98 protein-coding genes, 1 tRNA gene, 1 rRNA gene, 5 pseudogenes and 2 riboswitches (2 of these 107 cut by a window edge) are annotated in these 115,343 nt (G+C 66.8%); of the genes and pseudogenes, 63 read left to right on the forward strand and 42 right to left on the reverse strand.

The window, feature by feature from the left end; translation table 11 throughout:
- The 11 genes and pseudogenes from NM962_19990 to crcB all read left to right on the forward strand — a co-directional run.
- A protein-coding gene (locus NM962_19990; protein UVO12148.1) for a sulfotransferase domain-containing protein crosses the window boundary here: on the forward strand, positions 1 to 794 show its 3' portion. It extends 133 nt beyond the left edge of the window; the window shows 794 of its 927 coding nt (coding positions 134-927); the start codon falls outside the window, past its left edge; it ends in the stop codon at positions 792 to 794.
- Positions 795 to 907: 113 nt separating this feature from the next.
- Positions 908 to 1,888, forward strand: coding sequence for a hypothetical protein (locus NM962_19995; protein UVO12149.1), 981 nt, complete (start codon positions 908 to 910; stop codon positions 1,886 to 1,888).
- A 10-nt stretch (positions 1,889 to 1,898) separates the two neighbouring features.
- Positions 1,899 to 2,336 (forward strand): hypothetical protein, encoded by a 438-nt coding sequence (locus tag NM962_20000; protein UVO12150.1) that lies wholly within the window; start codon positions 1,899 to 1,901, stop codon positions 2,334 to 2,336.
- Positions 2,337 to 2,442: 106 nt separating this feature from the next.
- Positions 2,443 to 2,754 (forward strand): hypothetical protein, encoded by a 312-nt coding sequence (locus tag NM962_20005; GenBank protein UVO12151.1) that lies wholly within the window; start codon positions 2,443 to 2,445, stop codon positions 2,752 to 2,754.
- Positions 2,755 to 2,818: 64 nt separating this feature from the next.
- The gene (locus NM962_20010) at positions 2,819 to 3,307 is read left to right on the forward strand and encodes an inorganic diphosphatase (protein UVO12152.1); all 489 of its coding nucleotides are present in this window, start codon (positions 2,819 to 2,821) and stop codon (positions 3,305 to 3,307) included.
- 332 nt (positions 3,308 to 3,639) lie between these two features.
- A riboswitch (Fluoride riboswitch) is annotated at positions 3,640 to 3,701 on the forward strand.
- A 373-nt stretch (positions 3,702 to 4,074) separates the two neighbouring features.
- On the forward strand, positions 4,075 to 5,301 hold the full coding sequence (locus NM962_20015) for a PPE family protein (protein ID UVO12153.1): 1,227 nt from the start codon (positions 4,075 to 4,077) through the stop codon (positions 5,299 to 5,301).
- An 80-nt stretch (positions 5,302 to 5,381) separates the two neighbouring features.
- Positions 5,382 to 5,918, forward strand: a pseudogene (locus NM962_20020) (PPE family protein).
- Between the two features lie 81 nt (positions 5,919 to 5,999).
- A complete protein-coding gene (locus NM962_20025) occupies positions 6,000 to 6,584 on the forward strand; it encodes a hypothetical protein (protein ID UVO14849.1) in 585 nt (194 codons plus the stop codon).
- 311 nt (positions 6,585 to 6,895) lie between these two features.
- Positions 6,896 to 7,279 carry a CrcB family protein gene (locus NM962_20030; GenBank protein ID UVO12154.1) on the forward strand — a complete coding sequence of 128 codons (384 nt, stop codon included), beginning with the start codon at positions 6,896 to 6,898 and terminating at the stop codon, positions 7,277 to 7,279.
- Positions 7,276 to 7,626, forward strand: a complete 351-nt coding sequence (locus NM962_20035; protein ID UVO12155.1) for a DUF190 domain-containing protein — start codon at positions 7,276 to 7,278, stop codon at positions 7,624 to 7,626. The genes NM962_20030 and NM962_20035 overlap by 4 nt, the downstream gene beginning before the upstream one ends.
- The gene (crcB, locus tag NM962_20040) at positions 7,623 to 7,991 is read left to right on the forward strand and encodes a fluoride efflux transporter CrcB (GenBank protein ID UVO12156.1); all 369 of its coding nucleotides are present in this window, start codon (positions 7,623 to 7,625) and stop codon (positions 7,989 to 7,991) included. The genes NM962_20035 and crcB overlap by 4 nt, the downstream gene beginning before the upstream one ends.
- Before the next feature lie 102 nt (positions 7,992 to 8,093).
- On the opposite strand, the gene NM962_20045 is transcribed toward crcB, so the two are convergent.
- Positions 8,094 to 9,158: a PPE family protein gene (locus tag NM962_20045; protein ID UVO12157.1), complete on the reverse strand. Its 1,065-nt coding sequence runs from the start codon at positions 9,156 to 9,158 to the stop codon at positions 8,094 to 8,096.
- 43 nt (positions 9,159 to 9,201) lie between these two features.
- Complete coding sequence (locus tag NM962_20050; protein UVO12158.1) at positions 9,202 to 10,278, reverse strand: PPE family protein; 1,077 nt, start codon at positions 10,276 to 10,278, stop codon at positions 9,202 to 9,204.
- A gap of 24 nt (positions 10,279 to 10,302) precedes the next feature.
- Positions 10,303 to 10,364, reverse strand: a riboswitch (Fluoride riboswitch).
- 190 nt (positions 10,365 to 10,554) lie between these two features.
- Between NM962_20050 and NM962_20055 the strand changes: the two genes are divergently transcribed.
- Positions 10,555 to 11,766: an acyl-CoA dehydrogenase family protein gene (locus NM962_20055; GenBank protein ID UVO12159.1), complete on the forward strand. Its 1,212-nt coding sequence runs from the start codon at positions 10,555 to 10,557 to the stop codon at positions 11,764 to 11,766.
- A gap of 13 nt (positions 11,767 to 11,779) precedes the next feature.
- Here the strand turns inward: NM962_20055 and NM962_20060 are convergent, their stop codons facing one another.
- On the reverse strand, positions 11,780 to 12,205 hold the full coding sequence (locus NM962_20060; protein UVO12160.1) for a pyridoxamine 5'-phosphate oxidase family protein: 426 nt from the start codon (positions 12,203 to 12,205) through the stop codon (positions 11,780 to 11,782).
- Between the two features lie 141 nt (positions 12,206 to 12,346).
- Positions 12,347 to 13,087: an SDR family oxidoreductase gene (locus NM962_20065; protein UVO12161.1), complete on the reverse strand. Its 741-nt coding sequence runs from the start codon at positions 13,085 to 13,087 to the stop codon at positions 12,347 to 12,349.
- A 60-nt stretch (positions 13,088 to 13,147) separates the two neighbouring features.
- Between NM962_20065 and NM962_20070 the strand changes: the two genes are divergently transcribed.
- The 3 genes from NM962_20070 (at position 13,148) to NM962_20080 (ending at position 15,667) form a co-directional block, all read left to right on the forward strand.
- Positions 13,148 to 13,987 (forward strand): SDR family oxidoreductase, encoded by an 840-nt coding sequence (locus NM962_20070; GenBank protein ID UVO12162.1) that lies wholly within the window; start codon positions 13,148 to 13,150, stop codon positions 13,985 to 13,987.
- A gap of 113 nt (positions 13,988 to 14,100) precedes the next feature.
- Positions 14,101 to 14,529 carry an SRPBCC family protein gene (locus NM962_20075; protein UVO12163.1) on the forward strand — a complete coding sequence of 143 codons (429 nt, stop codon included), beginning with the start codon at positions 14,101 to 14,103 and terminating at the stop codon, positions 14,527 to 14,529.
- Between the two features lie 220 nt (positions 14,530 to 14,749).
- Positions 14,750 to 15,667 carry an acyl-ACP desaturase gene (locus NM962_20080; GenBank protein ID UVO12164.1) on the forward strand — a complete coding sequence of 306 codons (918 nt, stop codon included), beginning with the start codon at positions 14,750 to 14,752 and terminating at the stop codon, positions 15,665 to 15,667.
- Between the two features lie 14 nt (positions 15,668 to 15,681).
- Here the strand turns inward: NM962_20080 and NM962_20085 are convergent, their stop codons facing one another.
- From NM962_20085 to NM962_20100, 4 genes are all read right to left on the reverse strand, one after another.
- The gene (locus NM962_20085; GenBank protein UVO12165.1) at positions 15,682 to 16,614 is read right to left on the reverse strand and encodes a class I SAM-dependent methyltransferase; all 933 of its coding nucleotides are present in this window, start codon (positions 16,612 to 16,614) and stop codon (positions 15,682 to 15,684) included.
- A 114-nt stretch (positions 16,615 to 16,728) separates the two neighbouring features.
- Positions 16,729 to 17,967, reverse strand: a complete 1,239-nt coding sequence (locus NM962_20090; protein ID UVO12166.1) for an Nramp family divalent metal transporter — start codon at positions 17,965 to 17,967, stop codon at positions 16,729 to 16,731.
- A gap of 72 nt (positions 17,968 to 18,039) precedes the next feature.
- Positions 18,040 to 19,116 (reverse strand): diacylglycerol kinase, encoded by a 1,077-nt coding sequence (locus tag NM962_20095; protein UVO12167.1) that lies wholly within the window; start codon positions 19,114 to 19,116, stop codon positions 18,040 to 18,042.
- Positions 19,117 to 19,127: 11 nt separating this feature from the next.
- Entirely contained in the window at positions 19,128 to 19,919 is a 792-nt protein-coding gene (locus NM962_20100) for an SDR family oxidoreductase (protein UVO12168.1), read from the reverse strand.
- Between the two features lie 122 nt (positions 19,920 to 20,041).
- Here NM962_20100 and NM962_20105 point away from each other — a divergent pair, with 122 nt between their 5' ends.
- The 4 genes from NM962_20105 to NM962_20120 all read left to right on the forward strand — a co-directional run bounded on the left by NM962_20105 (position 20,042) and on the right by NM962_20120 (position 25,513).
- Positions 20,042 to 21,520 carry an HNH endonuclease gene (locus NM962_20105; GenBank protein ID UVO12169.1) on the forward strand — a complete coding sequence of 493 codons (1,479 nt, stop codon included), beginning with the start codon at positions 20,042 to 20,044 and terminating at the stop codon, positions 21,518 to 21,520.
- Positions 21,521 to 21,543: 23 nt separating this feature from the next.
- Positions 21,544 to 22,149 (forward strand): TetR/AcrR family transcriptional regulator, encoded by a 606-nt coding sequence (locus NM962_20110; protein UVO12170.1) that lies wholly within the window; start codon positions 21,544 to 21,546, stop codon positions 22,147 to 22,149.
- A 104-nt stretch (positions 22,150 to 22,253) separates the two neighbouring features.
- Entirely contained in the window at positions 22,254 to 22,700 is a 447-nt protein-coding gene (locus NM962_20115) for an MmpS family protein (GenBank protein ID UVO12171.1), read from the forward strand.
- Complete coding sequence (locus NM962_20120) at positions 22,697 to 25,513, forward strand: MMPL family transporter (protein ID UVO12172.1); 2,817 nt, start codon at positions 22,697 to 22,699, stop codon at positions 25,511 to 25,513. Before NM962_20115 ends, NM962_20120 begins: the two co-directional genes overlap by 4 nt.
- Positions 25,514 to 25,518: 5 nt before the next feature.
- Here the strand turns inward: NM962_20120 and NM962_20125 are convergent, their stop codons facing one another.
- Positions 25,519 to 26,382 (reverse strand): Ku protein, encoded by an 864-nt coding sequence (locus NM962_20125; protein UVO12173.1) that lies wholly within the window; start codon positions 26,380 to 26,382, stop codon positions 25,519 to 25,521.
- Between the two features lie 207 nt (positions 26,383 to 26,589).
- Positions 26,590 to 27,009 (reverse strand): hypothetical protein, encoded by a 420-nt coding sequence (locus tag NM962_20130; protein UVO12174.1) that lies wholly within the window; start codon positions 27,007 to 27,009, stop codon positions 26,590 to 26,592.
- Between the two features lie 76 nt (positions 27,010 to 27,085).
- Here NM962_20130 and NM962_20135 point away from each other — a divergent pair, with 76 nt between their 5' ends.
- Entirely contained in the window at positions 27,086 to 29,371 is a 2,286-nt protein-coding gene (locus tag NM962_20135) for an ATP-dependent DNA ligase (GenBank protein ID UVO12175.1), read from the forward strand.
- 3 nt (positions 29,372 to 29,374) lie between these two features.
- Positions 29,375 to 30,322: pseudogene (locus tag NM962_20140) on the forward strand (fumarylacetoacetate hydrolase family protein).
- A gap of 8 nt (positions 30,323 to 30,330) precedes the next feature.
- On the opposite strand, the gene NM962_20145 reads toward NM962_20140, so the two are convergent.
- The 5 genes from NM962_20145 to NM962_20165 form a co-directional block, all read right to left on the reverse strand.
- The gene (locus NM962_20145) at positions 30,331 to 32,454 is read right to left on the reverse strand and encodes a cellulase family glycosylhydrolase (GenBank protein ID UVO12176.1); all 2,124 of its coding nucleotides are present in this window, start codon (positions 32,452 to 32,454) and stop codon (positions 30,331 to 30,333) included.
- A gap of 146 nt (positions 32,455 to 32,600) precedes the next feature.
- The gene (locus NM962_20150) at positions 32,601 to 34,724 is read right to left on the reverse strand and encodes a cellulase family glycosylhydrolase (protein UVO12177.1); all 2,124 of its coding nucleotides are present in this window, start codon (positions 34,722 to 34,724) and stop codon (positions 32,601 to 32,603) included.
- A gap of 539 nt (positions 34,725 to 35,263) precedes the next feature.
- On the reverse strand, positions 35,264 to 36,136 hold the full coding sequence (locus NM962_20155) for a TIGR03619 family F420-dependent LLM class oxidoreductase (protein ID UVO12178.1): 873 nt from the start codon (positions 36,134 to 36,136) through the stop codon (positions 35,264 to 35,266).
- Positions 36,137 to 36,219: 83 nt separating this feature from the next.
- Positions 36,220 to 36,936: a DUF4873 domain-containing protein gene (locus NM962_20160; GenBank protein ID UVO12179.1), complete on the reverse strand. Its 717-nt coding sequence runs from the start codon at positions 36,934 to 36,936 to the stop codon at positions 36,220 to 36,222.
- Entirely contained in the window at positions 36,933 to 37,835 is a 903-nt protein-coding gene (locus NM962_20165; protein ID UVO12180.1) for a diiron oxygenase, read from the reverse strand. Before NM962_20165 ends, NM962_20160 begins: the two co-directional genes overlap by 4 nt.
- A gap of 154 nt (positions 37,836 to 37,989) precedes the next feature.
- Here NM962_20165 and NM962_20170 point away from each other — a divergent pair, with 154 nt between their 5' ends.
- From NM962_20170 to NM962_20200, 7 genes and pseudogenes are all read left to right on the forward strand, one after another.
- Positions 37,990 to 40,746: an AAA family ATPase gene (locus NM962_20170; protein UVO12181.1), complete on the forward strand. Its 2,757-nt coding sequence runs from the start codon at positions 37,990 to 37,992 to the stop codon at positions 40,744 to 40,746.
- Between the two features lie 59 nt (positions 40,747 to 40,805).
- Positions 40,806 to 43,556, forward strand: a complete 2,751-nt coding sequence (locus NM962_20175) for an AAA family ATPase (GenBank protein UVO12182.1) — start codon at positions 40,806 to 40,808, stop codon at positions 43,554 to 43,556.
- Between the two features lie 55 nt (positions 43,557 to 43,611).
- Positions 43,612 to 43,896, forward strand: coding sequence for a hypothetical protein (locus NM962_20180; GenBank protein UVO12183.1), 285 nt, complete (start codon positions 43,612 to 43,614; stop codon positions 43,894 to 43,896).
- 470 nt (positions 43,897 to 44,366) lie between these two features.
- Positions 44,367 to 44,768, forward strand: coding sequence for a phage holin family protein (locus tag NM962_20185; protein UVO12184.1), 402 nt, complete (start codon positions 44,367 to 44,369; stop codon positions 44,766 to 44,768).
- Positions 44,769 to 44,786: 18 nt separating this feature from the next.
- Positions 44,787 to 44,975 (forward strand): annotated as a pseudogene (locus NM962_20190) (Fpg/Nei family DNA glycosylase).
- A gap of 207 nt (positions 44,976 to 45,182) precedes the next feature.
- On the forward strand, positions 45,183 to 45,650 hold the full coding sequence (locus tag NM962_20195) for a hypothetical protein (protein UVO14850.1): 468 nt from the start codon (positions 45,183 to 45,185) through the stop codon (positions 45,648 to 45,650).
- A 102-nt stretch (positions 45,651 to 45,752) separates the two neighbouring features.
- Positions 45,753 to 46,382, forward strand: a pseudogene (locus NM962_20200) (SDR family oxidoreductase).
- Here NM962_20200 and cysW read toward each other — a convergent pair.
- From cysW to NM962_20225, 5 genes are all read right to left on the reverse strand, one after another.
- Positions 46,324 to 47,295, reverse strand: coding sequence for a sulfate ABC transporter permease subunit CysW (cysW, locus tag NM962_20205; protein ID UVO12185.1), 972 nt, complete (start codon positions 47,293 to 47,295; stop codon positions 46,324 to 46,326). The pseudogene NM962_20200 and the gene cysW overlap by 59 nt on opposite strands.
- Complete coding sequence (locus NM962_20210; protein ID UVO12186.1) at positions 47,292 to 48,176, reverse strand: ABC transporter permease; 885 nt, start codon at positions 48,174 to 48,176, stop codon at positions 47,292 to 47,294. The genes cysW and NM962_20210 overlap by 4 nt, the downstream gene beginning before the upstream one ends.
- Positions 48,177 to 48,522: 346 nt before the next feature.
- Positions 48,523 to 48,939, reverse strand: a complete 417-nt coding sequence (locus tag NM962_20215; protein UVO14851.1) for a DUF5078 domain-containing protein — start codon at positions 48,937 to 48,939, stop codon at positions 48,523 to 48,525.
- Positions 48,940 to 48,965: 26 nt separating this feature from the next.
- Positions 48,966 to 51,842: an RND family transporter gene (locus NM962_20220; protein ID UVO14852.1), complete on the reverse strand. Its 2,877-nt coding sequence runs from the start codon at positions 51,840 to 51,842 to the stop codon at positions 48,966 to 48,968.
- Positions 51,839 to 52,285, reverse strand: a complete 447-nt coding sequence (locus tag NM962_20225; GenBank protein UVO12187.1) for an MmpS family protein — start codon at positions 52,283 to 52,285, stop codon at positions 51,839 to 51,841. Before NM962_20225 ends, NM962_20220 begins: the two co-directional genes overlap by 4 nt.
- A 152-nt stretch (positions 52,286 to 52,437) precedes the next feature.
- Here NM962_20225 and NM962_20230 point away from each other — a divergent pair, with 152 nt between their 5' ends.
- The gene (locus NM962_20230; protein ID UVO12188.1) at positions 52,438 to 53,064 is read left to right on the forward strand and encodes a TetR/AcrR family transcriptional regulator; all 627 of its coding nucleotides are present in this window, start codon (positions 52,438 to 52,440) and stop codon (positions 53,062 to 53,064) included.
- Positions 53,065 to 53,084: 20 nt separating this feature from the next.
- Here the strand turns inward: NM962_20230 and pgi are convergent, their stop codons facing one another.
- Positions 53,085 to 54,752 carry a glucose-6-phosphate isomerase gene (gene pgi / locus NM962_20235; GenBank protein ID UVO12189.1) on the reverse strand — a complete coding sequence of 556 codons (1,668 nt, stop codon included), beginning with the start codon at positions 54,750 to 54,752 and terminating at the stop codon, positions 53,085 to 53,087.
- Between the two features lie 75 nt (positions 54,753 to 54,827).
- Positions 54,828 to 55,091 carry a chorismate mutase gene (locus NM962_20240; protein UVO12190.1) on the reverse strand — a complete coding sequence of 88 codons (264 nt, stop codon included), beginning with the start codon at positions 55,089 to 55,091 and terminating at the stop codon, positions 54,828 to 54,830.
- Between the two features lie 245 nt (positions 55,092 to 55,336).
- On the opposite strand from NM962_20240, the gene pcrA reads away from it, so the two are divergent.
- On the forward strand, positions 55,337 to 57,667 hold the full coding sequence (gene pcrA / locus NM962_20245) for a DNA helicase PcrA (GenBank protein UVO12191.1): 2,331 nt from the start codon (positions 55,337 to 55,339) through the stop codon (positions 57,665 to 57,667).
- Positions 57,668 to 57,676: 9 nt separating this feature from the next.
- Here pcrA and NM962_20250 read toward each other — a convergent pair whose 3' ends face one another.
- A complete protein-coding gene (locus NM962_20250; protein ID UVO12192.1) occupies positions 57,677 to 58,228 on the reverse strand; it encodes a hypothetical protein in 552 nt (183 codons plus the stop codon).
- A gap of 9 nt (positions 58,229 to 58,237) precedes the next feature.
- The gene (locus NM962_20255; GenBank protein ID UVO12193.1) at positions 58,238 to 59,239 is read right to left on the reverse strand and encodes a M23 family metallopeptidase; all 1,002 of its coding nucleotides are present in this window, start codon (positions 59,237 to 59,239) and stop codon (positions 58,238 to 58,240) included.
- Positions 59,240 to 59,527: 288 nt separating this feature from the next.
- Here NM962_20255 and sucC point away from each other — a divergent pair, with 288 nt between their 5' ends.
- The 3 genes from sucC to NM962_20270 all read left to right on the forward strand — a co-directional run bounded on the left by sucC (position 59,528) and on the right by NM962_20270 (position 63,234).
- Positions 59,528 to 60,706, forward strand: coding sequence for an ADP-forming succinate--CoA ligase subunit beta (sucC, locus tag NM962_20260; GenBank protein ID UVO12194.1), 1,179 nt, complete (start codon positions 59,528 to 59,530; stop codon positions 60,704 to 60,706).
- A 3-nt stretch (positions 60,707 to 60,709) separates the two neighbouring features.
- Positions 60,710 to 61,612: a succinate--CoA ligase subunit alpha gene (sucD, locus tag NM962_20265; GenBank protein ID UVO12195.1), complete on the forward strand. Its 903-nt coding sequence runs from the start codon at positions 60,710 to 60,712 to the stop codon at positions 61,610 to 61,612.
- Positions 61,613 to 61,701: 89 nt separating this feature from the next.
- The gene (locus NM962_20270; GenBank protein ID UVO12196.1) at positions 61,702 to 63,234 is read left to right on the forward strand and encodes an acetyl-CoA acetyltransferase; all 1,533 of its coding nucleotides are present in this window, start codon (positions 61,702 to 61,704) and stop codon (positions 63,232 to 63,234) included.
- Here NM962_20270 and NM962_20275 read toward each other — a convergent pair whose 3' ends face one another.
- Complete coding sequence (locus tag NM962_20275) at positions 63,235 to 64,083, reverse strand: LLM class F420-dependent oxidoreductase (protein UVO12197.1); 849 nt, start codon at positions 64,081 to 64,083, stop codon at positions 63,235 to 63,237.
- Positions 64,084 to 64,238: 155 nt separating this feature from the next.
- Between NM962_20275 and NM962_20280 the strand changes: the two genes are divergently transcribed.
- The 5 genes from NM962_20280 to purH all read left to right on the forward strand — a co-directional run bounded on the left by NM962_20280 (position 64,239) and on the right by purH (position 69,541).
- A complete protein-coding gene (locus NM962_20280) occupies positions 64,239 to 65,150 on the forward strand; it encodes a DUF5336 domain-containing protein (GenBank protein ID UVO12198.1) in 912 nt (303 codons plus the stop codon).
- 45 nt (positions 65,151 to 65,195) lie between these two features.
- Entirely contained in the window at positions 65,196 to 66,656 is a 1,461-nt protein-coding gene (locus NM962_20285) for a DUF6350 family protein (protein UVO14853.1), read from the forward strand.
- Positions 66,657 to 66,738: 82 nt separating this feature from the next.
- Positions 66,739 to 67,218 carry a hypothetical protein gene (locus tag NM962_20290; GenBank protein ID UVO12199.1) on the forward strand — a complete coding sequence of 160 codons (480 nt, stop codon included), beginning with the start codon at positions 66,739 to 66,741 and terminating at the stop codon, positions 67,216 to 67,218.
- 161 nt (positions 67,219 to 67,379) lie between these two features.
- Positions 67,380 to 67,967 carry a phosphoribosylglycinamide formyltransferase gene (gene purN, locus NM962_20295; GenBank protein UVO14854.1) on the forward strand — a complete coding sequence of 196 codons (588 nt, stop codon included), beginning with the start codon at positions 67,380 to 67,382 and terminating at the stop codon, positions 67,965 to 67,967.
- Positions 67,964 to 69,541: a bifunctional phosphoribosylaminoimidazolecarboxamide formyltransferase/IMP cyclohydrolase gene (gene purH, locus NM962_20300; GenBank protein UVO12200.1), complete on the forward strand. Its 1,578-nt coding sequence runs from the start codon at positions 67,964 to 67,966 to the stop codon at positions 69,539 to 69,541. The genes purN and purH overlap by 4 nt, the downstream gene beginning before the upstream one ends.
- A 1-nt stretch (position 69,542) precedes the next feature.
- On the opposite strand, the pseudogene NM962_20305 reads toward purH, so the two are convergent.
- Positions 69,543 to 69,806, reverse strand: a pseudogene (locus tag NM962_20305) (hypothetical protein).
- Between NM962_20305 and rrf the strand changes: the two are divergent.
- The 3 genes from rrf (at position 69,803) to NM962_20320 (ending at position 71,827) form a co-directional block, all read left to right on the forward strand.
- Positions 69,803 to 69,909, forward strand: a 5S ribosomal RNA gene (gene rrf / locus NM962_20310). The pseudogene NM962_20305 and the gene rrf overlap by 4 nt on opposite strands.
- A gap of 266 nt (positions 69,910 to 70,175) precedes the next feature.
- A complete protein-coding gene (locus NM962_20315) occupies positions 70,176 to 70,520 on the forward strand; it encodes a hypothetical protein (GenBank protein ID UVO12201.1) in 345 nt (114 codons plus the stop codon).
- Between the two features lie 164 nt (positions 70,521 to 70,684).
- Positions 70,685 to 71,827 (forward strand): PE-PPE domain-containing protein, encoded by a 1,143-nt coding sequence (locus NM962_20320; protein UVO12202.1) that lies wholly within the window; start codon positions 70,685 to 70,687, stop codon positions 71,825 to 71,827.
- A 136-nt stretch (positions 71,828 to 71,963) separates the two neighbouring features.
- Here NM962_20320 and NM962_20325 read toward each other — a convergent pair whose 3' ends face one another.
- Positions 71,964 to 72,455: a methylated-DNA--[protein]-cysteine S-methyltransferase gene (locus tag NM962_20325; GenBank protein ID UVO12203.1), complete on the reverse strand. Its 492-nt coding sequence runs from the start codon at positions 72,453 to 72,455 to the stop codon at positions 71,964 to 71,966.
- The gene (locus NM962_20330; protein ID UVO12204.1) at positions 72,452 to 73,957 is read right to left on the reverse strand and encodes a DNA-3-methyladenine glycosylase 2 family protein; all 1,506 of its coding nucleotides are present in this window, start codon (positions 73,955 to 73,957) and stop codon (positions 72,452 to 72,454) included. The genes NM962_20325 and NM962_20330 overlap by 4 nt, the downstream gene beginning before the upstream one ends.
- A gap of 95 nt (positions 73,958 to 74,052) precedes the next feature.
- Between NM962_20330 and glsA the strand changes: the two genes are divergently transcribed.
- Positions 74,053 to 75,330, forward strand: coding sequence for a glutaminase A (gene glsA / locus NM962_20335; GenBank protein UVO12205.1), 1,278 nt, complete (start codon positions 74,053 to 74,055; stop codon positions 75,328 to 75,330).
- A gap of 6 nt (positions 75,331 to 75,336) precedes the next feature.
- Here the strand turns inward: glsA and NM962_20340 are convergent, their stop codons facing one another.
- Positions 75,337 to 76,941, reverse strand: a complete 1,605-nt coding sequence (locus NM962_20340) for an adenylate/guanylate cyclase domain-containing protein (GenBank protein ID UVO12206.1) — start codon at positions 76,939 to 76,941, stop codon at positions 75,337 to 75,339.
- A gap of 47 nt (positions 76,942 to 76,988) precedes the next feature.
- On the opposite strand from NM962_20340, the gene nucS reads away from it, so the two are divergent.
- The 3 genes from nucS to NM962_20355 are packed head-to-tail and all read left to right on the forward strand — an operon-like array spanning position 76,989 to position 79,099.
- Positions 76,989 to 77,663 carry an endonuclease NucS gene (gene nucS, locus NM962_20345; protein ID UVO12207.1) on the forward strand — a complete coding sequence of 225 codons (675 nt, stop codon included), beginning with the start codon at positions 76,989 to 76,991 and terminating at the stop codon, positions 77,661 to 77,663.
- 45 nt (positions 77,664 to 77,708) lie between these two features.
- Complete coding sequence (locus tag NM962_20350) at positions 77,709 to 78,803, forward strand: NADH:flavin oxidoreductase (protein ID UVO12208.1); 1,095 nt, start codon at positions 77,709 to 77,711, stop codon at positions 78,801 to 78,803.
- A 5-nt stretch (positions 78,804 to 78,808) separates the two neighbouring features.
- Complete coding sequence (locus NM962_20355) at positions 78,809 to 79,099, forward strand: hypothetical protein (protein UVO12209.1); 291 nt, start codon at positions 78,809 to 78,811, stop codon at positions 79,097 to 79,099.
- Between the two features lie 4 nt (positions 79,100 to 79,103).
- Here the strand turns inward: NM962_20355 and mce are convergent, their stop codons facing one another.
- On the reverse strand, positions 79,104 to 79,595 hold the full coding sequence (gene mce, locus NM962_20360; protein UVO12210.1) for a methylmalonyl-CoA epimerase: 492 nt from the start codon (positions 79,593 to 79,595) through the stop codon (positions 79,104 to 79,106).
- An 81-nt stretch (positions 79,596 to 79,676) separates the two neighbouring features.
- Here mce and NM962_20365 point away from each other — a divergent pair, with 81 nt between their 5' ends.
- Both NM962_20365 and NM962_20370 read left to right on the forward strand, forming a co-directional pair.
- Positions 79,677 to 80,858: an acetyl-CoA C-acetyltransferase gene (locus tag NM962_20365; GenBank protein UVO12211.1), complete on the forward strand. Its 1,182-nt coding sequence runs from the start codon at positions 79,677 to 79,679 to the stop codon at positions 80,856 to 80,858.
- A gap of 144 nt (positions 80,859 to 81,002) precedes the next feature.
- Complete coding sequence (locus tag NM962_20370; protein ID UVO12212.1) at positions 81,003 to 81,914, forward strand: tetratricopeptide repeat protein; 912 nt, start codon at positions 81,003 to 81,005, stop codon at positions 81,912 to 81,914.
- 108 nt (positions 81,915 to 82,022) lie between these two features.
- On the opposite strand, the gene glgB is transcribed toward NM962_20370, so the two are convergent.
- Together glgB and NM962_20380 are read right to left on the reverse strand one after the other, a co-directional pair.
- Entirely contained in the window at positions 82,023 to 84,239 is a 2,217-nt protein-coding gene (gene glgB / locus NM962_20375) for a 1,4-alpha-glucan branching protein GlgB (protein UVO12213.1), read from the reverse strand.
- Positions 84,239 to 86,275: an alpha-1,4-glucan--maltose-1-phosphate maltosyltransferase gene (locus NM962_20380; GenBank protein UVO14855.1), complete on the reverse strand. Its 2,037-nt coding sequence runs from the start codon at positions 86,273 to 86,275 to the stop codon at positions 84,239 to 84,241. The genes glgB and NM962_20380 overlap by 1 nt, the downstream gene beginning before the upstream one ends.
- A gap of 137 nt (positions 86,276 to 86,412) precedes the next feature.
- On the opposite strand from NM962_20380, the gene glgP reads away from it, so the two are divergent.
- Positions 86,413 to 88,995 carry an alpha-glucan family phosphorylase gene (gene glgP / locus NM962_20385; protein ID UVO12214.1) on the forward strand — a complete coding sequence of 861 codons (2,583 nt, stop codon included), beginning with the start codon at positions 86,413 to 86,415 and terminating at the stop codon, positions 88,993 to 88,995.
- Between the two features lie 125 nt (positions 88,996 to 89,120).
- Here glgP and NM962_20390 read toward each other — a convergent pair whose 3' ends face one another.
- Together NM962_20390 and NM962_20395 are read right to left on the reverse strand one after the other, a co-directional pair.
- Entirely contained in the window at positions 89,121 to 90,554 is a 1,434-nt protein-coding gene (locus NM962_20390; protein ID UVO14856.1) for a neutral zinc metallopeptidase, read from the reverse strand.
- Between the two features lie 92 nt (positions 90,555 to 90,646).
- Complete coding sequence (locus tag NM962_20395) at positions 90,647 to 92,629, reverse strand: ATP-dependent DNA helicase (GenBank protein ID UVO12215.1); 1,983 nt, start codon at positions 92,627 to 92,629, stop codon at positions 90,647 to 90,649.
- Between the two features lie 92 nt (positions 92,630 to 92,721).
- Here NM962_20395 and NM962_20400 point away from each other — a divergent pair, with 92 nt between their 5' ends.
- A complete protein-coding gene (locus tag NM962_20400; protein UVO12216.1) occupies positions 92,722 to 92,958 on the forward strand; it encodes a hypothetical protein in 237 nt (78 codons plus the stop codon).
- Between the two features lie 180 nt (positions 92,959 to 93,138).
- Here NM962_20400 and NM962_20405 read toward each other — a convergent pair whose 3' ends face one another.
- Complete coding sequence (locus NM962_20405; protein UVO12217.1) at positions 93,139 to 93,537, reverse strand: nuclear transport factor 2 family protein; 399 nt, start codon at positions 93,535 to 93,537, stop codon at positions 93,139 to 93,141.
- A gap of 69 nt (positions 93,538 to 93,606) precedes the next feature.
- On the opposite strand from NM962_20405, the gene NM962_20410 reads away from it, so the two are divergent.
- Positions 93,607 to 93,870 (forward strand): YdeI/OmpD-associated family protein, encoded by a 264-nt coding sequence (locus NM962_20410; GenBank protein ID UVO12218.1) that lies wholly within the window; start codon positions 93,607 to 93,609, stop codon positions 93,868 to 93,870.
- A gap of 44 nt (positions 93,871 to 93,914) precedes the next feature.
- Here the strand turns inward: NM962_20410 and NM962_20415 are convergent, their stop codons facing one another.
- Together NM962_20415 and NM962_20420 are read right to left on the reverse strand one after the other, a co-directional pair.
- On the reverse strand, positions 93,915 to 96,065 hold the full coding sequence (locus NM962_20415) for a PE family protein (GenBank protein UVO12219.1): 2,151 nt from the start codon (positions 96,063 to 96,065) through the stop codon (positions 93,915 to 93,917).
- 60 nt (positions 96,066 to 96,125) lie between these two features.
- On the reverse strand, positions 96,126 to 97,562 hold the full coding sequence (locus NM962_20420; protein ID UVO14857.1) for a hypothetical protein: 1,437 nt from the start codon (positions 97,560 to 97,562) through the stop codon (positions 96,126 to 96,128).
- A 765-nt stretch (positions 97,563 to 98,327) separates the two neighbouring features.
- On the opposite strand from NM962_20420, the gene NM962_20425 reads away from it, so the two are divergent.
- Positions 98,328 to 99,557, forward strand: a complete 1,230-nt coding sequence (locus NM962_20425) for a PucR family transcriptional regulator (GenBank protein UVO12220.1) — start codon at positions 98,328 to 98,330, stop codon at positions 99,555 to 99,557.
- On the opposite strand, the gene NM962_20430 is transcribed toward NM962_20425, so the two are convergent.
- Positions 99,554 to 100,807 (reverse strand): nicotinate phosphoribosyltransferase, encoded by a 1,254-nt coding sequence (locus NM962_20430; protein ID UVO14858.1) that lies wholly within the window; start codon positions 100,805 to 100,807, stop codon positions 99,554 to 99,556. The genes NM962_20425 and NM962_20430 overlap by 4 nt on opposite strands.
- A gap of 109 nt (positions 100,808 to 100,916) precedes the next feature.
- On the opposite strand from NM962_20430, the gene clpS reads away from it, so the two are divergent.
- The 8 genes from clpS (at position 100,917) to rdgB (ending at position 106,676) form a co-directional block, all read left to right on the forward strand.
- Positions 100,917 to 101,231, forward strand: coding sequence for an ATP-dependent Clp protease adapter ClpS (clpS, locus tag NM962_20435; GenBank protein ID UVO12221.1), 315 nt, complete (start codon positions 100,917 to 100,919; stop codon positions 101,229 to 101,231).
- A gap of 29 nt (positions 101,232 to 101,260) precedes the next feature.
- Positions 101,261 to 101,848 (forward strand): DUF2017 domain-containing protein, encoded by a 588-nt coding sequence (locus tag NM962_20440; GenBank protein UVO14859.1) that lies wholly within the window; start codon positions 101,261 to 101,263, stop codon positions 101,846 to 101,848.
- Positions 101,849 to 101,853: 5 nt separating this feature from the next.
- On the forward strand, positions 101,854 to 102,924 hold the full coding sequence (locus NM962_20445) for a P1 family peptidase (protein ID UVO12222.1): 1,071 nt from the start codon (positions 101,854 to 101,856) through the stop codon (positions 102,922 to 102,924).
- Between the two features lie 7 nt (positions 102,925 to 102,931).
- Positions 102,932 to 103,594: a rhomboid family intramembrane serine protease gene (locus NM962_20450; GenBank protein UVO12223.1), complete on the forward strand. Its 663-nt coding sequence runs from the start codon at positions 102,932 to 102,934 to the stop codon at positions 103,592 to 103,594.
- The gene (gene murI / locus NM962_20455) at positions 103,591 to 104,397 is read left to right on the forward strand and encodes a glutamate racemase (GenBank protein ID UVO12224.1); all 807 of its coding nucleotides are present in this window, start codon (positions 103,591 to 103,593) and stop codon (positions 104,395 to 104,397) included. Before NM962_20450 ends, murI begins: the two co-directional genes overlap by 4 nt.
- An 80-nt stretch (positions 104,398 to 104,477) precedes the next feature.
- Entirely contained in the window at positions 104,478 to 105,254 is a 777-nt protein-coding gene (locus NM962_20460) for an MBL fold metallo-hydrolase (GenBank protein ID UVO12225.1), read from the forward strand.
- A gap of 37 nt (positions 105,255 to 105,291) precedes the next feature.
- Positions 105,292 to 106,071: a ribonuclease PH gene (rph, locus tag NM962_20465; protein ID UVO12226.1), complete on the forward strand. Its 780-nt coding sequence runs from the start codon at positions 105,292 to 105,294 to the stop codon at positions 106,069 to 106,071.
- Positions 106,068 to 106,676: an RdgB/HAM1 family non-canonical purine NTP pyrophosphatase gene (gene rdgB, locus NM962_20470; protein UVO14860.1), complete on the forward strand. Its 609-nt coding sequence runs from the start codon at positions 106,068 to 106,070 to the stop codon at positions 106,674 to 106,676. Before rph ends, rdgB begins: the two co-directional genes overlap by 4 nt.
- Positions 106,677 to 106,756: 80 nt before the next feature.
- Here rdgB and NM962_20475 read toward each other — a convergent pair whose 3' ends face one another.
- From NM962_20475 to NM962_20485, 3 genes are read right to left on the reverse strand one after another with little or no spacing between them, the layout of a single operon-like run.
- Positions 106,757 to 107,098, reverse strand: coding sequence for a DUF3817 domain-containing protein (locus NM962_20475; GenBank protein ID UVO12227.1), 342 nt, complete (start codon positions 107,096 to 107,098; stop codon positions 106,757 to 106,759).
- Complete coding sequence (locus tag NM962_20480; protein ID UVO12228.1) at positions 107,095 to 107,466, reverse strand: hypothetical protein; 372 nt, start codon at positions 107,464 to 107,466, stop codon at positions 107,095 to 107,097. Before NM962_20480 ends, NM962_20475 begins: the two co-directional genes overlap by 4 nt.
- Positions 107,467 to 107,500: 34 nt before the next feature.
- Positions 107,501 to 108,220: an LAGLIDADG family homing endonuclease gene (locus NM962_20485; protein ID UVO12229.1), complete on the reverse strand. Its 720-nt coding sequence runs from the start codon at positions 108,218 to 108,220 to the stop codon at positions 107,501 to 107,503.
- A gap of 89 nt (positions 108,221 to 108,309) precedes the next feature.
- Between NM962_20485 and NM962_20490 the strand changes: the two genes are divergently transcribed.
- Together NM962_20490 and NM962_20495 are read left to right on the forward strand one after the other, a co-directional pair.
- Positions 108,310 to 108,393 (forward strand) — tRNA-Leu (locus NM962_20490).
- A gap of 214 nt (positions 108,394 to 108,607) precedes the next feature.
- Entirely contained in the window at positions 108,608 to 108,991 is a 384-nt protein-coding gene (locus NM962_20495; protein UVO12230.1) for a DUF732 domain-containing protein, read from the forward strand.
- A 5-nt stretch (positions 108,992 to 108,996) separates the two neighbouring features.
- On the opposite strand, the gene NM962_20500 is transcribed toward NM962_20495, so the two are convergent.
- Complete coding sequence (locus NM962_20500; protein ID UVO12231.1) at positions 108,997 to 110,253, reverse strand: MFS transporter; 1,257 nt, start codon at positions 110,251 to 110,253, stop codon at positions 108,997 to 108,999.
- A gap of 119 nt (positions 110,254 to 110,372) precedes the next feature.
- On the opposite strand from NM962_20500, the gene NM962_20505 reads away from it, so the two are divergent.
- Together NM962_20505 and NM962_20510 are read left to right on the forward strand one after the other, a co-directional pair.
- Positions 110,373 to 111,083, forward strand: a complete 711-nt coding sequence (locus NM962_20505; protein ID UVO12232.1) for a DUF1906 domain-containing protein — start codon at positions 110,373 to 110,375, stop codon at positions 111,081 to 111,083.
- 435 nt (positions 111,084 to 111,518) lie between these two features.
- Positions 111,519 to 115,343 carry the beginning of a DUF1729 domain-containing protein gene (locus NM962_20510; GenBank protein ID UVO12233.1) on the forward strand. It continues 5,436 nt past the right edge of the window, so the window shows 3,825 of its 9,261 coding nt (coding positions 1-3,825); its start codon is at positions 111,519 to 111,521; its stop codon lies off the right edge, out of view.

A 115,343-nucleotide genomic window follows, 5' to 3' on the forward strand; every position in this document is an offset into this window, starting at 1 on the left:
GGACCACGTGGACTCAACGAATCCTGCAGCAGATTCTGCACAACGGGGAGGAAAGGGACGGCGGGCTGTCGGATACGTCGCCCTGGCTGGACTCGAGTTGGGGGAATCACGCCGAGATGCTCCGGACCTTGAGGGAGCAGCGCGAGGCCGGAATGCGGCGCGTAATGAAGTCCCATCTGCCGGCGGATGCGCTCCCGATCGCTCCGGAACCGCGCTACGTATTTGTGGGCCGCAACGGCAAGGACCTTGGCATTAGCTTCCACAATTATCTCAAGAACTTCTCGGCCGCGACGATGTCGGAGATCAATCGGATATATGCCGTGTGGTCGGTCAATTCAACACCACTTGTGATCCCGGAAGATATGCAAAAGTTCTTCGATCTGTGGCTCGACAACGATGGCTACGAGTGTTGCGATCTGCTGGGCATCATGGCGTCGTGGTGGAAGCTCAGGGATGAACCCAACGTGCTGTTGGTTCACTACCGGCAGCTGAAAGACGACTTGCCGAGTCAGGTCGTCCGTATCGCCGAGTTCTTGACCATCGACCCGGGAACGCTGCGGCTGGACGACATCCTCCGGCACTCTTCGTTTGAGTACATGAAGGGCCGTGCGGAAAAGATGGCACCGTTTGGCGGTGAGCACATGTCGAGCGCCAAGGCGTTCTTTCACAAGGGCCCGAAGCGTGATTTTCGCACCGAACTGACGTCCGAGCAGATCGAACGATTCGACCGCAAAGCCTTGGAAAGGCTCGGGCCGGCGTGCAGTCGTTGGCTGGAGACCGGCGACACCGCCTAGCGGCGGTGGAAGCAGCCCTGGGGGGTGATGCTGTGGTCCGACCACAGGTCCGGCGCCACGGGACGTTCGTTTCGGCTATGTCCCGTGGTGCCGCTTCCGGGCTGGTGAATCTTATGTCCAGCCAGATCGTGGTAGGTCGAGATCGCCTCCTTGTGGTGGGCGCAGTGCTGCTGTATGTCGCCGTGATCGCACTCGGTGCAGGGTTCGGCCGCGGCTACTTCGTACTGTTCCCTGGGTTGGTGGCGGTCGCCTACGAAGTGTTGATGCGACCGTGGGGTCGCTGGGCAAGCCAGCGGTGGCGGCTTGTCGTTGCACCGGCTTCGGCTGCCGTTATCGGCACGGCGATCACCATTGCCTATGGGTACAGTCCTATGAGCGTGCTTCTCGATGTTGGTCTATGCCTGTTGGTGCTCATCGTTTTTCGAGCCAGCATCTCCGCGGCGATGCCGGCAGGCCTGCTGCCACTCGTCTTGGAAATCAAGACCTGGTGGTACCCGGTTTCGGTAGCGCTCGGCTTGGTCGTGCTGATCTGTGTTCTGGTGCCTTGGCGGCGGCGGTGTCTGCAACGGTATCGAGAAACTGGACAGGATGCGGCCGATGGAGCTCAAATGCCGAGTGACGCACCGTCCTTCCGGCGACCTGGTACCTGGCTCTTTGCGCTATTCATTGCCCTGATGACGTTCGGCACCGGGGCATCGGGTCTCCGGTTCATGTTGTTCCCCCCGCTTCTCGTGCTGACTTACGAAATGTTTTTGCGTCCTACGAGTTGTCCCTGGGCAGGCCGACCGGGCGCTCTGATCGCGACATGCTCGCTGAGCGCTTTGGTGGGGTGGCTTTCGGCGAGCTTGGTAGGACACAGTGCCATCGCTGCAGTCGGCGCGGCCGGCTTCGGGATTCTCGTCCTGAGGGCACCGCAGATTCACGTGCCGCCGGTGCTGACGATTGGGATATTGCCAGGCCTGATCGCTTCGCCCGGCATCGCCTATCCCATATCCGTGATGGTGGGGACTGGAGCGCTGTGCCTAGCTTTTCTGCTTTGCCGTCCATGGTTGATCGCGGCGAGTGAAGCCGAACCAAGAGTTTTTGCGATATGAGGAGCCCACAGTGCCAAATTCTCAATTGACGGCGGTGCTGTTCGTCCTGCTACTGCTGGTCGGACTGGCGCAAATAATCGGTTATATTTTCGTCAAGTTTCGCCAACCAAAAATGATTGAAGAAATCCCGGCCGGTGTTGTCGTCGGCCCCTCAGTTTTCGGCCAGGATTCCGTGCGTGGCGCATGTAGTCGCCACCGCCACTGGGGCCGGGATGACCCTTATGATGCGCAAAAGCTTCTCGAGCAGTATCGGGAGAAGTTGTCTATCAAGCCGGTATTCCTCCGGGAAAACTGGTACCGCACGGCATGTCTGGAAGTGACGAATTCGGCATTATGCGGGCATGACTCGATGGCGCAGAGCTTTAGTGGCAGTCTCATTCGGAGCATTCTCACGGGTGAGGTCCAGCCTGCCCAGCGGGTCAGAGGCGCGAGGTCTTCGAAATTGTGATGGAGGCTGCGGGAAATACGGTATGAGTTCGCCGTTCGTCACTGATGAATACCTGGAGGGCCGGTTGCCGATCTTTGAGCTGGATCAGCTGGAAAGGAATTAGGATATGGCTAGGAATGCCGCGGGAATAACAATAAACGTGTGGATCAACGATGAACGTCTGAAGGCCTTGCAGGAAGCGGGGATGGAGCAGATGGCGAAAGATGCGTTCGCCGGGATGAAGCTGCTCTCGATCGAAGTTACGGAGGCGCAGAAGGATTCGCTCCTCGAGCGCTATGCTTCCGCGAAGTATGATTCGTCCACCACCGGGTCGATCGAACTGCTACCTAAGCGGGCGAAAGATGAGTTGTTAGAACTTGCAATCCGCATGCATTCGACAGGGTACGACGTTACTGAGCAGTTTATCGAGAGTGCATAGTCCCCGCACCGTTATTGTTAGCGCATAGCCTCCGACAAATCGATCTTGAAAGGCGCCGTGAAAGATGCAATTCGACGTGACCATCGAAATCCCCAAGGGTCAGCGCAACAAGTACGAGGTTGACCACGCCACCGGGCGGGTCAAGCTCGACCGCTACCTGTACACGCCGATGGGCTACCCGACCGACTACGGCTTCATTGAGGACACCCTCGGCGAGGACGGCGACCCGCTGGACGCGATGGTGTTGCTGCCGCAGTCGGTGTTCCCCGGTGTGCTGGTAGAGGCGCGTCCGGTCGGGATGTTCCAGATGACCGACGAGGCCGGCGGCGACGCCAAGGTGCTGTGCGTGCCGGCCGGCGACCACCGGTGGGACCACATCCAGGACATCAGCGACGTGCCCGCCTACGAGCTGGACGCGATCAAGCACTTCTTCGTGCACTACAAGGACCTGGAGCCGGGCAAGTTCGTCAAGGCCGCCGACTGGGTGGGCCGCGCCGAAGCCGAGGCCGAGATCACCCGGTCGATCGAGCGGTTCAATAAAGCGGGGCACTGAATTCTGGCGTCTGACCCTCCGGCTCGCTCGTATCGGGTGGGACAGGCATGGGTGTCTGGGCTGTTGTGAGTGACCCAGCACCCGTCCGGCACGGTAGACAGGGCGTCTTCGATCGCGGTCCGTTGCCCCTGGCCGCCGCTGGACGTCACTGACGTGCACACCCCGCGGTGATTTTTCAGCTACTTAGTTGAGCGATTGCAATCGCCATATCAATGGTGCAGGGGCGGCCGAAAGAACAGTTTTCGTTGATATCAATGTGGGCGAGGCCACACAGAACATCTTCAGCTAGCTGCGACAATAGCTCCAGCTAGGTATCCCGATGCAGGAGTACTTTGGCAATGGGCGATGAGGCTCGCCATAACCGCCGGGCTCGGCTGATGGCCTCTATCCGGTAAGCGATCGGGTAGGGGGCCGTCGGACAGATGCTGGATTCGCTAGCCAACAAACCTCGCACAACTGTCGGCTGTAGGCCGCGGGCACTGCGGGCGCCATTATCGGGGAGTCGTGTTAGCCGGACCGTGCGGACCGTCAGCCGCTCCGCCGGCCAGCCCGCCCGCCCCTCCTCATTTGAGATCCTTTGCCGCCATGAACCTCGCCCAGGACTAACCGATCTGTTGCCGTCCAAAGGCGGCATCGCTGCGCGACCTCTGGATAGAAGAAATGCCACTATTCGCGCGGTAACAGGTCGCAGTGATGTATCGCGCACTCGAGAAGCCGATAACCCATGACACCGAGTTCTGTAGTGCTGCCCGAGAAAGGAATAACTGATGATTGATTTCGCGGAATTGCCGCCCGAGGTTAACTCGGGGAGGATGTATTCGGGGCCGGGGTCGCGATCGTTGATGATCGCTGCGACAGCGTGGAATACGCTGGCTGGCCAACTGGAGTCGGTCTCGCGCGACTACGAGGCAGTAGTTTTGGGGCTGCAGGGCGAGGTCTGGTCGGGGGCTACGTCGGAAGCGATGGCCGCTGCGGCCGCTCCGTACGTCGCGTGGCTGGCCGCAACTGGCGCGCACGCCGGGCAGGTGGCTAGCCGTGCTCGGACAGCGGCCAGCGCGTATGAGACGGCGTTGGCAGTAATCGTGCCGCCAACAGTGGTCGCGGCGAATCGCGTTCAGCTGATGAACTTGATCGCGAACAACATCTTGGGACAGAACGCAACGGCGATCGCGGCTACCGAAGCTGACTACGCCGAAATGTGGGCGCAAGATGCCCACGCGATGTACGGCTATGCCGCTTCCTCATCGGCGGCCACGCAGCTGACACCGTTCAGCCAACCGCCGGAGACCACGAATCCGGCTGGGCAGTCCGGCCAGGCTGCCGCGGTCCACCAAGCTGCGGGCTCCTCGGCGGTGTCGCAGTCACAGTCGACTCTGTCGCGGTTGATGTCGCTGGTTCCACAACAGTTGCAATCGCTGGCGTCGGGCACTTCGGCCGGCTCGACGGCGGCGAGTCCGGCGACGGTATCGGCGGCGGCGGATCCGTCGGTATTGGACGCCTTCGGTGCGTTCAACACCGTCACCAATCCGGTCAACTTCGGCGACGGGATCAGCCGCACAATCACCTCCGGGGGTAGCTTCGGGTCCGGGCTCTACCGGATCGGCTTACAGGAGGCCAGCGCTACCCCACCCGCGCTGAGTCCTGCGGTCCCACAACTGCCCTCTCAAGTCCTTTCCTCTGTCGAGCGCGGCCCGGTGCTTGCCGCCGTGGGACAGGCGGCACCGATCGGCGGCCTGTCTGCTCCTCCGGCGTGGGCCTCGGCGACCCCGGTGGCCAGCGTCAGCGAGGATCCGTACTGGCTGTCGGAGATGGAGTTCGCGGCCACCGCGTCGCCGGAAGGTGCCGTGGCGAGCGCGGCCGAGGCGGCGCCGATGGCGGGCCTAGGGCCGATGGCAGGTATGGCCGCGGGAGCGGCGGCGCGTTCCACGGTCAGCAGCATGCTGCGCGTCCAACCCCGCCGATTCAAGATGCCTCGCCCGTCTCTGGGCGGATAGCCGCTGGTCGTCTGTCCTTGGCGCCCGCAGTCGCCCGAGGCGAGTGGGTTCGCGGGAGCATCGTGATGAGAGGAACGCTGATGCTTGATTTCGGGGCATTGCCGCCCGAGGTCAACTCCGCTCGGATGTATACCGGCCCTGGAGCGGGGCCGATGATGGCTGCTGCATCCGGCTGGGATGCACTTGCCACGCAACTGGATTCGTTTGCGGCAGGATATTCCTCCACGCTCGCCGATCTGCAGGGCCAGAATTGGTCTGGTGCTACGGCAACGGCCATGGCCAGCGCAGCCGCACCCTATATCGCATGGGCGACCACGGTGGCAGCGCAGGCCGAGGATGCTGCCACCCAGGCACGGGCGGCCGCGGTCGCCTACGAGGCCGCGTTCTCCGCAACGGTACCGCCGCCAGTGGTTGCGGCTAACCGCATCCAGTTAGCAACGCTGGTCGCAACCAACTTCTTTGGGCAGAACACGCCGACGATAGCGGCCACTGAGGCGGCCTATGCCGAGATGTGGGCACAAGACGCATCCGCGATGTATGTCTACGCTGCAGCCTCATCGGCCGCGTCCCTGTTGACGCCGCTCGACCAGCCGCCGCAGACCACCAACCCCGCCGGGCAGTCGGGTCAGGCCGCTGCCGTTGTCCACGCCCTCAGCAACTCGACGATGGGTCAGTCACAAGCGACGCTGTCGCAACTGATGTCGGCGTTGCCCCAACAGCTGCAAGCACTCGGGTTAGGCCAAACCGCCGCCGCAGCAGACCCGACCGCAGCAGCGTCGTCAACGCCGGTACTTACGGCTTTCAGTACCTTGGCCACGCTCTACGGACCACTGAACCCGGTTTGGCAGACCGCGTACGCGGTGTTCCAGGCCGGTGCATTCGGGACGGGGACGCGCCTGGCTCAAATCCAGGCAGGCAAGCTCGCCGCCAAAGGGATCAAGCCAGCCTTCACTATCGGAACTCCCACTACGCCGGAGACGGAATGCGTTCGCGGTGGGGTGCTGGTGAGTGTGAACACCTCCGACCGAGTCGGCAATCTGTCTGTTCCGCCGAGGTGGACGACGGCGGCGCCGACGTCCGACCCCGCCGCTGAATCGGTGGCCGCGAAGACAACACGTTTCCGCGCCTTGCCGGCGTGGGCATCGAACGCGTCGACGAATATGCCAGCAGCTGCACCGACTTTCGGGCCGATCAGCAACCCCCCCGACCGTGCCACCGGCAACAAGATGTTCCGTATGAGAGACCGCCGATTCAGAATGCCACGCCCTCCCGCAGGTGGCTAGTGTGCCACTTCCGTCCAGTTCAGCACTGTGCGTAGGAAAGTGGCGGCAATGGAACGAAGCCGCCGCATTTGTCGGTAACGGACATGGGATACCCCAGGAGACACCGGGATTATTGAGTTCAGGGCTGGGTGGCGCCGCCAAAGGGGCGGGGTGCGGAGCCGTCGGGGTAGACGGCTACGACGAGGTTCACGAATACTACGGCTACCGGATGCCTATCCTGAGCCATGCCGACACGAGGATCTGACGTGAACACCAGTCCAGGACTGTTCGTTCGGCGCCGGCAGTCCGTGGCGGTACGAGAGCAGGCGCCGGTGGTTGCGGCGGTGGCCGTTGGCGGTGCGATCGGCGCCTGCGCCCGCCACGGTATCGAACTGGCGTGGCCGACCCCGACGGCTGGCTTTCCCTGGACCATACTCGCCGTCAATGTGAGCGGGTCTGCGCTAATGGGGGCATTAATGGTGGCGATCACCGAACTGTGGGTCGGGCATCGCCTGCTGCGGCCGCTGCTGGGCACCGGTGTGCTGGGGGGGTACACGACGTTTTCCGCGTTTGCCGGTGATGTCGACGCCCTTGTCGGTGCGGGCCATCCGGCCCGCGCGTTGCTCTATCTGTTCACTACGCCGATTCTGGTCCTGATCACCGCGTGGGCGGCGGCGGCCCTCACTCGACGTCTGATCCTCAGGAGGAGAACATGACCCAACTCACCGGATCCGCGCTGCGTATGACGGTGTTGGTGGGCGAGAGTGACACCTGGCATCGTAAGCCGCTGTTCAGCGAGATCGTTCATCGAGCGCGTCGGGCCGGACTGGCCGGGGCGACGGTGTTTCGCGGCGTCGAGGGCTACGGTGCCTCCTCGACCATTCACACCACCCGGCTGTTATCGCTGTCGGAGGATCTGCCGGTGTCGATCATCATCGTCGACACCGCCGAGCGGATCCGCGCCTTCCTGCCGGAACTCGACGAGTTGGTCGCCGAAGGGCTGATAATGCTCGACGAAGTCGAGGTCGTCAGATACGTCGGCCGAACCGCCGATGGCCAGTGAACTGGCTGCTGGTGATGGCCGGCGCCGCGGTGGGAGCATCACTGCGGTACCTGACCGACCGCTTCATCCAAGCCCGGCACAACACCACCTTCGCCTGGGGCACGTTCACGGCCAACGTGCTCGGCAGCCTGGTCCTGGGCCTACTCGTCGGGGCGGTGGGCACCGGCGACGAGCGGCTGCAGATGTTGATCGGCACCGGCTTCTGCGGAGCGTTGACCACGTATTCGACCTTCTCCTACGAGACGGTCCAGCTGGCCGCCGCCGGTGCCAGGTTCTACGCGGTCGCCAATCTGGTGCTCACCTTGACCTGTGGTCTCGGTGCCTACTACGCCGGCTATGTTGCCGCACAAGCCATCTGGGCGTGACACCGAAATGCCTGCCGGAATGAATCCGCCCTGCCACGCGTTCGCGGCCCATCGGCTGACATGACGCTGGCGAAGTTGCCGCGGTCGATCATCTCGCACCACTTATCCGGCCGCCGGCGACCGCGGTATCACACTGGGCCGCCGTAGTTTGGCCGCGGCGTTGTTGGCGCCACGTCCGGCCAAGGTGCCCAGCATGGCCTCGCCGAACACGCCCGGAGGTGGGGTCGAGGAGATCGGCGGCGCCGCCGGAGCTGTCGCGTTGGCCGCTGGGGCGGCCGCAGCAGGTCCGGTTGCCGTGGATTCGACAGCTGCCCAGCCCTGCGGCACCGACAGTGCACCGACCAGGCTGGCCCGACCGGCGAAAGCTGAAACCGGCGGTGTGGCAATGCCACCCAGCCCGGGCGTGGCCGACGAACGACGCGCGCTCGCGATGAAGGGCCCGATGCCCTGGTGTTCGTCGCGCATCGCGTTGACCGCCAGGGCGTGATTGGTGGTCTGGATGGCGACGCCTGAGAACGTTGAACTCGTCGTCGAAGCGGCCGCACTGGTCAGCGCCGGGACATCCAGCGCAATCGAGAGCAGCGAGGACGGGTCAACCGCTGCCGGTTGCGCCGCGGCGGCTGATGCGGGCGCGGCCACGGTAGGTGGGGCGGCGAACGGCGTCAGCGTGGCAGCGTTGGACGCCGACGCGGCATAGCCGTGCATCGTGGCGGCGTCCTGGGCCCACATCCGCTCGTAGTCGGCTTCGGTCGCGGCGATCGCCGGGCTGTTCTGCCCGAAGAAGTTGGTGGCGATCAGCGTCGTCAGGTGCAGTCGGTTGGCGGCGATCAGCGGAGGTGAGACCATGCCCGCCCAGGCCGTCTGGTAGGCCGCGGCGGCGGCCTTGACTTGCACGGAGGTCTGTTCGGCCTGCCCGGCAGTCGCATGCAACCAGCTCAGGTAGCGACTGGCCGCGCCGGCCATCATCGCCGACGAGGGGCCTTGCCAGCCGTCGGTGGCCAACCCGGCAACCACCGAGCGGTAGGACTCCTCCGCTACATTCAACTCACGGGCGAGCTGTTCCCAGGCTGTGGCCGCTGCCAGCAGCGGACCGCTGCCGGGCCCGGCGTACATGCGTGCCGAGTTGATCTCCGGTGGCAGTGCACCGAAATCCATATCAAAGTCCATGGCGTGGGATTCCTTTCCTGATCGGTTCCGGCGTTGGTGTGCGCTAACCGGCGGCCGGGGAGCGCACGATGATCGGTTTGCTTTTCGCCCGTGAGGGCCGCCGTTCGTCGCGCGACAGCGTGCCCAGTGCCGACTGGCTGAAGACGTTGCCGCCGCCGGAGTCGGCGGACGCGGCGGGGGCGGCCGTGACAACCGAATCCGTCAGAGCCAATGCAGTCGGCCGTACCTCGGGTGCCGAGGTGAACCAGCAGGGCGGCGCCGAGAGGCTGCCGATCAGGCCGGATCTACCCCAGGCAGCAGTGACCCGAGGTGGTGCGGTGCCTCCGGTTGCCGTGATCAAGGTCGGCCGCGGGCCCAAGGGAAGCGTCGACTGAGCCTGGGCGGCGAGTCGCATGTTGATGGTGTAGATACCGCGTCCGGAGGTGACGGCGTTCGCAGCGGACAGCACGGAGTTCGTCACGTTCGGGACGTGTTCGAGGATCTGAACCAGTGGTGATGACAGCGTCGTTTGAAGTTGCTGGGTCGCGCTGTCGGCGGCCGCGCCCGCCTGGGCGGCCGGATCGGCCGTTCGCGGTGGCTGGCCGAAGGACGGCAAGGTGGATGCGAGCGCCGAAGACTCGGCATAGTGGTACATCGCGGTGGAATCCTGGAGCCACATCTGCGCGTAGTACGCCTCAGTGGCGGCGATGGCTGCGGCGTTCTGACCAAAGAAATTGGTGGCGACCAGCGCCAGCAGCAGGCTGCGGTTGGCGGCGATCACCGGCGGCGGAACCGTCATTGAGAAGGCCAACTCGTAGGCGGCGGCCGCCGCACGGGCGTGGCCGGCGATCTCGGCTGCAGTTTCAGCCGTCTGACTCAGCCATGTCATGAACGGTGTCGCCGCCGCAGCCATCGCCACCGATGTCGGACCCAACCAGGCGCTGCCCGTCAGCCCGGAGATGACCGAGGTGTAGCCGCTTGCGGCGATGGACAATTCGGTGGCAAGCGCATCCCAGGCGGCCGAGGCGGCCACCATTGGAGCAGAACCTGGCCCGAGATACATTCGCCCGGAATTGATTTCCGGTGGCAACGCGGCGAAAGCCAGTCCGATCGGGGCGGAAGTGATGTTGCCGTAAGTCATCCGGTACCGCCTTCTACCACGAAGATCGGGGTAGAAGCTATTAGCCGGGTGCGGCGGTTAAGGCGGGCTTCATCGCCTATCGGAATGCTACACCGACAGTGTCAGCGAAACGACGGTGATTTGCCGGGGCGTCAGCCCGCGGTGCGGTTGCGGGCATCCACGGCCGCAGGGGCGGCTCGCATTGCCTGAGCAGCGCTTGGTTGAACGCATCAGGGGTGCCACAATCGAGCAGGCCGTGTGCCGCGAAGCCCACTCATGACCTTTCCAGGAGTAGCCATGTCGTTCTCGGTAGAGCTCAGCGATGACGTGATCGAGGTACGGGACTGGGTGCACCGGTTCGCCGCTGAGGTTGTCCGCCCGGCTGCCGCCGAATGGGATGAGCGGGAGGAGACGCCGTGGCCGATCATCGCCGAGGCTGCCAAGATCGGCCTGTACTCGCCGGAACTGTTCGCGACCCAGGCCGCCGAGCCCAGCGGGATCGGCATGTTGACGGTGTTCGAGGAGCTGTTCTGGGGTGACGCCGGCATCGCGCTGTCGATTCTGGGCACCGGCCTGGCGGCAGCAGCCCTGGCGGGCAACGGAACTCCCGAACAGCTGGGCCAGTGGCTGCCGGAGATGTTCGGCACCGCGGATGATCCCAAGCTGGGGGCGTTCTGCTCTTCGGAGCCCGATGCCGGTTCCGACGTCGGCGCGATCCGGACTCGTGCCCGCTTCGACGAAGGGACTCGCGAGTGGGTGCTCAACGGCACCAAGACCTGGGCCACCAACGGCGGCATCGCCAACGTGCACATCGTGGTCGCCTCGGTCTATCCCGAACTCGGCTCGCGCGGACAGACCAGCTTCGTGATCCCACCCGGCACTCCGGGCCTGGCGCAGGGACAGAAGTTCAAGAAACACGGCATCCGGGCGTCGCACACCGCGGAGATCGTGCTCGACAACGTGCGGTTGCCCGAGGACATGATCCTTGGTGGCCGAGAGAAGTTCGAGGAGCGCGTCGCTCGGGTCAAATCCGGTGCGTCGGCCGGGGGACAGGCCGCGATGAAGACCTTCGAGCGGACCCGACCGACCGTCGGTGCGATGGCGGTCGGAGTGGCCCGCGCCGCCTACGAGTACGCCCTCGAATACGCTTGCCAGCGTGAACAGTTCGGTCGCAAGATCGGGGAGTTCCAAGCGGTGGCGTTCAAGCTGGCAGACATGAAGAGCCGCATCGACGCCGCCCGGCTCATGGTGTGGCGGGCCGGCTGGATGGGACGCAACAACAAGGCTTTCGACAACGCGGAGGGCTCGATGGCCAAGTTGTTCGCCAGCGAGACCGCGGTCTATGTCACCGACGAGGCGATCCAGATCCTCGGCGGCAACGGCTACACCCGCGACTACCCGGTCGAGCGAATGCACCGCGACGCGAAGATCTTCACCATCTTCGAAGGCACCAGTGAGATCCAGCGGCTGGTCATCGCCCGGGCAGTGACGGGCCTGCCGCTGCGCTGATCGGCGACATCGGTCAGAAGACGAAGCGGGTGCAGTCGGTTGGGAACGCGAACCAGGCCAGTGCCCGCCGCGGGATGATCATGCGAAGCCCGCCGCCGTCCTGCCCCGCCCAGGCATCGGGGCCCGGAGCGTACTGCGGGTGGTATTTCTCAAACGCGGTCGCCAGCCGGGCTCCGAGACCGTCCGGGTCTGCCGAGGTTGCAGTGGAGATTCCTTCGACGATCACCACCTGCGTACCGCTTTCCAGGGTCAGGGTGCACGCCGGGTTGTCCTGGAGGTTGCGCGCATGGCGGGTGGTTGGCGCGCCGTCGTAATAGAACCGACCGTCGAGCCACACGCCCCAACGCGGCACGGAGTGCGGGGTGCCGTCCGGGCGCACCGTGGTCAGCCAATAGTGCTGGGACGCGGTCAATCGCTGTTTGACTTCTGACCAGCTCAACAAACCTTCTGCTGAACTTGGCAACCCGTAACCCTCTGGCAGGACGGGACGAGTCGCAGTAGGGCCCGGTTTCGGTTCCATGGTTGGCACGCTAATTCAGACATCCGACCGGGGGCGACACAGCTGCTGCCGCAGGGCGTCCTACCCGGCGGTTTTCCCGTTGTCAGTCATATAGACCGCGCCGTGCACCGCGGCAGCGGAGTCGCTGGCCAGAAACGCGATCACTTCGGCGACGTCGCTCGGTGCGCTCATCCCGCGCGGCGAGGCCACCCGCATGACGAGATTGACGTCGGCGCCCTCGGGAAGTTGGAAGTTGGTCACCTGCGGGGTCAGCATCCCGCCCGGGCACACCGCGTTGACCCGCAACGTCTCCGCGGTGAACTCCACGGCCAACGACCGGGTGAGCCCGACGAGCCCGTGCTTGGCCGCGCAGTAGCCCGCGGAGTAGGCCTGGCCCTCCACCCCGGCGATCGAGGCGACGTTGACGATATTGCCGGCGGTCTCCAACAGGTGCGGCAGCGCCGCGCGGCATAGGAAGAACGGTCCGTTGAGGTTGACCGCGAGATCGTGGGCCCACTCGTCGTCTGTGACGGCCAGCGTGTGGCGCATCTGATGGGCGCCCGCGACGTTGACCAGAACGTCGAGTCGGCCGAACTGGGCGATGCATTGCTCGACCGCCGCCGCGCAGGCCGCCGCGGTGCTGATGTCGGTGGGGGCGTACTTCCCGCCGGGTACGTCGGCGAACACCGTGGCCAGTCGCTCGGCATCGCGCGCCAACCCGAACACCGTCGCGCCACGGGCGGCGAACAGTTGGGCCGTCGCCGCGCCCAAGCCGGACGACGCGCCGGTCACCAGCGCCACTTTGCCTGACAGATCGGTCATTTCGACTCTCCGCATCACCCAGTCGACCGGCACTGATGCGCAGCCGTCTACCGTCCAGTTATGGCCTCAGTATCAGTGATCACCGGCGGCGCGGGCGGGATGGGTCTGGCGACGGCCAAGATCCTGGGCCGAGACCACACCGTGGTGTTGTGCGATGTTCGGCAGGAGCGGCTCGACTCCGCGCAGGCCGGGCTCTCCGAGCTCGGTATCGCCGCGACCGCCGTCAACTGCGATGTCACCGATCGTGACGCGGTGACCCGGCTGTTCGACACCGCGGCAGGTCTCGGGACACTGGCCTCGGTGATCCACACCGCCGGGGTCAGCCCGAGCATGGGCGACGCTGAATTCGTCATGCGGATCAACGCGTTCGGCACCCTCGTCGTCAACGAGGTGTTCTACGACGTCGCGCCCGACGGCGCGGTGATCGTCAACGTTGCTTCGATGGCCGCGCAGCTGCTGCCCGACAAGGCGTACCCCACCAAGCAGTTCCCGTTGGCGCTGGACGACGGCGACGCCTTCGTGGCCGCGATGACGGCGTATTGCAACAACGCACCCGAGCAGGCGCGCTCGGGCTTCTCCTACACAGTCAGTAAGGCCTTCGTGAAATGGTATTGCGCCTCGCAGGCCGAGCGCTTCGGTGGTCGCGGGCTGCGCATCGTCTCGGTGTCGCCGGGCAACATCGATACCGAGATGGGCCGGCGTGAAGAGCAGGCCGGGGTGGGCATGATGATGCCCGACGCGTTGATCCCGCGGTGGGGCACTCCCGAGGAGATGGCCGAGCTGTTCGCGTTCTGTGCCGGCGATCGGTGCCGCTACCTCACCGGCGCCGACATCCTCGCCGACGGCGGGGTGGTCGCCTCGATGCGGGAACGCGCCCGGGTGGCGGGGCAACCGCGTTGAGATTGCGCGCAGGGCTGCAGTAGCGCGCACGATCACGACCCTGGGTGCAATTTCACGGAGGTTCCTTGCATCGCCGAACTTGGGTAGCGTGCCGTTGAGGGAAGGGGGCGCCGATGCACTACACCCGCACCGATCCCATCGCGGCCCGTCCCAGCGACGTCTGGGCCGTCCTGACCGACGTCGAGCATTGGCCAGACTGGACGGCATCGATGCGCGAGATCGTCCGCCTCGGCTCGGGTCCGCTGCGAGTCGGCAGCACCGCCCGCGTCCGGCAACCCACTGGCCGGCCGATGGTCTGGACCGTCACCGACCTGGTCCACGAGCGGTCCTTCACCTGGACGGCGTCGACGGCCGGCATTCGCTTCACCGGCTTTCATGAGCTGACGCCGACCGGGTCGGGGGTGCGGGCCGTGCTGACTTTTACCCTGACCGGTCCGATGGCTTGGCTGGCCGCCCTGCTCGCCGGTGGCCGGATTCGTCGCTACGTCGACATGGAGGCTGACGGGCTCAAGCGGCAGTCGGAAGGCCATGTGGCTCCCTAGCGTGCGCTCGCAGCGGGTCGTCCGTCACTGGGCCAGCGATGGTAGCTGGGGCGCTGATTTGGTCGGTCGATTCGGGGCGCGGAATGCGCCGCAGCAGCCAAGTTAACGGTTGACACGCGACGGTGTGGGTGTTTACCGTGGACCAAACCTACGGGACCGTAGGTTTGGCTGGGGGGCCAATCGACAGCCCACTTGTCGATCAGGGAGGGGACCAAAAACTATGGTGAATGTCCAGACGGCACTGCTTCACGAGCTCGAGCCGATTGTCGAGCAGAACCTCAATCGCCATCTCACGGCCGCCAAGCCGTGGCTGCCGCACGACTACGTGCCGTGGAGCAAGGGACGTGACTTCGCGTTCCTCGGGGGCGAGGACTGGGTTCCTGAAGACTCGCCGCTGGACCCGGTCGCCAAGGCTGCGCTGCTGGTCAACTTGCTGACCGAGGACAATTTGCCTTCCTACCACCGCGAGATCGCCACCACCTTCGGTCGGGACGGCGCCTGGGGCACCTGGGTGGGCCAGTGGACCGCCGAGGAAGGCCGCCACAGCATCGCGCTGCGTGACTACCTCGTTGTCACCCGCGGCATCGACCCGGTGAACCTCGAGAACATGCGGATGGCGCACACCGTCGCCGGCTACGACTCTGGCGGTAAGTCAGCGCTGGGTGTGCTGGCGTACGTGTCCTTCCAGGAACTCGCCACCCGAGTGTCGCACCGTAACACCGGCAAGGCCTCCGGATGCCCCCTCGCTGATCAGTTGCTGGCCCGGGTTGCACTCGACGAGAACTTGCACATGGTGTTCTACCGCAACCTGATGCAGGCGGCCCTGGACATCGCCCCGGACGAGGCGATGTGCGCCATCCGCGACGAGGTGCTCGGTTTCTCGATGCCCGGGATGAACATGCCCGGCTTCCAGGAGAACGCCATCATGATCGCCAAGGCCGGCATCTACGACCTGCGCATCCACCACGATGACGTCATTCAGCCGGTGCTGCGCTTCTGGAAGATCCACGAGCGCAACGACTTCGGTGCTGCGGGCGACGAGGCCCGCGAGCAGGTCGTCGGCTTCATGAAGATGGTCGACGAGCGGGCCACCTACTACGAGGAGAAGGCCAAGGCGCGCGAGAGCGTCTCCGCCTGATCGAGGTTGAGCGGCTAACCCCGCTTGATCGAGGTGTAGTAGGTCGTGTCAGCCATCGACACCGAGTCGGCGCCCCGCTCCGGCGTCGGACGACCGTACTGCGTCAGCAGCTCGGTCATGGTCTGGCCGGTCGACGTCCAGCCCAGGGGGCCGAGGTACACGGCGACGTCGTTGCGATCGCCCTCATACCCGAGTTCGGAGAACTCTAGGTCGAAACCGTGCGCCCGCCATTTCTCGGTGGCGCTGCGCATCATTTCGCGGGACTGTTCGTGCTGTGCGGCCGAGATGTTCGGAATGGCCTCGGTGGCCAGCCGGCTGCCGTCGGCACTCAGTGCGGTGATGTTGTCCAGCAGCCGGTCTTGCGCTTCCGGCGGGAGATAGCCGAGCAGCCCCTCGGCGATCCACGCGGTGGGCTGGGTGCGGTCGAAACCCGCCTCGATCAAGGCGGCCGGCCAGTCATCCCGCAGATCGACGGCGACGCCGCGGCGATCGGCAGTCGGCTCGGCGCCCAAGTCGGCCAGCGTTGCGGTCTTGAAAGCCAGCACCGCGGGCTGGTCGATCTCGAAGATCGTCATGCCGGAGGGCCACGTCAGTCGGTAGGCCCGCGCGTCCAGACCCGATGCCAGGATCACTGCCTGGTGAATCCCGGCCTCGGTGGCGTCGGCGAAGAATGCGTCGAAAAAGCGCGTGCGAACAGCCATCGCGTCGGGCATCTGCCCGAGCTTCCAGCCGGATTCGTGGTCGTCGAGATCGGTGCCTGCTAGGTCGCCGGCGGCCCACTTGATCAGGAAGTCGACGCCGACGGCCCGAACCAGCGGCTCGGCGAAGCGGTCGTCGATCAGGGGATTGTCGGCGTTGGTGGCGATCGCCCGGGCGGCGGCGACCATGGTTGCCGTGGCACCCACGCTGGTGGCGAGGTCCCAAGTGTCGTTGTCGGTGCGTGCCATGAGCGCTCCTTGAGGATGACGGGCGGGGCGATTTGCTTAGTCTAACAATTAATTAGTTTATTTAACAAACGCTCCGAACCGGGCGACGGTTCCCGGTCTGCGGCCCAGGGGTGCCTAGCGCACAGTCAGATAAATCAACGCCACATTGAGCGTCCCGATCACCAGGGTGACAACCCAGCCCAGTGCCGAGGTCAGTGGCCGGTTGGCGTCGGCACCCATCAGCGTCCGGTCGCCGGTTACCCGGATCAGCGGCACCAGCGCGAACGGGATGCCGAAGGACAACACCACCTGCGAGATCACCAGCGCCCGGGTGGGTTCCATCCCCAGGGCCAGGATCGCCAGCGCCGGGCCCAGCGTGATCAGCCGGCGCCAGAGCAGCGGAACCGATACCCGCAACAGGCCGTGCATGATCATCGCGCCGGCGTAGGCGCCCACCGACGTCGACGCCAACCCGGATGCCAGCAGTCCAATCGCGAAGAACAGCGCAACCGTCGGGCCGAGGGCGTCGTTGACCGCGGCATGCGCACCCTCGATGGAGTCGGCGTTGTCGACGCCCCGCAGGTTATTGGCGGCCACCACCAACATGGCCAGGTTCAGCGTTCCGGCTACCAGCATCGCCAGACCCACGTCCCAGCGAGTCACCCGCAGCAGCCGCCGTCGCGCCGGGCCGGGTTCGGGCTGACCGTGCCGGTCGCGGGCCAGGCCCGAGTGCAGGTAGACCGCGTGCGGCATCACTGTCGCGCCCAGGATTGCCGTGGCTAGCAGCACGCTCTCGGTACCGTCGAAACGGGGCAGTAGGCCCGCGGCGACCTCGGCGGGCGCCGGTGGGGCGACCACCAGGCTGGCCAAAAATCCGATGGCGATGATGATCAGCAGCCCGCCGGTCACCTGCTCGAGAATCCGCGGCCCGCGCCGGTCTCCGATGTTCAGCAATGCCATCGACACCACGCCGGTGATGAGGCCGCCGAGTAGCAGCGGTAAGTCAAAGATCAGGTTCAACGCGATGGCGCCGCCCACCACTTCGGCGAGATCTGTTGCCATGGCCACCAATTCGGCCTGCAGCCAATAGGCGATCCGGACCGGTTTGCGGCTGTGGGCGCCGATCACCTCGGGCAGCGACCGGCCGGTCACCAGTCCGAGCTTGGCGGACAGGTACTGCACCAGTCCGGCCATCACGTTCGCGGTGACGATCACCCACACCAGCAGGAAACCGAACTTCGCCCCCGCACTGACGTTGGCGGCGACGTTGCCCGGGTCGACGTAGGCGATGGCAGCGACGAAAGCCGGGCCGAGCAGATACCAGCCCGGCTTCAGTCGAACCGCGGTGTCTGCAGCCACCGACACCCTCTCCATCCGGATCAGCGAACAGAAAAATCAGGGTAGCCGGAAAATCGCCGCCGTTCCGCGGTCCAGGCGGCGCTGGAGTCAGCCGGCGCTGTAGAGCCCGCGTCCGGTGATCAGCGGCAGGTCCAAGGTGGTCCGGATTCCCGGTTCGGCCGCCACCACCGCGGGAATGGCGTTGACGACCCGCATCGCGGTGGCCACCAGGCCGGCGTGGTTGTGGTCGCCGTTCGGGCTGGACAAGCACAGGTCCAAGGCGTATGACGGCTCGCCGGTCACCTCGACGCGATACGAGCCGCCTTCTTGGGCCGGTTGCGGCCAGTCCGGGCACAGGTCCTCGCGTAGCCGGGTGACGTGCTCGAGGACCACCGCGGCCTTGCCGTCAACCATCCCGCGTACCTCGAATCGCAATGCCGCGGCGGTGCCTTTCGCGATGTCACCCGAAGAGATCGAGAAGTCCTCCGGGGCGGGCACCCGAATGTGGGACTGTTCGACCGAGTCGAGTTCCAGACCCAGGCCGGCCGCGAGCTGGCGCACCACCGAACCCCACGCCAGGCTGAGCACACCCGGCTGCAGCAGCATCGGGGTCTCGTCCATCGATTGGCCGAAGCCCATCACGTCGAACATGACGGCGGCGCTGTCGTAGGTGGCGTAGTCGACGATCTCCATGCAGCGGATCTGCTGGACGCTCTGGCAGGTGCCGGCCAGCGCCAGGGGTAGCAGGTCGTTGGCGAAGCCCGGGTCGATGCCGTTGACGAACAAGCTCGCGTTGCCGGCCTTGGCGGCGTCCTCGATGGGGGTCAGCATCTCTGCGGGGATGACGTTCCACGGGTACTGCAGGAACACCGCGCTGCTGCCGACCACGTTGATACCGGCGTCCAGGATGCGCTTGAAGTCCTCGAGCGCCTCCACGAGCCGGTTGTCGGCCAGCGCGGTGTACACGGCGCAATCGGGTTTGGTCGCCAGCACCGCGTCCAGATCCGTGGTGGCCTTGATGCCGGTCGAGACATCAAGTCCGGCAAGCTCTCCGGCGTCTTTACCGGCCTTGGCGTCCGAGGACACCCACACCCCGGTCAACTCGAACTCCGGGTTGGTGATCAGTGCTTTCAGTGCGTGGACACCGACATTGCCGGTGCCGATCTGGGCGACACGAATGGTCATCAGTCAATTCCTCACAGGTCGGGGACGGGCAGGTCGAGGTTCGGGAAGGTGATGCCGCCGTCGACTTCGAGCACCTTGCCGGTCAGGTAGGCGCCGGCCGGTGACGCCAGATACAGGGCGGCGGCCGCGATCTCCTCGGGGTCACCGAGTCGACGCATCGGCGTGGCCTTCTCCATCGGGGTGCGCAGCTCCTCGTTGGCGGCCACCACATTCAGCGCCGAGGTCATGATCGATCCCGGGGCGATGGCGTTGACGCGGATCTTCGGGCACAGGTCCAGTGCGGCCAGCCGGGTGTAGTGGGCCAGCGCGGCCTTGGCGGTGCCGTAAGCGGCGAACCCCCGCCCGGGCACCCGGCCCATGGTGGAGGTGATGTTGATGATGGAGCCGCCACCGGAGTGCTCCAGCATCAGCGGCACCGCCGCGATGGTCAGCGCGTGCGCGGTGGCGACATTGAACGTGAACGCGTCTTTGAGGTCTTTGGTCGACGTGGTCAGCAAGGTGTTGGGCATCGTTCCGCCGACGTTGTTGACGACGATGTCGAGCTTGCCGAAGGCCTCGACCGCTTCGGCGGCCAGCTTCGCCGTCTCCTCGGGATGGGCGAGATCAGCGACCACGATGTGGGCGCGACGGCCCGTCGCACGGACCTGCTGCGCGACGGTCTCTAGTTCCGATTGGGTGCGTGACGCGATCACCACGTTGGCGCCGGCTTCGGCGAACGCCACCGCGATGGCGGCGCCCAAGCCCCGGCCAGCGCCGGTAACGACGGCCGTTTGATTATCGATTCGGAATTTGTCGAGTATCACGGCGCCACGCTAACAAGGATCGATCGTGAGCTGAACCCCTTTTTTTGAAACACGTTCTAACAAGATGCGGGTCTGCCGTGAGTGCGCTGCGAACGTCAGTAGATTCGCGTACAATCGAAAGTATGTTCGATCAATCCCTTCCGTCATTGGAGGGCATCCGCGCGTGCGACGACGCGGGTCTGGTCGACGCGATACAGGGGGCCGCGCGGATGCAGGCGGCTTTTCTGGCGCGGGTATTCGCAGCAGCGGCGGAGTTGTATCACCGCCGACTGGCCGAGCAGCAGGTTGCCGCTCGGGAGATCTGGGCCATCGATGGCTGGGAGGCGGTGGCTGCGGAGATCGCGGCGGCTCAGGGCATCAGTCGGGGGCGGGCGGCGGGGCAGTTGCGGCTGGGTTTGGCCTTGGCTGAGCGGTTGCCGAAGCTGGAGGCGTTGTTTGCGGCGGGCGTGGTCGATTACCAGGTGGTGGCCGCGGTGGTGCATCGCACCGAGTTGATGATCGATCCGGATGCGATCCCGCGGATGGATCGGTGGCTGGAGCGTAATGCGCCCCGGTGGGGCAAATGGTCGAGAGCCCGGATCGTCGAAGCGGTCGACTATTGGGTGCAGGTGGTGGAACCGGCCGCAGTGCGTGAAGCCCGCACCCTGGATCAATCTCGTCACATTCTGGTGACTCCGCAGCATTCGGGGCTGGCGGAGATCTTCGGCGATGTGCGCACCGCCGATGCGTTGGCTTTCGACCATCGGCTCGATGAGTTGGCCGGCACGGTGTGCCCGGCGGATCCGCGCACTAAGCAGCAGCGCCGCGCCGATGCCCTCTCGGCACTGACGGCGGGTGCGGCCATCATGGCGTGCGAATGCGGTTCGCCGGATTGCCCGGCAGCCACTGGCGAGGCATCGGTGGGTGCGGTGATGATCCATGTGATGGCCGAGCAGGCCACCCTTGAGGGCCGCTCGGAAGTGCCGGGGTATGTGCCCGGGTTCGGTGGCCTGCAGGCCGACGCGGTGCGCACGATCGCCAAATCGGCAAAGCTGCGGACGATCCGTCATCCGCGGGATGCGGCGCCGGAATCGGGGTATCGGCCGTCAGCGGCGCTGGCGGACTTCATCCGCTGCCGTGATCTGACGTGTCGGTTTCCCGGATGCGGCCGACCCGCCGAGGTCGCTGACATCGACCACACCGTGCCATGGCCGCTGGGTCCGACGCATCCGAGCAATCTGAAGTTGCTGTGCCGGCTTCACCATCTTTTGAAGACTTTTTGGGTCGGGCCTAATGGGTGGCGGGACCGTCAAGAACCTGACGGCACGGTGATCTGGACCGCGCCCACCGGGCACACCTATGTCACCAAACCCGGCGGGGCCCTGTACTTCCCGCAGTTAGCCAACCCCACCGGCGAGCTGGATCTGCCCGACTGGAAGCCGACCGGCGACCGCGGCGTAATGATGCCCACCCGCCGGCGTACCCGGGATCAAGATCGGGCCTACCGGATCTGGCTGGAACGCAGCCACAACCAGGAACGCATCGCCGCCGCGGCGATCGAGGCCGCCGCCGCCGAACACGCCAGACGCATCGCCGCCGCAAACGACCCGCCCCCGTTTTAGCGAGGTCTGGTTGGCGGCATTCTATGGTTGATGCCGTGACTTCGAACCTCGACCTGTCCGGCGCCTCAACCTGGTCGCCGCGCGAAGTCGAGCTGTTAGAAGTCACCTTGGCGCTGCTGCAGGAGAACGGCTATGACCGGTTGACGGTTGACGCGGTTGCGGCCACCGCGCGAGCGAGTAAGGCCACGGTCTACCGGCGCTGGCCGTCGAAGGCCGAATTGGTGTTGGCGGCGTTCACCGAGGGCATCCGTCAGGCCGCGACCCCACCCGACACCGGCACGCTGCGCGGCGATCTGTTGCGACTGGGTGAGCTGGTCTGCCAACAGGTCGAGCAGCACGCCGGCACCATGCGTGCCGTGTTGGTGGAGGTATCGCGCAATCCCGCGCTGAACGAGGTGATGCAGCACCAGTTCATCGATCAGCGCAAGGCGTTGGTCCTGCACATTCTGGGGCAAGCCGTCGATCGTGGCGAGATCGACGCCGACGCCGTTGATGACGACCTTTGGGACGTGTTGCCGGGATATCTGATCTTCCGGTCCCTGGTCTCGGGTCGGATGCCCACGGCGCGCACCGTGGCGGACCTCGTCGATCAGGTGATTCTCCCGGGTCTCACCCGACGGCTCGGCTGACGTCGCCCGCACAAGATCGCGGTGCCGCAGACTATTGAACCGTACGGTTCCGTACCGTACGCTAATTTTCATTCGAGCAGCCCACCGATATCGGGAGGCTTCCGGTGCAGAGACCGTCGCTTTTCCCCCTGGTCCGGCGTGGGTGGATGGTCTTGGTGGCACTCGCGGTAGTCGCCGTCGCGGCGTTCTGCGTGTATCGACTGCACGGCATCTTCGGCTCGGGCGACACCACGTCGACCAGCAGCGAGGGCGCCGAGGAAATCGTCCCGTTCAACCCCAAGGACGTCGTCAACGAGGTCTTCGGCGCCCCGGGGGCTGTCGCCACCATCAACTATCTCGATGTCAACGCCGCCCCTCAGCAGGTCATCGATGCCCCGCTGCCCTGGAGATACCAGGCGACGACCACCGAGCCGGCCGTCATCGCCGATCTGCGGGCACAGGGCAACGGCGACACGCTGGGCTGTCGCATCGTGATCGACGGCGAGCTCAAGGACGAGAGGACCGCGAACGCCGTGAGCGCCTACATCTACTGCTTGGACAAGTCCGGATGAGCGGGCCCGGCCAGCGGCCCTTCTGGCCACGCACCATCCGCCACCTGGCGCTGCCGATCGTGCTGTTCTGGGTGGCGCTGGCCGCCGTGACAAACAGCCTCGTGCCGCAACTGGAGGTCGTGGCCGAAGCCCACAACGTGGGGATGAGCTCCCACGACGCGCCGTCGTACCAGGCGGCGAAGCGCATCGGAAAAGTGTTCCAGCAGTACGACACCGACAGCGCGGCGATGATCGTCATCGAAGGCGATCAGCCGCTCGGCGCCGACGCGCACCGGTTCTACGACACCCTGGTCGGCAAGCTGAAGGACGACACCCGACACGTCCAGCACATCCAGGATTTCTGGGGCGATCCGCTGACCGCCGCCGGTTCGCAGAGCAACGACGGCAAAGCGGCACTGGCGCAGGTGTTTCTGGCCGGAAGCCAGGGCGAGACGTTGGCCAATGAGTCGGTGGCCGCCGTCCGCGACATCGTCGAACACACGCCGGCGCCGCCCGGCGTGCACGCGTATGTGACGGGCGCCGCCCCGCTGGTTGCCGACCAGTTCTCGGTCGGCAGCGAGGGCACCAACAAGGTCACCGCGATCACCTTCCTGGTGATCGCGCTCATGCTGTTCGCGGTCTACCGCTCGGTCGGCACCACCGTGCTCGCGCTGCTCACTGTCGCCATCGAGATGGCTGCCGCGCGTGGATTCGTCGCCTTCCTCGGCTACCGCGAGATCATCGGACTATCAACGTACTCAACGAATCTGTTGACCCTGCTCGCGATCGCCGCGGGAACCGACTACGCGATCTTCATCATCAGCCGCTACCAGGAGGCGCGCGCGGCCGGTGAAGATCGCGAGACGGCGTTCTACACCATGTACCGCGGCACCGCCCACGTCGTGATCGGCTCGGGCCTGACCATTGCCGGTGCCGTGTACTGCCTGACCTTCACCCGGCTGCCCTACTTCCACACCCTGGGGCTGCCCGCCGCCATCGGCATTTTCGTCGCGCTGATCGCCGCGCTCACCCTGACGTCGGCGGTGCTCACGCTGTGCAGCCGGTTCGGATTCTTCGAGCCCACCCGGGCGATGCGGACCCGCGGCTGGCGCCGGATCGGTGCCGCCATCGTCCGGTGGCCCGGGCCGATCCTGGTGGTGGCGTGCGGCGTGGCCCTGATCGGGCTGCTTGCCCTGCCGGGCTACAAGACCAGCTACGACGCCCGTCTCTACATGCCGGATCGTGCCCCGGCCAACATCGGCTACGCGGCCGCCGAACGACATTTCTCGCAGGCCCGGCTCAATCCAGAACTGCTGATGATCGAGTCCGACCACGACCTGCGCAGCCCGGCGTCCTTCCTCGTCTTGGAGCGAGTCGCCAAGGCCGTGTTCCACACGCCGGGTATCGCCAAAGTGCAGTCGATGACACGCCCGTTGGGCACGCCGCTGAAGCACACGTCGATACCGTTTTCGGTCGGCCAGGGAAACGTCGCCCAGACCCAGAATCTGAAGTATCAGATGGACCGGGCGGCCGATCTGCTCAAGCAGGCGGCCGAAGCCGAGAAGTCGGTCCACACACTGGAACAGCAATATGCGCTGCAGCAGCAGCTCGCCAACGCCACCCACACCCAGACCCAGAGCTTTCACGACACCGTCGCCCTCACCAACGACCTGCGTGACCAGATCGCGAACTTCGACGACTTCTTCCGGCCGATTCGCAGTTACTTCTACTGGGAACCGCACTGCTTCGACATCCCCGTGTGCGCGGCGCTGCGCAACGTGTTCGACCTGCAGGACGGCATCGACAAGCTCAGCGAAAAGCTCGAACAGCTCACCACGGCCTTCGACCAATTGGACGCCCTGCAACCACAGCTGGTGGAACTGATCCCGTCCCAGATCGAAAGCCAACGGGTCAACCGCGACCTGGCGCTGAACAACTACGCCACCAACTCCGGGATCAGCGACCAGTCCGCCGCGGCCAACGACAACCCGGCCGCCATGGGCCAGGCCTTCGACGAAGCCAAGAACGACGACTCGTTCTACCTGCCGCCGGAAGCGTTCGACAACGCCGAATTCAAACGCGGCATGAAACTGTTCATGTCGCCGGACGGCAAAGCGGCGCAGATGATCATCACCCACGAGGGCGACCCGGCTACCCCGGAGGGCATCGCGCACATCGACTCGATTCGCAACGCCGCCAAGGAAGCGGTCAAAGGGACCCCGCTGCAGGGTTCGCACATCTACCTCGCCGGCACCGCCTCGACCTACAAGGACATCGCCGACGCCGCCAAATACGACCTGCTGATCGCCGGGATCGCTGCGCTGAGCCTGATTCTGCTGATCATGATGATCATCACCCGCAGCCTGGTCGCCGCGATCGTCATCGTGGGCACCGTTGCGCTTTCGCTGGGCGCCTCGTTCGGGCTGTCGGTGCTGGTATGGCAGTACCTGTTCGGCATCCATCTGTACTGGATCGTGTTGGCCCTGGCCGTCATTCTGTTGCTGGCGGTGGGCTCGGACTACAACCTGCTGTTGATCTCGCGGTTCAAGGAGGAGATCGGCGCCGGCATAAACACCGGGATCATCCGGGCGATGGGCGGCACGGGTTCGGTGGTGACCGCCGCCGGGCTGGTGTTTTCCGCGACCATGGCCTCGTTCATCTTCAGCGACCTGCGGATCCTCGGCCAGATCGGCACCACGATCGCGCTCGGCCTGCTGTTCGACACGCTGATCGTGCGATCGTTCATGACGCCGTCGATCGCGGCGCTGCTCGGACGCTGGTTCTGGTGGCCGCAACGGGTGCGTCAACGGCCCGCGGCGACCGCAAGCAGTTAAGCCCACTACTTCTTGGCCGGAGCTCTTTTCGCCGGAGCCTTTTTCGCGGGCGCCTTCTTGGCCGGTGCCTTCGCGGCAGAGGATCGCTTCTTCACGCTGGCCTCGAGCTTGGCCAGTAGATCGGAAACATCTTCGGTCGCATCCAGTTCGGCGGGACGCTCCTCGGGGGTGAACGCTTCGTCGCCTTCGAGTTTGGCCGCGATCAACTCGTGCAACTGCTCCTGATACGTGTCGTGGTAGCGGTCCGGGTCGAAATCGTCGGCCATCGACTCGACCACTTGCCCGGCCATCTTCAGCTCGGCCGGCTTGATCTCAACCTTGGTGTCCAGCGCGGGGAAGTCGGGGTCGCGAATCTCGTCTGGCCACAGCAGGGTGTGCACCACCATCACGTCGCGCTTGGAGAAATCCTTGACCCGCAGCGCCGCCAGCCGGGTCTTGTTGCGCAAGGTGAAGTGCACGATCGCCACCCGGTCGGTGTCAGCCAGGGTCTTGGCCAGCAGCACATAGGATTTGATCGACTTCGACGCGGGCTCCAGAAAGTAGCTGCGGTCATAGAGCATCGGGTCCAGGTCAGCGGCCGGGACGAACTCCAGTACGGCGATCTCATGGTCGCGCTCCTCGGGGAGGTTCGCGATGTCGTCGTCGGTGATCACCACCATCCGCCCGTCGTCGGACTCATACGCCCGCGCGATGTCGCCGTAGTCGACGACTTCGCCGCACTCCTCGCACACTCTCCGGTAGCGGATTCGCCCGTGGTCCTTGGCGTGCACCTGCCGGAACTTGATGTCATGGTCCTCGGTGGCGCTATAGACCTTCACCGGCACGTTGACCAGACCGAATGCGATCGAACCCTTCCAGATGGAACGCATGAGGCCAGTATGCCCACCCGGGCGAGCGGGCAACCGGCATTGGGATTAGCCGCGTCCCCGGCTGGACCACATAGGGGTGGTGCCCGGCTCCGAGCGACAGCTGCGGGAGCGTGGCCGAGCCCACGGCGATTTGTCGCAGCGAAGGCGGGCAACTCTCCTAATCCCCTGAGCTCGGCCCAGAGGGGTTTAGTGCCGTTTTGTGTTGGTTCAGTGCGAGGGTCGCCAGGCGCTGACCGCCCAGATCACGATGACATCGAGCGCGATCACGATGATCGCCCAGACCGGATAGTGCGGCAGCCACAGGAACATGCCCACGATCGACATCGAAGCCATCACCACCGCGGCCACCCGGGCCCACGACTTACCCCAGAACAGGCCGAACGCGACCACGATCAGGGCCACCCCCAGCACGATGAGAACCCAGCCCCACACCGTGGTGTTGAACTCGTAGATGTAGTCCAGGTCTCCCTGTCCGACGACGACCAGGTCGTCGCCGCCCAGTGCGGAAATGCCCTGAAGGACGGTCAGCAGCGCCGAGGTCAGGATCAGTGCGGCGGCGGCGAACGTCGCACTGCCGGCCACCACCTGCTTGGCCGGGAGGTGTTGTTGGGGTGGGGTGTCGCTCATCGACGTCTCCTGACTTCGGGGGAAGAACGAGACAACGCTACGCCCGTGGCCGTCGAACTCGACGTAGGTTGGCAGCATGGGCGCGAAGTCCTTCACGACCCGGGTCAAGCTGACCAACGCCGACAAGGTGCTTTACCCCATCACGGGCACCACCAAGGCCGAGGTCTACGACTACTACACCCGAATCGCCGAAGTGATGCTGCCGCACATCGCGGGCCGTCCCGCGACCCGCAAGCGCTGGCCCAACGGTGTCGACCAGGGATCCTTCTTCGAAAAGAACCTCGCCTCCTCGGCGCCCGCCTGGTTGCCCCGCGCCGCAATGCAACACCGCTCCGGCATCACCACCTACCCGATCATCGAAGACCGCGACGGCCTCGCCTGGATCGCCCAGCAGGCTGCACTGGAAGTTCACGTTCCGCAGTGGCGCTTCGAGGCGCAGTGGTCCCATGGCGGGAAGGTGCTCAAGCCCGGCCTGGCGACGCGTCTGGTCTTCGACCTCGACCCCGGCGAGGGCGTGACGATGAGCCAGCTCGCCGAGGTGGCGCGGGCCATCCGGGACCTGATGTCCGAGCTGGGGCTGGACACCTTCCCGGTGACCAGCGGCAGCAAGGGCGTGCACGTCTATGCCGCCCTCGAGCGCCCGGTGAGCAGCGCCGGTGCGGTCACCGTGGCCAAACGCGTTGCGCAACAACTCGAAAGCTCGATGCCCGAGCTGGTGACTGCGACCATGGCCAAGAAGCTGCGGGCCGGCAAGGTCTTTGTCGACTGGAGCCAGAACAACGCGGCCAAGACCACCGTCGCGCCGTACTCGCTGCGCGGCCGAGACCATCCGACGGTCGCCGCCCCACGCACCTGGGCCGAGCTGGACGACCCGGACTTGCGGCAGCTGCGCTTTGACGAAGTGCTGGACCGGGTGGCACGCGACGGCGACCTTTTGGCCGGCTTGGATGGCCCCCTGGAAGGCCAAGATCGCCTTGCCGTGTACCGGGCCAAGCGCGATGCGGGCCGGACGCCGGAACCGGTGCCGGCCGCGGCGCCGGCGCCGGGGGAGGGCAACAGCTTTGTCATCCAGGAGCACCACGCCCGCCGGCTGCACTACGACTTCCGGCTGGAGCGCGACGGGGTGTTGGTGAGCTGGGCGGTGCCCAAGAACCTTCCGGAGACCACGTCGGTCAACCACCTCGCGGTGCGCACTGAAGACCACCCGCTGGAATACGGCAGCTTCGAAGGCACCATCCCCAAGGGCGAGTACGGCGCGGGCACCGTGCGCATCTGGGATTCGGGAACCTATGTGACCGAGAAGTTCGAGGACACCCCCGAGAAGGGTGAGGTGATCGTCGTACTCGCCGGCAGCCGGATCTCCGGGCGATACGCACTGATCCGTACCGGCGGAGACCAGTGGCTGGCGCACCGGATGAAAGACCAGCAGGCATTCACGTTCAACGAGCTGGCGCCGATGCTGGCCACCCACGGCTCGGTGACGCGCCTGGACGCCGGCCAGTGGGCTTTCGAAGGCAAGTGGGACGGCTACCGGCTGCTGGTGGACGCCGATCACGGCCGGGTCCGATTGCGTGCCCGCAGCGGACGCGACGTGACCGGCGAATACCCGCAGCTGCCATTTCCGGCCGCCGACCTGGCCGAGCACCACGTGGTGCTCGATGGTGAACTCGTCGCACTCGACGACCACGGTGTCCCCAGCTTCGCCGCGATGCAGAACAGCGCCCGTTCGACGCGCCTGGCGTTCTGGGCTTTCGACCTGCTCTATCTCGATGGGCGCCCGCTGTTGCGGGTGGCCTATCGGGATCGTCGCCGGCTCCTGGAAACCCTGGCGCGCGGAACCGATCTGGTGGTCAAAGATCTGTTGGCGCCCGACGGCGCGAAGGCGCTCGAACAGTCGCGCAAGCTGGGTTGGGAAGGGGTGATCGCCAAGAAGTGGGATTCGCCCTACCAGGCGGGGCGTCGTTCGACGGTGTGGGTCAAGGAGAAATATTGGCGGACCCAGGAGGTGGTGATCGGCGGTTGGCGGGCTGGCGAGGGGGCTCGCGGCGGGGGGATCGGGTCGCTGCTGATGGGCATTCCCGAGGGTGATGACGGTTTGCGTTTCGTCGGCCGGGTCGGTACGGGTTTCACGGAGCGCCAGCTGGCCGCCCTGAAGAAGATGTTGGTGCCGCTCCGCGCCGGCGAATCACCTTTCGGGGCACCGCTTCCCACGGCGGACGCCAAGGGTGTCACATTCGTGGAGCCGACCGTGGTGGGCGAAGTGCGCTTCAGTGAACGCACGGCTGATGGCCGGTTGCGCCAGCCCAGCTGGCGCGGACTGCGGCCCGATAAGACCCCCGACGATGTGGTGGGTGAGGATTGACCGGTGCGGTGGGTGACCTATCGAAGTGAAGACGGTGAGCGCACGGGGGTCCTGGCCGGCGACGTGATCCATGCCGTGGCGCCGGGTGTGACGCTGCTGGAGCTGATCCGGCTCGGGCCGGATGGTCTGCGCGAGGCCGGCGAACGGGCGTTGGCCGCGCCGCAGGCGACGGTGCGGGCTGATCAGGCGACACTGATGGCGCCGATCCCGCATCCGCCATCGATCCGCGACAGCCTGTGCTTCCTGGACCACATGCGCAACTGCCTGGCCGCGACCGGCCGTAGCCGCGACCTCGACGACACCTGGTACCGAATCCCGGCGTTCTATTTCGCCTGCCCGACAACGGTTCTAGGACCCTACGACGATGCGCCCATGGCGCCCGGCAGTGTCTGCCAGGACTTCGAGTTGGAGGTCGCCGCGATCATCGGTACGCCCGGGGCGAACCTGTCGGTGGAGCAAGCCGAGCAGGCCATCATCGGTTACACGATTTTCAACGACTGGTCGGCGCGGGACCTGCAGGCTCAGGAGGGCGTGCTGGCGATCGGGCAGGCCAAGGGCAAGGACAGCGGGGTCACCCTGGGCCCCTACCTGGTCACCCCCGACGAGCTGGAGCCCTACCGCCGCAACGGCATGCTGAGCCTGCACGCCACCGCGATCGTCAACGACGTGATCGTGGGCATCGGGTCGACCGAGGCCATGGACTGGAGCTTCGGCGAGATCATCAGCTACGCGTCGCGCGGGGTGCCGCTGGAACCGGGTGACGTCTTCGGATCCGGCACCGTACCGACCTGCACTCTGCTCGAACACCTTGACCCCGCCCTGCCGCAACCGTTTCCGGGTTGGCTGAGCGACGGTGACGTGGTGACCCTGCAGGTGCAGGGCCTCGGCGAGGTACGCCAGACGGTCCGCGCCAGTGCTCCGCCGATACCGCTGGCGGAGCGCCCGCGCCCGTAGGGTTCCTAGGCCGCCGTCACGGTCACCTTGATGGTGGAGGCGCCCGAGTCGGACGTGATGATCAGCTGCGACGCGTTGGGGCTGGAGGTGACGTGTCCGCCGGTCACGTTGACCGTGTAGCCGTCGGGGTATTGGCTGGTCGGAACGGAGATGGTGGTCTGCGAACCGGCTGCGAAGGATCCGGAGCCGTCGGCCTGGTCGGTGGAGTAGCTGAAGGAGAAGACTCCGCCCGAGAACGACAACGAGGTCGGGATGCCGGAGATCGCCTGCGGGTAGGGCTGGGACAGGGCGTCGAGCTTGTCCCAGTTGACGTTGTCGCCGACCGGCGCCTTGCTCAGGTCGAAGACCAGTGCCTGATCGTTCGGCGATGCGCTGGTGATGTCGCCGCCGGTGTAAGCCCACTCAGACCAGCCGTAGAGCCACTTGTTCGAGGCATTCAGGCTCGCCCCGATGGTTCCGAGGTTGTTCGTCGCACCGAACTCGCTGAGCCAGCCTGGGATGTTGTGCGCCTGGGTGTATTCCGACGCGTACCCGAACACGATGTCGGCGTTCCAGTCGCAGCCGAAGCTCGAGCCGGGGATGAGTGACGTCGTGACGCAGTAGTGGTGGAACGAGAAGGCCGAGTTCTCGTCGTCGACCGTGCCCAGGTGTGTTGGGACCGGCAGGCTGCCGAAGAGGGTGTTCGGCTCGAAGAACACGGTCTTGTTCGGGTCGACCGAGCGGATGGCCGCGTCGATCTGGTTGTAGAACGGGGTCAGCTGCTGGGCGTCGAAGTAGGGGTTGCCCAAAATGCTGCCCAACGCCTGGGTGCCCGCCCACGGCTCGTTCATGATGTCGTAGCCGGCCACGTTCGCGTCACCCTTGAAGTAGTTGGCGACGGCCTGCCACGACAACGCGTAGTGGTTCTGCAGCCCGATGCCGTCCGGTGCCTTGTCGTTGGCCCAGAACGAGTCCCAGGCATAGTTCTGCGCCGGGTTCAGCGGATAGGTGCCCGGGAAGCCCAGGAGGGGGTTGGGCAGTCCGCCGGTCAAGACGGCCCAATCCGGAGCGCCCTCGCCGCCGAACTCCTCGTTGTAGAGGTCTTGGTGCATGTCGAGGATCGCGACGATGTTGTAGCGGCCGAGCATCTCGACCGTCTCCTTCACCGAGGCCAGGTAGTCGTAGTCGATGACGCCGGGTTGCGGTTCCACCCCGGCCCAGATGATGCCCAGGCGTACCGAGTTGAAGCCGTTGGCGGCCAGGAACGCCGCGTCTTCCTCACTGAAGCCGCCGGCGGACGGCTCGTAAGGCGGAATCTTGTAGACCTGGTTGAGGCCGCGCAGCAGCACGACCTGGCCGTCGGAGTTGGTGAGCCAGCCGTTGGAGACCTCGACCGGTGCGGTGACGGTTCCGGTGATGCCGCCGGGCAGGGTGCCGTAGTGCCCGGCCGCGCCGTGGGTTCCGGCCCACAGGCCGGCTACCCCGCCGACACCGCCGAGGGCGGGCAGTCCGCTGGCGGTGGCGCCGTCGCCAGCGTCGCCGCCGTGGCCGCCGTTGCCCAGCAACCAGGCGGCGGCTCCGCCGTCGCCGCCGACGGCACCAGCCCCGCCGTCGCCACCGGCGCCGCCGTTGCCGAAGAGCCCAACCGCCGAGCCGCCGTGGCCGCCGGCGACGCCGTCGGTGGTGCTGTTCCAGCCGGCGCCGCCGTCGCCGAAGAGCCAGCCGCCGTTTTCGCCGTCGGGGTGGTCTTCGGTGCCGTTGGCGCCGTCGCCGATGACCGTGGAGCCGAACAAGTGGTTGATGGCGCCGTTGACCTGGATGCCCAGGTCGCTGTCGATCCATTTCTCGGCGAGGTCGTGCAGGCCGGTGTAGAAGTCGAAGGCCAGCGCGGGGCTGGGCTCGGCCAGTGCGGCAAAGGCGGCGTCCCAGTGGCCGGCGGACAAGAAGGTGTCCCACGCGGTCGCGTCGAACAGGGCGTCACCGTCCAGGGTGCCTTGGGTGGTCACGAACGGCGTGAACAACACGTCCATCATGTCGTCGAGGTCGGCGTGCGCCGCCGGGGTCAGCGGCGTGCCCGCCGAGGTCACAGCCAAGAACGCGGCAATTCCGACAACCTTGCTGCCCACAACCTTGCTGCGGTGACGAGACATCTCGACAAACCCTTCTCATGGACCTGCTCAATTTCTTAACTATGCCTGAGAAGGTAAACGAGTTACTTAGCCTGCGCAAGGGTGCGGCAGGGGAGGTGCGGGCGTCGTTCGGTGGCCCAGTCCGAAGTGATCCGTTATTACGCCGCCTAGGCCGCCGTCACGGTCACCTTGATGGTTGAGGCGCCGGAGTCGGACGCGATGGTCAGCACCGGCGCGTTGGGTCCGGAGGTGACGTGTCCGCCGGTCACGTTGACCGTGTAGCCGTCGGGGTATTGGCTGGTCGGAACGGAGATGGTGGTCTGCGATCCGGCTGCGAAGGTCCCGTTGCCGTCGGCCTGGTCGGTGGAGTAGCTGAAGGAGAAGACTCCGCCCGAGAACGACCACGATGTCGGGGTGCCCGAGATCGCCTGCGGGTAGGGCTGGGACAGGGCGTCAAGTTTGTCCCAGTTGACGTTGTCTCCGACCGGCGGCTTGGTCAGGTCGTAGACCAGTGCCTGATCGTTCGGTGAGGTACTGGTGATGTCGTTGCCGGTGTAGGCCCATTCGGTCCAACCGATCAGATGCTGGTTGGCGGAGTTCATGCCGGCGGTGATGGTCGGGATGTTGTTGGTGGCGCCGAACTCGCTGAGCAGCGCCGGGATGTTGTGCTCGTGTGCGTAGTCCATCGCGTAGCCGAGGACGACGTCGGCATTCCAGTCGCAACCGAAGCTCAGGGTCGAGAACAGCGCATTCACCATGCAGTAGTGGTGGAACGAGAAGGCGGTGTTGGGATCGTCGACCGTGCCCAGGTGGTTCGGCACCGGCAGGCTGGCGTCGAGGGTGGTCGGCCCGAAGAACACGGTCTTGTTCGGGTCGACGGAGCGAATGGCGGCGTCGATCTGGTTGTAGAACGGGGTCAGCTGCTGGGAGTCGAAGTAGGGGTTGCCCAACAGGCTGCCCAACCAGTGCGAGCCGGCCCACGGCTCGTTGATGATCTCGTAGCCGGCCACGTTCGCGTCACCCTTGAAGTAGTTGGCGACGGCCTGCCACGTCTGCGCGTAGTGGTTCTGCAGGCCGATCTCATCGGATGCCTTAGTGTTGGCCCAGAACGCATCCCAGGCGTGGTTCTGCGCCGGGCTGACGAAGTAGCTGCCCGGGAAGCCCGCGTCCACGTTGGGTAGCCCGCCGGTGAAGACAGCCCAGTCTGGCGCACCGTCGCCGCCCAGACTGCCGCTGTAGAGGTCTTGGTGCATGTCGAGGATGGCGACGATGTTGTGGTTGGCCAGGATCTGCACCGTCTGTTGGATGGAGGCCAGGTAGTTGTAGTCGATGACGCCGGGCTGGGGTTCGACGCCGGCCCAGATGACCCCGAGGCGGACCGCGTTGAAGCCGTTGGCGGCCAGGAATGCGGCGTCGTCGTCGCTGAACCCGCCGGCGGACGGCTCGTAAGGTGCGATCTTGTAGACCTGGTTGAGTCCGTGCCACATGACGACTTGTCCGTCGCTGTTGGTGAGCCAGCCGTTGGAGACCTCGACCGGTGCGGTGACGGTTCCGGTGATGCCGCCGGGCAGGGTGCCGTAGTGCCCGGCCGCGCCGTGGGTTCCGGCCCACAGGCCGGCTACCCCGCCGACACCGCCGAGGGCGGGCAGTCCGCTGGCGGTGGCGCCGTCGCCAGCGTCGCCGCCGTGGCCGCCGTTGCCCAGCAACCAGGCGGCGGCTCCGCCGTCGCCGCCGACGGCACCAGCCCCGCCGTCGCCACCGGCGCCGCCGTTGCCGAAGAGCCCAACCGCCGAGCCGCCGTGGCCGCCGGCGACGCCGTCGGTGGTGCTGTTCCAGCCGGCGCCGCCGTCGCCGAAGAGCCAGCCGCCGTTTTCGCCGTCGGGGTGGTCTTCGGTGCCGTTGGCGCCGTCGCCGATGACCGTGGAGCCGAACAAGTGGTTGATGGCGCCGTTGACCTGGATGCCCAGGTCGCTGTCGATCCATTTCTCGGCGAGGTCGTGCAGGCCGGTGTAGAAGTCGAAGGCCAGCGCGGGGCTGGGCTCGGCCAGTGCGGCAAAGGCGGCGTCCCAGTGGCCGGCGGACAAGAAGGTGTCCCACGCGGTCGCGTCGAACAGGGCGTCACCGTCCAGGGTGCCTTGGGTGGTCACGAACGGTGTGAACAACACGTCCATCATGTCGTCGAGGTCGGCGTGCGCCGCCGGGGTCAGCGGCGTGCCCGCAGAGGTCACAGCCAAGAACGCGGCAATTCCGACAACCTTGCTGCCCACAACCTTGCTGCGGTGACGAGACATCTCGACAAACCCTCCCTGATGCGCCTCTTTCTGAGGTCTGTCTGAGAAGGTAAATGGGTTACTTAACAACGCGCAAGGGTGTGACGGAAATGGAGTGCGATTCGGAGCCCGGCCGACGCGTCCGTACCGCTGCTGGACGAGCGGTTATAGCTGGTGGACGCGCTGCAACGCCGTGACGGGTCAAATCGCGCGATAGTTCGCGACGACAACTATTTCGAAAGCCCGATCAGCACTGCGTCGCGGCGCGGATCCACTCGCGACGAGCTTCGCTCTGCCCGGCCTCAGCTGCTGCGGCGCGAAGCAGGCGGATAACCTGCTGGTGGTCGCCGTGGCCGACTTGTGGCTCAACCGGTAGATACTTTTGTGTCTTCATGTGTGAATACCCCCTGCAGGTCACGCAACGAGAACTGCAGTACCCGACCGCTGTAGGTGGGCGGTCAGTGCACGTATCGGTCAACGCCGGCGGCGACGAAAACTATCCCGATTCACCCGAACAAAACGGTGAGGGTGCACACGTGTGGACGACGACGTGACGGGCGTCACCCCGCCTTGGCGATGACGTGCTCGGCGAACCGCTCCAGGTTGCGGATCTTGGTGTCCAGCGGCTCGGTGTCGGGCCCGACGATGTAGGGCACCCGGAAGCCGACGATGACGTCGGTAACGCCCTTGTCTTCCAGGCGCTTGATGCCGTCCAGGGTGAAGCCGTCGACCGAGATCACATGGATCTCGAACGGGTCGTCGGTGCGGCCCTCTTCTTCGCGGAGCTGCTTGAGGCGGGTGATGAGTCCGTCGAGCTCGGCCGGGTCGCCGCCGCCGTGCATCCAGCCGTCATGGCGTGCCGCGCGGCGGAGCGCGGCGTCGGCGTGGCCACCGATCAGGATCGGGATCGGCTGGGTCGGGGCCGGGCACATCTTGGTTTTCGGGATGTCGTAGAACTCGCCGTGGAACTCGAAGTAGTCACCGGTGGTGAGGCCCTGGATGATCTCGATGCACTCATCCATCCGCTTGCCGCGCCGGGCGAACGGCACCCCCATCAGTTCGTAGTCCTCCGGCCAGGGACTGGTGCCCACGCCCAGTGCCAGCCGGTTGTTGATCATCGCGGCCAGCGAGCCGGCCTGCTTGGCGACCAAGGCCGGCGGGCGGATCGGCAGCTTGACCACGAACGGGGTGAACCGCAGCGTGCTGGTGACCGCGCCCAATGCTGCGATCAAGACGAAGGTCTCGATGAAGGCCTTGCCGTCGAGGAATTCCCGATTGCCGTCGGGGGTGTAGGGGTATTTCGAGTCCGATTCGAACGGGTAGGCGACGCTGTCGGGGATCGTCATGCTGTGGTACCCGGCGGCCTCGGCGGCTTTGGCGAGCGGAACGTAGTAGCTCGGGTCGGTCATCGCTTCGGCGTAGGTGAACCGCACGTCGTCTCCTCGGTCTTTGGGTGATGGGGCGCTGTTCTCTGCATAGCAGATTGGCCCGGCCCGACCCGAGTGGGGGAGTGCGTTCACATACGCGGCGGCATCGCGATCTCGACATCCTCCAGGGGAAACGGCGGATATCCGGCAGCGCCGATCACGGTCAGCGTGCCCCACGGCGTCCGCTCCGCGACGCGCCCTTCGGCGGTGTGCTCGCCAATCCGGATGCTGACCTTCGAGCCGGTGACACTCGCGCCCGGCAATTCGTTGAAAAACATTCCCTGCCAATGGTATTGGCCATCGATTGGATCAAAGTGGCCGGTCAGCCGGACGCGTGTGGGGTAGTCCTCGCCGTTGTGGGTGAGAACCGCCGGCCCGTCATAGGTTTCGTCGTCGACGCCCACCGAGCCAGTGAGATAGAACCGGGAGATCCCCCGGGTCGGCAGCAGCGGGTGCACCCGCAGCCGAGGCGAGCGAGACTCGATGCGACTGGCCCCGCTACGCCGTAGGGCATCGATGAGCCGGGCCACGTACCGGGCCTGCCGATGGGTGTGCGGACCGGGGATGTGGAATCGGTTGGGGACTCCATGTCTGGCGACCGCGTCGTCGGTTGAGGCGGCGGTGCCGATCAGCGTGCGGGCGGTCAGTTCTTCGCCGTCGGTAGTGGTCACCGTCCAGGTGTCGGTGCCGCTGTCGAATCGGGTGGTCACGTTCGTCGCGTCGACGGCGCGGACGCCATCGATCAATCCGCGCAGGGGCGCCGGGTTGCCCAGCACCACCACATCGAGGACGCCGTTGCGGCTCACAGGAATCCGGCCCGCCGCCACATCCGCCGGGCCAGCCCGCCCATCAGTCCGACTTCGGCGAAGAACGCGGCCAGCGGCGCGAACGACGAGCGGGACGCCGCGTGGAAGTGCGGGTTGGCCCGCGCCACCCGGCGAGCTTCGCGACCGTCCAGCCCGACTCGGTTGTAGACGACCGGCAGGGTGAACAGGTGGCGGTAGAACGGTCCACCGACGCCCTGCAGGTTGGCCAGCAGCATCCGGCGATAGCGGGGCATCGCCGGGACGCTCCGCCGCAGCCCGTCACGGGCGTACTGAATGTGGCGGGCTTCCTCGGTGACATGAATGCGCATCACCCGCCGCACGATCGGCTGCAGGTCCGGGTCGTCGAGGATCTGGCGCTGCAGCGAGTCGAAGATCTCCTCGCCGACCAGTGCCGCTCCCCACAAGATGCTGCCGCGGAACAGAAACGGAAGCGCGTTGATGACGATGCGCTGATGCAGCCGCGGGCGTACCGGCACGCCGCCGATCCGGTCGATGGTCTTGCCGAACATCAGCATGTGGCGGGTCTCGTCGCCCAGTTCGGTCAGCGAGTAGTGGGTGGTGCGCGCGGTGGGGTTCTTGTGCATCATGTCGCGCAGCAGTGCCTGGTTGAGGATGTTCTCGAACCAGATACCGGCCGACAGGACATTGACCAGCTCCTGGCGTGACATCTCGATCTGCTGTTCGCGGGTCATGGACTCCCACAGACCGGTGCCGTAGAGGGTGCACATCCGTGGCGGTAGGAAGAACTTGTCCTCCTCCAGCGGGGCGTTCCAGTCGATGTCGACGACCGGCGCGTAGGACTTTTTCACCGAGCCTTTCAGCAGGCGCTCGGCAAATTCCTCCCGGGTCGGTTCGCTCGGCCGCACCGCAGTGGTCATCGCAGGAGTCCCCTCTCGCTTCGGTTCTGACAAGAAATTAGGGGCCGTGACAGGTCATGTCAATACCCACGGTACCGGATACTTGCGGTACCTGTCTGACTCCCGTCACCGTCGCCTGGCGCGGGTTGCGGCCGTTCCTGCCAAGATTGTCGGCATGCGTTCTGTGGGGGCGGACCGAAAGGCGGAGACAGCAGTTCTGACCGCCTTTCTTGATCGCGCGCTGTCCGCGCCCGGGGTCCTGATTCTCGAAGGTGAAGCCGGTATCGGAAAGTCCACCCTGCTGCGGGAGACAGCGGAGACCGCAGCCGAGCGTGGTTGCGTGGTGCTCTCCGCTTCGGGTGCACCGGCCGAGGTCAGCTGCGCCTACGCCGCGGTGGCCGATCTGCTGGCGCCTGTCGTCGTACCGGGGGACCTGCCCGAAATCCAACGCGCGGCACTCGAGCAGGTGTTGCTCGGTGGGGGTGACGGGCCGGCCGGCAACGAGCGGATGGTGGCGACCGCGTTTCTGGCGGTGATCCGCAGGGTGAGTTCGGATACGCCAGTGCTGCTCTGCATCGACGACGCCCAGTGGTTGGACGCTTCCAGTCGGGCGGTGATCGGGTTCGCGGCACGGCGGCTGACCGGCCGGACCGGGTTGCTGCTCGCGGTACGGACCGGCTCGGCGGACTCCGTCGACATGAGCTGGCTGAGTGCTACCCGCCCCGACACGGTGGCACGCCTGCCGATACCTCCGCTGAGTCTGGGCGGTGTGCACACTTTGGTGTCAGCGCGGTTGGGGCACACCTTGCCGCGCCCGGCTATTACGCGGATTCACGAAACATCCGGCGGGAACCCATTTTTCGCCCTCGAACTGGCGCGGTTCATCGCAGATTCTCCGGACCAGTCCGACCTACGACTGCCCGACAGTCTGGCGACGTTGGTGCGCGACCACATCGGGCAGCCCGACGAGGACGTCGCCGCGGTGCTGTTGGCCGCCGCCTGCGCTGCGCTGCCAACCGTGCAGCGAGTGGGCCTCGCCACCGACCTCAGCCCCGACCGGGTCGTTGAACTGATCGAATCCACTCAGGCACGAGGGGTGGTCCAGATCGACGGCGGCTGGATCCGATTTCACCATCCACTGTTCGCCACCGGTGTCTGTAGTGCGGCGGGGGCGGCGGCGCGCCGGGCCATGCATCGCCGGTACAGCCAATTCGTCCACGAGCCCGAGCTCAAGGCGCGGCACATGGCGTTGGCGGCGACCACCAACGATCCGGAAGCCGTGGAGGCGCTCGACGTGGCCGTCGAGTTCACCCGGACACGCGGTGCCCCAGCGGTTGCTGCCGAACTGATCGAATTGGCCATCAAACTCGGCGACGACACGCCGGCACGGCGAATGCGGGCCGCTGAAGAGCATTTCCGTTCCGGAGCCTTCGCGTCGGCGCGTACTCACCTGCAGTCGATCTTGGACGGGGCGTCGTCGTCGAGCGAGTTGCGCTGTACGGCGTTGATTGCGCTGGCCGCCGTCACCGGTTACGAAGGCAGCTTGGTGGTGGCCGCGGATCTGTTGACTCAGGCTATCGACCAGGCCGCCGACAACCCCCTGCTGCAGCTTCAGGCTCGACTGCTGATGGTGCCGGTGGCGAGGGTGATCGGCAACGCGCAGGAGTCCGTCGACCTCGCGGATATGGCTGTGGCGCAAGCTGATCAGATCGGCGTCGCCGGATTGCGCAGCCAGGCATTGACGATTCAGGCCGTGGTGCGCTTTTGGAGCGGGCTGGGACTGGATCCGGACGCCCTGCGGCTGGCGGTGGATTCCGAGGATCCGGCCGGGGGTCCGGCAGCGACATACCGTGCCGGCGTCGTCGCGCCGGTAATTCGTTCCTGGGCAGGGGAACTCGACGACGCTCCCGGTCATATTCGCGCTCTGCGGCAGCGGCTGGTCGAAGGCGGGACCGAGACCGACATCCTCTGGATGGACGACTACGCCGCGATGGTCGAACTCTGGCTGGGTCACTATGCCGAGGCGGGAGCCATTGCCGACGAGGCCGTGCAGCGCGCCGAGCTCATGGGTACCAAGATGGTCCTGGTCTGCGCGTGGGCACGTCAGGCATCGGTGGCCGCCTACGCCGGGCGTGTGGATGACGCCCGCTCGACTGCGCGCGCGGCCATCGACGCGGCCCGCGTCATCGGCGACGCGATGCACACGTCGTCGGCGACGACGACGTGTGCGTTTCTCGAGGTGTCGCTCGGCGATCATGCTGCCGCGATCAAACTGCTCGAGCCGCTGCTGGCCTCGTTCGATCCCGAGCACGGCACCGAGATCGTCGTCGGCTCCCACCTGCCTGACGCCGTGGACGCGCTGACCGCGTTGGGGCGCCTCGATGAGGCCGAGCCGCTGGTCGCGGCGCTGGAGCGTAATGGCGCCCGGCTTGATCGGGCGTGGATGCTGGCGGTGGGCGCCCGCGGCCGTAGTCAGTTGTTGGCCGCGCGTGGCGAGCTCGACGCGGCCGAGCAGGCCGCAGAAGAGGCTCTGCGACACCACGAGCGGTTGCCGATGCCGTTCGAGACCGCACGCACCCGGTTGTTCATGGGGCAAGTGCAGCGTCGGCGTCGGCGCCGGCAGGCCTCGGAGGCGTCGCTGCGCGCGGCGTTGGAGACCTTCGAGCGGCTCGGGGCGCCGTTGTGGGCGCAGCGCGCCCGGGCGGAGTTGGGGCGGCTGAGCGCCTCGTCGCCGGGTGGTGGCCTGACGACCGCCGAGCGTCGTGTCGCCGAGTTGGCCGCCGCGGGACTGTCCAACAAGCAGATCGCCGCGGAGTTGTTCATCGCCGCCAAGACCGTGGAGATGACGCTGTCCAGCGTGTACCGCAAACTCGGCATCCGGTCCCGGAGCGGCCTGTTCGCGGCACTCAACCCGGGCGACAACCACGGCTGAACCTAAAAACTTACAATTTTTCGTGAGCGGCCTAGTCTAAACCTGGCAAACTACTGATCGTGGCTTCAGGTTTGGTTGCTCGCAGCGCGGAATCGGCGGCGGTGCGTGACTTCCTGGCGCGTGCGTTGAGCGAACCCGCCATCCTGGTGGTCGAGGGTGAAGCGGGTATCGGTAAGTCGACCATATTGTCGGACGCCACCCAGGCCGCATCGGCACGCGGGTTCCGGGTGCTCTCCGCTTCGGGGGCGCCGGCCGAGGTCAGCTATGCCTACGCCGCGGTGGCTGATCTGTTGGCCTTCGTCGACGGCCCGGTGTTGGCGGAACTGCCTGAGGCGCAGCGCGGCGCGCTTGAGCACGTTCTGCTTGGTGGCAGCGACGGGCCCGCCGGCAACGAGCGGATGGTGGCCGCGGCGTTCCTGGCCGTGATCCGGAGCTTGAGTTCGGACACGCCGATCTTGCTCTGCATCGACGACATCCAGTGGTTGGACGCTTCCAGTCGCTCGGTGATCGGGTTCGTGGCACGACGGCTCGCCGGCTGCACCGGGCTGATTGTCGCCGTTCGGACCGGTGCCGCCGATGTCGTCGACACGATGTGGCTGAGCCCGGCACGCCCCGACTCGTTGGCGCGGCTGCGAATATCTCCGTTGAGCCTGGGTGGGATACATGCCCTGGTCCCGGCGTGCCTGGGTCGCACCTTGCCGCGCCCGGTGATCACTCGGATCTACGAAGTATCTGGTGGCAACCCGTTTTTCGCACTCGAGCTGGCGCGGTTCATTGCCGAGGATCCGGCCCGGGCGGCAGGTGGTCTGCCCGACACGCTTACCGCGCTGGTGCACGATCACATCGGTGACTTCGACGAGGAGGTCGGTGCGGTGCTGCTGGCTGCCGCGTGTGCCGCGTCGCCGACCGTGCAGCGGGTCGGTCTTGCCGCCGGCGTCACGCCCGCGCGAGTCGTGGAGGTGGTCGAGTCCGGGCAGGCCGGCGGGGTGGCTGAGATCGACGGTGACCGCGTCCGGTTCCGCCATCCGTTGTTCGCCTCCGGTGTCTACAGTTCGGCCGGCCCGGCGCCGCGCCGGGCGATACATCGGCGGCTGGCCGGCATCGTTGAGGAACCCGAGCTGACCGCCCGGCATCTGGCGTTGGCGGCGACCACCGGTGATCCGGACACCCTGGCAGCCCTTGATGCCGGGATCGAGGCCACCGTGGCGCGCGGCGCGCCGGCGGCGGCTGCCGAATTGTTGGAGCTGGCCATCAAACTCGGCGACGACACTCCCCTTCGGCGGATGCGGGTCGCCGAACAGCACTTCCGTTCCGGTGCGGTCGCACCGGCACGCGCCCACCTGCAATCGACGTTGGATGCTTTGCCGGAGCCGAGCGGGTTGCGCTGCATGGCGTTGATCGCCCTGGCCGCCGTCACCGGCTACGACAAGAGTTTGTCGACCGCAGCGGATTTGCTGACCCAGGCCGTCGACCAAGCCGCCGATATCCCGGTGCTGCAGCTTCGCGCCAGGTTGCTCCTGGTGCCGATCGTTGCGTTGACACGAAATCTGAAGGAATCCGTTGACCTGGCCCGCATTACCGTGGCCCAAGCCAAGCAGCTTGGCATTCCCGCCCTGCACAGCGAGGCGTTGACGACGCAGGCGATTGTCCGCTTCATGTACGGCCTCGGAGTGGACGAGGTAGCCCTGGAGCTGGCGCGGGATCTGGAAGATCCGTCCAGCGGCGCGGCAGTGGGCTACCACGCCAGCGCCGCCGCACCGGTGATCCGCTCCTGGACGGGGGACCTGGACCAGGCGCAGAAGCAGATCGGTGCCGTCCAGCAGCTGGTTCTCGCGACCGGGACCGAGATCGACATCCTCTGGGTCGCCGATCACGCCACCATGAATGAGCTGTGGTTGGGGCGTTACACCGAAGCGAGGGCTATCGCCGATGAGACCGTGCGGCGTGCCGAGCAGATGGGCGCCAAGATGGTGCTGGTGTTCGCGTGGGCCCGTCAGGCCGCGGTAGCCGCCCATACCGGATGCGTCAACGACGCTCGCTCGGCCGCGAATTCGGCGATCGATATGGCCCGTGCCGTCGGAGATGTGATGAACGCGGCTTCGGCGACGGCGACCCTGGGATTTCTTGAGGTGTCATTGGGTGATTTCGCAGCAGCGGCCACGGTGTTGGAGCCGCTGTTGGCCGCGTTCGACCCGGACCATGACACCGAGATCACGATCGGGGGCTATCTTCCCGATGCGATCGAGGCGCTGACCGCGTTGGGGCGCCTCGATGAGGCCGAACCGCTGATCGCCGCCCTGGAACGTAATGGCGTTCGCCACGACCGGCCGTGGATGTTGGCCGTCGGCGCCCGGGGGCGGGCTCACCTGCTGGCCGCCCGCGGTGAATTGGAGGCCGCCGAGCAGGCCGCCGGCGACGCGTTGACGCACCATGAGCGGCTGCCGATGCCGTTTGAGTTGGCGCGTACTCAGTTGTTGTTGGGGCAGGTGCAGCGGAGGCGGCGTCGCAAGCAGCTCGCTGCGGAGAATCTGTCGGCGGCGTTGGAGACCTTTGAGCGGTTGGGTTCGCCGTTGTGGGTGCGACGGGCTCGCGTTGAGCTGGAGCGGATGACCGCCCCCGCTTCGGGGGCCGGGTTGACCGCCGCGGAGCGGCGCGTTGCCGATCTGGCTGCGGCGGGGTTGACCAATAAGCAGATCGCTGCGGAGTTGTTCATCGCCGCCAAGACGGTGGAGATGACTTTAAGCAACGTGTACCGCAAGTTGGGGATCCGTTCGCGTGCTGGGCTGTACGCCGCGCTCAATCCGGAGTAAATCTCCAGGGAAAACCCTGGTTACCTACGGGCTCTCCTTCGTTAGCGTCGGTCAGATGGGCGACGGTGACTCTGGGCGTCAGTGCTTCCTGGTCGAGTGGTACCAACCCGATCTCGTTGAGGCGGCGGCCGATGCCGCCATCGATCGGCTCTCACGCGCGGCTGCGGCCGTTCGTGCCACATTGCTGGTCGCACTGACCTCGCCGAGCGACGAGACCCTGTTCGGGGTGGTTGCGGCGGATTCCGCCGATGCCGTGGTGACGGCGTGCCGGCAAGCCGGCTGGCACATCGATCGGATCACATCCGGGGTGAGTGCGCGTATCGGTGCTATCGGGAACTAGGCCTGACGCCGGGAGTGCTTGCAGCCCGCGCGGCAGCAGTGGCCGGATACGCACTCGTATGCGATTCGCGGGCCCACGGAATTGCAGACGCGACTGCATATCAAACGACTCCGATTCCCCGAGCCGGAACGTAGTCAGCATTCCGAACATTGCGCGGCATCGATTGTCAGCAGCACCGGCGCCTGAATACGGAACTGCTCGGCAGCTACCAGTGCAAACGCGGGAACTGATTTTGCGGGCTATCCGCACGCGCACAACACCGGAAGCCACCGAGGGCCAGCTCAATCGGCTGCGTTCCCAACCTTCCGCTAAGACCGCCATTCCGGCAAACGACCGGGTGTTCTCCGTATCGCCCAGTCATATCGCTTTCCCGCGGCTGATTTCCGCATGGAAAATTCGGGACACCAATGCAGAATGTGATGGGCCAAACTTCCAACAGGGCAGCGGTGCGCCGGGGTAGATTCCTGGCCATGGCCTCATTTCTGATTCGTGCCGCACTGACCGGACTCGCACTATGGGTGGTCACCCAGATTGTGCCGGGGGTGGAGATTGTCGGCGGTGACACCACATTGCAACGGGTCGGCATCATCTTCGTCATCGCCCTGATCTTCGGGTTGGTGAACGCCTTCATCAAACCGGTGGTGCAACTGCTGTCGATACCGCTGTACATCGTCACCCTGGGGCTGTTCCACATCGTGGTCAACGCGCTGATGCTCTGGATCACCGCGTGGATCACCGACAAGACCGCCAAGCACTGGGGGCTGTATATCGCCGACTTCTGGTGGGATGCCATCTGGGCCGCGATCGTGCTGTCGCTGGTGAGCTGGGTCCTCTCGCTGGTGCTGCGCGACGCCCGACGCATCACCGGGTAACCGGGCAAGCTTGAGGGCATGCCGGAGCTGCCCGAGGTCGAAGCACTCGCCGATCATCTGCGTCGGCACGCCACTGGTTGCACCATCGGCCGGATCGACGTGGCGGCGCTGTCGGTGCTCAAGACGTTCGACCCGCCGCCGACGGCGTTGCACGGTCAGCAGGTGACCGGCGCGCACCGCTGGGGCAAGTATCTGGGGTTGCAGGCCGGTGAGCTGTTCTTGATCGCGCACCTGTCCAGGGCGGGTTGGCTGCGCTGGTCGGATCAGCTGGCGGCTGCGCCGTTGCGACCGGGTAAGGGACCGATCGCGCTGCGGGTGCACCTGGGTGTCCCGGGGCAGGCCCCCGGCTTCGACCTGACCGAAGCCGGCACCCAGAAACGGCTGGCGGTCTGGTTGGTCGACGATCCGGCGAAGGTGCCGGGCATCGCCACACTGGGGCCGGATGCGCTGGCGATCAACGCCGATGAGCTGGCCGGACTGCTGGCCGGCAATACCGGTCGCATCAAAAACGTCCTGACCGATCAGAAGGTGATTGCCGGGATCGGCAACGCCTACAGCGACGAGATCCTGCACACCGCCCGACTGTCGCCGTTCGCCACCGCCGGCAAACTGTCGACAGAACAGCTGACCGCACTGCACGAGGCCATGCACGCCGTGCTGACCGATGCCGTCACCCGCTCGGTCGGCCAACAGGCCGCCACCTTGAAGGGGGAGAAGCGCTCCGGTCTGCGAGTTCACGCCCGAACCGGGCTGCCGTGCCCGGTGTGCGCCGACACGGTTCGGGAAATATCTTTCGCCGATAAGTCATTTCAGTACTGCCCTACCTGCCAGACCGGCGGCAAGGTGTTGGCCGACCGACGGATGTCGCGACTGCTCAAGTAATTTCTCGACCTGATTTCGGCAGGCTGCGACCGCCGTTAAGCTGCCCTGGTGACCCGTCAGAGAATCCTCATCACTGGTGCCAGTTCCGGGCTGGGCGCCGGCATGGCTCGCGCTTTTGCTGCGCGGGGCCGTGACCTGGCTCTGTGCGCCCGCCGGACGGACCGGCTTGATGAACTGAAAGCCGAACTGACGGAGAAGTTCCCGGGAATCACCGTTGCGGTAGCGACACTCGACGTGAATGACCACGACGAAATTCCGACGGTGTTCAACCGATTCGCCGCCGAGTTGGGCGGAATCGACCGGGTGATCGTCAATGCCGGTATCGGCAAGGGCGCCCCGCTCGGGTCCGGCAAGCTGTGGGCCAACAAGGCGACTATTGAAACGAACTTGGTCGCCGCGCTGGTGCAGATCGAGACTGCCCTCGAGATGTTCAAATCTGCGGGCACTGGCCACCTGGTGCTGATCTCATCGGTGTTGGGCAACAAGGGCGTTCCGGGCGTCAAGGCCGCATACGCCGCCAGCAAGGCCGGGGTGACGTCGCTGGGGGAGTCGCTGCGTGCGGAGTACTCGCGCGGACCGATCAAAGTGACCGTGCTGGAACCGGGCTACATCGAATCGGAGATGACCGCCAAATCGGCGTCCACCATGTTGATGGTGGACAACGAATCAGGGGTCAAGGCCATGGTGCGTGCCATCGAACGCGAAACCGGCCGAGCCGTCGTCCCGTCCTGGCCATGGGCCCCGCTGGTATGGCTGCTGCGCTGCTTGCCGCCGCAGTACACCAAGCGCTTCGCCTAAGCGGTTCCGGCTCGGGTCCGCGGGTCATCCACTCCAGGGCTTTGGCTCGCCGGCGGTAGATCAGCAGCACCGCCTTGGCGATCAAGAACGCCACGGCCACCCCCATCAGCAGCGTGGACACCGCGTAGGCGCCGTACTCGGCCCCACGGTGGTAGCGATCGTTGACCAACAGGGTCAGCGTCTGCGAGTGTCCCGGCAGGTTCGATGACACCATGCTGACAGCGCCGAACTCGCCGAGTGTGCGGGCCGTGGTCAACACCACGCCGTAGGTCAGTCCCCACCGGATCGATGGCAACGTGACACGCCAAAGCGTCTGCCACGCATTGGAACCCAGCGTTGCTGCGGCCTGCTCCTGTTCGATTCCGATCTCCACAAGCACCGGCTGGACCTCGCGCACCACGAACGGCAGCGTGACGAAAATGCTGGCCAGCACCATCCCGGGCAGCCCGAAGATGATCTTGAATCCCAGGTTGTTCTCGATGAAGCCCAGCGCCCCCGACGACCCCCACAGTGCGATCAGAGCAACCCCGACGATGATCGGCGAGACCGCGAACGGCAGGTCCAGAATCGCCTGAAGGATTGATCGACCCCGGAATTTGTTGCGCACCAAGAGGATCGACGTCGAAATGCCGAACAAAGCGTTCAGTGGCACCACGATGATCACTAGTAGCAGCGACAACTTCAGCGCCGAGATCGCCGCAGGGGTGCTGATCCATGCCCAAAATTGGCCCAATCCGTGCTCAAACGTTCGGTAGAGAATCACCGACACCGGAACGATCAGCATGACGCCGACATAGGTCAAGACGGTGAAGCGCAGGAAGTGTCGCTTCTCCAGCCGCGCCGTCACTCGTCCTCCTCCTCGCGCTTGGCCGCGCGCCCACCCACCGTCCGCAGGAGTACCAGCACGGCGAACGAGATCGCCAACAACACGATCGATATCGCCGCCGCGCTGGTGTGGTCGTCGTTCTCGACCAGCGAGCGAATCCACTGTGACGACACCTCGGTCTTGCCCGGCACGGCACCGCCGATCGTCACGATCGAGCCGAACTCGGCGACGCACCGCGAAAACGCAAGGCCGGCACCGGTCAACAACACCGGCTGCAACGACGGCAGCACGACCGTCTTGAAGGTGACCAGGCGCGTTGCGCCGAGTGCCGCGGCCGCCTCCTCGACATCCCTGTCGATCTCCATCAGCACCGGCTGGACGGCACGGACCACCAGTGGCAACGTGACGAAAGCCAGTGCCATCGCGACACCAGGTGGAGTGTGCTGCAGATGAATGCCGATCGGACTGGAGTTGCCATACAGGGCGAGCATCACCAAGCTGGTGACAATCGTGGGCAGCGCGAACGGTAGATCGATCAGCGCATCGATCACTCCTTTCCCGACGAAGTCGTCGCGCACCAACACCCAAGCGGTCGCCAGGCCGAACACCACGTCGAGCACGGTGACCAAGATCGAGATCGTCAGTGTTACGCGGAATGATTCAAGTGCCGCGTGCGAGGTGACGGCCAGCCGGAAGCCGTGCCAGCCCCTGCCGCCGGCCTGCCACGCGATGGCGACCAGCGGCAGCAGCACGATCACCGACAGCCACAGCGTGGTCACGCCGATGCGCAGCGGCGTGACGATGGACCGGCTCGGGGTGGCGGGCAGGGCAGCGGGGGCGTCGGCGGCCTCCGGGTGGTTTTGGACGCGTGGAGCCGGCTCGAGTGGAGTCGTGACAGTCATCGGGTGGACCCGAAAGAAGAATGCATGCTGGCCTTCCAATGCCCGAGATGTTCGGTACCGGTCACCGAAAGTGACTACCGAGGATTCGCAAGTGGCGCGAGAGTCAGCGACAGCAGTGCAGAAAGCGCGCGAGGACACCGCGGTGGCGGCCGAACGCCCCTGCGGCGCTTGGCCCGACACGGGATGGCATCTGCATGGCGCGTAGCTTAAGGAAACCTGGACGGCGAAATCTTGGTCGTGCCGCGATAGGTTTTCCGGCCGGATTGCAATCTGTCGCACGTCAACAGGGCCGACATCGACGCCCGGCGGCAAAAAGTCAGCGTGAGGGAAATACCGAAGGCCGTGGCTACTTCCAGTCCCAGACCGACATGTCGCCTGCCGGGTAGTTCATGCAGATGTCGGTGGTGCGGGCGGCCACGCCTTTGTTGTTGAAGAACAGCTTGGCCCAGTTGGGCCAGCGCCACGACATGGTTTCGAAAAAGGCGTTGGTGGCGGTGTCCTCGGAATATTGGCGGCGGCCGGCGTAGTCCATGTCGAAGAACCAGTGGATGCGGTCTTGGGCGCCTTGCTGCTCGGCGGCGGGTTTGTTGTGGTAGTCGATCATGTAGCGCTCGTAGTAGACCGGCGCGACATCTCGGGCTGCGGCCATGATCTGTTCGGCCGAACAGGAAGTGCGCAGGATCCGGCTGGGTATCGGGTAGTCGTCGGTGGCGTCGGCGGCGACGACACCGGCGGTGGTCACGGCGCCGAACAGGGCTGCCATGGCGATGACGAGGTGGACTGCAAGCTTCACGCCAAAACCTCCTCGGGCTGCGGCTGGACGGGTTCAGGCCACTTCGCGGGAACCGGACGCTGGCGCACCAGCTGCGGCCACCAGAACCACTTGCCCAGCAATGCCGCGATCGACGGCGTCATGAACGACCGCACGATCAAGGTGTCGAACAACAGTCCCAGGCCGATGGTTGTGCCGATCTGCCCGAGGATCACCAAGGGGCTGAAGATGAAGGCTGCCATGGTCGCCGAGAACACCAGACCGGCGGCGGTGACGACCGAACCGGTGCCGCCCATCGACCGGATGATGGCGGTGTTGAGGCCCGCGTGCATCTCCTCCTTGAAACGGGACACCAACAGCAGGTTGTAGTCCGCTCCCACCGCGAGCAGCAAGATGATCGCGAGCGGCACCACGACCCAAAACAGGTGAATCCCGAAGATGTACTGCCACACCAGGACTGACAAACCCACCGATGCCCCCAGCGAGAGCACGACGGTGCCGACGATGACGAAGGCGGCGACGAGGCTGCGCGTCACAATCACCATGATCAGCAGAATGAGGGCCACGGCAGCCAACGCCGAGATCAGCAGGTCGTACTTCATCCCCTCTTGGATGTCTTTATTGGTCGAGCCGATACCCGCGACATAGATCTTGGCGTCTGACATCGGTGTCGCCTTGAGAGCGTCGAACACCGACTCCTTGATGGCGTTGATGTGCGGAATCGCCTCGGGATTGGCGGGATTGCCCTGATGGGTCACGATCATCCGGGCCGCCTTGCCGTCGGGCGACAAGAACAGCTTGAGGCCGCGCTTGAAGTCAGCGTTGTCGAAGGCCTCCGGCGGCAAGTAGAAAGTGTCATCGTTCTTGGCATCGTCGAACGCCTTGCCCATCGCAGTGGCGTTGTTCAAAGCTTCTTCGCTCTGGGTATTGATGCCGCCGGTGGTCGCAAAATTCGACAGTGTCAGGTCGCGGTTGCGCTCCTGAATCGCGATCTGCGGCGGTAACAGTGCCACCATTTGTGGTTGCAGGGCGTCGAGGTTGTCGAGACTGGCGGTGATGTTGCCGAACTTCTCGGACAGCTCCGAGATCCCGTCCAGCGAGTCGAACACTGACCGCAGCGCCCAACACATTGGAATGTCGAAGCAGTGCGGCTCCCAGTAGAAGTAGTTGCGCAGCGGGCGGAACTGGTCATCGAAATCGGCGAGTTTGTCGCGCAGCGCGTTCATCGTCGTGACGGTGTCGTGGAACGCCTCAGTTTGTTCATGGGTGACCGCAGCGCTCTGCTGCTGCAGGGCGAGCTGTTGGCGGAGTACGGCGATCGTGTTGTCGATCTCGCCGGCCTGCTTCAGCAGATCGTTGGCTCTGTCCTTCTGGTAGTCGAGGTTCATGATCTGGCTCGCGCTCGAAGCGCTGATCTGGAATGGAATCGAGCTGTGGGTGATCGGCGTTCCGAGCGGTCGTGTGATGGACTGCACCAGTGCGACTCCCGGCGTGTGGAGCACTGCCTTGGCAACCCGTTCGAGTATCAGCATGTCGGCCGGGTTGCGCATGTCGTGATCGGTCTCGATCATCACCAACTCGGGATTGATCCGCGCTTCGGTGAAGTGGCGTTCGGCGGCTTCCATTCCGACGACACCGGGCGCGCTGTCCGGGATATAGGGCCGGTTGTCGTAGCTGGTCTGGTAGCCGGGCAACGCGAACACGCCGATGAGCGCAATCATGCCGGTGACCACCAGGATCGGCCCGGGCCAGCGCACGATGGCGGTGCCGATCTTGCGCCAACCCCGCGTCCGTTGAGCGACCTTGGGTTCCATCAGTCCGAACCGGGTGGCGATCAACAACACGGCGGGCCCCAACGTCAGGGCGGCCGCCAAGGTCACGAGAACACCGATGGCAGCCGGTATCCCGAGTGTCTGGAAATAGGGGAGGCGGGTGAAGCCCATGCACGCGACTGCGCCGGCGATGGTCAATCCCGATCCGACCATGACGTGAACGGTGCCGCGCCACATGTCGTGGTAGGCGGCGATCCGGTCCATCCCCTTGCCGCGCGCCTCTTGGTAGCGGCCGACGACGAAGATCGCATAGTCGGTGCCGGCCGCAATAGCCAAGAGCGTCAAGAGATTCGTCGCGTAGGTGGACAGCCCGATGACGCCGGCGTGGGCGAGCATCGCCACGGAGCCGCGGGCCGCCGCCAGTTCGATGGCCACCGTCAGCAAGACGATCGCCATGGTGGCCAGCGAGCGGTAGACGAACAGCAGCATGATGCCGATGACCAGGAAGGTGATGGCGGTGACTTCGTTGGTGCCGGCGCTGCCGACCTCGAAGTTGTCGGTCACCAGCGGTGACGCGCCGGTAACGTAGGCCTTGATGCCGGCCGGCGGTGGCGTGGCGTCGACGATCTTGCGGACGGCGTCGACGGATTCGTTCGACATCGCCTCGCCCTGGTTGCCGCGGAGATAGATCTGGGTGAGGGCCGCCTTGCCGTCTTTGCTCTGTGAGCCGCCGGCGGTCAGCGGGTCACCCCAGAAGTCCTGGACGTGCTCGACGTGCTCGGTGTCGGCCTGCAGCTTGCGCACCAGGCCGTCGTAGTAGGTGTGTGCCTCGGGGCCTAGCGGCTGATCGCCCTCGAGCACGATCATGGCCGCACTGTCGGAATCGAATTCGTCGAAGACCTGCCCGATGTGCCGCATCGCGAGAATGCCCGGCGCGTCGGGCGCATTCATTCCGACCGAGCGTTCCCACCCGACAACTTCCAGCTGGGGTGTGGTGGCGTTCGTGATGGCGGCGATGGCGATCCAGATCAACAGGATCGGTACGGACAACCTCCGGATGAGCCGCGCCGGAAGAGTGCCTTCGGACGTACCGTGGGCGGTATCGGTGTGCTGGCCGCTCATGCGGTCTTGTCCAGGCACGCGATGTATCCGTTCACGTGGTTGGTGGACCTTTCGTCGGTGACGATGCCGTTGACCGTGATGCGGCAGCCGATGGTGTTGCCGTCACCCTGTGCGCGAAGGTCGGCGTACATCGTCGGGTCGTCGGTGGTCAGCGTCTGCGACCACGGCAGTGGGATGTTTTCGACGCGCTGAGGCTGAGCGTTGATGTCCAGGAAGTTGATGGTGGCGACCGATCCGGGTGAACCGAACACCTCGAACAACACCTGTTTGGGGTTGTAGCCGGTGTTCTCCAGGGCCTCTGAGCCGGGTCTCGACACCTCGTTGTTCGAGCCGAAGATGCCGCGTAGTCGGTCGACACTGAACCCGACCAGAGCGACCACCACGACTACCACGAGCGCCACCCACTGCCGGCGCACCAATTGGGTGACCGAAAACTTGCTCAAACCAAAGCCTTTCGACGCCGCGCTGACGATCTCGCCGAATGCGATGCGGTGAGATTGTCACGTAGCATGGAACGGTACGGTACCGTGCTGATGGATCGCAACTTGCTTGACATCTGCGCAAATGGCTGCTCTCGCGAAACAACCGCGGTGCGGTGGGTAAGGAGACGACGATTTCCCAAGACCGTGGCGACGACTCAGGGTGCCCGTGGAGTGAGCGGGAGGCCGAACTACTGGCGATCACGCTGGAGCTGTTGCAGGAGCATGGATACGACCGACTCACCGTCGAAGCCGTGGCGATCAGGGCCAAGGCCAGTAAGGCCACGATGTACCGGCGTTGGCCGACGAAGGCTGACCTGGTGCTCGCCGCGTTCATCGAAGGCACTCGCGCGTCGGCCGCGCCGCCCAATACCGGCTCGCTGCGGGGTGACTTGTTGGAGATCGGCCACTGGACCTGTGGGCAAGCGCTGGAACACATGCGCACCATGCGCGCAGTGCTGAACGAAATGTCTCACAGCCCCGCCTTGCAGGAGGCGATGCAGCAGAAATTCATCCAGCATCGCAACCTCGTGATGGACGCCGTACTGGCCGATGCCGTGGCGCGCGGTGAGATCGAGGCCTCGGCGATCAATCAGGAGATCTACGACCTATTGCCGGGCTACCTGGTGTTCCGGGCGCTGGTTTCCGATCGGCCGCCGACGCAGAAAACAGTCCGTGTGGTAGTCGACGACGTGCTGCTGCCCAGTCTGCGGGCCAAGGGGCGAGAGCAACGGCCGACTTAGCCACCGTCCGGCAGTCGCAATTACGACGATGCCCGGCCCCGCTCCGCCCGGTAGCGGCGCACCAGCGCGTCGGTGGAACTGTCGGTCTGGGGCTGTGGGGAGGCGTCGTCGGTAAGCACCGGCAGTAGTGCCTTGGCCTGCGTTTTGCCCAGCTCCACGCCCCACTGGTCGAAGGAGTCGATGCCCCACACCACCCCCTCGGTGAACACCTGATGCTCGTAGAGGGCGATCAACTGGCCGAGCGCCGACGGGGTGAGTCGGGTCGCCAGGATGGAGGTTGTCGGCCGATTGCCGGGCATGACCTTGTGCGGCACGACGTCCGCGGGGGCGCCTTCGGCGAAGATCTCCTCGGCGCTCTTGCCGAACGCCAGCACCTGGGTCTGAGCGAAGAAGTTGCTCATCAGCAGGTCGTGCATGCTCCCGGTACCGTCTGCGGTGGCCAGGTCGTCGACGGGTTGGGAGAAGCCGATGAAGTCGGCCGGTATCAGCCGGGTGCCCTGATGCAGCAGTTGGTAGAACGCGTGCTGGCCGTTGGTTCCCGGCTCGCCCCAAAAGATTTCACCGGTATCGGTGCTGACCGGTGTGCCGTCGGCGCGGGTCGACTTGCCGTTGGATTCCATGGTGAGCTGCTGCAGGTAGGCGGCGAAGCGGTCCAGGTCGTTGGCGTAGGGCAGCACCGCGCGGGATTGGGCGCCGAAGAAGTTGGAGTACCACACCCCGATCAGACCCAGCAGCGCCGGCGCATTGGATTCCAAAGGCGCGGTACGGAAGTGCTCGTCGACGATATGGAAGCCAGACAAGAACTCCGCGAAACGCTCCCGGCCGATGACGGCCATCACCGACAGTCCGATCGCCGAATCCACCGAGTACCGACCGCCGACCCAGTCCCAGAAGCCAAACATGTTCGCGGTGTCGATGCCGAACTCCTCTACCAACGCAGCGTTAGTGGAGACCGCTACGAAATGCTTGGACACGGCCGCGTCGCCCAGCGCGTCGGTGAGCCAGCGGCGCGCCGCAGTGGCGTTGGTCAGCGTCTCCAGGGTCGAGAACGTCTTGGAGGCGACGACGAAAAGTGTGGTGGCCGGATCCAAGCCGGCCAGTTTCGCGGTCAGGTCGGCCGGGTCGACGTTGGAGACGAACCGTGCCGAGATGCCGGCGTCGGCATAGTGGCGTAACGCGCGGTCCACCATCACCGGACCCAGATCCGAGCCGCCGATACCGATATTGACCACGGTCTCGATGCGTTTGCCAGTGGCACCGGTCCATTCGCCGCTGCGCAACCGGTCAGTGAAATCGCCCATCGCATCGAGCACCGCGTGGACGTCGGCCACGACATCCTGCCCGTCGACGTCCAGATCGGCGTTGCGGGGCAGCCGCAATGCGGTGTGCAGCACCGCCCGATCCTCGGAGGTGTTGATGTGCACCCCGGCGAACATTGCGTCGCGCCGGTCCTCCAGCCCGGCCGTTCGGGCCAGATCGACCAGTAGGCGCACGGTCTCGGGGGTGATGCGGTGCTTGCTGTAGTCGATGTAGAGATCACCGACCGTGGCGGTGAACCGCGTGCCGCGTTCGGGATCGTCGGCGAAGAACTCACGCAGGTGGGTGTCGCCGATCTGCTGGTGATGCTTGCGCAACGCGTTCCAGGCCGGGGTGGTTGAGATGTCCGGGATCCGGGAAACGGGGCTCATACCCCGACATTAGCGGCGGGTCGCAGTCGTCGGTGCGGCGCCGGACGTTACAGCCGTGGCCGCAAGCGCGGCGGGCTAGTGACCGAGCCGGCCGCGGCCGAGCCGCAGCAACAACATCGCCAGGTCCTTGCCGTCCTGGCCGAGCTCGCTGTAGCGCTCGAGCACCTTCATCTCGCGACTGTGCACCAGGCGGGTGCCGCCGGACGCCATCCGGGCCTTGCCGATCTCCTGTGAGATCTCGGTGCGGCGCTTCACCGCGGCCAAGATCTCAGCATCGAGCCGGTCGATCTCGTGGCGCAGCTCATCAATGTCGGGCAGCTGTTGAGGTTGGGCAGACATGATCAAAACTCCAGGTTCTCGCTGTTGGTGGTTTCTGGTCCCATCGGCGATCCGGCCTCACACAACAGACGAGCCCCGGGTCGGCGAAGCGGACCGCGGGGCTTGGCGTTGCAGCTAAACCACGGGCACCGCTGACCGGTACCCGTAGAAAAATCGACGCTGCATGTCGAGCACGAACCGAGTCTGCCACTAAGGGCAGTGCCAGCGCAAAGACTGTCGCCGGGCGGCGGTACGTTGGGAACGCTATGAGCTTGCACGCCACTTCGCAGACCGATCACCTCCTCGATGGGCTCAACCCGCAGCAGCGGCGCGCCGTGCTGCACGAGGGTTCCCCGCTATTGATCGTGGCCGGAGCCGGCTCGGGCAAGACCGCGGTGCTGACCCGGCGCATCGCCTATCTGTTGGCCGCCCGCGACGTCGGGGTGGGCCAGATCCTGGCGATCACCTTCACCAACAAGGCCGCCGCCGAGATGCGTGAGCGGGTGTCGAGTCTCGTCGGACCCCGGGCCAGGGTGATGTGGGTATCGACCTTTCACTCCACCTGCGTGCGGATCCTGCGTAACCAGGCCTCGGTGGTTCCCGGTCTGAACTCGAATTTCTCGATCTATGACGCCGACGATTCGCGGCGGCTGCTGCTGATGATCGGCCGAGACATGGGCCTGGACGTCAAACGGCACTCGCCGCGGTTGCTGGCCAACGCGATTTCCAACCTGAAGAACGAACTGATCGACCCGGACCGGGCGCTGGCCGAGCTCACCGAGAGCTCCGATGACCTGAGCCGGGTGGTGGCAGCGGTGTATGGCGAGTACCAGCGCCGGCTGCGGTCGGCCAACGCGCTGGACTTCGACGACCTGATCGGTGAGACGGTCGCGATTCTGCAGGCGTTCCCGGAGATCGCCGCGCACTATCGGCGCCGATTCCGGCACATCCTGGTCGACGAGTATCAGGACACCAACCATGCCCAGTACATGTTGGTGCGCGAGCTGGCCGGCCATTCCGTTGAAGGCGGGCAGGGCGGCGCGGACGCCGCCGAGCTGCCGCCCGCGGAACTGTGCGTGGTCGGTGACGCCGATCAGTCGATCTACGCCTTCCGCGGCGCGACCATCCGCAACATCGAGGACTTCGAGCGCGACTACCCCGACGCGACCACCATCCTGTTGGAACAGAACTACCGCTCCACTCAGAACATCCTCTCGGCAGCCAATGCGGTGATCGCCTACAACTCCGGGCGCCGGGAGAAACGACTGTGGACCGACGCCGGTGACGGCGAGCTGATCGTCGGCTACGTCGCCGACAACGAACACGACGAGGCACGGTTCGTCGCGCAGGAGATCGACGCGCTGACCGATGCGGGCGCGATCAACTACAGCGACGTCGCGGTGTTCTACCGCACCAACAACGCGTCGCGGTCGCTGGAAGAGGTGTTCATCCGCAGCGGCATCCCGTACAAAGTCGTTGGCGGCGTGCGCTTCTACGAACGCAAAGAGATCCGCGACATCATCGCCTACCTGCGGGTGCTCGACAACCCCGGCGACGCGGTGAGCTTGCGGCGCATCCTCAACACCCCGCGCCGCGGTATCGGCGATCGTGCGGAGGCCTGCGTCTCGGTGCACGCGGAGAACGCTGGCACCGGATTCGCCGCCGCCCTGGCTGCCGCCGCCGAGGGTGGCGTGCCGATGCTCAACAGTCGTTCGCAGAACGCGATCGCCGCCTTCGTGGCAATGCTCGAGGAGTTGCGGGCGCACCTGAACACCGGCGACGACGACCTCGGTGGTCTGGTGGAGTTGGTGCTGGACCGCACCGGCTACCGTACCGAGCTGGAGGCCTCGAACGATCCGCAGGATCTGGCCCGCCTGGACAACATCAACGAACTCGTCAGCGTCGCACACGAATTCAGCATTGACCGGGCAAACGCGCTTGCCGACCAGGATGGCACCCCCGAGGAGGAGGACGTGCCAGACGTCGGTGTGCTGGCGGCGTTTTTGGAGCGGGTCTCGCTGATCGCCGACACCGACGAGATCCCCGAGCACGGGGCAGGCATGGTCACCCTGATGACGTTGCACACCGCCAAGGGGCTGGAGTTCCCGGTGGTGTTCGTCGTCGGCTGGGAGGACGGCATGTTCCCGCACATGCGCTCGCTGGGGGACGCCCGCGAGCTGTCCGAGGAACGCCGGCTGGCCTACGTCGGCCTGACTCGGGCGCGGCAACGGCTGTACCTGAGCCGGGCCAAGGTGCGTTCGTCGTGGGGCCAGCCCATGTTGAACCCGGAGTCGCGATTCCTGCGGGAGATCCCGCAGCAGCTCATCGACTGGCGACGGACCGACGTCACCGCCTCACCGAGCGCCCCGGTCAGTGGTGCCGGCTGCTTCGGTACGCCGCGCCCGGCACCGAGCCGGTCGGGCAACCGGCCGCTGCTGGTGTTGGCGCCCGGGGATCGGGTATCGCACGACAAGTACGGCCTGGGCCGGGTGGAGGAAGTCTCCGGAGTGGGGGAGTCGGCGACGTCGCTGATCGACTTCGGCAGTTCCGGGCGGGTCAAGCTGATGCACAACCACGCGCCGGTGACCAAGCTTTAGTGGGTCGCTTCAGGAGCCGAACAGCCAGCGTCTGGTGGCCGGGTGCAGTGCCGTCGCGACCGTGGCGATCTGGATGACCGGGATGACGTGCACGATGCCCGGCACCCGGGCTCCGGCCAGGAAGAGACTCCCGAAAGTCAGCAGGGCAACCACCGCTCCGACCGCGATCAGGTAGCGGCCGACGGGGCGCCGTAGCAGCAGCATGATCACGCCGGATACCGTCGTCCCGGCGAACACCAGACTCAAGAAGCCGACCGCAACGCAGAACAGCCGGTCGGTGTGCCACCAGCTGGCGATCAGGTCGGTGGAGACCACCGAGGTGGCCCAGCAGCCGACCAGGGCGAGCACGCAGGCACTGATCGCGACGCCGGCTGACGGGAATCGCGCCGGCAACGCCGCCGGACTGGGCTGGATGGCCGGCGGTATTCGCCCTGAGCTGGTGACGATCGGGATGGCGCCGGTGGGTGCCCGCCGGATGATGCGGCTGGGAGAACTGGCCGGACCGGTCGCGGAGGGGCTGGAAGAACTGGCGCCGGTAGGTGGATGGTGGCGGTCGCTCACCATTCCAGGTTAGGCGAAATTGATCCCGCGCTTGGCGAGCCAGGAAGCCGGGTCGATCCGGTTGGTGCCGTTCTGTAGCACCTCGAAGTGCAGGTGCGGGCCGGTCGAGTAGCCGCGGTTGCCCATCTCGGCGATCTGGTCGCCCGCCATCACCCGCTCGCCGACACTGACCAGCGACCGGTTGATGTGGCCGTAAAGGGTCACGGTGCCGTCGGAGTGGCGCAGCTTGACCAGCATGCCGTAGCCGGCGCTGGGACCCGACTCGATCACCACGCCGTCGGAGGCCGCCAGGATCGGGGTGCCGATGGCGTTGGCGATGTCGATGCCGGCGTGCAGCACGCCCCAGCGGTAGCCGAAGTTCGAGGTGAACGCGCCCTGGGTGGGTGCGACGAACAGCGGCCGCTGCAGCCGGGCTTCACGCTCGGCGCGCTCCTGCGCGAACGCCACGCCCTTGGCCAGCTCCTCGTTGTGCACGACCGCGTTGGCCGCAGCTTTGACCGTGATCATCTGCAAGCCGTGGCTGGACGTGGTGGTGGTGCCGTCGTTCAGCGTGGTCTTGCTGGCCGCCAGCACGGCGGGCCGGGCGACTGTCTCGCCGGACTGGTGGGTGGCGGCGTGTGCGGCAGCAGCCGCCGCCCCGGCGGCCATCGCCGCGATCATCACGCGGCTCTTGACGGCACTGGCGGGCTGGCTACGGTGCTTTCCGCGGGGCGGGGGCAGCGGGGCCGCCTCGTGCGGACGGTAGTAGCTGTCCGAGTAGCCGCCGCGGGGGAATGCCAACCGCAGAACCGGCATGTTGTCGGTGTCGGTCATGTCGTCCAGCTCAGGGGCCAGCAGCACGTCGGACGCCTCGTCGAACGTGTCTTCGCTGAACGCACCCTCGGGCCAGCCGAACTCGTTGAACGGAATGATGTCGGTGACCTCGGTGGGGTTGGGTACCGACGGGCGGATCACAGCTGCCGTAGCGCCGTTTCGACGTCGGGGGAGAGCCCCACCGGAAACCGGACGCATCGGTGCACCGTGCTGCATCAGCCTGGAAATTCCTCTGGTCGTGATCAGAACGTTATAAAGACCTGGACCTGGTGACGGTAACCACTCCCGCTGGGGCGTGGCAAGCTATCGGCCAAATCCCGACGTTAATGTGAAACGAATCACGTTTTTCTGGCGGTGAGATGTGCCACAGCAGTGGTACGCGAGGAGGGAACCCCGCCGCACTGTCGATACAGTGCCTCGGGAGCTAAATCTCTCACAATCCGACAGTGCCGGCCTTCCGGCTACCCGTAATAAGACAGTGAGCCCATGGATCTCTTCGAGTATCAGGCGAAAGAACTGTTCGCCAAGCACAACGTGCCCACCACTCCTGGTCGAGTAACCACCACGGCCGAAGACGCCAAGGCCATCGCCACCGAGATCGGTCGGCCGGTCATGGTCAAGGCCCAGGTCAAGGCCGGTGGCCGCGGCAAGGCCGGCGGTGTCAAGTACGCCGCGACCCCGGACGACGCGTTCAGCCACGCGCAGAACATTCTCGGCCTGGACATCAAGGGCCACATCGTCAAGAAGCTGCTGGTGGCCGAAGCGAGCGACATCGCCGAGGAGTACTACATCTCCTTCCTGCTGGACCGCTCCAACCGCACCTACCTGGCCATGTGCTCGGTCGAGGGCGGCATGGAGATCGAAGAGGTCGCCGCCACCAAGCCGGAGCGGCTGGCCAAGGTGCCCGTCGACGCCGTCAAGGGTGTCGACCTGGCGTTCGCCCGCTCGATCGCCGAGCAGGGCCACCTGCCCGCCGAGGTGCTCGACGCCGCCGCGGTGACCATCCAGAAGCTGTGGGAGGTCTTCGTCGCCGAAGACGCCACCCTGGTCGAGGTCAACCCGCTGGTTCGCACCCCCGACGACCAGATCCTGGCGCTGGACGGCAAGGTCACCCTGGACGGCAACGCCGAGTTCCGTCAGCCCGGCCACGCCGAGTTCGCCGACTTGGACGCCACCGACCCGCTGGAGATCAAGGCCAAAGAGCACGACCTGAACTACGTCAAGCTCGACGGTGAGGTCGGCATCATCGGTAACGGCGCCGGACTGGTCATGTCGACGCTGGACGTCACCGCCTACGCCGGTGAGAAGCACGGCGGCGTAAAGCCGGCCAACTTCCTCGACATCGGGGGCGGCGCCTCCGCCGAGGTGATGGCCGCCGGCCTGGACGTCATCCTGGGTGACAAGCAGGTCAAGAGCGTGTTCGTCAACGTGTTCGGCGGGATCACCGCCTGCGACGCGGTGGCCAACGGCATCGTGTCGGCGCTGGGCATCCTCGGTGACGCCGCGACCAAGCCGCTGGTGGTCCGCCTGGACGGCAACAACGTCGAGGAGGGCCGGGCGATCCTGGCCGAGGCCAACCACCCGCTGGTGACCGTCGTCGCCACCATGGACGAGGCCGCCGACAAGGCCGCCGAGCTGGCTTTCGCAGCCGGAAAGGACGCTTAAGTCATGTCGATCTTCGTCAACAAGGACAGCAAGGTCATCGTCCAAGGCATTACCGGTGCCGAGGCCACCAAGCACACCGCGCGCATGCTGGCCGCCGGCACCCAGATCGTCGGCGGTGTCAACGCCCGTAAGGCCGGCACCACGGTGTCGCACAAGGACAAGGACGGCAAGGACGTCGAGTTGCCGGTGTTCGGCAGCGTCGCCGAGGCCATGAAGGAGACCGGCGCTGACGTGTCGATCGCCTTCGTGCCGCCGGCCTTCTCCAAGGACGCGATGATCGAGGCCATCGACGCCGAGATCCCGCTGTTGGTCGTCATCACCGAGGGTATTCCCGTGCAGGACAGCGCTTACGCGTGGGCCTACAACGTCGATAAGGGGCAGAAGACTCGCATCATTGGGCCGAACTGTCCGGGCATCATCACCCCCGGCGAGTGCCTGGTCGGGATCACGCCGGCCAATATCAGTGGCGCCGGCCCGATCGGTCTGGTGTCGAAGTCGGGCACCCTGACCTACCAGATGATGTACGAGCTGCGGGACTTCGGTTTCTCCACCGCCATCGGCATCGGCGGCGACCCGGTGATCGGCACCACCCACATCGACGCCATCGAGGCGTTCGAGAAGGACCCGAACACCAAGGTCATCGTGATGATCGGCGAGATCGGCGGCGACGCCGAGGAGCGGGCCGCGGCCTACATCAAGGCCAACGTCAGCAAGCCGGTCGTCGGCTATGTGGCGGGCTTCACCGCTCCGGAGGGCAAGACCATGGGCCACGCCGGCGCCATCGTGTCCGGCTCGTCGGGCACCGCGGCCGCCAAGCAGGAGGCCCTGGAGGCCGCCGGTGTGAAGGTGGGCAAGAGCCCGTCGGCCACCGCGGCCCTGGCTCGACAGATCCTCGAGAGCCTGTAGCTGTTTCTTGGCGCGAGCAGACGCAGAGTCGCACGCAAGCGGTGCTTGCAGGGCGACTCTGCGTCTGCTCGCCGTAGAAGGGTGAGCACATGAGCATCGATCCCCGCACCCCCATCGTCGTCGGCGTGGGGCAGGCCGCCGAGCGTATCGACGACGCCGACTACCGCGCGATGTCCCCGGTGGAGTTGGCCGCAGCTGCCGCGCAGGCGGCGTTGGCCGACTGCGGGGCGAGCTCAGAGCAGGTCGCGTCGGCCATCGACGCCGTAGTTGCCACTCGCCAGTTTGAGATTTCGATTCCGAAAGCCCCTGCGCCGCTGGGTAAGTCCAACAACTTCCCGCGGTCCGTTGCGCGCCTGATCGGCGCCGAGCCGGCTCGCGCGGTGCTGGACAAAGTGGGCGGTCAGGGCCCGCAGAAGCTGCTCACCGAGTTCGCCGCCGAGATCGTGGCCGGCACCGCCGACGTGGTGCTGCTGTGCGGGTCCGACGCGACCTCCACGCTGCGCCACTTCGCCAAGGCCGACAACAAGCCGGACTTCACCGAGACCATCGACGGGCAGCTCGAAGACCGGGGGTTCGGTCTGGAGGACTTCGTCGAGCGCTACACCGTCATCCACGGGCTGACCGGTGCGCCGGTGCAGTACGGCCTGCTGGAGAACGCCCGGCGTGCCCGGCTGGGCATGAGCACGGCCGACTATTTGCAGGCCATGGCGGAGCTGTTCGCGCCGATGACCAAGATCGCCGCCAAGAACCCGTTCTCGGCCTCGCCGGTGGAGCGGTCGGTCGACGAACTGGCCACGATCAGCGCCGGCAACCGGATGATCTGTGACCCCTACCCGCGGCTGCTCGTGGCGCGCGACCAGGTCAACCAGGGCGCCGCGGTGCTGGTGATGTCGGTCGAGGCCGCCCGCCGGCTGGGTGTGCCCGAAGAACGCTGGGTCTATCTGCACGGTCACGCCGACCAGCGTGCCCAGCGGCTGCTGGAGCGGCCTGACCTGAGCGCCTACCCGGCCGCCGTCACGGCCACCACCGAGGCGCTCGAGATGGCCGGGATCGGCTTCGACGACGTCGCGGCCATGGACCTCTACAGTTGCTTCCCGGTCCCGGTGTTCGCCATCTGTGATGCCTTCGGCCTGTCCGCCGACGACCCTCGCGGGCTGACTCTGACCGGCGGGCTGCCCTTCTTCGGTGGCGCCGGCAACAACTACTCGATGCATGCGATTGCCGAGGCCGTCGCCTCAGCGCGAAGTGCCCCAGGGCAATTCGCGTTCGTCGGCGCCAACGGCGGCATGATGAGCAAGTACGCGGCCGGGGTGTACTCGACCACCCCGGTGCCGTGGACGCCGGATCGCAGCGCCGAACTGCAGGCGCAGGCCGATACCGCACCCGCTCTGCCGGTCACCGAGAGCGCTCAAGGACCGGCCACCATCGAGACCTACAGCGTCCGTTATGACTGGGACACCCGGACCGGGATCATCATTGGCCGACTCGACGCCGACGGCACCCGATTTCTGGCGACCACCGAGGACGAAGACCTGGTGGCCTTGTTGTCCGACGGCGATCCGCTGGGCGCCCCGGTGACGGTGCAGGCATTCGACTACGGCAACCGTTGCTCGCCGCGGTAGTTAGCTGCTGAGGCCCAGCTTGGCGGCCAGGCGCTCCACGTAAGCCGCCACCTCGGACTCGGACTTGTCGGGCAGACCGAACAGAGTCTCGGTGACACCGATCTCGGCCCAGTGCGCCAGCTTCTCGGGCACCGGCTTGAAGTCCAGCGCCACGATCTGCGGTGCGCCGTCGCGGCCGGCGGCCGCCCAGGTGTCTTGCAGCAGCTTGACCGGGGCGTCGATGTCGAAGTCACGCGGCGTGGTGATCCAGCCGTCGGCACTGCGGGCGATCCACTTGAAGTTCTTCTCGGTCCCGGCCGCACCGACCAGCACCGGAATGTGCGACTGCACCGGCTTGGGCCAAGCCCAACTCGGGCCGAAGTTCACGAACTCGCCTTCGAAGGACGCTTCCTCCTGAGTCCACAGCGCCCGCATCGCCTCCAGGTACTCCCGAAGCATGGTGCGCCGGCGGCCGGCGGGGACGCCGTGGTCAGCCAGTTCGTCAGTGTTCCATCCGAATCCGACGCCCAGGCTGACTCGCCCGCCGGACAGGTGATCCAGGGTGGCGATCGACTTCGCCAGCGTGATCGGATCATGTTCGACGGGCAGTGCCACCGCGGTCGACAGCCGCACTCGCGAGGTCACCGCACATGCGGCTCCCAGGCTGACCCACGGGTCCAGGGTGCGCATATAACGGTCGTCGGGCAGTGACTCGTCGCCGGTGGTCGGGTGAGCGGCCTGTCGCTTCACCGGAATATGCGTGTGTTCCGGCACATAGAAGGTGGTGAAGCCGTGATCATCGGCGAGTTTGGCGGCCGCTGCCGGGTTGATTCCACGGTCACTGGTGAATAGCACGAGCCCGTAATCCATAGCCCCGATTAGAACGTGTTCCTGTTCGGCGGGCAACGGGGGGGTCCTTGTCGCGCAGTGTTGACCCACCGAGTCGGTCCGCAAGTGCGCTAGCGTGGATGGTCGAAGCGCGCCGCACCGCCCACCAGCGCCCTGCCACAAGCACAGGAGAGGTCATGACCTACTCGCCCGGGAATCCCGGCTTCCAGTCTTCTCAACCATCAGGCTCATACGGACAACCGACCCCGTCGTTCGCGAAATCGGGTGGCGAAGTCGAGAGCAAAGTGCCGCAGTACCTCCGAATCGCAGTCGTTGCGTTGGGGCTGGGTGTCTATTTGGCGAACTTCGGCCCGATCGTGACGATCACCGACGTCGACTACCCGCTGATCCTCAGCGACGCCGGCCACACCGTTCCGCTGGCGGTGCTGGCCGCGCTGCTGGCCGGTGCGGCCCTGCTGCCCAAGGTGAAGAGCTACACCGCGGTGGTCGCCGTGGTTTCGTCACTGGGTGCGTTGCTGGCCATTTCGACCGTCGCCGATGCCAGCGGCAGCTACACCATCGGCTGGGGCCTGTGGCTGATCCTGACCTTCAGCGTCCTGCAGGCCGCCGCCGCGGTCGGATCGCTGCTACTGGAGGCCGGCGTGGTCACCGCGCCGGCGCCGCGCCCCAAGTACGACCCCTACGCCCAGTACGGCCTGCCGCCGGGCGGTAACTACTACGGTCAGCCCGGCCAGCAGGGTTATGGCCACCAGGGACACCAGGGGCACCAGGGCCAGCAGGCTCCGCAGCAGCCTGGCTACCCGTCGTCGTACGGCAGCTACCCGTCCGCACCGTCCAGTGGCGGCTTCGGCGCGCAGCAGGCGCCCGCTTCCCCTTCAACGGGCGCCTTCAACTCCGGCGGACAGCAGGCGGCACCGCAGGGGCCGCCGACCCCGCCGACCGGTTTCCCCTCCTACAACCCGCCGTCGTCCGGTGGGTCGGGGAGTGCGTCGACCGGCGGCCACAGCGCAGCCGGTTCGGATCAGAGCTCGACGGGTGGCCAGCAGTCGCAGGGCGGCTCCACCTCGTCGGGGCCGGCGCAGCCCTAACCCGGGCCCGCGCGCCGAGTTGAACGTGCTCGCAGCGTGACATCGGTGACCGGCGGCAAACCAGGTTCGAACCCGACCCGCGACCTGCTACGGGTCGCATTCGGGCCGTCCGTCGTGGCATTGACGGTCATCGCAGCGGTGACGCTGCTGCAGTTGCTGATCGCCAACAGCGACATGACCGGCGCCTCGGGCGCCATCGCCAGCATGTGGCTGGGCGTGCACCAGGTGCCGATCTCGATCGGCGGCCGTGACCTGGGTGCACTGCCGCTGCTGCCGGTGCTGCTGATGGTGGCCGGGACGGCCCGAACCACCGCGCAGGCCACCGCCCGTGGGGCTTCCTGGTTCGTGATCCGCTGGATCGTGGCCTCTGCGGTGGGTGGACCACTGTTGATCGCGGCGGTCTCCTTGGCGGTCATCCACGACGCGGCCTCGGTCATCACCGAACTGCAGACCCCGCATGCCCTGAGCGCCTTCGCGCACGTGTTTTTCGTGCATGCGATCGGTGCGGTGCTGGGACTGGGGACGCGGGTGGGCCGGCGGGCGCTGGCTGAGACCCGGCTGCCCTTCTGGCTGGCCGACTCGGTGCGAGCCGCGATCACCGGCATGTTGGCGCTGTTCGGCCTGGCCGGGGCGGTGACGGTGCTCTCCCTGGTCTGGCACTGGGGGACCATGCACGAGCTCTACGCGATCACCGATTCATTTTTCGGCCAGCTCAGCCTGACCCTGCTGGCCGTGCTATATGTGCCCAATGTCCTCGTCGGAGCAACGGCGATGGCGGTCGGCTCGAGCGCCCACATCGGCCCCGCGCTGTTCAGCGCCTTCACCGTTCTCGGCGGCGATATCCCCGCGCTGCCGATCCTGGCTGCGGCACCCGCCCCACCGCTGGGCCCGGCATGGGTGGCGCTGCTGATCATCGGGGCGGCGTCCGGAGTGGCCGTCGGGCAGCAGTGCGCCCGCCGGCCACTACCGCTGTTTCCGGCGCTGGCCAAGGTGGCGGTGGCGGCCTTCATCGCGGCGGTGTCGATGGCCGTACTCGGCTTGGCCGGTGGGGGACGGCTGGGCAACTTCGGTGATGTCGGGGTCGACCAGCTGACGTTCGGTCCCGCGGTGTTCGGCTGGTTCGCCGCGATCGGAGCGCTGACGGTGGTGATGATCGGCGGGGTCCGGGCTGATGCGGTGGTCGGTGAACAGCGTGTGCTGCCACCCGCCCCGGAGCGGCCCGTCGAGCCCGAAGACGTCCCCGAGTCGGGTTCGGCGCCCATCGCCGACGTCGATCCCGAGGATTTCGTAGTAGTCGGGGAGCCCTTCGAGGCCGACGAGCTGTTCGACGCCGACTTCGAACCGGGCTTCCAGCCAGACGAGGTCAACGATGGCGGCGAGTTGAATTGGACGCCAGAATCCGAGCTGCCGCGAACGTTCCGGTCGCACGCGCCGACGCAGCCGCCGGGCCCGCTGGAAGACCCCGAAGACCTGATGTTCACCGACGACGACGGATACGACCGCTAAATCGAGGACTTCAGTCCCTTATATATGTCGTCTCGGGCTGATCGGATAGGAGTGCCGACCGTCCGAACTCCAGGGGGACGACATGACCGACGTCGTGAGCACCGAGACCGCCGGCAAGACTGGCCCGTCTGGCGTGCCCGGGCGGCGGAACCTGCATATGCTGGCCGGCTCGCGGGCCGAAATGCTGACCAGACTGATCCTGCCGCCGGGTCATGAGCGGGTGCTCGACGTGGTGGTCCTGATCTGGGTTGACGGCGTCGAGGCCGGGATGCAGATGATCGAGCCGTCGCCCCAGTCGCACAGCATCGGGTTGACCGATGATTTGGCGGAGTCGCTCTACGACGCGCTGGAGGGCGCGGGATTCTGCAGTGAATACGACGAGTTCCCCGAATTGGACGACCCCGACTTTCAGGACCTGGCGTATGGGAGGGTCAGCAAACTCGGCAAGATGACCCAGCCGATCGGCCATCCCGAGGTCACCTGGGACATGGTCGAGATCTGGACCGACGGCGTCGCGGCCGCCCTTCGGGTGGCACGGGATCGAGCACAGCGCTCCGCCTGATCGTCGGGGTCTTGCGGGTGTAGCGCCCAACTTCGCTACGTCCGCAATCCCCACCGCCGATGGCGGTGACCTCGGCGCCCGGCTTCGCCGCGCTGGAGATCACCGCGTTAGGCTCAGTCACCGTGCAACCGATCCATGTGGCTCCCAGCGTCCCCGCCCGAATGGTGGTGCTGGCTTCGGGTACCGGGTCACTACTCGAGTCGCTGCTGGCCGCGGCGGTAGACGACTATCCTGCGCGGGTGGTCGCCGTCGGCACTGACCGGGACTGCCGGGCGGTGGAGATCGCCACGGCGGCGGGGTTGCCGGTATTCACCGTCCGGATGGGTGATTATCCGAACCGAGCAGCATGGGATCTCGCGCTGACCGAGGCCACCGCGGCCCACAGCCCGGATCTGGTGGTCTCGGCGGGCTTCATGAAAATCCTGGGCTCGCACTTCCTGTCCCGTTTTCTGGGACGCACCGTCAACACCCATCCGGCACTGCTGCCCTCCTTCCCGGGAGCGCACGCCGTGCCCGAGGCGTTGGCCTACGGGGTCAAGGTCACCGGCTGCACCGTGCACCTGGTAGACGCGGGAACCGACACCGGCCCGGTGCTGGCCCAAGAACCGGTCGCCGTGCTCGACGGCGACGACGAAGAGTCATTACATGAGCGCATCAAGAAGGTGGAGCGCAAACTCCTGGTTGACGTACTGGCCGCATTGGCGACCGGCGGCGTGACCTGGAATGGACGAAAGGCAACCCTAGGATGACCGACGGCAAGCGACCGATTCGTCGGGCGTTGATCAGCGTCTACGACAAGACCGGACTGGTTGACCTGGCCGCCGGCCTGCACGCCGCCGGTGTGGATATCGTCTCCACCGGATCCACCGCCAAGTCCATTGCGGCCAAGGGTATTCCAGTGACGCCGGTGGAGCAGGTGACTGGCTTCCCCGAGGTGCTGGACGGCCGAGTCAAGACTCTGCATCCCCGGGTGCACGCCGGGCTGCTGGCCGACCTGCGCAAGCCCGAGCACGCCGCGGCGCTCGATGAGCTGGAGATCGCAGCGTTCGAGCTGGTGGTGGTCAACCTGTACCCGTTCAGCGAGACCGTGGAGTCCGGCGCCGGCGAGGACGAGTGCGTCGAACAGATCGACATCGGCGGGCCCTCGATGATCCGAGCGGCCGCCAAGAACCATCCCAGCGTCGCCGTGGTGGTCGACCCGCTCGGCTACGACGGTGTGCTGGCCGCGGTCAACGCCGGCGGCTTCACCCTCGAAGAGCGGAAGCGCTTGGCGTCACTGGCATTTCGGCACACCGCCGAATACGACGTCGCGGTCGCCAGCTGGATGTCGTCGACGCTGGCACCCTTCGAACAGGCCGGAGAGCCGCGTCAAGCGCTGCCGGAATGGTACGCACGCACCTACCGCCGCGCTGCGCAGCTGCGCTACGGCGAGAACCCGCACCAGCAGGCCGCTCTCTACTGTGACGCCGGTGCGTGGCCGGGCTTGGCTCAGGCCGAGCAGCTGCACGGAAAAGAGATGTCCTACAACAACTTCACCGATGCGGACGCCGCGTGGCGGGCCGCGTTCGATCACGAAGAGACGTGCGTGGCCATCATCAAGCATGCCAACCCGTGCGGCATCGCGGTCTCGGCGACCTCGGTGGCCGATGCCCACCGCAAGGCGCACGAGTGCGACCCCTTGAGCGCGTTCGGCGGAGTCATCGCGGCCAACACCGAGGTCAGCGTGGAGATGGCCGAGTACGTCAGCACCATCTTCACCGAGGTGATCATCGCCCCGGCGTACGAGGCCGGGGCCGTGGAGATCTTGTCGCGTAAGAAGAACATCCGGGTGCTGTTGGCCTCCGAGCCGCTGGGCGGCGGCACCGAATGGCGCCAGATCAGCGGTGGGCTGTTGATGCAGAGCCGCGACGGTCTCGACGCTGCCGGCGACAACCCGGCGAATTGGACGCTGGCCACCGGGGAACCGGCCGATGCGGACACCCTCGCCGACCTGGTCTTCGCCTGGCGGGCCTGCCGCGCGGTCAAATCCAACGCGATCGTGGTCGCGGGCGACGGCGCCACCATCGGCGTGGGCATGGGCCAGGTCAACCGGGTCGACGCCGCCCGGTTGGCGGTGGAGCGCGGGGGCGAGCGGGTGGCCGGTGCGGTCGCTGCCTCGGATGCGTTCTTCCCGTTCCCCGACGGCCTGCAGACGCTGACCGCGGCCGGGGTGAAGGCGATTGTGCATCCGGGCGGCTCGGTGCGCGACGACGAGGTGACTGCGGCGGCGGCCGAGGCCGGGATCACGCTGTACCTGACGGGAGCACGGCACTTCGCGCACTGAGCTAGGGCCCGTCGTCGTCGGCACCGGAACCGTTGTCGCCCAGCAGTTTTTCGGGGTGGTGGTAGTGGTTGATCCGGGGCTGACCGTGGTCTAGATGGGGCGGGGGCAGGGTTTGGGTGGTGCCGTCGTGGCGTTTGCGGGTTTTCCAACCGCTTGAGGTGATGAGCTCATGGTGGGGGCCGCAGCGCAGGGTGAGGTCGGTGATGTCGGTGCGTCTGGTTTTGGCGTAGTCGTCGTCGTGATGGACTTCGCAGTGGTAGCCGGAGACGAATAGCGACAGGGAAACGCCCGGTCCCATCCCGAACCCGGAAGCTAAGCCTGTCAGCGCCGATGATACTGCCCACACGGGTGGAAAAGTAGGACACCGCCGAACACAACATAGTGAAACGCCCCCCGACTCAGTCGGGGGGCGTTTCCATTTTTTCTGGTCATTCTTTGTCGACTGATTGCCCTGGAGTCGACGCTCTTGTGGTGCGAGTTGTAGCAGATCCCGCGCAGGGGCACAGGTTGCCTAACGCCCGAACTCCCGTCGAAACGCAAGGGAAAACCCCGTATCCGCGCTAGCCGTCGCGGCCTAGCGTTCTAGGCGGTCGCGTGACAAAGGGTCGCGAGGAGCGCAGAGAGGGGAACCCCAGTGAAGGACCTACGAATTGCAGCGGTGGTGGCTGTGCTGGCCGGTACGGCCCTCGGCTTGGCCGGCTCGGCATCTGCCGAGCCACTCGAGGGGCCGTACACCGCAACGGTGACGGGCGGGGACGTCCTGGCCGTGGGCAAGAAGATGCCTTGGGCATTCACCCCATGCGGTCCGGGCTGCGCCCAACGGATATTGATCGGCGGGGAGCCCAGCGAGTTTCATCTTCAGGGCAACACCTGGACCTCAACGTTCGGGTTGGTGACTGAAACTGTTGATGCCACCACGCTTTCGGCCACAACGCATCAACCAGATGGCACCATCACCTGGCAACTGGAGCGGCCCTGAGGCGCGGCCGGCCGCCGCAGAACTGTTCGATGCTTGCGGGCGAGGAGCATGTTCCACACCCCGCTGCTATTGCGTGATGATCCACAAACCCCTACCGTTAAGTATTAACTCAGCTAACTAACAGGGGTATACCGGTGCGCACTTATATTAGCCTTCCCGTTGCCGTGAGCCTCGCAGCAGCGAGCTTCTTGGCCGCCGCGCCGGTGGCGTCGCCCGTCTCGGGGGCACGGACGGCGGCGGTCTCGCTGACCGGCAACGGCACGTCGCTCGGTGACGGCATCGCGTTCCTCATGGGCGGAACCGGCATGCCACAACCGGGCGACCGGTACCTCGAGGCCGTCAACACTCTGTACTTGCAGCCGCACGGATTCGGTGGCGAGCTGGAATCGCTGTGGACGCCGGAGAACGTCAGTTCCACGTCGAGTGCTGTTGGCCTGCGAATTCTTGAGAATGCCGTCGCTGAGCAACTCAACAGCGGCGAGGTCGATGCCGAGCACCCGGTGGTGGTGTTCGGTTACTCGCAGAGTGCTGGAATGTCGGTCGGATTGATGAATTGGTTGAGCGAGAATGACGTGTCGACCGATCTGGTCCGGTTCGTGTTGATCGGTTCCACCGGTGCTAGCAACGTTCCGATTGACCTGTACCACACTGACGTCTACAACTACGAATATGACCCGGTCGCATTCAGGCCGATCTACGACAACCCGCTGTCGCAGCTCAACTCCGCGCTCGGTTTCATCTACGGACATTCAGTATTGCTCAGTGTTACGCCGGAGCAGATCGAGTCGGCGATCGAGTTGCCGACCTCGGATCCCGACTCGTTGGCCACTTTCCACATGATCCCTTCCGAGCTCCTGCCGCTGCTGGCACCGCTGCAGTTGCTCCCGATCATCGGCATGCCGCTCTATGACCTGTTGGAACCTGTCACCCGAATCCTGGTGAACCTCGGTTACGGCAGCATCGACCACGGCTGGCCGCCGGGCGACGTCGATCAGCCGCCTGCCGGTGGTGGCTTCCTGCCCCCCAACATCGACTTCGGTGACCTACTGACCGCGCTGGGCAAGGCAGCGTTGGACGGCATCGGCAACTTCTTCTCCAGCTGGTTCGACCCGGAGACCTACGCGCTCTACTCCCTGCAGGATCAACCCTCGCTGGCCGGCCTCATTCAAGAGGGCTACATCGTGGGCGCCCTCGACACGCCGACCCCGACGTTGACTGAGGCATTGTCTGGTCTGTTCGAGTTCTTCCAAGGATTCACCGACACGACTCCATACCCGATGCCGGACCCGGTGGAGCTGCTGGGCTAATTCCCGTTTGCGGACACAGACCTGGGCCGCGTCCGCCTCGGAAGTACCGGGAATTGTTGGCGGTAAAGGCGGTTGGTCCTGCGCTTGCATGGCCCAAACCGACACCACCGAATACCCGATGCCGGATTAAACAGCCTCAGCTGAACAGGGTGGCTTGGCTGCGCTGCCGCTCGAGATCCAGCAGCGCCCTCTTGCGGTCGATTCCGCCCCCGTATCCGGTAAGGCTGCCATTGCTGCCGATGACGCGGTGGCACGGGACGATGATCGAGATCGGGTTGCGGCCGTTGGCCAAGCCGACGGCGCGAGACGCGGTCGGTGACCCGATCTGGCTGGCCAGCTCTCCGTACGAGCGGGTCTGGCCGTACGGGATGGTCAGTAGGGCAGTCCACACGCGGCGTTGGAAATCGGTGCCGACCATCTCATAGGTCAGGTCGAACTCGGTAAGGTCGCCGGCGAAGTAGGCCGCGAGCTGCTCCACCACATCCGGAAACGTGGTGTCGTCGCGAATCCAGCCGGTCCGGCTGGGGGCGTGCGAATGATCCAACATCAACAGATGGGTGAGCTTGCCGTCGTTGCCGGCCAGGGTCAGCGGACCGATGGGGCTGTCGATGATGCGCTGAGTGGTCACGCGATCTCCTTCGAGGCCGGTGGCCAGTCGTTCACGGCGTGATCGAGGCTGGCCCACAGATGCTGGGTGGCATAAGAGCGCCACGGTCGCCAGTGCGCACTGCGCTGGATCAGGACTTTCGGGGTGTCGGGCAGGCCGTATCGGCGCGCAGCCACCTGCACTCCGAGGTCAGTGACGGGAAACGCGTCGGGGTCGCCCAGCCCGCGCATGGCGATCACCTCGGCGGTCCAGGCTCCGATTCCCGGCAGCGCCATGAGATCGTGGCGGGCCTGTTCCCAGTCGCAGCCCGCACTCAGGCCGAGAGTGCCATCAGCCAGGCGGGAGACCAGGGTCAGCAGTGTTCGCCGCCGAGCTTGCGGAAGGGCGAGTTGCTCGGGATCGATGTCGGAGAGCCGTTCCACCGAGGGAAAGACATGAGTGAGCCCGCCTTCAGGATCGTCGATCTGTTGTCCGTGGGCAACCACCAGTCGATGGGTATGAGTGCGCGCCGCTTTGGTCGATACCTGCTGGCTGAGCACCGCCCGCAGCGCGAGTTCGGCTTCGTCGACGGTCCGCGGAATGCGTTGCCCGGGCGCCTTGGCCACCAACGGCGCCAGATCGGGGTCGGCCGTGAGGGCTTCGACGACGGCTTCGGGATCAGCATCGAGGTCTAACAGTCGTCGGCAGCGGGTGATCGCGGCCGTGAGATCGCGGAAGTCGTCGAGCACGAGTCGGCAGCTGACGTGGTCGGGGGCCGGGCGCAGACTTGCGACGCCGTTGCCGTGCGGCAGCCGCAGAGTGCGCCGGTAGGCGCCGTCGCGTACCTCCTCGCAACCTGGCGCCGCGCAAGCCGCCAAGTGCCCGAACACGCCCTCGAACGCAAACGGGGTGCGCACCGGCAGGCGCAGCGAGAGTGCGCCCGGACCGGGTGCTTCGCGGCCGGAGGGGGCTCGTGACCGCGCGACGGCATTACTGCGCAACACCGTCGGCGTCGTGGCGCAGACGGCGCGGACGGTGTCATTGAACTGCCGAATACTGGCGAAACCGGCGGCGAATGCGACATCACCCAAGGGCAGGTCGGTGGTCTCGATCAGTACGCGGGCGGTCTGCGCGCGCTGGGCGCGGGCCAGTGCCAACGGGCCGGCGCCGACCTCGGCCTGCAGCAACCGCTGCAACTGGCGGGCCGAGTAGCCGAGGTGGCCGGCAAGCCCGCTCACACCGTCCCGATCGACCGTGCCGTCGGCGATCAGGCGCATGGCCCGTCCCACGATGTCGCCGCGGATGTTCCATTCCGGTGAACCCGGTGCGGCATCTGGGCGGCAACGCTTGCAGGCGCGGAAACCGGCGCGCTGCGCTGCAGCGGCAGTGGGGTAGAACTCCACATTCGGCGGCAGCGGCGTGCGCGCCGGGCAGCTGGGCCGGCAATAGATCCCGGTCGTGAGCACCGCGGTGATGAACCAGCCGTCGAAGCGGGCGTCCTTGGACTTCACGGCGCGATAGCAGCGGTCGAAGTCGTCATGCACATTTCCACGATGACACGCGGCGGCCGACGACACTAGCGGGAAAGCGACACGACAGTGCCGGGCCGTCGGCGCGGGTGCGAGCTAGCATTCGGTGCGTGGCGGCACTGGTACAGCGGTACTTGGATGGGATCCTTGCCGAGCACGCCGGGGTGAACCATGGGGCCCTGGCGAGCTACATCCCGGAATTGGCCGAGGTCGATCCCACGGGGTTCGGCCTGGCGTTGTCTTCATCGGACGGCTACGTCTACGAGTCCGGCGACGCCGACGTGCAATTCACCATGCAGTCCATCTCCAAGCCCTTCACCTATGCGCTCGCCCTCGATCAGCTGGGGCAGGCGGACGTCGACGCGCGGGTCGGTGTGGAACCCTCCGGTGAAGGCTTCAACAAGATCAGCGTCGATCAGGTCACCAATGTGCCGAAGAACCCGATGATCAATGCCGGTGCGATCGTGGCGTGCTCTCTGATTCCCGGGAAGACCATCGAGGAACGGTTCGATCTGGTTCGGGAGTTCTTCAGCGCCTGCGCCGGACGCAGCCTGGGCTTCGACGAGGACGTGTACCAGTCCGAGCGGGCGAGCGGCAGCCGCAACCGTGGGATCGCTTATCTGCTGGACAGTTTCGGTGCCCTGGGTGCCGACCCCGACGATGCTCTGGATCTCTACATCCGCCAGTGTTCGCTGAAGGTCACCTCCACCGATCTGGCCCGGATGGCCGCGACGCTGGCTCGCGGCGGCCTCAACCCATTGACCGGTCGACAGGTGACCGATGCCGCGGTGGTGCGGCGCACGCTATCGGTCATGGTGACCTGCGGTATGTACGACGCCGCCGGCGAATGGGTCAGTGCGGTCGGGATGCCGGCCAAGAGCGGTGTGGCAGGTGGCATCGTGGCGGTGCTGCCCGGACAGCTCGGCATCGGCGTCTATTCGCCGCGGATCGACGCCAAAGGCAATAGCGTGCGCGGGATGCTGGTGTGCCGCAGCCTTTCCCAACAGCTCGGGTTGCACTTCCTAACGGTGAGCAGTGAAGCTCATGCGGCGATTCGCGGGGTGTACACGCCGCGCCCTGGCGTTCGGGTCTACGAGGTGCACGGCGACCTGCTGTTCGCTGGGGCTGAACAGGTGGCCCGCACTGCGACCCGCGAATGTGGCGAGTTCGACACCGCGATCCTCGACGTTTCGCGGCTGCAGACGATCAGCGAGCCGGCGCGCGCACTGCTTGCCGGGCTCTCCGAGGAGTTGCGGGCACTGGACAAGCAGGGTCTGCTGGTCGATCCCAACGCAGCGGTGACGCCCGACCCGGCGGCCTACGCCGGGCTGGTGTTCGCCACGGTCGAGGATGCGCTGGCGGAGACCGAGACGTGGGCGGGGGAGTAGCCCGCGTCAGAGCGGGCTGGCCAGCACCGTGGGCGTTTCGTAGCCGCGCAACACGATCGAATCACCCACCACCCAATGGGCCTGCTCGCTGATGCTGGCGGCGTACATGGTCCTGGCCGTCGTCAACACCGGCACGGGTTGGGTCTTGGCTAGTTCGCACAGCCGGGCGGCCTCGTTGACCGGTTCTCCGATCACGGTGTACTCGAAACGTTCTTTGGCGCCGACGTTTCCGGCCACGACCTGCCCGGCCGCCACGCCGATCCCGGCCCGGATCTCCGGCACCTCGGCGGCCAGGCGATACAGGATGCCCCGGGCCGCGGCCAACGCGTCGTCCTCGGGCTGGTCGAGGTGGTTCGGGGCGCCGAAGATCGCCAGGGTGGCGTCACCCTCGAACTTGTTGATCAGCCCCTGATGGCGGTCGACTTCATCGACGACGACGGCGAAGAACCGGTTCAGCAGGGTGACGACCTCGGTCGCGGGCTTGGCGGTCACGATCTGCGTCGAGCCGACGATATCGACGAAAATGACTGCGACATGGCGCTCTTCGCCGCCCAGTTGTATCTGGTCGCGTTCCGCGGCGGCGGCGACTTCGCGGCCGACGTGGCGGCCGAACAGATCGCGCACTCGTTCCCGCTCTCGCAGCCCGTGCACCATCGCGTTGAAACCGCTCTGCAGCTCACCGAGTTCGGTTCCGTCGAACACCACCAGGTCGCCTTGCAAGTTGCCCTGTTCGACGCGTCGCAGAGCTGCGCGCACCACGCGCACCGGGGTCGCGGTCAGCCAGGACAGGATCAGCATCAGCAGAAAGCCGAACACCAGCGTCGTCACCGAGGCGATCAGCACGGCGATACCGAACTGGGTCAACGTCAGGTTCTTGAGCACCACCGCAAACAATGCCGTCAGGCCGATACCCAAGATGGGGACGCCCGAGGTGAGTAGCCAGACCATCATGGTCCGGCCCATGATGCCTGACAGGATGCGCCGCGGCGGCGGGCCGGCGGCCAGGGCCTGGGCGGCGACCGGGCGCAACGCGAATTCGGTGAACAGATAACAGGCGGTGGCCACCAGAATGCCGCAGACGCTCATCGTGAAACCGATGATCGGGATGAAGATCTTGTCGTACATGCCGTAGAGCACGGTGAACAACACCGTCGCGACGCCCCACAGGGCCAGCACCACCTGCGCAACGCGCCACGGGGTCAGGAACGCATTGCGTTCGTCGTCGCGCGTCGGCGTCTGTTCCTTGATGGCCCAACGCAATTTCTTGATGGTGCGCCGGGTGATCTCATAGGTGCCGGTGACTATTGCGATCACCACATAGGCCGGCACCAGCCCAAGGGTCAGCCACGTTGGGGCGTCGGTGAACACATTGGGCACCGGAAAGGCCACCGTCACCAGCAGGACATCCACGGCGACACCGATCAGGTTCGTCCCCACCATCACGATGGTCAAGATGAACTGGATACGAATCCGGCGCAGGTACTGACTTTCAGACACCTGGCCCAGCAGCCAGGAGCCGTATTCCGGTGTATCGGGTAGCCGACCGCTCTGACGCGTGAGCATCTCCAGCGCGCGGCCCAGGCGTTGCGCGGTCGTCTTTGACGGCTTCATCGTGGCGTAAGAATAATTGCTTGGCGCGGGCCTTTAAGGTGGATCGGATGCGACTCGTGATCGCCCAGTGCACCGTCGACTATGTCGGCCGGCTCACTGCGCACCTACCCTCTGCCCGGAGACTGCTGCTGTTGAAGGCCGACGGTTCGGTCAGCGTGCACGCCGACGACCGTGCTTATAAGCCGCTGAACTGGATGAGTCCGCCGTGCCGCCTCACCGAGGAGACCGGCGGTGAGTTGCCGGTATGGGTGGTGGCGAACAACAAAACCGGCGACCAGCTGCGGATCACCATCGAGGAGATCGAGCACGACTCCAGCCACGAGCTGGGTGTCGACCCCGGGCTGGTGAAAGACGGCGTCGAGGCACAACTGCAGGCGCTGCTCGCCGAGCATGTCGAGTTGCTCGGCGAGGGCTATTCCTTGGTGCGCCGCGAATACATGACCGCGATCGGTCCGGTTGACCTGTTGTGTCGCGACGCAAACGGGCGCGCCGTCGCGGTGGAGATCAAGCGGCGCGGCGAGATCGATGGTGTGGAACAGCTCACCCGATACCTGGAACTGCTCAACCGCGACAGCCTGCTCGCGCCGGTCAGTGGGGTGTTCGCCGCCCAGCAGATCAAGCCGCAGGCCCGCACGCTGGCCACCGACCGCGGTATTCGTTGCCTGACACTGGATTATGACGCGATGCGCGGCATGGACAGCGACGAATTCCGGCTGTTCTGATCGCTTGCCGGAATAGGAGCGCACCGTCGTGCGTTGGAGGACCGCATGGCACTCGATGATCTTTTCCAGCCGCTGGCGGTCCGCTCGCTGACCGTTCCCAATCGGTTCGCCATGGCGCCGATGACCCGCCAGGCTGCGCCGGGCGGTATTCCGGGCAGCGATGTGGCCGAGTACTACCGACGGCGTGCCGCGGGCGGTGTGGGGCTGATCATCACCGAGGGCATCCGGCTGCCCGACCCGGCTGCGGGATTCCCGGTCAGCGTGCCCACGCTCGCCGGCGACGAGGTACTCGCCGGATGGCGCCGTGTCGTCGACGGCGTCCACGCCGAGGGCGCAACGATCGCCGCGCAGTTGTGGCACCAGGGGATTGAGCGCCGCGACGACGACGGCGTGGAACCCGTCGGCCCGTCGGGTATCGACGGGCGCGGGGAGCGGCGGGGCCGCGCGCTGCGGACCGATGAACTCCCCGAGATTGCGGCGCTGTACGCCACCAGCGCTGCCACCGCACGAAACCTCGGCTTCGACGCGGTTGAGATTCACGGTGCCCACGGCTACCTGCTTGACGAATTCTTCTGGGAGCGCACGAATCGGCGTACCGACGGCTACGGCGGGTCGCTGGCCGCTCGCACCCGCTTCCCGGCCGAAGTGGTCGCGGCGGTGCGCGCTGCAGTCGGCCCGGAATATCCGATCATCTTCCGCTTCTCGCAGTGGAAGGGCACCGACTACGCGGCATCGATCGCCGAGGACCCGACACAGTTGCAGGAACTGCTAACGCCGCTGGTCGAGGCCGGCGTGGATGCCCTGCACCCCTCGACGCGCAGGCACTATGCCCCCGGGTTCCCCGACCATGACGGCGAATTGAGCCTCGCTGGGTGGACCAAGAAGGTGACCGGGGTGCCGGTCATCGCGGTCGGGTCGGTCGGGTTGGAGACACAGTTCCGCAGCGAGAAGCGTGGCGAAGTGATTGCGCCCGCACCGGTCGACCGGCTGGTCGAACAGTTCGACGCCGGGGAGTTCGACGTGGTGGCCATCGGGCGCGCGCTGCTCGCCGACCCGGCCTGGGTGAATCGCCTACGTGACGGCGAGCTGGACAAGTTCGGCGGCTACGACGCGGCAGTGGCCCTGTCGGCGTTGGCCTGAGTGGCATGGCTCGTCGTCGCGGCCCGGAGCGCAGGCAACAGCCGTTGCGGGCGTTGCCGTTCCAACAGCGGGTGGAGATCGGTCCAGACGGGTACGAGTATGTGGTCCAGGCGATTGTCGGCTCCCGGGCCGTCAAGGTCTACCGGTGCCCCGGATGTGATCACGAGATTCGTTGCGGCCTCGCACATGTAGTGACATGGCGGGCTGAAACAACCGAGGGTGATGACCGGCGGCATTGGCATACGCCCTGTTGGACTAACCGCAACAACCGGGGTCCGACCCGGAAGTGGTCCTAGTAGGTCAGTGCGCTTCCGCGCCCGCAGTCGGCTCGACCAGCTCGACCAGCACGCCGCCGGCGTCCTTGGGGTGGACGAAGTTGATCCGCGAGTTCGAGGTGCCGCGCCGCGGTGCCTCGTAGAGCAGCCGGACGCCCTGCTCTCGCAGGCGTTCGGAGAGCGCGTCGATGTCGCTGGTCCGGTAGGCCAGCTGCTGCAGACCGGGGCCACGCTTGTCCAGGAACTTCGCGATGGTCGACGACTCGTCGATCGGCGCCATCAGCTGAATCTGCGCGCTGCCGACCGGGGCGCCACGTACCGCAAGCATCGCTTCGACGATGCCCTGCTCCTCGTTGACCTCTTCGTGCAGCACGATCATCCCGAGCTTGTCGTGGTACCACTTCTTGGCCACTTCCAGGTCCGGGACCGCGATACCGACGTGGTCGACGGCCGTCACCAAGGCTGAGGCCAGGGCGGGACGTACCTCACAAGGGTCGGCGACGGATTCGGTGGTCATAACGTAACGGTAACCTGAGCGGAAACATCGTGCTGCGCCGACCGGAAAGATCGGCCCTTCAGACCCGCCCGGGAGGTAGTCATGACGACATCGGTGATCGTTGCTGGGGCTCGGACCCCGATCGGACGGTTGATGGGTTCGCTGAAGGATTTCTCCGGCAGCGACCTGGGCGCCGTCGCCATCGCCGGGGCGCTGGAGAAGGCGCAGGTACCGGCGTCGCTGGTGCAATACGTGATCATGGGCCAGGTGCTCACCGCGGGAGCGGGCCAGATGCCGGCTCGGCAGGCGGCGGTGGGCGCGGGCATCGGCTGGGACGTGCCGACGCTGACCATCAACAAAATGTGTCTGTCGGGTATCAACGCCATCGCCATGGCTGACCAGCTGATTCGCGCCGGCGAATTCGACGTGGTGGTGGCTGGCGGCCAGGAGTCCATGAGCAAGGCCCCGCACCTGTTGCTGGACAGCCGGTCGGGCTACAAGTACGGCGACGTGACGGTGCGTGACCATCTCGCCTATGACGGTCTGCACGACGTCTTCACCGACCAGCCGATGGGAGCGTTGACCGAGCAGCGCAACGACGAGGACAAGTTCACCCGCGCCGAGCAGGACGAGTTCGCGGCCGAATCACACCGCAGGGCCGCCGCGGCCTGGAAGGACGGCGTTTTCGCCGACGAGGTGGTGCCGGTGAAGATCCCGCAGCGTAAGGGGGATCCGTTGGAGTTCACCGAGGACGAGGGGATCCGGGCCAACACCACCGCCGAGTCGCTGTCCGGCCTCAAGCCGGCGTTCCGCAAGGACGGCACCATCACCGCCGGCTCGTCGTCGCAGATCTCCGACGGTGCTGCCGCCGTGGTCGTGATGAGCAAGGCCAAGGCGCAGGAACTGGGCCTGGACTGGCTGTGCGAGATCGGCGCGCACGGCGTCGTGGCCGGACCGGACTCGACCCTGCAATCACAGCCTGCCAATGCCATCAAGAAGGCGATCGAGCGCGAGGGGATCTCGATCGACCAACTCGACGTGGTGGAGATCAACGAGGCCTTTGCGGCGGTGTCGCTGGCCTCGACCCGAGAACTGGGGCTGACCGGCGACGTCGTCAACGTGCACGGCGGCGCGATCGCCGTCGGCCACCCGATCGGGATGTCCGGGGCGCGGATCACGCTGCACGCCGCCCTCGAGCTCAAGCGACGTGGTTCGGGCTATGCGGTGGCCGCGCTGTGCGGGGCCGGTGGCCAGGGCGACGCGCTCATCCTGCGCGCGGGCTAACGGCTTCCCTACGGTTGCGTAGGTTGCTGGCGGAGCCTGTTGCCGCGTCGCGACGCCAAAGTGTGATCTTGGTCATAGTTGGGTGGTCGGGCGCAGAAACGGCCGTCCGCGGTGCGGCGAGGACGACGTGACAGACTTGACGACGTGACGCGTCCTCGACCCCCGATCGGCCCGGCGTTGGCCGGAGCAGTGGATTTGTCCGGCCTGAAGAAGCCGGCTCAATCCGGCGGCGCCGCCGGTGACACCCCTGCGCCACCGGGCGCCACCGAAATCACCGAGGCCAACTTCGAAGGCCAGGTGCTGGTCCGGTCCAATCAGGTGCCGGTGGTGGTCCTGCTGTGGTCGCCGCGCAGTGACGCCTGCATTCAGCTGGCCGACAGCCTGGCTGCGCTGGCCCAGGCGGACAACGCCGGCGGTGCACCCAAGTGGTCGCTGGCCACCGTCAATGTCGACGTCGCCCCGCGGGTGGCGCAGGTGTTCGGCGTGGATGCGGTGCCGACCGTGGTGGCGCTGGCCGGCGGTCAACCCATCACCAGCTTTCAGGGTCCCCAGCCGCCCGACCAGCTGCGCCGCTGGGTGGACTCGCTGGTGTCGGCGACCGCAGGCAAGCTTGCCGGGGGCGGCGACGCCGAGCAGCCGGAGCAGGTGGACCCGGTGCTGGCGCAGGCTCGTGACCAACTCGACGCCGGTGACTTTGCGGCGGCGCGAGCCTCCTATCAGGCGTTGCTGGACACCGACCCCAACCACGTCGAAGCCAAGGGGGCGCTGCGCCAGCTCACCTTCCTGGAACGCGCGACGGGGCGGCAACCTGATGCGCCGGCACAGGCCGACGCCGACCCGGGCAACGTCGAGGCCGCCTTCGCCGCGGCGGATGTACAGATCCTCAACCAGGACGTGACCGCTGCGTTCGACCGGCTGATCGCACTGGTGCGACGGACCGCCGGCGACGAGCGGACCGAGGTGCGGACCCGGCTGGTGGAATTGTTCGAGCTGTTCGACCCCGCCGACCCAGAGGTCGTCGCCGGCCGGCGCAATCTGGCCAACGCGCTGTACTGATCCCGGGCGACTCTCCAGGGCGAGCAGACGCAGAATCGCACTCCGCTACGCGGATTAGTGCGATTCTGCGTCTGCTCGCGGTGGTGGGCGCCTTGCGCTATTCGGGTGCTACTCGGGTGCCAGCCACACCGCGGACAGGGCGGGTAGCACCAGCACCGCCGAGGCCGGCCGGCCGTGCCACGGCTCATCGGTCGCCTCGACCCCGCCCAAGTTGCCCTCACCCCATCCGCGGTAGCCGACGGCGTCGGTGTTGAGCACCTCACGCCAACGGCCCGCCCGCGGCAGGCCCAGGTGGTAATCGGCGTGGGTGACGCCGGCGAAGTTGAACACGCAGGCCAGCACCGAACCGTCGGTGCCGTAACGCAGGAAGCTCAGCACGTTGTTGGCCGAGTCGTTGGCGTCGATCCAGGAGTACCCCCGCGGGTCGGCGTCCTGGGTCCACAGGGCGGGCAACGTGCGGTAGTGGGCGTTGAGGTCGCTGACCAGCCGCAGGATGCCGGGGGAGTAGCCGTCGGGCTCCATCTGGGGGTCGAGCTGAAACCAGTCGACTCCGCGCTCGTTGCACCACTCGGCACGCTGTCCGAACTCCTGGCCCATGAACAGCAGTTGCTTGCCGGGATGCGCCCACTGGTAGGCCAGCAGGGCGCGCAGGCCCGCGGCTTTGTGGTGGTCATCTCCGGGCATCCGCGACCACAGCGTGCCCTTGCCGTGCACCACCTCGTCGTGACTGACCGGCAGCACGTAGTTCTCGCTGAAGGCGTAGAGCATTGAAAACGTCATGTTGTGGTGGTGGTAGCTGCGGTGCACCGGGTCATGGCCCAGGTAGGCCAGGGTGTCGTGCATCCAGCCCATGTTCCACTTCATCGAAAATCCCAGTCCGCCAAGGCTGGTGTCGCGGGTGACGCCCGGCCAGGAGGTGGACTCCTCGGCGATGGTCACGATGCCCGGCGCGACCCGGTGGGTGGTCGCGTTCAACTCCTGCAGGAACTGCACCGCCTCCAGGTTCTCTCGGCCGCCGTGGATGTTGGGGGTCCATCCGCCGTGCGGACGCGAATAGTCCAGGTAGAGCATCGATGCCACGGCATCCACCCGCAGCCCGTCCACGTGGAACTCGGTTAGCCAATACAGCGCATTGGCGACCAGGAAGTTGCGCACCTCCGGACGGCCGAAGTCGAACACGTAAGTGCCCCAGTCGAGTTGCTCACCGCGGCGCGGATCGGAGTGCTCGTAGAGCGGGGTCCCGTCGAATCGGCCCAGCGCCCAGTCGTCTTTGGGGAAGTGTGCCGGCACCCAGTCCACGATGACGCCGATGCCGGCACCGTGCAGGGCATCCACCAGCGCCCGGAAGTCGTCGGGGGTGCCGAAGCGCGCCGTCGGGGCGTAATAGGACGTCACCTGGTATCCCCAAGACCCGCCGAACGGATGCTCCGCCACCGGCAGCAGTTCCACATGGGTGAAGCCCTGCTGGACAACGTATTCGGTCAGTTCCACTGCCAGCTGGCGGTAGCTCAGCCCCGGGCGCCACGAGCCCAGATGGACCTCGTAGGTGCTCATCGGCTCACTCACCGGGTCGCGCTTGCGGCGCTGTGCCATCCAGTCGGCGTCGTTCCAGGTGTAGTCGCTGGCCGTCACCATCGATGCGGTGCGCGGCGGCACCTCGGTGGCGTAGGCGAACGGATCGGCGCGCTCGGTGATCGCGCCGTCTGCCTCATGGATGCGGAACTTGTAGAGGCCGGCAGGGGGGAAGTCGGGCCAGAACAGCTCCCAGATTCCCGAGGAGCCCAATGATCGCAGCGGGGCGTCGTCGCCGGCCCAGCCGTTGAAATCACCGACCAGACTGACCCCGATGGCGTTGGGCGCCCACACTGCGAAGGACACGCCGGAGACCTCACCGTCGGGCGTGGTGAAGCTGCGATGCTGAGCCCCCATCACTTCCCAGAGGCGTTCGTGGCGTCCCTCGGCGAACAGGTACAGGTCGAACTCGCCCAGGGTCGGCGCAAAGCGATATCCATCGGCGACCGTGTGCACGCCGGTGGGCTCGGCGAATTCGGCCGTGTCCGGGTAATGCACCTCCAGCCGGTAGTCGATGAGATCGGTGAACGGCAGGGCCACGGCGAACAACCCGGAGCCCAGGTCGCGCATGATGAAGCGTTCGGTACCGACGAGCACCGCCATGCGCCGAGCGCGCGGGCGCAGTGCCCGGATGATGGTGGTCTTGCTGTATTCGTGAGCGCCCAGGATGGAATGCGGATCGTGGTGCTCACCGGCGAGCAGCCGGGCCAGGTCGGCAGGATGGGGTGCCAGATGTCGGCTCATGGTGCTCATCAGCGGCGCAGCAGCTCGGTGCGGGCATCGGGGTTGATCGGCGGCATGGTGACGATGTGAGCGACCGCGTGGGCCGGATCCAAGCGCACATAGTTGTCCTGGCCCCAGTTGTAGTCCTCACCGCTGATCTGGTCACGCACCCAGAAGCGCTGGTAGTCAGGCATTCCCAACGCCCACATGTCCAGGTGCAGGGTCGCCTGCTCGGCGCTGAACGGATTCAGCGTGACGACCACCAGCACGGTGTCGCCGGTAGCCGGGTCGAACTTGCTGTAAGCCAGCAGCGTGTCGTTGTCGACATGATGGAAGTGCGCGGTGCGCAGCTGGTTGAACGCCGGGTGCAGCCGGCGAATCTCGTTGAGCCGGGCGATGAACGGCTCCAGGGAGCGACCCTCGGCGATCGCTCTGGCGAAGTCGCGGGGGCGAAGTTCGTACTTCTCCGAATCGAGGTACTCCTCGCTGCCCTCATGCACTGGACGGTCCTCGAACAACTCGAATCCGGAGTACACCCCCCACGCCGGGCCCAGTGTCGCCGCCAGTACCGCGCGGATGGCGAACATCCCCGGGCCGCCGTGCTGCAGGCTGGCGTGCAGGATGTCGGGGGTGTTGACGAACAGATTCGGCCGACGGAAGTCGGCGAGTTCGGCGATCTGCTGGCCGAACTCCGTGATCTCGGATTTTGTTGTCCGCCAGGTGAAGTACGAGTAGGACTGGGTGAACCCCAACTTGGCCAGGCCGTACTGGCGCGCCGGTGGCGTGAACGCCTCGGATAGAAACAGCACATCCGGATCGATGTTCTTGACGGCGGCGATCAACCAGAGCCAGAAGTCCGGGGGCTTGGTGTGCGGGTTGTCCACTCGAAAGATCTTCACCCCGTGGTCCATCCAGAACCCGACCACCCGCAGCACCTCGGCGTACAGGCCGGCCGGATCGTTGTCGAAGTTCAGCGGGTAGATGTCCTGGTATTTCTTCGGTGGGTTCTCTGCGTAGGCGATGGTGCCGTCGGGCAGCTCGGTGAACCATTCCCGATGCTGGGTGGCCCAGGGATGATCCGGTGCGCACTGCAACGCCAGGTCCAGTGCGACCTCCAGGTCGAGCCGGCGCGCCGCGGCGACGAAGTCGTCGAAGTCGCCGATGTCGCCCAGTTCCGGATGCACCGCGTCGTGGCCGCCCTCGACGCTGCCGATGGCCCACGGCGAACCGACGTCGCCGGGTTCGGCGGTCGCGGAGTTGTTGCGGCCCTTACGGTGCACACGGCCGATGGGGTGGATCGGTGGCAGGTACACCACGTCGAAGCCCATCTGTGCGATCCGGGGCAGTGCCGTGGCCGCGGTGGCGAACGTGCCGTGCACCGGGCGCCCGTCGGCGTCCCAGCCGCCGGTCGAGCGCGGAAACATCTCGTACCACGCGCCCCGGCGTGCCAGCGGCCGATCCACCCAGACCTGATGCTCGACACCGGCGGTGACCAGCTCACGTAGCGGGTAGCGGGCCAACAGTTCGTCGAGTTCGGCCGACAGCGCCGGCGCGGCCCGCGACACCGGGTCGCCTGAGGCACGCAACGCCGCGGCTGCCGCCAGCACTGGTTCACGCTGTGCGGTCGGCACCCCGGCTGCGGCACGGTCGAACAAGTCGGCGCCGATCAACAGGTCGTTGGACAGTTCGGCCGCGGCCTGGCCGGCATCCAGCTTGGCGGTCACCGCGTGTCGCCAGCTCTGCAACGGGTCCCCCCAACCCTCGACCCGGAAAGTCCACAACCCGACGGCGTCGGGGGTGAAGGCGCCGTGGAAGACATAGGCGTCGAACCCGGTGTGCATGGGCAGACGCAGGGCCGAGCCGGTCGAGGTCGCGGGCAGGGGGTCGCCGGGCAGCGGATAGCGCCGCCCGACGTAACGCACCACCAACGTCGCAGCGACCGCCTCATGGCCTTCCCGCCAGACCGTAGCCTTGACCGGCACGGTCTCACCGACCACGGCCTTGGCCGGGTAGCGGCCGCACGAGACGACCGGCTCGACATCGTCGACCTCGACTCGGCCAGCCACCACACTCCGTTCGTCGTCGGGCTGTAGCCCACGGTAGCCGTCGTCCGGGGGACCTGGCATCACGCAACATGTTCGCAACCGAATTGTCAGGTCTAGGCGGCAGTCGCAGATTCGCGTCGCCGGTAGTGTGGTCAAGCGTGAAGGCCCTCCGCCGGTTCACCGTTCGCGCCCACCTACCCGAGCGGCTGCTGGCCCTCGAGCAGCTGTCGATGAACCTGCGCTGGTCGTGGGAGCAGCCAACGCAGGAGCTCTTCGCCGCCATAGACCCCGAATTGTGGGACGGTTGTGGGCGTGATCCGGTAGCGCTGCTGGGGGCGGTCAGTCCCGGGCGGCTCGAGGCGCTGGCCGCCGACCAGGAGTTCACCGCCCGGCTCGATGCGCTGGCTGCCGACCTCGCGGCGTACTTGACCAGGCCGAGGTGGTATCAGCACCAGCAGGCCGGTGGGGCGGCGCTGCCGACGGCGGTCGCCTACTTCTCGATGGAATTCGGGGTCGCCGAAGCTCTGCCCAACTACTCGGGCGGCCTGGGGATCCTGGCCGGGGATCACCTGAAGTCAGCGTCGGATCTGGGCGTGCCGTTGATCGCGGTGGGGCTGTACTACCGGTCCGGATATTTCCGTCAGGCGCTGACCGCCGACGGCTGGCAACGCGAAACCTATCCGGCACTGGACCCGCAGGGGCTGCCGTTGCGGCTGCTGGTCGATGCCGACGGCAGACCGGTGCTGATCGATGTGGCGTTGCCCGGTGCCGGGCGGTTGCGGGCCCGGATCTGGGTCGCACAAGTGGGTCGAGTGCCGTTGTTGCTGCTGGATTCCGATATCGGTGAGAACCCGCACCAGCTGCGCGGAATCACCGACCGGCTCTACGGCGGCGACCAGGAGCATCGGATCCGTCAGGAGATCTTGGCGGGGATCGGCGGCGTGCGGGCCATCCGCGAATTCACCCGGTTGCAGGGCATGCCCGCTCCCGAGGTTTTTCACATGAACGAGGGGCACGCGGGCTTCCTCGGCGTCGAACGCATCCGTGAGCTGATCGCCGAGCAGGGTCTGGACTTCGACACCGCATTGGCCGTAGTCCGGTCGGCGACGGTGTTCACCACCCATACCCCGGTGCCGGCCGGAATCGACCGGTTTCCGGCCGACATGGTGCGCCGCTACTTCGACGACGGCGGTGATGCTTTGGTCGCCGGGGTGCCCACCGCGCGGATCATGGAACTGGGCGTGGAACACGATCCCGGCATGTTCAACATGGCCCACATGGGCCTGCGGCTCGCGCAGCGCGCCAACGGTGTCTCCCGGCTGCACGGGCGCGTCAGCCGGGTGATGTTCAACGACCTGTGGCCCGGGTTCGACGGCGACGAGGTGCCGATCGGCTCGATCACCAATGGCGTGCACGCGCCGAGTTGGGCGGCGCCGCCGTGGTTGCAGCTCAGTCGCGATGTGGCCGCGACCGACTCGTTCAGTGAGCCCGCGGCCTGGCAGCGCCTGCAACAGGTCGATCCCGTGACGCTGTGGTCCATCCGCTCGCAGCTGCGGGCACTGCTCGTCGACGAGGTCCGGCTGCGGCTGCTGCAATCCGGATTGGAACGCGGTTCCTCGGAAGCCGAGTTGGGTTGGATCGCTACGGCATTCGACCCTGACGTGCTGACCATCGGCTTCGCCCGGCGGGTGCCGACGTACAAGCGGCTGACGCTGATGCTGCGCGATCCCGACCGACTCGAGCAGCTGCTGCTCGATGAGCAGCGTCCCGTCCAGCTGATCGTCGCCGGCAAGTCTCATCCGGCCGACGACGACGGCAAGGCGCTGATTCAGCAGGTGGTGCGGTTCGCCGATCGCCCGGAGGTGCGGCACCGCATCGCCTTCCTGCCCGACTACGACATGTCGATGGCGCGGCGGCTTTACTCGGGATGCGATGTCTGGCTCAACAATCCGCTGCGCCCGTTGGAGGCCTGCGGCACCTCGGGAATGAAGAGCGCGCTCAACGGCGGGCTGAACCTGTCGATTCGCGACGGCTGGTGGGACGAGTGGTTCGACGGGCAGAACGGCTGGGCGATTCCCACCGCGGACGGTGTCGCCGACGAGAATCGGCGTGACGATCTGGAAGCTGCGGCGCTCTACGATCTGCTGGCGTCATCGGTGGTGCCGAAGTTCTACGAGCGCGACGACCGGGGCGTGCCGCCGCGCTGGATGGAGATGGTGCACCACACCCTGCAGACGCTGGGGCCGAAGGTACTGGCATCGCGGATGGTGCACGACTACGTGGAGCAGTGTTATGCCCCCGCCGCTCAATCCTTGCGGCGCACCTGCGAGCCGATCGACGGGGTGCCCTACGGTGCGGCCCGTCAGCTGGCCGACTACCGGCGCCGAGCGGAGGCGGCCTGGCCGCACATCCAGATCACCGACGTCGACAGCACCGGGCTGCCCGACGCGCCCTGGTTGGGATCGGAGCTGACCCTGACCGCCTCGGTGCGCCTGGCCGGCTTGCGGCCGGACGAGGTGGTGGTGCAGGCGGTGCTGGGCCGGGTGGATTCCGGTGACACCCTGCTGGATCCGGTCACCGTGGCGATGTCGCACGTCCACACCGACTCTGACGGAACGGAAGTTTTCTCCACGACCAGTCGGCTACCGGTGGCCGGGTCGGTGGGCTACACCGTACGGGTGCTGCCGTGCCATCCGTTGTTGTCCGGCGATGCCGAACTGGGACTGGTCACGCTGGCCTAAGGGCCGGGCGGGGGCGCCGTGAGTTTTCCCGTCGGCGAGATTGCGCTCAGGGCTGCGATTCGTCGTCGCGATCTACGACCTTCAGCGCAATCTGAACGGTCCGCCGTCCTGCGGAGAACACCGGATCAGGGGAAACGCGCCAGGCAGCGATCGAAATCGCCGAGCACCCCGGTGCGGTAGGCATCGATGCGTGAGAACCCGGCCGGCACCGATTCGCCGTTGATGTCGCCGGCGGCCAGACCGTTGGTCAGCAGCCCGGCGACCGCCTCGTCCAGATCGCCCGCGGTCAACGCGATTCTGCCGCCGTTGGAGGTGGTGACGCCCTCGGACAGCCGGGTGGTGGCCACCCCGGTCAGGCATGCGGTGCGCAGCGCGGCCGCGGCGTTGTCGAGCACCAGCCCGCCGTGTTCGATCTGCACGCGCTGCAGGTACCGCGAGATCAGCGCCGAGTAGGCGGTGTTGTCGCCGGACAGCGTCGCCAACTTCTGGTCCTTGCTGGGGGTGCCCATGGTCTGCAGGGCCGGCAGGTCGACCGCAATGGTGTTGGTCGCCGGACAATACGAGGCCGGCGGGCTGGGCCGGGCGTCCGAGCACGACGAAGCGGCCGCGGCGTCGAACGTGAGTTTCGGTGGCTGGGCCGGCGTGAACGCGATGTTCATCGCATCGAGGACCAGTCGCACCGATTCCTCGCTGACCGGCACCTCGCCGGTCTCGTCCTGTTGCAGCTGCACCGGCAGTTCGCCGCGCCGCCGCTCGATCTCCTTGGCGTCGATGGCTTGACACGAGCCGGCGCCGTCGGTGAACCCGAACTGGAACGCCGAGATCCGCTCGAAGGCCGAGCCGTGCTCGTTGCTGCCGATCGACTCGTCAGGACCGAGCAACGGATCACGCAGCGCCAGCATCGCGGCCAACACGCCGTTAAGCCCGTCGCCGGTGCTCAACGTGAAGCGGGGGGAATCGCCCTGGGCCACCCAGCGCAGGTAGACGCCCGCCAGACAGTCGGCCTGCTGCTCGGCCACCAGGGTCGGGGTCTGGCGCCGCTTGGTGATGCCGGCGGTGCGGGCAATCGCATGGCCGTATTCGTGGGCGAGCACCATGGTGATGGCCATGTCGCCATAGGCGCTGCGCAGCGCGGGCAGCAGCAGCCGGCGATCCCAGCCGATGGTGTTGTCCAGATAGCAGTAGGCGGCGTTGACCAACAGGAAAGTCCTGTTGTCGCAGAACTTTCCGCGTAGTTGCGCCGGATCCCAGGACAGCAGTGACTTCGCCGGCTTGAACTCGCCGTCGAAGGTGTTGGGATAGGTCGTGGTCCAAAACGCCTCGAGGTCGCTGACCGACTGGGCGGCGAGCTGATCGATCCGCCCGCCGTCGGTGCCGTCGACCTCCCGGGTCGGTGGCGGGGCGTCAGGGCGCAGCCCGGTGGGTCCGTCGACGGCCTGCAGGCCGCCCACCCGGAACGGGTCGGCGAAGACCGACACGGGATTCCCGTCGAGCATGCGGGCACACCCGCTCAGCAATAACACCAGCGTGCAGGCGGTGGCGAGAACACGGTGGTTCAGCGAGCCTCGACGAAGGAGAGGCGAAGCTGGGGCCGCCGCATTAACACGGTGCCGTCGGCGGGCAAGGCGCATGGGGTACCACGATAGTTGGCTCAGGCGCCGCGCAGCCGCTGCAGCGCCAGCTGCACCTTCGCGGTGTCGGTGGTGCCCCAGAACGGCGGCAGCGAGGCCCGCAGATATCCGGCGTAACGGGCGGTGGCCATCCGGGAATCGAGCACCGCCACCACACCTCGGTCGTCGTTTCCGCGCAGCAGCCGGCCGGCGCCCTGGGCCAGCAGCAGGGCCGCGTGGTTGGCGGCCACCGCCATGAAGCCGTTGCCGCCGCGCGCGGTGATGGCGCGCTGCCGGGCGGTCAGCAGCGGATCATCGGGCCGCGGGAACGGGATGCGGTCGATGAGCACCAGCGACAGCGACGGTCCCGGTACGTCGACGCCCTGCCACAGCGACAGCGTGCCGAACAGCGAGGTCTCCGCGTCGTCGGCGAACTGCTCGACCAGCGCACCGGTGGTGTCGTCGCCCTGGCACAGCACCGGGGTGTCGAGGCGCTCGCGCATCGCTTCGGCCGCGGCTCGTGCCGCCCGCATCGACGAGAACAAACCCAGGGTTCGGCCGCCGGCCGCGGTGATCAACGCGGTGATCTCGTCGAGCTGTTCGGCCGTGCCGGTGCCGTCGCGCCCGGGTGGCGGCAGGTGCGCCGCGACGTAGAGGATGCCCGACTTGGCGTGCGCAAACGGCGAGCCGACATCAAGGCCCCGCCAGCGCGCGGCCTGGGGATCTTCGCCGCGCCGCAGACCCCAGTCGCCGGCCATGGCATCGAAGGACCCGCCGACCGTCAGCGTCGCCGAGGTCAGCACCGTCGTCGCCCGGGCGAACAGCCGCTCGCGCAGCAGGCCCGCCACCGACAGCGGTGCCACCCGCAACACGGCCCGCACCGAACCCCGGTTGTCTTCGTGGCTGAGCCAGACCACGTCGTAGCGGTCGGGGATGGCCGGCTCGAACGAGGTCAGGATCCGGGCCGCGGTGTCGGTGATCTCGGTCAGTGCGGCGGCGGACTCCTTGCGCGCGGCGGCAACCTTGGGGTCGGCGGGCGCGGTGTCGATCGCGGCGCGGGCCGCCCCGGCGGCATCACGCAGGGCGGCCAGATAGGTGGCCAGCTCGTCGTCGAGGTGGTCCATCCGGCCGGGGGTGCCGTCGTGGATCGCCGAGCCGAACGTCAGCGATGCGGCATCGAGGCGCTGGACCAGCTCCGGGGAGACCAGCCGGCCCACGCGGCGCACCGCGACGCTGAGCATGGTCGCGCTCAGCTCGGCGGTGGCCACCGAGGTCACCCGGTCGGCGAGTTCGTGCGCCTCGTCGATCACCAGCAGGCGATGCTCGGGCAGCACGGTGGTGTCGGAGATGGCGTCGATGGCCAACAACGCGTGGTTGGTGACGACGACGTCGGCCTCGGCAGCGACGCCGCGGGCCCGCTCGGCGAAGCAGTCGGTGCCGTACTGGCAGCGCACGGCGCCCACGCATTCTCGTGCCGAGACGCTGACTTGGGACCAGGACCGTTCCGGTACACCGGGTTTGAGGTCGTCGCGATCGCCGGTGTCGGTGTCTTCAGCCCACGCGGTCAGCCGCTGCACGTCGCGGCCCAGGGCACTTGCCGCGAACGGATCGAACAGCTCGGCCTGCGGCTCGTCGTCGGACTCCTCGGCTATACCGGTGTGGATCTTGTTCAGGCACAGGTAATTCCGCCGGCCCTTGAGCAGCGCGAAAGTGGGTCGCCGGGGCAGCACTTTTTCCAGGGCGCCGGCCAGACGTGGCAGGTCACGGTCGACGAGCTGGCGTTGCAATGCGATGGTCGCAGTCGACACCACGACGGGGTTCTCGTCGGTCAACGCGCGCGCGATCGCCGGAACCAGGTAGGCCAGCGACTTGCCGGTACCGGTGCCGGCCTGCACCGCCAGATGCTCGCCGGTGTCGAAGCAGCGCGCCACCGCCTCGGCCATACGGACCTGGCCCTCGCGTTCGCTGCCGCCCAGTGCGGCTACCGCGGCGGCGAGTAGCTCGGATACGGACGGGTCAGCCATGGTGTGCACAGGGTGAAGTGCGCCGCCGAGACGCCGCAGGCACATTGGGCCGCGTGCCGGCACAAGGGTGGGTGACATTGTTGGTTGGTGGCGTGGCAGCGATCGGGGTCATCGTCACCTGGCAGCAGAAAAATCGCGCCGACCGGCGCAGCGAGTGGTGGCGGCGTAGTGCATGGGCTTTCGAGCGTAGCTTCAGCGAGAATGAAAGCCAGCGTCGGCTGGGCTGGCAATTGCCGGACGTGTTGTTCGAATCTAGACTGGCGACCAGCGATGACTCCGGCATCGTCCAGGTCATCGGCGAGCGCGTGGCGGCGGAAAAAGGTCGGTAGGAGGGGGTTTCATGTCAGTCCAGGAACTGCCTTCGGGAGCGCCCAGCCTCGAGGTTCGGGTATTGGCCGCTCGCGCCGCGGTCACGGCCAGCAAAAAGACCGGGCGCCCGGTGGCGCCGCTGGTGAAGGAGCTCGCTGAGATGGATTTGCCGGGTTATCCGCGTAGGCCGGCACCCGAACTCAGCCGGTGGCGCCGGTTTGTATCGGCGTGGCTGCCGAATCGCCCGTAACCAGATACGTTCCGTGTCCTTCGATGACCAGGCCTTCATCGTTGAAGCGCAGGACCTCGTTGACCAGGCCGCCCTTCTGATTGCGGTAGTTGATGACGACGGTGTCGATGCCCCGGTAGACGGCTTCGATGACGAAATGCAGGTCCGGAATGCGTTGCAGGGCACCGTTCCAATAGTGGCGCAGGTCTGATTTGCCGCGGATGATCCCCGCTGTCTCGGGGTACAACTCGGCGGCAACGGGGGAGGTGAACACTACGTGGTCGTGGAAATGGGCCAGAACAGAGTCCACGTCAAGGCTGTTCCACGACTGCACCCACTGGCGGCTGAACGCCGTCGCATCGAGTTCCACTCCGCGGACTCTAGCGACACCCGCCGCTGCGGCCCAGTCAATTTCCGCCGCCGGCGTTAGCCTGAAGCGATGACCGAGCGATTGCCCGGCGGGGCGGTACACGAACTTCCCGATGACCTGCGTGACGGACTGACCGTCAGCGCCGCCGCGCTGGCCGCGTGGTGCGACATTACGCCGTTGGCGCGCAACGAGTTCATCTGTTGGGTCGAGGACGCCAAGCAACAGGCCACCCGCGAGCGACGGATCCGCCGCACGCGCGAGGAACTTGAAGAGGGCATGCGCCGCCCGTGCTGCTGGCCCGGCTGCAAGCACCGCGAGCACAACGGGCGATAGCACACGAGGGTGTTCCCTGGCCTTGGACGGTCCCGCCAGCGTGGCTAGGGCGAGTTGCCGCCGGTGCCGGGATAGCCGGCGATGCCGACCGTCCCGGCTTTCCCGCCGGTGCCGCCGGCTCCGGTGGTACCGGTAGCCCCGGCGGGTCCGCCGGCTCCGCCGGCACCGCCGTTGCCCACGAACTGGCCGCCCGCACCGCCATCGCCGCCGTCGCCGCCGTTGTCGCCGGTAGCGCTTGGCAACCGCGCCCCGGCTCCGCCGGCCCCGCCAGAACCACCATCCCCGAAGAGCCCGCCGCCCTTCCCGCCATCGCCGCCGGCCCCGCCGTTGCTACCAGCGCCGCCTGAATTGATGAACGTGGTGCCGCCGGGACCGCCCGAGCCACCGTCGCCGCCGTGGCCTGAAATCTGACCGCCCGCTCCGCCGACGCCGCCCGCGCCACCGTCGTTGGTACCGCTACCGCCGCCGGAACCGCCCGCCCCACCGTCGCCGAACCCGCCGGTGCTGCCGATCCCGCCGGCGCCGCCGGCCCCTCCGGCGCCCGCGGCGCCGAACGCGCCGTCGCCGCCGGCGCCGCCCATGCCCGCCAGCACGCCACCGCTACCACCGTTGCCGCCGCTACCGCCGGTCCCGAACCCTGCGGCGCCGCCGAAACCACCGGCACCACCGACGCCAAGCAGCCCGGCGTTACCGCCGGACCCACCATTGCCACCTGCGCCGTCGGTCGTGAACGGGCCGCTGAAGCCACCGGTTCCGCCGGCACCGCCGGTACCGAACAGGCTGCCGCCGGCCCCGCCGGCGCCGCCGTTCCCGCCGACCACGTCGAAGCCCTGGGTGGTGCCGTTGGTGCCGGTTCCAGTACCGCCGTTCCCGCCGGCGCCGCCGGTACCGAATACGCCCGCTGCGCCGCCGGCGCCGCCGTTGCCGCCGTCGCCGCCGACACCGGTACCTCCGACACCGCCCTGGCCACCGTCACCGTTCAGGACAGCTTGGCCGCCCCGCCCGCCGTCGCCACCGGCGCCGAGGCCGCCTTGGCCGCCGTTTCCACCTGCGCCAGCGCTACCTTCGATCAGGCCGGCCTGGCCGCCGGTGCCCCCGGTGCCGCCGTCTCCGAGGAAGCCGGTACCACCGACACCACCCACCCCGCCGTCACCGTATGCGCCGGCGTTTCCGCCGTTCCCGCCGACGCCACCGAGTCGGCCCGAGCTGAATCCGCCATAGCCGCCGTTGCCGCCGGTGCCCAACAGCCACCCGCCGGTACCACCGGCGCCGCCGGCGCCGCCGCGACCGGCGGGATCGACGCCGGAGGGAGCAGTAGACGTGCCGCCGCTGCCGCCTTGTCCGCCATTGCCGAGCATTCCGGCGTCCCCGCCATTCCCGCCGGCGCCGCCGTTGAGCACACCCGTGCCGCCCTGGCCACCGGCGCCGCCCGGCCCGTTGCCGAAGAAGCCGGCGTTACCGCCGTTGCCTCCCTCACCGCCGACGGTAAGGCCATTACCTCCCAAGCCGCCGGAACCGCCGGCTCCGAACATCCCGGCGTCCCCGCCGTTGCCGCCGTTGCCGCCGGCGCTGCCCAGTGAATTACCCCCGGCGCCGCCAGCACCCCCGTTGCCGAACAGCCATCCGCCGTCGCCGCCATCCTGCCCGGCACCGCCGTTCACCCCGGCCGCTCCGGCACCGCCATTCCCGATCAAGAACCCGCCGTCGCCGAGGTTGCCGAACAGTCCTGAACTCCCGAAGACGGAGTCGTTGGTTCCGGCGAAACTGGCGACACCGTCGCCGATCAGATCCCGCCCGAACAGGAACACCGTGGGAGCGTTGAGAATTGGATCCAGCGCAGCCGCCAGCGAACTGCTCAGGTAATTCCGTGTCAACTCATCGATCAAGGGCGTGAATGAGGCGGCCGCACCCGACAGCATCGAATCCAGGTCGGTGAAGGGATCGGCTGGTATGCCGACGTCGGCCGCCAACGGGACTGCGTCCGCTCCGCCCGTCATGGCGGTGAGCGGGTCCAAGATCCAATCCCACACGTCGGCGTCCGCGTGCGGTGCCGCCGAGCCAGCGACTAACGCCGCGGCAGCGGCAGCCGGTGCGGCGAAGGCCCAAGTGCCTCGCGGTGTCCCGCCGCGGCGGGGTGTTGAAGACCTCTTTGCGCCCTGCGAGCGCCGCTGCTGCCTACCCGAACTTTCAGCCATCCCCGACGCAACCCTTCCGTGACATCGAATAACCCAACAACAACTTGACCCGCGAGCCGGCTAGATTCCGCCGGCGCTTGCACCGCCGGTGCCGCCGGTGCCGCCCGCGCCGCCGTCGGCGCCAGTGGGGGTGACACCGGCTGTTCCGGCCACTCCAGTACCGCCGGGTTCGCCCGCGCCGGTTCCGCCGTGCCCGCCGGTGCCGCCGTGCCCGCCGGTGCCGCCCTGGCCGCCGGAGGCGGTTGCACTGCCCCCGGCCCCGCCTGCCCCGCCGGTTCCGCCGTTCCCGCCGCCGGAAGTACCGTCAGCGCCCTCGCCGCCGGCCCCTCCGGCTCCGCCGTCAGCACCTTGCTGCAATCCGGAACCGCCGGCCCCGCCGATGCCGCCGGTGCCGCCCGGACCACCCACGCTGATACCGCTGGTCGAAGTGCCGCCGTCGCCGCCGGACCCTCCGGCTCCGCCCGCGACACCGGGACCACCGGTGCCGCCTGCTCCGCCTGAGCCGCCCTCGCCGCCGCGGCCGACGAGTACCCCGACTGCGTTGCCCCCGTTGCCGCCGTCCCCTCCGGCCCCGGCGGTTTGGCTGCCGGTACCGCCACTGCCGCCGGCCCCACCGTTTCCGCCGCCGCCGACGGTGCTGACCGAGGTACCGCCGAGGCCGCCGCCTCCACCGTTCCCGCCGACCACGCCCGCTCCGCCGGCTCCGCCGGCCCCGCCGTCGCCGGAGACGGAGCCGGCCCCGCCGGTTCCGCCGGTTCCGCCTGCCCCGCCGAAGGTGTTGCCCGAACCGCCCATGCCACCGGCCCCGCCGGTTCCGCCGTTGCCGTCGGCGCCGGTAAGGCCGGTGGAACCGTCCGCGCCGCCCGCGCCGACCACGCCGAAGAGGCCTTTCGCGCCACCGAGTCCGCCGTTGCCACCGGATCCGCCGACCCCGCCGCTGCCGCCGCTGCCGCCGGACCCGCCGGTGCCGCCAGAACCGCCGTCGACGGTGGTGCCGCCATCGGCACCAGCCCCGCCGGCCCCGCCCAGGCCGCCGGCACCGCCGGCCCCGCCCAGGCCGCCGGCACCGCCCGCGCCTCCTGCTCCGCCGCTACCGACGAGCGACCCGCCGTTTCCGCCGGCCCCACCGATTCCGCCGGACCCCGCAGCGCCGCCTGCCGTGCCGTCGGTGCCAGTTCGGCCTGCGCCGCCCGCGCCGTCCTCGACGCCCAGAACGCCTTTCGCGCCGGCTGCGCCGAGTACCCCGGGTGTCCCGTGCGTTCCGGTCGCGCCGGTCCCTCCGGTCCCGCCGGTACCACCGTTGCCGAACAAACCGGCGTTGCCGCCGAGGCCACCGGTCCCGGCTGCCACGGCGCCTATCCCTGTTCCGCCGATCCCGCCGGCACCGCCGCTACCGAACAGCCATCCGCCATCGCCACCGTCGCCGCCGTGCCCACCGGCCGCGCCTGCCCCGCCGACGCCGCCGTCGCCGATCATCCCGGCGGACCCGCCAGCCATACCGGCGCCGGCGTCGGCCGTCCCGGCGGCACCGCTGCCGCCGTTTCCGACTAGGAACCCGCCGTCTCCGAGGTCGCCGAAAAGCCCCGAGCTGCCGAAGATCGAGTCGTTGGTACCGGCGAACCCGTCGACTCCGTTGCCGATCAGGTCACGGCCGAATAGGAATACCGTGGGCGCGTTGAGGATCGGATCGAGGGCAGCCCCGAGCGGGCTGTTGATGTAGGTCTGCGCGAGCCCTATTGTGGCCGTGTTGAGGGAGTTGACCAGGCCGACAAGTACTGAGTCGAAGTCGGGCAGTGAATCGCCGGTGAACTCGCTCCCGTCGGCGTCGGCCGGTCCGGCGTCGGCAAGATTGATCAGGGGAGTGAGCAGCGGGTCAAGAATCCAGTCCCATTCGTCTGCGTGTGCGGTGGCAGTGTCCATGCCGGGGAGTAACACCGCCGCGGCCACTGCGGCCGGAACGGCACCGAGCGCGAAGACCTGTGCCGGGCCCCGGCGCTGTGGTCTATCGGGCGCACCTGCTGACAGGTGTCCTCTCCGGCGTGAACCCTCAGTCATTCCGCCCACCTTCCCTGAAATCAACCTGTGCATGGCCTGCATTAGTGCGAATCATCAATCGCTTATTCGATGTGTAGCGAATGAAAACTTGGGTAAACCCCTCAGTTGCAATGATCTACAGCCCGCCACGACCGAGACAAGAGTGGTTTTCACCAAGATCGCTTAGATGTGGTGCAGAGTGCACTTCTGCGCCTTAGGCTCATGCAAATGAACTGGGTCCGACCGTCGGAGCGAGTACGCGAGCTGATCCGACAGGGAGCCCAGATGGCTGTCAGCGGTTCTCAGGAGCTGCTTGCCAAGCTCGATGAAGCCACACTTTCCTCGCCCTACATGAGGAAGATCGCAGAAGACCCGGTCCTTGCCGAGGCGATCCGCCGCTGCAATCGGTCTAACCAACTGCATTGGGTCGCTGCCAATATCAGCCATCCCGGTGAGCCGGTACCTGCCAACGTCGGGGCGGAGTCACTGGTCGTCGTTCGATATCTGATTCGGCGCGGTATGGATGAGTCCGCCGTGGTGGATCTGTATCGGATCGGGCAGAACGTGGCATGGCGAGGCTGGATGCGGACCGTGTCCGGCCTGACGGCAACCATTGGTGAACAACAAGAACTGTTGGACGTGTCGGCACGTTCGATCTCGTCGTTTATTGACAAGACGATCGCCGGGATCTATCAGCAAATGCAGACAGAACGCGACGATCTCACCCGTGGAACACATGCCGACCGCCGGGAGGTGGTGGCATTGATACTCGATGGGGCGCCGATCGCCCAGCAGCATGCCGAAGACCGACTTGGCTATCAACTCGGTCAGCGCCACACCGCAGCGGTGGTTTGGGGCGACGAATCGAATACTGATCTATCTGACCTGGACCATGCCACTGAAGCGTTGTTGCGTACCTCCAGTGGCCGCCGTCCGCTGTCGGTACTGGCCAGTGCCGCCACTCGGTGGGTGTGGTTGCCGGGTGAGACTGGCCCTGACTTGCCGGGTATCGCCGCCGAGGTGGCCCTGTTGCCTGCCGTGCGGATCGCGGTTGGGTCCACGGCGGCCGGTGTCGACGGGTTTCGACGCAGCCATCTCGATGCCATCAACACCCAGCGGATGATGGCGCGGCTCAGTTCGGTGCAACGGGTTGTCAGCTACGCCGATGTTGAACTGATCGCTCTGATCACGGCCGACCCCGAACGGGCGGACCGGTTCATCAAACACACACTGGGCGATTTCGCGGACGCCGATGCCGAACTACAGCAGGCTGTGCTGACCTTCGTCCATGAGCAGTGCAATGCTTCGCGGGCAGCAGTGCGGCTGTTCACGCATCGGAATACGTTGCTGCGCAGGATCGCTCGCGCTAACGAGCTGCTCCCGCAGCCCTTAGAATGTGCCAGCGTGCACGTCGCCATGGCGTTGGAAACCCTCCGTTGGCGCGGTGCTGTCAGCTAGAGTCCCGCAACCACCCGGGTCGGGATCGCCGGTTCGCCGTGCGCCAGGTTCAATCCCTCCCAGGGCAGGCTGTGCAACCCGGATGCGACCCGGTCACGCACCGCGGCCAGCGCCTCGGCGCCAGTGGCCACCACCACGTCACCGCCGCGCACCAGCGCCACCGACAACGCCCGCGCCGGACCGTCCACCGCGGGTGGGTGCCCGGCGGGGTGTACCACCTCCTCGGTGACGGTGCCGGTGGGACGCGAGATCCGCAGCGCCTGTTTGGGTCCGCCCGCGGAGGCCTTGGCCGCACTGCGTTTGTGCACCGCCACACCATCGACGTCGACCAGCTTGTAGACGAAGCCGGCGGTCGGAGCGCCGGAGCCGGTCACCAGCGAGGTGCCGACGCCGTAACTGTCCACCGGTGCGGCCCGCAGCGCCGCCAAGGCAAACTCGTCGAGATCACCGGAGACCACGATCTGGGTCCCGGTGGCGCCGAGCCCGTCCAGCTGATCGCGGACCTGATGGGCCAGCACGGCCAGCTCGCCGGAGTCGATGCGCACCGCGCCCAGTCCCGGCCCTGCCGCCGCCACGGCATTGGCCACTCCGGTGGCCACGTCATAGGTGTCCACCAGCAGGGTGGTGCCGACACCCAGCGCGTCCACCTGGGCGCGAAACGCCGCCAGTTCGCCGTCGGCGCCGGTGTGCAACAGGGTGAAGGCGTGCGCGCTGGTGCCCAGCGCCGGCACGCCGAAACGCCGGTACGCCTCCAGGTTCGAGGTCCCGGCGAAGCCCGCCAGGTAGGCGGCCCGCGCCGCGGCGACGGCGGCCTGCTCGTGGGTGCGGCGCGACCCCATCTCGATCAGTGGCCGGCCGCCGGCGGCGCTGACCATCCGAGCCGCCGCCGAGGCGATCGCGGTGTCGTGGTTGAAGATCGACAGCGCCAGGGTCTCCAGCACGACGCACTCGGCGAAGCTGCCGCGCACACTGAGCACCGGGGAGCCGGGGAAGTACAGCTCCCCTTCCGGGTAGCCCTCGATGTCGCCGCGGAAACAGAAGTCCGCCAGGAAAGCCAGCGTCTCGGGGTCCAGGAACTCCGACACCAGACCAAGCGCGACGTCGTCGAAGCCGAAGTCGGGTAACGCGGCCAGGAACCGGTCGGTGCCGGCGACCACTCCGTAGCGTCGGCCCGCGGGAAGCCGGCGGGCGAACAGTTCGAAGGTCGTGGGGCGGTGCGCCGTGCCGTCGCGCAGGGCCGCGGCCAGCATGGTCAGCTCGTATTTGTCGGTGAGCAGTCCGCCGCACTGGACCGATGGGTTCACCCGCCAACCGTATCGACTGGACTGCACCCCACCTCGGCTCGGTATCCTGACCGGTATGGCCACGTCAGCACCGACGTCCGCCCCGGTGAAACCGCAGGGCACCGGACAGCGGCACGCCGACCCGGTCGAGGAGACGGCTTCCCCCTGGGTGACCATCGTCTGGGACGACCCGGTCAACCTGATGACCTATGTGACCTACATCTTTCAGAAGCTGTTCGGCTACAGCGAGCAGCACGCCACCAAGCTGATGCTGCAGGTGCACCACGAGGGCAAGGCCGTGGTGTCGGCGGGAAGCCGTGAGTCGATGGAGGTCGACGTGTCCAAGCTGCATGCCGCCGGTTTGTGGGCGACCATGCAGCAGGACCGTTAAGACTGAACCGAAGGGAACCGGACTTCACCGTGCAGAAATGGAAGCGGGTTGAGACCGACGACGGACCCCGCTTCCGGTCTGCGCTGGCCCTTCACGAGGCCGCGCTACTCCGGAATCTGGTCGGCTCGATTGTCGGGATGCTCGACGCACGGGAGTCCGCTTCTCCGCCAGACGAACTTGAACAGATCACCGGGATACGAACCGGCAACACCCGAACACCCGACGACGCCACGACACGCCGGCTGCTGCCGGATTTCTATCGCCCAGAAGGTGATGCGGACGGCGCCGCGGTCGACGCGGACGGCCTGAACGCGGCGCTGCGCAGTCTGCACGAACCGGGGATCATCGACGCCAAACGTGGCGCGGCACAACAAGTGCTGGCCACCGTTCCCGAACAGGGCGGCCGTTTCGAGTTGACCGAGGAGCAGGCCAACGCCTGGATCGCCGCGGTCAACGACATCCGCCTCGCGCTGGGCGCCGTGCTCAAGATCGGCCCCGAGGGCCCCGGCCAGTTGCCGGAGGGTGATCCAATGGCTGGTCAGCTCAACGTGTACCAGTGGCTCACCGTGCTGCAGGAATTCCTGGTGGTCGCGCTGATGGGAAGGCCCCGACGATGACAGGCATGGGTTCGATCAGCGATGTCGCCGGCATCCGGGTGGGCCACCACCAGCGGATTGATCCAGACGCGACACTCGGGTCCGGTTGGGCCACCGGCGTCACCGTCGTGTTGGCGCCACCGGGGACGGTCGGCGCTGTCGACGGTCGCGGTGGAGCGCCGGGCACCCGGGAGACCGACCTGTTGGACCCGGCCAACAGTGTGCGCTGGGTGGACGCGGTGGTGCTTTCCGGCGGCAGCGCTTACGGACTGGCGGCCGCCGACGGCGTGATGACCTGGTTGGAGGAGCAGGGCCGCGGTGTGGCGCTGGAGGGCGGCGTGGTGCCGATCGTGCCGGCCGCGGTCATCTTCGACCTCCCGGTCGGCGGCTGGGATCGCCGGCCCACCGCGGAATTCGGCTACGCCGCTGCGGTCGCGGCCGCCGGCCCTGACGGCCAACAACCGGCATCGGGCAGCGTCGGCGCCGGAGCCGGGGCGCGCGCCGGTGTCTTCAAGGGGGGCGTGGGCAGCGCGTCGATGACACTGGAGTTCGGGGACGACGTGGTCACCGTGGGTGCGATCGTGGTGGTGAATCCCACCGGTGAACTCATCGATCCCACCACCGGTCTGCCCTGGTCAACCCTGCTCATCGAAGAATTCGGGCTGACGGCGCCGCCGTCGGAACAGTTGGCGATCCTCGCCGGCCTGGAACCCAAATCCGTGTCGCTCAACACCACCCTCGCCGTGGTGGCCACCGACGCCGCGCTCAGCCCGGCCGGCTGCCGCCGGGTGGCGATCGCCGCGCAGGACGGGCTGGCCCGCACCATCCGGCCCTCGCACACGCCGGTGGACGGCGACACGGTGTTCGCGTTGTCGACCGGGACCGTCGACGTTGCGCCGCTGCCGGGAGTACCTGCTGCGATGTCCCCGGAGACGGGCCTGATTGCGGAGGTCGGCGCCGCCGCGGCGGACTGTCTGGCCCGGGCGGTGCTGTCGGGGTTGCTGTGTGCGGATCCGGTGGCCGGAATCCCGACCTACCGGGGCACCGTCCCGGGCGCATTCGCCGCCCGGCCCTGCGACCGTTCGGGAAGGCTGTGAGGTGGGCATGACTCCCCGCGGGGGGAGAGCACCGACACCACAGCCCGAGGAGAAATCCCTCTGGCGCACCGGCGGGGCTACCATCATCGCGTTCGTTGGACTGCTCTACCTGATCGAAGCCGTGGACCAGGTCGGCGGCCACCAGTTAGACCGCAACGGCATCCGGCCGCTGGAGACCGACGGCCTATGGGGGGTGCTGTTCGCCCCGCTGCTGCACGCGAACTGGGCGCACCTGCTGGCCAACACCGGCCCCGCCCTGGTGCTGGGCTTCTTGTTGACGTTGACCGGGCTGTCCCGGTTTGTGCTGGCCACCGCGATCGTGTGGATTGTCGGGGGGCTGGGGACATGGCTGATCGGCAACGTCGGGTCGTCGTGCGGGCCGACGGACCACATCGGTGCCTCCGGCCTGATCTTTGGCTGGCTGGCCTTCTTGATGGTGTTCGGGTGGTTCACCCGCCGCATCTGGCAGATCCTGGTCGGGGTCGTGGTGCTGTTCCTCTACGGCGGAATCCTGTGGGGAGCGGTGCCGGTGCTCTTGAATGGTCCAGTGTGTGGCGGGGTGTCCTGGCAGGGCCACCTGTGCGGTGCGCTGGCTGGGGTGCTGGCTGCCTATTGGCTGGCGGCTCCCGAACGTAAGTCCCGGAAACTTCGTCGGGGGGCGGCTGCGTGAGCCCGATCGGAATCTTCGACTCCGGCGTCGGCGGGCTGACCGTGGCCCGATCGATCATCGACCAGCTGCCCGACGAGGACATCATCTACGTCGGCGACACCGGCAACGGTCCCTACGGCCCGCTGACCATTCCCGAGGTCCGTGCGCACGCCCTGGCCATCGGAGACGATCTGGTCGCGCGCGGCATCAAGGCCTTGGTGATCGCCTGCAACACCGCGTCGGCGGCGTGCCTGCGCGACGCGCGGGAACGCTACGACGTGCCGGTCATCGAGGTGATCCTGCCGGCGGTGCGCCGGGCGGTAGCAACCACCCGCAACGGCCGCATCGGGGTGATCGGGACGCAGGCGACCATCGCCAGTCACGCCTACCAGGATGCGTTCGCCGCGGCCCGTGACACCGAGATCACCGCGGTGGCCTGCCCGCGTTTTGTCGACTTCGTCGAGCGCGGTATCACCAGTGGCCGGCAGGTGTTGGGACTGGCCGAGGGGTATCTGGAGCCGTTGCAGCGCGCCGGGGTCGACACCCTGGTGTTGGGTTGCACGCATTACCCGCTGTTGTCGGGATTGATCCAGCTCGCGATGGGTGAGCAGGTGACGCTGGTGTCCAGCGCCGAAGAGACGGCCAAGGAACTGTTGCGGGTGCTCACCGAGCGCGACTTACTACGCCCGCATGAGGCCGCCCCGGCAACACGGGTCTTCGAGGCCACCGGTGACCCGGAGGCGTTTGCTGACCTGGCTACCCGATTTTTGGGACCGGCTATCACCGGCGTCGGAGCCGTCCACCGCCACGCCCCGTTGCACTAGCCCATGATTTCGATGACGAATAGTGAGCAAAGCGCCGGTGTCTTCGTCATGCTCGCGGCGAACATGGCACAGTAGGGAACGTGCGACTGACCGTGCTGGGCTGCTCCGGCAGTGTGGTGGGTCCGGACTCGCCGGCATCGGGATACCTGTTGCAGGCGCCGGACTCGCCGCCGCTGGTAATCGACTTCGGAGGTGGGGTCCTCGGCGCCCTGCAACGCCATGTCGATCCGGGGTCGGTCCATGTGCTGTTGTCGCACTTGCATGCCGACCACTGCTTGGATCTGCCCGGGCTGTTTGTCTGGCGCCGCTACCACCCGTCGGTGGCGATCAGGCCGTTCGATAAGGGCCTGCTCTACGGGCCGAGCGACACCTGGTCGCGGATGGGCGCGGCGTCCTCGCCCTACGGCGGGGAGATCGACGACATCACCGACATCTTCGATGTCCGCGCCTGGGCGGACGGTGAGCCGGTCACGTTCGGGGAGCTGCGTGTGCAGCCCGGCTTGGTGTCGCATCCGACCGAGTCCTACGGGATGCGGATCACCGATCCGTCCGGCGCGACGTTGGTCTACAGCGCCGATACCGGCTTTTGCGATGCGGTGATCGAATTGGCGCGCGGCGCCGATGTGTTCTTGTGTGAGGCGTCGTGGACCCATGAGGCCAACCGCCCACCCAACCTGCACCTGTCGGGAACCGAGGCCGGGCGGATCGCCGCGGCCGCGGGTGTCGGACAACTACTGCTGACCCACATCCCGCCCTGGACCTCGCGCGAGGACGTGATCGGGGAGGCCAAGGCGGAGTTCGATGGCCCGGTGCACGCCGTGGTGTGCGACGAGTCGTTCGACATCAAGCGGTCCTGACACAACTCAGGACGCCGTCCGCGGTTAGGGTTGTCGCGTGTCCAAACGAGAAGACGGTCGCCTCGACGACGAGCTGCGCCCGGTCGTCATCACCCGCGGCTTCACCGCCAACCCGGCCGGATCGGTTCTGGTCGAGTTCGGCAACACCCGGGTCATGTGCACGGCCAGCGTCACCGAAGGCGTTCCGCGCTGGCGGAAGGGTTCCGGCCGCGGTTGGCTGACCGCCGAGTACGCGATGCTGCCGGCCGCTACCCACACCCGCTCGGACCGCGAATCGGTCAAGGGCCGAGTGGGCGGGCGAACCCAGGAGATCAGCCGGCTGGTGGGCCGCTCGCTGCGCGCCTGCATCGACCTGGCCGCGCTGGGGGAGAACACCATCGCGATCGACTGCGACGTACTGCAGGCCGACGGCGGTACCCGCACCGCGGCGATCACCGGGGCGTATGTGGCGCTCGCCGATGCGGTTACTTACCTGTCTGCCGCCGGCAAGTTGTCGGACCCGCGCCCGTTGTCGTGCGCGATCTCAGCCGTCAGCGTCGGCGTGGTCGACGGCCGGGTCCGCGTCGATCTTCCCTACGAAGAGGATTCGCGGGCCGAGGTCGACATGAACGTGGTCGCCACCGACACCGGCACCCTGGTGGAGATCCAGGGCACCGGAGAGGGGGCCACCTTCCCGCGCTCGACGCTGGACAAGATGCTCGATGCGGCGCTGGCCGCCTGCGAGAAGCTGTTCGTGGTGCAGCGCGAAGCGCTGGAACTGCCGTATCCGGGGGTGCTGCCGGAGGGGCCGGCGCCGAAGAAGGCGTTCGGCAGCTGATCGACATTCTGGTGGCCAGCCGCAACCGCAAGAAGCTGGCCGAGCTGAGCCGGGTGCTGGAGCACGCCGGCGTCTCGGGAGTGCAACTGGTCTCCCTCGATGAGGTGGCACCCTATCCCGAGGCGCCCGAAACCGGGGCGACGTTCGAGGAGAACGCCCTGGCCAAAGCGCGTGACGGCTACGCGGCCACCGGATTGCCTTGTGTCGCAGATGATTCGGGCCTGACCGTCTCCGCGCTCAACGGCATGCCGGGGGTGCTGTCGGCGCGCTGGTCGGGTAAACACGGCGACGACGCGGCCAACACCGCCCTGTTGCTGGCGCAGTTGAGCGACGTGCCCGACGAGCGGCGCGGCGCGGCGTTCGTCTCCGCGTGCGCGCTGGTATGGGGTGCCGGCCCCGAGCACCAGGTGGTGGTGCGCGGCGAGTGGGCCGGCAGCATCGCCCGAGAACCGCACGGCGACGGCGGATTCGGCTACGACCCGGTTTTTGTGCCGGCCGATACCGACCGCACTGCGGCGCAGTTGAGCCCGGCCGAGAAGGACGCCGCGTCGCACCGCAGCCGAGCGCTGGAGTTGCTTTTGCCGGCGCTGCGCTCGCTGGCGTAGCGACGCCGCTGGGGCCTCAGCCGCCGACAATCCTCTGCCGAGCGTGAAGCTAGCTTCACGCTCGGCGCAGCTGCGAGGCCTCAGAGGTTGAACTGGGCCTTGATGTTTCGGGACTGGAAGTGTTCGACGATGATGCCGAGCAGGGGAATAGTGCCGGACAGCAGCACTCCTACGGTCTTGCCGAGCGGCCAGCGGACCTTGACCGCCAGGTTGAAAGCGGCCAGCAGGTAGGCGAAGTACACCCAGCCGTGCACCACAGCGATCCAGGTCGGGGGGTTGTCCACCTTGACCACGTAGCGCATCACGATCTCGTAGCACAGGGCGATCAGCCAGATACCGGTTGTCCACGCCATCACCCGGTAGGGCAGCAGCGCGCTGCGGATCTTCTCGGCGGGAGCGGCCTGGGCGGAGGACTCGGTCATGCGGTGTTCCTGTTCTGTCGGGCGTTCTCGGAGAGCTCGGCCAAATAGGCGTTGTACTCCCGCATCGCGGGGTCATCGGTGGGAGCAGCGGCCGCGGGCCGCTCCGGCAGCAGTCCAGCGGGTATCTCGGTCACCGTGTCTTCGGGGTGCAGCTCGGGCGGCTCTTCTTCATAGCGGACGAACTTGCGGTAGGCGTACACGCAGAACCAGGCGAACAGCGGCCACTGCAGCGCGTAGCCCAGATTCTGGAAGGTGCCGTTGACCTCTTGGAACCGAGTCCACTGCCACCAGCCCAGCCCCAGGCACGCGCTGGCGGCGACGATCACCAGCACAACCAGTGCAGGTCTCCGACGCCGTGTAGTGGACACCCCATGACGGTACCGCGCCAGGCCCGGAATGCCTTCAGGCCTTCGGGCCGACGAACTCGTCGAGTCGCGCGGTGGCGGCTTTACGGTAGACCGCGATTTGGTAGGTGCTGTTCTGCGTCCACGGAATCGCGAGACGATCCAGCGCCGCACAGAAGAGGCCGCGGACATCGTCGGAGCGGTTGGAGAAGTGGTACCGGACGCTTCGCACACCGCGGTCGTTGGCCACCACTCTGCAGCCGTCGCTGTCGATTAGGCCACGAATGAATTCTTCGGTGGCCTGCTCGACGAGCGTTTGCTGCCATGGCTCCAGCCGAATCGGCCGATGATGCTTCTTGCCGGCGCCGTGCTGGGGGAAAAGGCACGGCCAGTGGTTTGAATAAAGGTAGACCTCGACACAATGATCGGAGCGGCGATACATTGCCGCGTGTTGCCCTGGCATGACGGCATCGATCGTCTTCCTGCATCGCTCGATGATGCCGGGGTACCCGGTATCGAGAGTGATCCTGAGACGCCACGCTCGACCGCACCGGGAGATGCATCCGTCCCCAAGGTAAAGACCGAGGAGGTAGCAGTAGGCAGCTGCGGGCAGGCGAGAGAAATCATGGCTGCGTCTTGCAGCGCGCCGAGTCTCGGGATGGTGTCGCCATTGACACACGGTGCGCCGCGGAATAGAGGTCTGTCGTGCGATGGCGCAGTCGTCGAAGCCCGCGGCGATGAGTTGCTGCACAGCGTCGAATTCCTCCGTAGATCGCATGATCCGGCCTTTCCGCGCGTTGTATCCCAACGTAGTTCGGGACACTGACGGAAATTTCTTGCGGACGGACGGGTAGGATTCCAACGCCAGCGGGCGTGATGGAATTGGCAGACATGCGGGCTTTAGGTGCCCGTGCTCGAAAGAGCGTGAGGGTTCGAGTCCCTCCGCCCGCACAAAGGTGAACTGGGCCCATCCAGCTAGCGTGATAACCAGGTTTTTATGCCTCTCGGCGGCGGGTGATGGGGCGACCGGCAGCGGACTTTCAGCGCTCTTCCAGCTAACGTGCCGATGTCGGGGCGGTAGTGATAGGCAAAATCGGTTCGTCGGCCGCTCGAGTTCGCCTCACCGGTGCTTCCGACGGTGTCAGAATGAACGATCTAGTCGTCCGTGGATTGGTGCAACGCGATGAAGATGTGGGTGGCCAGCGCGTTCAGCGTTGCGATTGTCAGTGGAGGAGTTCTGGCGCCGATACCGGTTGCCATGGCGCAACCCGACCAGGACCAGGTGTTCTTCGACGAACTGCAGGAACAGGGGCTGCACCCCGACTACGACAAGCAGATCTGCGGGAGCATCAAGTGCGAGCCGCTGCGCACTCTGATGGTGCAAGAGGGCCACGCGGTCTGCGTGGCGCTGAGCGATTCGCCCCGGCTGGTGCCGGTCTCGGTCATCGCGAATCTGGAAGTGTCACCCGACGAGGCGCACGCCATCATCAATGCGGCGCGGCACGCCTACTGCCCGCAGCTGCCGGACCCGTACCAGCCGGCGACCTGACGCGCCTATTGCTCGGACACGGCCACAGGTATGGGCGTTTCGCCGAACGTCTCGGCGTCGCGGGCTTTTCGTGCGTAGACCACCACGCCGACGGCGGCCACCGCCCAGACGATGTACTGCGTCATCCAGGCCAGCCGGAACGCTTCGAATGAATAGCCACCGGTCATTGCGATAACCACCCCCATCGCCTGCATGATGAGCAGGGTGGCGATGAAGCCGCCGGTGTTGACCATGCCTTGCGCGGTGCCCAACGCGGCCGGCGGGTTGTAGGTCCGGGCGAAGTCGAAGGCCAGCATCGACACCGGCTGACCCGCCGAGATCACCAGGATCAGCATCACCAACAACCAATGCGGCGCGGGGCGCGGCATGGCCAACAGCACCGTCCAGGTCAACGCGATCAGTGCCATCATGGTCAGCGCCACGCGTGAGCGGTGTTGCGGCCAACGCCCGGAGATGGTTCCGACCAGCAGCCCCACCACGATGAAGGGCAGCACCGACAGCGTCAGCGCCGCACCTGCCACGCCGCGCGAAAGCCCTTGCGCGGTAGTCAGGTATGGCACCCCCCACATCAGTGCGAACACGCCGGGGGAGAACGCGTTGCCCATGTGGGTGAAGAAGCCCGCCTTGGTCCCCGGCCGTGACCACACCGTTTTGATCTCACCGAACGCGTCACCGAAGCTCCGTGCGTGCACTGCGGCCGGCGCTCCCGGCGGGGCGTCGCGGGTGACGGCGAGTGTCAGCATGCCGGCGAACAGGCCCAGCCCCGCGGCCGAGAGATAGGCGGCCGTCCAGCCGCCGTGCAGCAGGATTGCTAGGAACGGCACCGCCGAGAGGAACTGGCCGAACTGACCGCAGATGCCGGTCAGCTGGGTGAGCAGCGGAACACGCTTGGGTGCAAACCAATTGGGCAGCAGTCGGATGACCGAGATGAAGATGAACGAGTCACCCAGGCCGATGACGCCGTACGCACCGACCGCGGTGGGAAGCGAGTGGGTCAGCGACAGCGTCAGTTGGGCGGCGGAGAGCACTAGAACGCCGGTGGCGATCATCGCCCGGGGGCCGAAGCGGTCCAACAGCACTCCGGCCGGAATCTGCATGGCCGCGTAGACGATCAACTGCACGATCACGAACGACGACAGCGTGCTCGGGCCGGCGTGGAAGCGATCGGCGGCGTCGAGGCCCGAGACCCCGAAGGTGGTTCGGTCCAGCACTGCCACCAAATAGGACAGCAGCCCGGTGCCCCACACGATCCAGGGACGCAATTCGGGCCTACCTTGTCTGTCAATTGCAGGACACGGGCTATGGTCGCACACGATTTCGGCGTGGTTTTCGCCGGTGACCGGCCAAAACCGGCACCAAAGTCTGTCTTAGTCTGTGTCGCGTGATGATTTCACGACGCGACGTGTTCAAACTCGCCGCGGCGGTGCCTGCGGCTGCCGGCGTTTCGGCGCTGCTCGCCGCGGCCGCCGAGGCGGCGCCGCTGGGCATTCTGCTGGATTACTCCGCCGGTGTCTTGTCCGCCGAGGCGATCAAGGCGTCCGGCGCTGCGGGTGCTATCCGCTATGTGTCGGATCGTCGGCCCGGCGCCGACTGGATGCTCGGCAAGCCGATGCAGCTAGCCGAGGCGCGTGACCTGCAGGAGAACGGACTCACGGTCGTCTCCTGCTACCAGTTCGGAAAGCAGGCGACCGCGGACTGGCTGGGCGGCCAGGACGCCGGTGTGGACCACGCCAAGCGTGGCGCACAGTTGCACACGGCGGCCGGCGGCCCGGACAGTGCGCCGATCTACGCCTCTATCGACGACAATCCGTCCTTCGAGCAGTACAAAGAGCAAGTTGCTCCGTACCTGCGGGGCTGGCAATCGGTGGTCGGGCCGGAGCGCACCGGTGTCTACGCCAACTCCAAGACCATCGAGTGGGCGCTGCAGGACGGTCTGGGCTCCTGCTTCTGGCAACACAACTTCGGTTCGCCCGGCGGTGTCGCCCATCCGGCGGCCAACTTGCATCAGGTGGAGATCGACAGGCGCACGGTCGGCGGCGTTGGTGTGGACATTAACGAGATCCTGGCGCCCCAGTTCGGTCAGTGGGCCTGACGAAGCTCCGGTCCGCCGTTCGTCCAGCAAACTAGCGCCCGATCGAGCTGCGCAGGGCTGGGATCGCCGGGCTCGTTCGAGCTCGGAGCCTCAGGCGCCGCCAAAGCCAGTTGGCCTGGCTGATTCAAACATAACGATTAGATAACAATGGAGCCTTGATCTGCGTCGTTATGGCTACTCGACCGTAACCCCGCGCATGCAGGACGTTTGTCCCGGATCGTTCCAGCCGCTGTCGAGCCCCGTGATATCCGGGGCCGGGTTACCCGAGCGTAGAACTCACCAGTAACCAATTTGCTGCGGAAACGGCACAGGTTCTTATGACACTCTTACAGCTGAAGCGCGGCCGCGAACACGCGAGAACCCGCAGTTGGGCCGGCTATCCCGGCGGGCGTCGATGACGACGCGACGTTAACCAGGGCAGGGGAGATATAAAACGTGACGATCCACGAACACGACCGGGTTTCCGCTGACGGTGCAGGCTCGGGGCGTTTCGCCAATGCCGCGTCCGCTCTGGTGGATCGGTTGACGGCCGGCGAGCCGTACGCGGTCGCCTTCGGTGGACAGGGCAGCGCCTGGTTGGAGTCGCTCGAAGAGTTGGTGTCGTCGGCCGGCATCGAGACGGAACTGGCCACCTTGGCGGGCGAGGCCGACCTACTGCTGGAGCCGATCGCCAAAGAGCTGGTTGTGGTCCGGCCCATCGGATTTGAGCCGCTGCAGTGGGTCCGGGCGCTGGCGGCCGAGGACCCCATTCCGTCGGACAAGCAGCTGACGTCGGCGGCGGTGTCGGTGCCGGGGGTGCTGCTGACCCAGATCGCCGCGATGCGGGCGCTGGAGCGTCAGGGTCTGGACCTGTCGGCCACCCCGCCGGTCGCCGCGGCCGGGCACTCGCAGGGCATTCTGGCGGTCGAGTCGCTGAAGGCCGGTGGCGCCAGCGACGTGCAGCTGCTCGCGATCGCCCAGCTGATCGGGGCGGCCGGAACGCTGGTGGCCCGCCGCCGGGGCATTTCGGTCCTGGGTGACCGCCCGCCGATGGTGTCGGTCACCAATGTCGATCCGGAGCGCATCCGGCAACTGTTGGACGAGTTCGCCACCGACGTGCGCACCGTGCTTCCTCCGGTGCTGTCCATCCGCAACGGTCGCCGTGCCGTGGTGATCACCGGGACCCCCGAGCAGCTGTCTCGATTCGAGCTGTACTGCGAGCAGATCGCCGAGAAGGAGGCTGCCGAGCGCAAGAGCAAGCTGCGCGGCGGCGCGGTCTTCGCTCCGGTCTTCGAGCCGGTCCAGGTCGAGGTCGGCTTCCACTCGCCGCGGCTGTCCAACGGCATCGAGATCGTCGCGCAGTGGGCCGCCAAGGTGGGCCTCGATGTGGCGCTGACCCGCCAGCTGGCCGACTCGATCCTGGTGGGCGAGGTCGACTGGGTCGACGAGGTCACCGCGCTGCACGACGCGGGTGCCCGCTGGATTCTGGATCTGGGACCCGGTGACATCCTGACCCGGCTGACCGCCCCGGTGATTCGCGGCCTGGGCGTCGGGATCGTGCCGGTGGCCACCCGCGGTGGACAGCGCAACCTGTTCACCATCGGTGCCGTCCCCGAGGTCGCCCGGCCTTGGACCAGCTACGCCCCGTCGGTGGTCGCGCTGCCCGACGGCCGGGTCAAGCTCGACACCAAGTTCACCCGGCTGACCGGCCGCTCGCCGATCCTGCTGGCCGGCATGACCCCGACCACCGTCGACGCCAAGATCGTCGCCGCCGCCGCCAACGCCGGGCACTGGTCCGAGCTGGCCGGCGGTGGCCAGGTCACCGAGGAGATCTTCAACGACCGGGTCGCCGAGCTCACGACGCTGCTCGAGTCGGGCCGCACCGTTCAGTTCAACTCGCTGTTCCTGGATCCCTACCTGTGGAAGCTGCAGGTCGGCGGAAAACGGTTGGTGCAGAAGGCGCGTGCGTCCGGCGCCCCGTTCGACGGGCTGGTGATCAGCGCCGGCATCCCCGAGCTGGAAGAGGCCGTCGAGCTGATCGCCGAGCTCAACGAATCCGGCATCAGCCACGTGGTGTTCAAGCCCGGCACCGTCGAGCAGATCCGGTCGGTGATCCGCATCGCCGCCGAGGTCCCCACCACGCCGGTGATCGCCCACGTCGAGGGCGGCCGCGCCGGTGGGCACCACTCCTGGGAAGACCTCGACGATCTGTTGTTGGCGACTTACTCCGAGCTGCGCTCGCAGCCCAACATCACGCTGTGCGTCGGCGGTGGAATCGGCACCCCTGAGCAGGCCGCCGAATACCTGTCCGGCCGGTGGTCGCAGCAGCATGGCTTCCCGTTGATGCCCGTTGACGGCATCTTGGTCGGTACCGCGGCGATGGCCACCCTAGAGGCCACCACGTCGCCGGCAGTCAAGCAGATGCTGGTCGACACCAAGGGCACCGACCACTGGATCGGCGCCGGAAAAGCGCAGGGCGGCATGGCGTCCTCGCGCAGCCAGCTCGGTGCCGACATTCACGAGATCGACAACGTCGCCTCGCGGTGCGGCCGGCTGCTCGACGAGGTCGCCGGTGACGGCGAGGCCGTCGCGGCGCGTCGCGACGAGATCATCGCCGCGCTGGCCGACACCGCCAAGCCCTACTTCGGCGATGTCACCGAGATGACGTACGCGCAGTGGCTACGCCGCTATGTGGAACTGGCCATCGGGGCGGGCGACTCGACCGCGGACACCGCCTCACCGGACAGCCCGTGGCTGGCCGACACCTGGCGAGAGCGGTTCGGGTCGATGCTGCAGCGCGCGGAAGCGCGGCTCAACGAACTCGAGTCCGGACCGATCGAAACCCTGTTCGCCGATTCCGAAGGCGCACAGTCGATCCTGGAGCGTCCCGAAGAAGCCATCGCGGCGCTGCTGGCCGCCTACCCGGACGCCGAGACCGTCGTCCTGCACCCGGCCGACGCGCCGTTCTTCACGCAGCTCTGCAAGACGCCGGGCAAGCCGGTCAACTTCGTGCCGGTGATCGACAAGGACGTGCGCCGTTGGTGGCGCAGTGACTCGCTGTGGCAGGCGCATGACGCCCGCTACACCGCCGAGCAGGTCTGCATCATTCCGGGCATCACCGCTGTCGCCGGCATCACTCGGGTCGACGAGCCGGTCGGCGAGCTGCTGGACCGCTTCGAGCAGGCGGCAGTTGACCAGGTGCTCGCCACCGGCGTGGAACCCACCCCCGTCACCGCGCGCCGTCAGGGCCGCGCCGACGTCACCGGCCCGCTGGCCGTGCTGCTCGATGCCCCCGACGTGCTGTGGGCCGGCCGCACCGCCACCAACCCGGTGCATCGGATCGCCGACCCCGCCGAATGGCAGGTGCACGAGAACCGCACCGCCACCCACCCGTCGACCGGGGCGCGTCTGGAGGTCGCCTCGGATGCGAACGTCGTGCTCAGCGTGCCGCTGTCCGGTGTCTGGATCAACATCCGGTTCACTGTCCCCGCTGCCGTCGTCGACGGGGCCACCCCGCTGGTCTCCACCGAGGATGCCGCCGCCGCGATGCGCGCGGTGCTGGCCATCGCCGCCGGTGTCGACGGCCCGGAGGCCCTGCCGCCGGTGCACGACGGCACGGCCACCGTGACCGTCGAGTGGAATCCCGAGCAGGTCGCCGACCACACCGGGGTGACCGCCACGTTCGGCGCGCCGCTGGCACCGGGACTGTCCACCGTGCCCGACGCCCTGGTCGGGCGGTGCTGGCCGGCGGTGTTCGCCGCTATCGGCTCGGCCACCACCGACGCCGGGTTCCCGGTTGTCGAGGGCCTGTTGTCCCTGGTGCATCTGGACCACGCGGCGCAGCTGCTCGGCGCACTGCCGGCGCAACCGGCCGAATTGACCGTCACCGCAACGGCATCGGCGGCTACCGACACCGAGGTCGGCCGTGTCGTCCCGGTGTCGGTCACGGTCGCGGCGGCCGATGGCACCGTGCTGGCCACCTTGGAGGAGCGCTTCGCGATCCGCGGGCGCACCGGTGCCGCGGAACTGACCGATCCGGTTCGGGCCGGTGGCGCGGTCTCCGACAACGCCACCGACACCCCGCGCCGCCGTCGGCGCGACGTCACCGTGACCGCGCCGGTGGACATGCGGCCGTTCGCGGCGGTCTCTGGCGACTACAACCCGATCCACACCGACCGGGCCGCGGCACTGCTCGCCGGCCTGACGGGGCCCAATGGTGAGGGGGGCCCGATCGTGCACGGCATGTGGCTCTCGGCCGCGGCTCAGCATGTGGTGACCGCG

Origin of the sequence: Mycobacterium sp. SVM_VP21, assembly GCA_024758765.1 — a bacterium.
GTDB classification, from domain to species: Bacteria; Actinomycetota; Actinomycetes; order Mycobacteriales; family Mycobacteriaceae; genus Mycobacterium; species Mycobacterium heraklionense_C.

Coding starts and splice junctions, on each gene's coding strand:
- NM962_20220 (UVO14852.1), bottom strand. CDS start 51,842: ATGAGCGGCCAGCACACCGATACCGCCCACGGTACGTCCGAAGGCACT.
- NM962_20170 (UVO12181.1), top strand. CDS start 37,990: ATGCGTTCTGTGGGGGCGGACCGAAAGGCGGAGACAGCAGTTCTGACC.
- NM962_20355 (UVO12209.1), top strand. CDS start 78,809: ATGGCTCGTCGTCGCGGCCCGGAGCGCAGGCAACAGCCGTTGCGGGCG.
- NM962_20395 (UVO12215.1), bottom strand. CDS start 92,629: ATGGCTGACCCGTCCGTATCCGAGCTACTCGCCGCCGCGGTAGCCGCA.
- NM962_20105 (UVO12169.1), top strand. CDS start 20,042: ATGTTCGATCAATCCCTTCCGTCATTGGAGGGCATCCGCGCGTGCGAC.
- NM962_20110 (UVO12170.1), top strand. CDS start 21,544: ATGGTTGATGCCGTGACTTCGAACCTCGACCTGTCCGGCGCCTCAACC.
- NM962_20450 (UVO12223.1), top strand. CDS start 102,932: ATGACTCCCCGCGGGGGGAGAGCACCGACACCACAGCCCGAGGAGAAA.
- NM962_20035 (UVO12155.1), top strand. CDS start 7,276: ATGACCCAACTCACCGGATCCGCGCTGCGTATGACGGTGTTGGTGGGC.
- sucD (UVO12195.1), top strand. CDS start 60,710: ATGTCGATCTTCGTCAACAAGGACAGCAAGGTCATCGTCCAAGGCATT.
- NM962_20215 (UVO14851.1), bottom strand. CDS start 48,939: ATGGCAGCCCTGTTCGGCGCCGTGACCACCGCCGGTGTCGTCGCCGCC.
- NM962_20425 (UVO12220.1), top strand. CDS start 98,328: ATGAACTGGGTCCGACCGTCGGAGCGAGTACGCGAGCTGATCCGACAG.
- NM962_20290 (UVO12199.1), top strand. CDS start 66,739: ATGACCGACGTCGTGAGCACCGAGACCGCCGGCAAGACTGGCCCGTCT.
- NM962_20090 (UVO12166.1), bottom strand. CDS start 17,967: ATGGAGAGGGTGTCGGTGGCTGCAGACACCGCGGTTCGACTGAAGCCG.
- mce (UVO12210.1), bottom strand. CDS start 79,595: ATGACCACCGAATCCGTCGCCGACCCTTGTGAGGTACGTCCCGCCCTG.
- NM962_20135 (UVO12175.1), top strand. CDS start 27,086: ATGGGCGCGAAGTCCTTCACGACCCGGGTCAAGCTGACCAACGCCGAC.
- NM962_20065 (UVO12161.1), bottom strand. CDS start 13,087: ATGACCGATCTGTCAGGCAAAGTGGCGCTGGTGACCGGCGCGTCGTCC.
- NM962_20475 (UVO12227.1), bottom strand. CDS start 107,098: ATGACCGAGTCCTCCGCCCAGGCCGCTCCCGCCGAGAAGATCCGCAGC.
- clpS (UVO12221.1), top strand. CDS start 100,917: ATGGCCACGTCAGCACCGACGTCCGCCCCGGTGAAACCGCAGGGCACC.
- NM962_20075 (UVO12163.1), top strand. CDS start 14,101: ATGCACTACACCCGCACCGATCCCATCGCGGCCCGTCCCAGCGACGTC.
- pcrA (UVO12191.1), top strand. CDS start 55,337: ATGAGCTTGCACGCCACTTCGCAGACCGATCACCTCCTCGATGGGCTC.
- NM962_20410 (UVO12218.1), top strand. CDS start 93,607: ATGACCGAGCGATTGCCCGGCGGGGCGGTACACGAACTTCCCGATGAC.
- NM962_20025 (UVO14849.1), top strand. CDS start 6,000: ATGTCGGCGTTGCCCCAACAGCTGCAAGCACTCGGGTTAGGCCAAACC.
- NM962_20185 (UVO12184.1), top strand. CDS start 44,367: ATGGCCTCATTTCTGATTCGTGCCGCACTGACCGGACTCGCACTATGG.
- purH (UVO12200.1), top strand. CDS start 67,964: ATGACCGACGGCAAGCGACCGATTCGTCGGGCGTTGATCAGCGTCTAC.
- NM962_19995 (UVO12149.1), top strand. CDS start 908: ATGTCCAGCCAGATCGTGGTAGGTCGAGATCGCCTCCTTGTGGTGGGC.
- NM962_20365 (UVO12211.1), top strand. CDS start 79,677: ATGACGACATCGGTGATCGTTGCTGGGGCTCGGACCCCGATCGGACGG.
- NM962_20055 (UVO12159.1), top strand. CDS start 10,555: ATGTCGTTCTCGGTAGAGCTCAGCGATGACGTGATCGAGGTACGGGAC.
- NM962_20045 (UVO12157.1), bottom strand. CDS start 9,158: ATGGACTTTGATATGGATTTCGGTGCACTGCCACCGGAGATCAACTCG.
- NM962_20125 (UVO12173.1), bottom strand. CDS start 26,382: ATGCGTTCCATCTGGAAGGGTTCGATCGCATTCGGTCTGGTCAACGTG.
- NM962_20270 (UVO12196.1), top strand. CDS start 61,702: ATGAGCATCGATCCCCGCACCCCCATCGTCGTCGGCGTGGGGCAGGCC.
- NM962_20145 (UVO12176.1), bottom strand. CDS start 32,454: ATGTCTCGTCACCGCAGCAAGGTTGTGGGCAGCAAGGTTGTCGGAATT.
- NM962_20050 (UVO12158.1), bottom strand. CDS start 10,278: ATGACTTACGGCAACATCACTTCCGCCCCGATCGGACTGGCTTTCGCC.
- NM962_20080 (UVO12164.1), top strand. CDS start 14,750: ATGGTGAATGTCCAGACGGCACTGCTTCACGAGCTCGAGCCGATTGTC.
- NM962_20255 (UVO12193.1), bottom strand. CDS start 59,239: ATGCGTCCGGTTTCCGGTGGGGCTCTCCCCCGACGTCGAAACGGCGCT.
- NM962_20095 (UVO12167.1), bottom strand. CDS start 19,116: ATGACCATTCGTGTCGCCCAGATCGGCACCGGCAATGTCGGTGTCCAC.
- NM962_20130 (UVO12174.1), bottom strand. CDS start 27,009: ATGAGCGACACCCCACCCCAACAACACCTCCCGGCCAAGCAGGTGGTG.
- NM962_20420 (UVO14857.1), bottom strand. CDS start 97,562: ATGGCTGGCGGGTCCGCCGGGATGATCGGCGACGGCGGCGTCGGCGGG.
- NM962_20070 (UVO12162.1), top strand. CDS start 13,148: ATGGCCTCAGTATCAGTGATCACCGGCGGCGCGGGCGGGATGGGTCTG.
- NM962_20010 (UVO12152.1), top strand. CDS start 2,819: ATGCAATTCGACGTGACCATCGAAATCCCCAAGGGTCAGCGCAACAAG.
- NM962_20415 (UVO12219.1), bottom strand. CDS start 96,065: ATGGCTGAAAGTTCGGGTAGGCAGCAGCGGCGCTCGCAGGGCGCAAAG.
- sucC (UVO12194.1), top strand. CDS start 59,528: ATGGATCTCTTCGAGTATCAGGCGAAAGAACTGTTCGCCAAGCACAAC.
- NM962_20150 (UVO12177.1), bottom strand. CDS start 34,724: ATGTCTCGTCACCGCAGCAAGGTTGTGGGCAGCAAGGTTGTCGGAATT.
- NM962_20180 (UVO12183.1), top strand. CDS start 43,612: ATGGGCGACGGTGACTCTGGGCGTCAGTGCTTCCTGGTCGAGTGGTAC.
- NM962_20085 (UVO12165.1), bottom strand. CDS start 16,614: ATGGCACGCACCGACAACGACACTTGGGACCTCGCCACCAGCGTGGGT.
- NM962_20350 (UVO12208.1), top strand. CDS start 77,709: ATGGCACTCGATGATCTTTTCCAGCCGCTGGCGGTCCGCTCGCTGACC.
- NM962_20005 (UVO12151.1), top strand. CDS start 2,443: ATGGCTAGGAATGCCGCGGGAATAACAATAAACGTGTGGATCAACGAT.
- NM962_20015 (UVO12153.1), top strand. CDS start 4,075: ATGATTGATTTCGCGGAATTGCCGCCCGAGGTTAACTCGGGGAGGATG.
- NM962_20120 (UVO12172.1), top strand. CDS start 22,697: ATGAGCGGGCCCGGCCAGCGGCCCTTCTGGCCACGCACCATCCGCCAC.
- glgB (UVO12213.1), bottom strand. CDS start 84,239: ATGAGCACCATGAGCCGACATCTGGCACCCCATCCTGCCGACCTGGCC.
- NM962_20485 (UVO12229.1), bottom strand. CDS start 108,220: ATGCGATCTACGGAGGAATTCGACGCTGTGCAGCAACTCATCGCCGCG.
- pgi (UVO12189.1), bottom strand. CDS start 54,752: ATGAGCCCCGTTTCCCGGATCCCGGACATCTCAACCACCCCGGCCTGG.
- NM962_20445 (UVO12222.1), top strand. CDS start 101,854: ATGGGTTCGATCAGCGATGTCGCCGGCATCCGGGTGGGCCACCACCAG.
- NM962_20340 (UVO12206.1), bottom strand. CDS start 76,941: ATGAAGCCGTCAAAGACGACCGCGCAACGCCTGGGCCGCGCGCTGGAG.
- NM962_20165 (UVO12180.1), bottom strand. CDS start 37,835: ATGACCACTGCGGTGCGGCCGAGCGAACCGACCCGGGAGGAATTTGCC.
- NM962_20275 (UVO12197.1), bottom strand. CDS start 64,083: ATGGATTACGGGCTCGTGCTATTCACCAGTGACCGTGGAATCAACCCG.
- purN (UVO14854.1), top strand. CDS start 67,380: ATGGTGGTGCTGGCTTCGGGTACCGGGTCACTACTCGAGTCGCTGCTG.
- NM962_20240 (UVO12190.1), bottom strand. CDS start 55,091: ATGTCTGCCCAACCTCAACAGCTGCCCGACATTGATGAGCTGCGCCAC.
- NM962_20280 (UVO12198.1), top strand. CDS start 64,239: ATGACCTACTCGCCCGGGAATCCCGGCTTCCAGTCTTCTCAACCATCA.
- nucS (UVO12207.1), top strand. CDS start 76,989: ATGCGACTCGTGATCGCCCAGTGCACCGTCGACTATGTCGGCCGGCTC.
- NM962_20430 (UVO14858.1), bottom strand. CDS start 100,807: ATGCTGGCCGCGGCCCTGCGCGACGGCACGGCGCACCGCCCCACGACC.
- NM962_20210 (UVO12186.1), bottom strand. CDS start 48,176: ATGACTGTCACGACTCCACTCGAGCCGGCTCCACGCGTCCAAAACCAC.